The organism is Rhodococcus sp. IEGM 1351 (assembly GCF_030056875.1).
GTDB lineage: Bacteria > Actinomycetota > Actinomycetes > Mycobacteriales > Mycobacteriaceae > Rhodococcus_F > Rhodococcus_F opacus.
Window position 1 is genome coordinate 55973 of sequence record NZ_JASHKU010000013.1, and the last position, 115343, is coordinate 171315.

At 68.4% G+C, this 115343-nt stretch carries 77 protein-coding genes (1 of these 77 cut by a window edge); 43 read left to right on the forward strand and 34 right to left on the reverse strand.

All coding sequences use genetic code 11. The features are described 5' to 3' along the window. Positions 1-32 precede the first annotated feature (32 nt). Positions 33-881 carry an alpha/beta fold hydrolase gene (locus QM806_RS22630; protein WP_005572905.1) on the forward strand — a complete coding sequence of 283 codons (849 nt, stop codon included), beginning with the start codon at positions 33-35 and terminating at the stop codon, positions 879-881. Here QM806_RS22630 and QM806_RS22635 read toward each other — a convergent pair. Further along, complete coding sequence (locus tag QM806_RS22635) at positions 841-1548, reverse strand: hypothetical protein (RefSeq protein WP_054245565.1); 708 nt, start codon at positions 1546-1548, stop codon at positions 841-843. The two genes, QM806_RS22630 and QM806_RS22635, sit on opposite strands and share 41 nt — an antisense overlap. A 249-nt stretch (positions 1549-1797) precedes the next feature. Between QM806_RS22635 and QM806_RS22640 the strand changes: the two genes are divergently transcribed. Continuing rightward, on the forward strand, positions 1798-3279 hold the full coding sequence (locus tag QM806_RS22640) for an MFS transporter (protein ID WP_065491151.1): 1482 nt from the start codon (positions 1798-1800) through the stop codon (positions 3277-3279). A gap of 159 nt (positions 3280-3438) precedes the next feature. Continuing rightward, on the forward strand, positions 3439-3864 hold the full coding sequence (locus tag QM806_RS22645) for a hypothetical protein (protein WP_005561462.1): 426 nt from the start codon (positions 3439-3441) through the stop codon (positions 3862-3864). Positions 3865-3905: 41 nt separating this feature from the next. On the opposite strand, the gene QM806_RS22650 is transcribed toward QM806_RS22645, so the two are convergent. Then, positions 3906-4442, reverse strand: coding sequence for a carboxymuconolactone decarboxylase family protein (locus QM806_RS22650; RefSeq protein WP_005561461.1), 537 nt, complete (start codon positions 4440-4442; stop codon positions 3906-3908). A gap of 131 nt (positions 4443-4573) precedes the next feature. On the opposite strand from QM806_RS22650, the gene QM806_RS22655 reads away from it, so the two are divergent. Both QM806_RS22655 and QM806_RS22660 read left to right on the forward strand, forming a co-directional pair. Beyond that, entirely contained in the window at positions 4574-5734 is a 1161-nt protein-coding gene (locus tag QM806_RS22655) for a zinc-binding dehydrogenase (RefSeq protein ID WP_005561459.1), read from the forward strand. Between the two features lie 13 nt (positions 5735-5747). After that, a complete protein-coding gene (locus QM806_RS22660; protein WP_005561457.1) occupies positions 5748-6629 on the forward strand; it encodes a DUF8686 domain-containing protein in 882 nt (293 codons plus the stop codon). Here QM806_RS22660 and QM806_RS22665 read toward each other — a convergent pair. Further along, positions 6626-7186 carry a CGNR zinc finger domain-containing protein gene (locus QM806_RS22665; protein ID WP_005561455.1) on the reverse strand — a complete coding sequence of 187 codons (561 nt, stop codon included), beginning with the start codon at positions 7184-7186 and terminating at the stop codon, positions 6626-6628. The genes QM806_RS22660 and QM806_RS22665 overlap by 4 nt on opposite strands. Positions 7187-7338: 152 nt before the next feature. Between QM806_RS22665 and QM806_RS22670 the strand changes: the two genes are divergently transcribed. From QM806_RS22670 to QM806_RS22690, 5 genes are read left to right on the forward strand one after another with little or no spacing between them, the layout of a single operon-like run. Further along, on the forward strand, positions 7339-8736 hold the full coding sequence (locus tag QM806_RS22670) for an MFS transporter (protein WP_005561453.1): 1398 nt from the start codon (positions 7339-7341) through the stop codon (positions 8734-8736). A gap of 37 nt (positions 8737-8773) precedes the next feature. Further along, complete coding sequence (locus tag QM806_RS22675; protein ID WP_005561451.1) at positions 8774-9247, forward strand: DinB family protein; 474 nt, start codon at positions 8774-8776, stop codon at positions 9245-9247. Next, complete coding sequence (locus QM806_RS22680) at positions 9244-10488, forward strand: MalY/PatB family protein (protein WP_005561449.1); 1245 nt, start codon at positions 9244-9246, stop codon at positions 10486-10488. The genes QM806_RS22675 and QM806_RS22680 overlap by 4 nt, the downstream gene beginning before the upstream one ends. Before the next feature lie 6 nt (positions 10489-10494). Continuing rightward, entirely contained in the window at positions 10495-10899 is a 405-nt protein-coding gene (locus QM806_RS22685; RefSeq protein WP_005561448.1) for a Rid family detoxifying hydrolase, read from the forward strand. A gap of 8 nt (positions 10900-10907) precedes the next feature. After that, a complete protein-coding gene (locus tag QM806_RS22690) occupies positions 10908-11360 on the forward strand; it encodes a nitroreductase/quinone reductase family protein (protein WP_005561445.1) in 453 nt (150 codons plus the stop codon). Between the two features lie 5 nt (positions 11361-11365). On the opposite strand, the gene QM806_RS22695 is transcribed toward QM806_RS22690, so the two are convergent. Next, complete coding sequence (locus QM806_RS22695; protein WP_005561443.1) at positions 11366-11791, reverse strand: cupredoxin domain-containing protein; 426 nt, start codon at positions 11789-11791, stop codon at positions 11366-11368. Between the two features lie 106 nt (positions 11792-11897). Then, on the reverse strand, positions 11898-12608 hold the full coding sequence (locus QM806_RS22700) for an enoyl-CoA hydratase/isomerase family protein (protein WP_037203807.1): 711 nt from the start codon (positions 12606-12608) through the stop codon (positions 11898-11900). A 121-nt stretch (positions 12609-12729) separates the two neighbouring features. Here QM806_RS22700 and QM806_RS22705 point away from each other — a divergent pair, with 121 nt between their 5' ends. The 3 genes from QM806_RS22705 to QM806_RS22715 all read left to right on the forward strand — a co-directional run bounded on the left by QM806_RS22705 (position 12730) and on the right by QM806_RS22715 (position 15848). Next, a complete protein-coding gene (locus tag QM806_RS22705; protein ID WP_043787268.1) occupies positions 12730-13179 on the forward strand; it encodes a DUF6292 family protein in 450 nt (149 codons plus the stop codon). Continuing rightward, positions 13176-14342, forward strand: coding sequence for an AI-2E family transporter (locus QM806_RS22710; RefSeq protein WP_120661152.1), 1167 nt, complete (start codon positions 13176-13178; stop codon positions 14340-14342). The genes QM806_RS22705 and QM806_RS22710 overlap by 4 nt, the downstream gene beginning before the upstream one ends. A 120-nt stretch (positions 14343-14462) precedes the next feature. Continuing rightward, positions 14463-15848, forward strand: coding sequence for a WS/DGAT/MGAT family O-acyltransferase (locus tag QM806_RS22715; RefSeq protein ID WP_005257202.1), 1386 nt, complete (start codon positions 14463-14465; stop codon positions 15846-15848). A gap of 2 nt (positions 15849-15850) precedes the next feature. Here the strand turns inward: QM806_RS22715 and QM806_RS22720 are convergent, their stop codons facing one another. Beyond that, positions 15851-16921, reverse strand: a complete 1071-nt coding sequence (locus QM806_RS22720; RefSeq protein WP_283292939.1) for an iron-containing redox enzyme family protein — start codon at positions 16919-16921, stop codon at positions 15851-15853. Here QM806_RS22720 and QM806_RS22725 point away from each other — a divergent pair, their 5' ends adjacent. From QM806_RS22725 to QM806_RS22755, 7 genes are all read left to right on the forward strand, one after another. Next, positions 16922-17155, forward strand: coding sequence for a CDGSH iron-sulfur domain-containing protein (locus tag QM806_RS22725; RefSeq protein ID WP_283292941.1), 234 nt, complete (start codon positions 16922-16924; stop codon positions 17153-17155). It begins immediately after the preceding gene. A gap of 368 nt (positions 17156-17523) precedes the next feature. Continuing rightward, positions 17524-17979, forward strand: coding sequence for an STAS domain-containing protein (locus QM806_RS22730; protein WP_005257205.1), 456 nt, complete (start codon positions 17524-17526; stop codon positions 17977-17979). Beyond that, entirely contained in the window at positions 17976-19418 is a 1443-nt protein-coding gene (locus tag QM806_RS22735) for an alpha,alpha-trehalose-phosphate synthase (UDP-forming) (protein WP_005570765.1), read from the forward strand. Before QM806_RS22730 ends, QM806_RS22735 begins: the two co-directional genes overlap by 4 nt. Before the next feature lie 49 nt (positions 19419-19467). Continuing rightward, positions 19468-20535 carry a glycosyltransferase family protein gene (locus QM806_RS22740; protein ID WP_005570763.1) on the forward strand — a complete coding sequence of 356 codons (1068 nt, stop codon included), beginning with the start codon at positions 19468-19470 and terminating at the stop codon, positions 20533-20535. Beyond that, the gene (locus QM806_RS22745) at positions 20517-21644 is read left to right on the forward strand and encodes a glycosyltransferase (protein WP_283292943.1); all 1128 of its coding nucleotides are present in this window, start codon (positions 20517-20519) and stop codon (positions 21642-21644) included. Before QM806_RS22740 ends, QM806_RS22745 begins: the two co-directional genes overlap by 19 nt. Next, positions 21641-22645 (forward strand): glycosyltransferase, encoded by a 1005-nt coding sequence (locus QM806_RS22750; RefSeq protein WP_283292945.1) that lies wholly within the window; start codon positions 21641-21643, stop codon positions 22643-22645. Before QM806_RS22745 ends, QM806_RS22750 begins: the two co-directional genes overlap by 4 nt. After that, positions 22642-23466, forward strand: coding sequence for a glycosyltransferase family 2 protein (locus QM806_RS22755; protein WP_133983849.1), 825 nt, complete (start codon positions 22642-22644; stop codon positions 23464-23466). Before QM806_RS22750 ends, QM806_RS22755 begins: the two co-directional genes overlap by 4 nt. A gap of 2 nt (positions 23467-23468) precedes the next feature. Here QM806_RS22755 and QM806_RS22760 read toward each other — a convergent pair whose 3' ends face one another. From QM806_RS22760 to QM806_RS22770, 3 genes are all read right to left on the reverse strand, one after another. Further along, complete coding sequence (locus QM806_RS22760; protein ID WP_005257216.1) at positions 23469-24239, reverse strand: GAF and ANTAR domain-containing protein; 771 nt, start codon at positions 24237-24239, stop codon at positions 23469-23471. Between the two features lie 85 nt (positions 24240-24324). Then, entirely contained in the window at positions 24325-24576 is a 252-nt protein-coding gene (locus QM806_RS22765) for a hypothetical protein (protein ID WP_245371796.1), read from the reverse strand. Next, complete coding sequence (locus QM806_RS22770; protein ID WP_283292948.1) at positions 24573-24968, reverse strand: hypothetical protein; 396 nt, start codon at positions 24966-24968, stop codon at positions 24573-24575. The genes QM806_RS22765 and QM806_RS22770 overlap by 4 nt, the downstream gene beginning before the upstream one ends. Position 24969: 1 nt before the next feature. Here QM806_RS22770 and QM806_RS22775 point away from each other — a divergent pair, with 1 nt between their 5' ends. Beyond that, on the forward strand, positions 24970-25224 hold the full coding sequence (locus QM806_RS22775; protein ID WP_007298937.1) for a hypothetical protein: 255 nt from the start codon (positions 24970-24972) through the stop codon (positions 25222-25224). Positions 25225-25231: 7 nt separating this feature from the next. Here QM806_RS22775 and QM806_RS22780 read toward each other — a convergent pair whose 3' ends face one another. The 3 genes from QM806_RS22780 to QM806_RS22790 all read right to left on the reverse strand — a co-directional run bounded on the left by QM806_RS22780 (position 25232) and on the right by QM806_RS22790 (position 26852). Next, positions 25232-26029: a SigB/SigF/SigG family RNA polymerase sigma factor gene (locus tag QM806_RS22780; protein ID WP_005570755.1), complete on the reverse strand. Its 798-nt coding sequence runs from the start codon at positions 26027-26029 to the stop codon at positions 25232-25234. Then, positions 26029-26460, reverse strand: a complete 432-nt coding sequence (locus tag QM806_RS22785; protein ID WP_037203841.1) for an ATP-binding protein — start codon at positions 26458-26460, stop codon at positions 26029-26031. Before QM806_RS22785 ends, QM806_RS22780 begins: the two co-directional genes overlap by 1 nt. 146 nt (positions 26461-26606) lie before the next feature. Then, complete coding sequence (locus QM806_RS22790; RefSeq protein WP_005257245.1) at positions 26607-26852, reverse strand: cold-shock protein; 246 nt, start codon at positions 26850-26852, stop codon at positions 26607-26609. Between the two features lie 479 nt (positions 26853-27331). On the opposite strand from QM806_RS22790, the gene QM806_RS22795 reads away from it, so the two are divergent. The 9 genes from QM806_RS22795 to QM806_RS22835 all read left to right on the forward strand — a co-directional run bounded on the left by QM806_RS22795 (position 27332) and on the right by QM806_RS22835 (position 30784). Continuing rightward, complete coding sequence (locus tag QM806_RS22795; protein ID WP_005257247.1) at positions 27332-27871, forward strand: Dps family protein; 540 nt, start codon at positions 27332-27334, stop codon at positions 27869-27871. 41 nt (positions 27872-27912) lie between these two features. Beyond that, the gene (gene mbp1, locus QM806_RS22800) at positions 27913-28149 is read left to right on the forward strand and encodes a microaggregate-binding protein 1 (protein ID WP_005570747.1); all 237 of its coding nucleotides are present in this window, start codon (positions 27913-27915) and stop codon (positions 28147-28149) included. Positions 28150-28250: 101 nt separating this feature from the next. Further along, on the forward strand, positions 28251-28529 hold the full coding sequence (locus QM806_RS22805; protein ID WP_007298941.1) for a GlsB/YeaQ/YmgE family stress response membrane protein: 279 nt from the start codon (positions 28251-28253) through the stop codon (positions 28527-28529). Between the two features lie 123 nt (positions 28530-28652). Beyond that, positions 28653-29180 (forward strand): DUF6328 family protein, encoded by a 528-nt coding sequence (locus QM806_RS22810; RefSeq protein WP_005570744.1) that lies wholly within the window; start codon positions 28653-28655, stop codon positions 29178-29180. A gap of 76 nt (positions 29181-29256) precedes the next feature. Next, entirely contained in the window at positions 29257-29697 is a 441-nt protein-coding gene (locus tag QM806_RS22815) for a phage holin family protein (protein ID WP_283292949.1), read from the forward strand. Continuing rightward, complete coding sequence (locus tag QM806_RS22820; protein ID WP_005257253.1) at positions 29694-29930, forward strand: DUF3618 domain-containing protein; 237 nt, start codon at positions 29694-29696, stop codon at positions 29928-29930. The genes QM806_RS22815 and QM806_RS22820 overlap by 4 nt, the downstream gene beginning before the upstream one ends. 14 nt (positions 29931-29944) lie before the next feature. After that, positions 29945-30094 (forward strand): hypothetical protein, encoded by a 150-nt coding sequence (locus tag QM806_RS22825; RefSeq protein WP_005257254.1) that lies wholly within the window; start codon positions 29945-29947, stop codon positions 30092-30094. Positions 30095-30132: 38 nt separating this feature from the next. After that, positions 30133-30456, forward strand: a complete 324-nt coding sequence (locus QM806_RS22830; protein ID WP_005257258.1) for a hypothetical protein — start codon at positions 30133-30135, stop codon at positions 30454-30456. Next, positions 30452-30784 (forward strand): mycothiol transferase, encoded by a 333-nt coding sequence (locus QM806_RS22835; protein WP_372448447.1) that lies wholly within the window; start codon positions 30452-30454, stop codon positions 30782-30784. Before QM806_RS22830 ends, QM806_RS22835 begins: the two co-directional genes overlap by 5 nt. Before the next feature lie 7 nt (positions 30785-30791). Here the strand turns inward: QM806_RS22835 and QM806_RS22840 are convergent, their stop codons facing one another. After that, positions 30792-32519: a cutinase family protein gene (locus tag QM806_RS22840; RefSeq protein WP_283292951.1), complete on the reverse strand. Its 1728-nt coding sequence runs from the start codon at positions 32517-32519 to the stop codon at positions 30792-30794. 115 nt (positions 32520-32634) lie between these two features. After that, positions 32635-33957, reverse strand: a complete 1323-nt coding sequence (locus tag QM806_RS22845; RefSeq protein WP_283292953.1) for an HNH endonuclease — start codon at positions 33955-33957, stop codon at positions 32635-32637. 210 nt (positions 33958-34167) lie between these two features. Here QM806_RS22845 and QM806_RS22850 point away from each other — a divergent pair, with 210 nt between their 5' ends. The 3 genes from QM806_RS22850 to QM806_RS22860 all read left to right on the forward strand — a co-directional run bounded on the left by QM806_RS22850 (position 34168) and on the right by QM806_RS22860 (position 36279). Further along, a complete protein-coding gene (locus tag QM806_RS22850; RefSeq protein WP_052024113.1) occupies positions 34168-34893 on the forward strand; it encodes a GAF and ANTAR domain-containing protein in 726 nt (241 codons plus the stop codon). 244 nt (positions 34894-35137) lie between these two features. Continuing rightward, the gene (locus QM806_RS22855; protein ID WP_005575073.1) at positions 35138-35587 is read left to right on the forward strand and encodes an STAS domain-containing protein; all 450 of its coding nucleotides are present in this window, start codon (positions 35138-35140) and stop codon (positions 35585-35587) included. 11 nt (positions 35588-35598) lie between these two features. Further along, positions 35599-36279 (forward strand): HhH-GDP family DNA glycosylase, encoded by a 681-nt coding sequence (locus QM806_RS22860; protein ID WP_005575075.1) that lies wholly within the window; start codon positions 35599-35601, stop codon positions 36277-36279. A 15-nt stretch (positions 36280-36294) separates the two neighbouring features. On the opposite strand, the gene QM806_RS22865 is transcribed toward QM806_RS22860, so the two are convergent. Next, entirely contained in the window at positions 36295-36444 is a 150-nt protein-coding gene (locus QM806_RS22865) for a hypothetical protein (protein WP_155756038.1), read from the reverse strand. 72 nt (positions 36445-36516) lie between these two features. After that, positions 36517-36741, reverse strand: coding sequence for a hypothetical protein (locus tag QM806_RS22870; protein WP_054246542.1), 225 nt, complete (start codon positions 36739-36741; stop codon positions 36517-36519). Positions 36742-37012: 271 nt separating this feature from the next. Here QM806_RS22870 and QM806_RS22875 point away from each other — a divergent pair, with 271 nt between their 5' ends. Then, on the forward strand, positions 37013-37420 hold the full coding sequence (locus QM806_RS22875) for a YciI family protein (protein ID WP_005575079.1): 408 nt from the start codon (positions 37013-37015) through the stop codon (positions 37418-37420). A 2-nt stretch (positions 37421-37422) separates the two neighbouring features. After that, complete coding sequence (locus tag QM806_RS22880; RefSeq protein WP_005575080.1) at positions 37423-38568, forward strand: RNA polymerase sigma factor; 1146 nt, start codon at positions 37423-37425, stop codon at positions 38566-38568. 567 nt (positions 38569-39135) lie between these two features. On the opposite strand, the gene QM806_RS22885 is transcribed toward QM806_RS22880, so the two are convergent. Then, positions 39136-40119, reverse strand: coding sequence for a magnesium transporter CorA family protein (locus QM806_RS22885; protein ID WP_043794220.1), 984 nt, complete (start codon positions 40117-40119; stop codon positions 39136-39138). A gap of 74 nt (positions 40120-40193) precedes the next feature. On the opposite strand from QM806_RS22885, the gene QM806_RS22890 reads away from it, so the two are divergent. Then, positions 40194-40604: an NYN domain-containing protein gene (locus QM806_RS22890; protein ID WP_005575084.1), complete on the forward strand. Its 411-nt coding sequence runs from the start codon at positions 40194-40196 to the stop codon at positions 40602-40604. A gap of 12 nt (positions 40605-40616) precedes the next feature. Here QM806_RS22890 and QM806_RS22895 read toward each other — a convergent pair whose 3' ends face one another. Together QM806_RS22895 and QM806_RS22900 are read right to left on the reverse strand one after the other, a co-directional pair. Continuing rightward, positions 40617-42236: a phytoene desaturase family protein gene (locus tag QM806_RS22895; RefSeq protein ID WP_120661139.1), complete on the reverse strand. Its 1620-nt coding sequence runs from the start codon at positions 42234-42236 to the stop codon at positions 40617-40619. A 4-nt stretch (positions 42237-42240) separates the two neighbouring features. Further along, entirely contained in the window at positions 42241-42684 is a 444-nt protein-coding gene (locus tag QM806_RS22900) for an SRPBCC family protein (protein ID WP_037203471.1), read from the reverse strand. 112 nt (positions 42685-42796) lie between these two features. Between QM806_RS22900 and QM806_RS22905 the strand changes: the two genes are divergently transcribed. Then, positions 42797-43486, forward strand: a complete 690-nt coding sequence (locus QM806_RS22905; protein WP_120661138.1) for an HAD family hydrolase — start codon at positions 42797-42799, stop codon at positions 43484-43486. On the opposite strand, the gene QM806_RS22910 is transcribed toward QM806_RS22905, so the two are convergent. Together QM806_RS22910 and QM806_RS22915 are read right to left on the reverse strand one after the other, a co-directional pair. After that, positions 43483-43710, reverse strand: a complete 228-nt coding sequence (locus tag QM806_RS22910) for a hypothetical protein (RefSeq protein WP_005575089.1) — start codon at positions 43708-43710, stop codon at positions 43483-43485. The genes QM806_RS22905 and QM806_RS22910 overlap by 4 nt on opposite strands. A 42-nt stretch (positions 43711-43752) precedes the next feature. Continuing rightward, entirely contained in the window at positions 43753-45075 is a 1323-nt protein-coding gene (locus tag QM806_RS22915; protein WP_120661137.1) for an NAD(P)/FAD-dependent oxidoreductase, read from the reverse strand. Positions 45076-45208: 133 nt separating this feature from the next. On the opposite strand from QM806_RS22915, the gene QM806_RS22920 reads away from it, so the two are divergent. Together QM806_RS22920 and phoU are read left to right on the forward strand one after the other, a co-directional pair. After that, positions 45209-45478, forward strand: a complete 270-nt coding sequence (locus QM806_RS22920) for a DUF4235 domain-containing protein (RefSeq protein WP_054246545.1) — start codon at positions 45209-45211, stop codon at positions 45476-45478. Positions 45479-45516: 38 nt separating this feature from the next. Continuing rightward, the gene (phoU, locus tag QM806_RS22925; RefSeq protein ID WP_005255784.1) at positions 45517-46164 is read left to right on the forward strand and encodes a phosphate signaling complex protein PhoU; all 648 of its coding nucleotides are present in this window, start codon (positions 45517-45519) and stop codon (positions 46162-46164) included. Positions 46165-46177: 13 nt separating this feature from the next. Here phoU and QM806_RS22930 read toward each other — a convergent pair whose 3' ends face one another. The 5 genes from QM806_RS22930 to QM806_RS22950 are packed head-to-tail and all read right to left on the reverse strand — an operon-like array spanning position 46178 to position 50167. Further along, a complete protein-coding gene (locus tag QM806_RS22930) occupies positions 46178-46795 on the reverse strand; it encodes a class I SAM-dependent DNA methyltransferase (protein WP_043794229.1) in 618 nt (205 codons plus the stop codon). Further along, positions 46789-47562, reverse strand: a complete 774-nt coding sequence (locus QM806_RS22935) for a PIG-L deacetylase family protein (RefSeq protein ID WP_005575095.1) — start codon at positions 47560-47562, stop codon at positions 46789-46791. Before QM806_RS22935 ends, QM806_RS22930 begins: the two co-directional genes overlap by 7 nt. Positions 47563-47564: 2 nt before the next feature. Then, the gene (locus QM806_RS22940) at positions 47565-48530 is read right to left on the reverse strand and encodes an acyl-CoA dehydrogenase family protein (protein ID WP_064080453.1); all 966 of its coding nucleotides are present in this window, start codon (positions 48528-48530) and stop codon (positions 47565-47567) included. Then, positions 48527-49192 carry a glycosyltransferase family 2 protein gene (locus QM806_RS22945; RefSeq protein WP_005570634.1) on the reverse strand — a complete coding sequence of 222 codons (666 nt, stop codon included), beginning with the start codon at positions 49190-49192 and terminating at the stop codon, positions 48527-48529. The genes QM806_RS22940 and QM806_RS22945 overlap by 4 nt, the downstream gene beginning before the upstream one ends. A gap of 57 nt (positions 49193-49249) precedes the next feature. Further along, a complete protein-coding gene (locus QM806_RS22950; protein WP_054246534.1) occupies positions 49250-50167 on the reverse strand; it encodes an amidohydrolase family protein in 918 nt (305 codons plus the stop codon). A gap of 75 nt (positions 50168-50242) precedes the next feature. Between QM806_RS22950 and QM806_RS22955 the strand changes: the two genes are divergently transcribed. From QM806_RS22955 to QM806_RS22965, 3 genes are read left to right on the forward strand one after another with little or no spacing between them, the layout of a single operon-like run. Then, complete coding sequence (locus QM806_RS22955; RefSeq protein ID WP_005255769.1) at positions 50243-50770, forward strand: 2Fe-2S iron-sulfur cluster-binding protein; 528 nt, start codon at positions 50243-50245, stop codon at positions 50768-50770. Further along, on the forward strand, positions 50767-51759 hold the full coding sequence (locus QM806_RS22960) for an FAD binding domain-containing protein (protein WP_054246533.1): 993 nt from the start codon (positions 50767-50769) through the stop codon (positions 51757-51759). The genes QM806_RS22955 and QM806_RS22960 overlap by 4 nt, the downstream gene beginning before the upstream one ends. Then, positions 51756-53852, forward strand: a complete 2097-nt coding sequence (locus QM806_RS22965; protein WP_054246532.1) for a xanthine dehydrogenase family protein molybdopterin-binding subunit — start codon at positions 51756-51758, stop codon at positions 53850-53852. The genes QM806_RS22960 and QM806_RS22965 overlap by 4 nt, the downstream gene beginning before the upstream one ends. Positions 53853-53865: 13 nt before the next feature. On the opposite strand, the gene QM806_RS22970 is transcribed toward QM806_RS22965, so the two are convergent. From QM806_RS22970 to QM806_RS23000, 7 genes are all read right to left on the reverse strand, one after another. Beyond that, entirely contained in the window at positions 53866-54186 is a 321-nt protein-coding gene (locus QM806_RS22970) for a hypothetical protein (RefSeq protein WP_005246323.1), read from the reverse strand. Between the two features lie 5 nt (positions 54187-54191). Continuing rightward, positions 54192-54581 carry a Zn-ribbon domain-containing OB-fold protein gene (locus tag QM806_RS22975; RefSeq protein WP_005570623.1) on the reverse strand — a complete coding sequence of 130 codons (390 nt, stop codon included), beginning with the start codon at positions 54579-54581 and terminating at the stop codon, positions 54192-54194. Between the two features lie 277 nt (positions 54582-54858). Then, positions 54859-57216 carry an ATP-binding protein gene (locus QM806_RS22980; protein WP_120661485.1) on the reverse strand — a complete coding sequence of 786 codons (2358 nt, stop codon included), beginning with the start codon at positions 57214-57216 and terminating at the stop codon, positions 54859-54861. A 74-nt stretch (positions 57217-57290) separates the two neighbouring features. Then, complete coding sequence (locus tag QM806_RS22985; RefSeq protein ID WP_242323018.1) at positions 57291-57950, reverse strand: SDR family NAD(P)-dependent oxidoreductase; 660 nt, start codon at positions 57948-57950, stop codon at positions 57291-57293. A gap of 147 nt (positions 57951-58097) precedes the next feature. Further along, positions 58098-59318, reverse strand: a complete 1221-nt coding sequence (locus tag QM806_RS22990; protein ID WP_005570621.1) for a lipase family protein — start codon at positions 59316-59318, stop codon at positions 58098-58100. A 117-nt stretch (positions 59319-59435) separates the two neighbouring features. Then, positions 59436-86222, reverse strand: coding sequence for a non-ribosomal peptide synthase/polyketide synthase (locus tag QM806_RS22995; RefSeq protein WP_283292968.1), 26787 nt, complete (start codon positions 86220-86222; stop codon positions 59436-59438). A 215-nt stretch (positions 86223-86437) separates the two neighbouring features. After that, on the reverse strand, positions 86438-86770 hold the full coding sequence (locus tag QM806_RS23000; RefSeq protein ID WP_005246337.1) for a hypothetical protein: 333 nt from the start codon (positions 86768-86770) through the stop codon (positions 86438-86440). Positions 86771-86942: 172 nt separating this feature from the next. On the opposite strand from QM806_RS23000, the gene QM806_RS23005 reads away from it, so the two are divergent. Beyond that, positions 86943-87281 (forward strand): RNA polymerase-binding protein RbpA, encoded by a 339-nt coding sequence (locus QM806_RS23005; RefSeq protein WP_005255751.1) that lies wholly within the window; start codon positions 86943-86945, stop codon positions 87279-87281. A 531-nt stretch (positions 87282-87812) separates the two neighbouring features. On the opposite strand, the gene QM806_RS23010 is transcribed toward QM806_RS23005, so the two are convergent. Beyond that, positions 87813-115343, reverse strand: the 3' portion of a protein-coding gene (locus QM806_RS23010) for a non-ribosomal peptide synthase/polyketide synthase (RefSeq protein WP_283292971.1). Its footprint extends 2007 nt past the window's final position; the window shows 27531 of its 29538 coding nt (coding positions 2008-29538); the start codon falls outside the window, past its right edge; the stop codon is at positions 87813-87815.

Genomic DNA, 115343 nt, shown 5'->3' on the forward strand with positions numbered 1-115343 from the left:
GCCGCAGCATCACCCGATCGGGAGGTCGTTGTATGTCCCAACTCCAGCACCTCGCACTGCACGGGGACGCAGTTGCATACCGGATGGGCGGTGAGGGCGAGGCACTGCTGCTCGTCCACGGGATGGCGGGAAGTTCTGCGACGTGGCGTGCGATTCTTCCGCAGTTGGCGCAGCGGTACCGGGTCCTGGCGCCGGACCTGCCCGGCCACGGTGATTCCGCGAAGCCTCGCGGCGACTACTCGCTGGGCGCGTTCGCCGCCTGGCTGCGCGACCTCCTGCACGAATTGGACATCGAACGCGTGACCGTGATCGGTCAATCCCTCGGCGGCGGGGTGGCGATGCAGTTCAGCTACCAGCATCCCGAGCTGTGTGACCGACTGGTCCTCATCGGCAGCGGCGGACTGGGACCGGACGTGAACTGGACCCTGCGGTTGCTGGCGGCGCCGGGGTCCGAGTTTCTCCTGCCGTTGGTGGCGCCCCCGGTGGTTCGTGACGCCGGCAACAAGGTCCGTGGCTGGCTTTCGGCGGTCGGGATCCACTCGGTACGCGGCGACGAGATGTGGAACGCCTACTCGTCACTGTCCGATTCGGCCACCCGGCAGGCGTTTCTGCGGACGCTCCGCGCAGTCGTCGACCATCGGGGGCAGGCGGTGAGCGCGCTGAGCCGCCTGTACCTGAACGAGGGTCTCCCGACGCAACTGATCTGGGGCGATTCGGACGGCATCATCCCGGTCGCGCACGGATATGCGGCGCACGAGGCGATTCCCGGGAGCCGGCTCGCCGTCCTCGACGGGGTCGGGCACTATCCCCACCTCGAGGATCCCGCCGCGGTGGTCGAGATCATCGACGACTTCGTCTCCACGACGCCGGCGCGGACCTGAGCGATCGGTCGGCGACCGCGCTCGCGCGGCGTCCGGTGACCAGAATGTAGACGCTGACCAGCAGCACCCACGCAGGGAATGCCAATGTCGTCCACAGGCTGAAGTCGACGATCACCAGCAGAGCCAGAGCCAGCAAATACGTGGTCACGACGAGCCATCGCGGCACCAGGCCGGTCCGCAGCCAGATCGTCCCCAGCGAGATCATGAACACCGCGGCCATACGCAGCGCGTAGACGTGGTTGATCTGCAGCATGATCTCGCGGCCGAAGTAGACGATCTCGTTCGCGGAGCTGCCCGAGTGGCGGGCAATGGCGAGTACGCCGCCCGCCACCCCCATCGAGACGAAACCCATCGCGAGAAACAGCAATCCGCTGCCGAGGAACACCGTCGCGAAGAATCGGTCCTCGAGGTCACCGAGCCGGTCGCGGATGACGCCGATGAACCAGAGGAACGCGATCCCCGCGAACGGAGCAAGCAGCAGGGCCGCCTTGATCCGCGTCTCGCCGCTCCCCACCCAGGGGGTTTCGTCGAACGGGTCCGCCGGCAGCGCGGTCCGCAGCAGAACGAGGCTGGTTGCGAACAGCACGGCGAAGACGATCCCCGCGACGGCCGCCGAGCGTGGCGTTCTCAGCCGGTGGAACTCCTTCTCGCGCTGTGTTTCGGCCATGAGTCGATCCTCGCTCGAGTGGGGACCGGGAATCACCGATTCGCGTCAACCGGCGAACACGCACTCCGGTCGGTTTCCCGCTGGGCGGAACGCCGCATGGCGTGCCGCATCCCCGAGAACTGTGATGTCAATTACACATTCACGAGACTTCGACCACCGAATGTGACCACCCACCCCTACCGCCCGGCTCGGGCCGCCGCTGTGCCGCGGCACCGCCCCGAGTCCCGGGCAGGTATTCGAAAGGACCCGATGATGGTCACCCATGCGACCACCGAGCGATGGACGCCCCGCCTGATCTTCTCGCTCGCCTCGATCGTGTTGCTTCTGGAGATGCTCGCGGTCAGCTACATGATGATCTCGATCGCATTGCCGCAGATCGTCACCCACTACGGGACGACCCAGGGCGCGTGGTTGCTCACGTCGTTCCTGCTGGTGGGAGCGATCACCTGCCCGCTGATCGGCAAGCTCGCCGACACGCACGGCAAGCGCAAGCTCCTGCTGACGGCCGTGGGCCTGTCGGCGCTCGGGTCGCTGATCTCGGCGATAGCACCGACGTACGCAGTGCTGATCGCCGGCCGCGCACTCACCGGTCTGCTCGTGCCCTGCCTGTTCCTGAGCTACTCGCTCATCCGTGACGTCTTCCCCGCCCGGACGGTGGCGTTGGCGGTCAGCATCGCCACGAGCGGCATGGGACTCATCGCAATCCCCGCGCCGTTCTTCACCGGCTGGTTGATCGACAATTTCGGCTTCCGGAGCATCTTCTGGTTCTTCGTGGCCGGCCTGGTGATCCTCAGCGTCCTGATCCGGGCGACGACCGGGGAGTCGCCCGTGCGCCTTCGCTCCCGCATCGACCTGATCGGTGCGGCGCTCCTCGGCGCCGGACTCGCCGGCATCCTCGTCGGGGTGAGCTTCGGGCCCTCGTGGGGCTGGACGTCGGGGTCGACGATCGGATTCATCGCCGGCGGTGTGGCCCTGCTGGTGGCGTGGATCGTGTCCGCACGCCTGCTCGCGGACCCGCTGATCGACATCCGGTTCTTCGGTAAGCGGCCGGTGTTCCTGACGGCGCTCGGCGCGGGCTTCTGCTACGGCACGTCCTCGGTGTTCACGATCATGCTCCCGATGATGTGCATGACCCCGGCGATCCTGGGTCTCGGTTACGGATTCGGCATCAGCGCAGAGGGATTCGCGATCTTCCAGGCACCGTTGGGTGGCGCCGTGGTAATCGGCGGACTCATCGTCGGAACCCTGGTTCCCCGGAACGTCCGCCCCCGGGTCCTGATGGTCGTGGGAATGCTCGTGATGGCCGCCGCCTGCCTGCTCACGGCGATGATCCACGACGACAAGGCACTCCTGATCGGATTCGCCGCACTCCTCGGCGTGGGAATGGGCATGGGGTACGCCTCCATCCCGAACCTGCTCATCGCCGCGGTGCCGCCGCAATTGCAGGCGACGACGGCGAGCATGGTGGCGGTGTTCCAGAGCATCCTGCCCGCCATCCTTCCGGTGATCGCCTTCTCGGTGTTGAACTCGCACATCGCGACCGTCATGCAGGGGGCGGTCTTCTACACGGACACCGGCATCACGATCGCGTTCGTGATCGGCGCGATCTCCGCACTACTGGGCGCGATCGTGGCCTTCGCGTTGCCCCGCCGGATTTCGCAGCTGAGCGCACCCGGTTCGGGGTCAGCGGCCGCCGCCGACACGGACGGGGCCGTCGTCCTCGCCCACTGAGCCGCCGGTCACGCACCGTCGTCGCCGCGGCTCCGCGAGGGGCGCGGCGACGATCAGCAGGCGCCCCTGCTTCGTCGAAACCGCTCCCGGCCGTCGATCGAGTGGGAGGCTGAGGAGGGGAACAGTTCTCTGGTTCGACCCGGACGACAGGAGACCACCATGCGAGTGAACACACTCGGCGACCTTCCCGCGCGCATCGCGACGGGGGGTTTCATCCTCCATACGGGGATCCAGAAATGGTCGGCGGACGAGCAGACCGCCCAGGGGATTCACGGTATGGCGGCGGGAGCGTTCCCGTTCCTGAATGCGATTCCGCCGGAACGATTCATCAAGTTGCTCTCGGTCGCCGAGATCGGCACGGGCGCAGCACTACTCGCACCGTTTGTGCCCTCCGCTGTGGCCGGGGCGGCGCTCACCGGGTTCTCCGGGGGCCTCGTGGCCATGTACGCGAGGACGCCCGCGCTGCGTAACCCCGGCAGCATCTGGCCGAACGAGAACGGCATCGCCGTCGCGAAGGACGTGTGGATGCTCGGCATCGGGTTGGGTTTCGTGCTCGGCGGGTTGTCCCGTTCCCGCTGCCGCTGACTATCTGGCGTCGATCGGACCGAGTTCGGAGACTCCGTCGGCTACCGCTCGGGCACGACACAGAAGTCGCTGTCGGAGAACCCCGAGGGCCGGACACCGAGCGCCTGATTGAGACGTCCGCGGTGGTTCTCCCAGGCGATGGCCGCGGCGAGTTCGGTCAGTTGCGCCTCGGAGAACTCGGCGAGCAGTGAGCGTCGCAGGTCCTCGCCGATGTGGGCGGGTGTGCGGGTGATGGCCTCGGCGAACTCCAGCACCAGCTTCTCGGTGTCGTCGAATTCGCTGCTCTCACGAAATGTCGGGAGGGCGCGCAACTGGGCGTCACTCACTCCGAGAGCGCGGCTGAATGCCGATCCGATGTCGAGGCAGTACTCGCAGTTGGTCAGCGCGGCCGCTTTGATCTCGCCGAGCGCCTTGAGGCGGGGGTCGACCCTGGCGCTGGTCGCGAGCGCGAACTCGTGGAACCCGACGGCGGCGAGTAGCTGCGGACGGCGCCGCAACCAGCGCAACAGGTCTGCGCGGTTGCGGCGGGCGGTGGGAAAGACACGGCGAAACGAGTCCATCTGACCGAGGACGCTCATGCTGTCGGTCTACACCCATCGCCGGGACGGGACAACCCTGCGGCGGCCATTCGGCAATCGTGGTGTCTCGGCGCCGGGAGTGTTCTACGTTCGGAGCGGAGGCCCACCGCGCCGCACCCGAGGAGCCCAGCATGAAGGCTGTCATCTGCACCGAGACTCGCCTGGAGGTGGGTGACATCCCGGCTCCGATCCCGGCCCGGGGTCAGGTGCTGATCGACGTGTCCCGGTGCGGGATCTGCGGCTCGGACCTGCACGCCCGCGTACACGCCGACGAGATGGCGGAACTGGCGGCCGAGACCGGCTACCGCGACTTCATGCGTTCCCACCAGCGAGTCGTGCTCGGGCACGAGTTCAGCGGCACCGTCGCCGACTACGGTCCCGGTTGCCGAAAGCGGTGGCCGGTGGGTACCGCGGTGGTTGCGTTGCCCATCGTCCGCACCGGGTCGGACATCCACCTGACCGGGCTGTCGGCCTCGGCGCCGGGCGGCTATGCGGAACAGGTGGTGGTGCAGGAGTCAATGACCCTGCCTGTGCCGAACGGGCTGTCGGCGGAGAAGGCCGCACTGACCGAGCCGATGGCGGTGGCGTGGCACGCGGTGCGGAAGGGTGACGTCGGCAAGGGCCGCACCGCGATCGTCATCGGATGTGGCCCGATCGGTCTCGCCGTGATCAGCATGCTGAAGGCGTCCGGTGTCCGCACCGTGGTCGCCGCCGACTTCTCCACCCGTCGGCGGGAACTCGCCCGGCATTGCGGGGGCGACGTCGTGGTCGACCCTGCCGCGGCGTCGCCCTGGACGTCCTATCCGCGGCGCAGGGAGACGACCTCCATCACGGAGGTGCTCGCCCTCGGACTGGACACCATGGAGAAGCTGCGCCGCATCCCGAAGCTGCCGTGGTGGCACGCCTTCGCCCTCGCCGACGCGGTGGGCGCGACACCGTCCGGGCCGGTCGTCTTCGAGTGTGTCGGCATGCCCGGAGTCATCGACGGCATCCTGGCCGGGGCGCCGCTGCGGTCACGTGTCGTCGTGGTCGGGGTCTGCATGGAGACCGACACCTTCCGGCCCGCACTGGCGGTCAACAAGGAGATCGACCTGCGCTTCGCCATCGCCTACGACCCCCGCGAATTCCGCGACACCCTCCACATGCTCGCCGACGGAAAGATCGATCCGGCGCCGCTGATCACCGGTACGGTCGGGTTGTCCGGTGTCCAATCCGCGTTCACCGCGCTCGGCAGCCCCGAGATGCACGCGAAGATCCTGATCGACCCCGAGAACGTCTCCGCCACGCTGTGATTCGCCGACGTCCATGAACTCGAAACATCACCGCCTTCAGTGGGCCGTCCCGGCGCTTCTCCTCGCGCTGATCTACGCCGCGTCGCTCACCGTGTACGGGTTGAGCAGCCGCACCGGCGACGAGGACGGACCGTTCGAGATCGGTAGCGACGAGGTCGTGGTCCTCGTGACGGCGAAGTCGCTGCAGCCGACGACCGACCGCGTGCAGGCCGAGGTGACGATCACCGTCGGTGAGGATTTCCTCCACGCCAACGGCGACACCCTGAACCGGGACATCACGCTGCTGCTCATCCCGAGCACCAGCCACGAGGAAATCGTCTTCCGGGCGGGCGCCTCGGCCACGACCTTCGACACCGAGTTCATCGCCACCGGCAACGCGGCCTACTGGCCGTTCGACCGGTTCGAGGTGAATCCGATGGTGGTGGAGGCGTATCAGGGGCTCGGCGCCGACCGTGAACTGGTGCCCACGGCCCTGCTGCTGGACGGCCGGGTCGACGGGTGGAAGGCGCGCGCCGAGGCGGTGGCGGTCGACACGGACCTCTCCCGGAACGGCACCGGCGCCGCGCTGATGTTCGCGCGCACGGGCGGGAACCTGATCTACGCCGGAATCCTGCTGCTGATGATGACAATCCTGGCGGGCCTCGCCGCGTTCGTCGCGCTGCAGACGTTCCGCCGCAAGCGTGCCGTCAACACCGACATGCTGGGCTGGATGGCCGCGATGCTGTTCGCCGTCGTTCCGTTGCGCGGAATCCTGCCGGGAAGCCCGCCGATCGGATCATGGGTCGACATCGCCCTCACGGTGTGGGTGGTCTCCACACTCGTCGCATCGCTGGCCCTGTTCGTGTTCTGCTGGTGGCGGGACAGCGAAGCACCCGCCAGCCCTGATCGCCGCTAGTCGATGCTCTGCAATTTCTTGCGGCGGCGGTAGTCTGCGGCCTTGATCCGGTTGCCGCACTCCGCCATTCCGCACCAGCGGCGCGAGAAGCCGCGGGAGAGATCGACGAACAGCCGGGTGCAGTCCGGGTTCGAGCACTCCTTCACCTTCGCCATCGCCGGGGAGCCGATCAGATCGATGGCATCCCGGGCGAGGAGGCTCAATGCGTTGCCTGGTGTGCCGGTGCTGGTCGTATCGCCCTCGCGGGTGAGGGTGAGGGTGGGCAACGGACCCGCGGCGGCGGTGTTGAGGAGGCCGACCTCGGCTTCCGTCGCTCGGTGGGTGCTGCCGGTCAGCGCCGCACCGACGGCGCTGTAGATCGCCTCCCGGAGGTGCCGTGCGTCGCGGACGCTGTCGGCGGACGGCGGTTCCATCTCGTCGCACAGGTTCGCCCCGGCCACCCACCGGCGCAGATCGTCCGGATTCTCGAGCAGCTCAGTGCGCAGGGTCCGGCGCCACAGGATGGTGCCGGCGAAATCCAGGCAATGCCGTCCACTCACATACACGAACTCGTTCACGTCACCATCTTGACAGGTGACGCGAACGAGTTCAAACTTCTTCCATGATCCCCGTCACCCCCTAGGGTGGTGACGCTACCGAGGGTGATTCGTCTCGGCGCCAGCGACGGGACTCATTCACACAGCGTTCTCACCAAAGGAGCCCGGATTCCATGTACGACGATGCGCGCGTCCCAGCACCGACACGAGGGCCCACCGCGCCTCCCCTGACCACCACCACGATCGCCGGCCGGATGGAACGACTGCCGTGGTGCCGTGTCCAGCGAAACCTCTTCCTGGTGATTGCCACCGCCTGGTTCTTCGACTCGATCGACCTGGGCGCCATGACCTTCCTGCTGTCACCGATCAGCCACCACTTCTCGCTCACCGCAGCACAGACAGGGGTACTCGGCAGCGCCAGCTTCGCCGGAATGTTCTTCGGAGCCGTCGGGGCCGGTGCCATCGCCGACCGATTCGGACGCCAGCGGGTCTTCAAGTACAGCATCATCGCCTGGGGCCTGGCGAGCATCGGACTCGCCCTGTCGTGGAACTTCGAATCCCTGCTCACCTTCCGATTCCTGCTCGGTGTCGGCATGGGAGCGGAGTTCCCGGTGGCCGCGGCAATCCTCGCCGAATTCATGCCCTCGTCGAAGCGCGGGCGCTACGCTGCCCTGCTCGAGGGTGCCTGGCCGATCGGCTTCATCACGGCCGGCGCGGTGTCCTACCTCCTGGTCGCCTCCACGTTCGGTTGGCGCGGATTCTTTCTCATGCAGGCCGCCCTGGCCGTGGTCGCGCTGATCATTCGGCGCAACCTGCCGGAGTCACCCCGGTGGCAGGTCTCCCGGGGGCACACGGCCGCAGCGGAACGCACCCTGGCCTCCATCGAAAGCGCGGTACGCGACGCGACCGGCCGGCCACTACCCGAGCCCGAACCCGTGCGCGGCGCGCACGGCGAGGACACCGGACGGGGAGGCTTCCGGGCACTCTTCCTTCCCGCACACAAAGCGCGCACCCTGACGGTATGGGCAGTGTGGTTTTGCCTGATGACCGGCTACTACGGGCTGACGACCTGGATCGGCAAGCTCCTGACCGACAACGGCCTCGACGTCGCCAAGAGCATCGGGTTCGTCCTCGTCATGGCCCTGTGGGGAATCCCCGGGTTCCTGTCGGCCGCGTACCTGATCGAGCGGCTCGGACGGCGTTACTGCCTGGCCGGGTACACCATCGGATCCGGCATCGCCGCCTTCTTCTACGGCCAGAGTTCGGGCACGTTCGAGCTGATCCTCGCCGGATCGTTCCTGCAGTTCTTCTTCTTCGGCATGTTCTCCTCGATCTTCGCCTACACCCCGGAACTGTTCCCCACCCGCAGTCGCGGGGCGGGAGTCGGCTCCGCCACCGCCCTGGGCCGGCTGGGTTCGGTCTTCGGCCCCATCGCGGTCCCCTTCCTGCTCGGCTTCGGCGGCACCGGACTGGTCTTCTCCACGAGCGCGGTCCTGTTCGCGATCGGCGCGCTGATCGTGCTCACCCGCCTGCCCGAGACGAAAGACGCTGTCCTCGAACAGATCCACTGACTTTCCGCATACTCCCACCACGACGAAAGCGAATCCCGTGAACACCGACGAATACCTGTACTTCCTCGACCGCGCGTTCGACGGCATGCTCGCCGTCCTCGGCGAACTCGGCGACGAGCGCGCCAATCAGGCACCACCCTTCGACGGCGCGAACTCCCCCTGGGCCATCACCTACCACTGCACCCAGGTGGCCGACTACTGGATCGGGCACCTGATCGGCGGCCGCGAGAGCAACCGTGACCGAGAGGCCGAGTTCACCGCCCGGGGAACCATCGCCGACCTCACCCGCACGATCGCCGCCCTGCGGGCGAACCTGCAGAAGGACCTCGACGGCTTCGACCCCGCTGCGCCGCTGACGAATACCCCACCCGCCGACTACGAGGGGCCGAGCCGCCAACTGACCCCGAACGGGGTCCTCCTCCACGTGCTCGAGGAACTCTCCCAACATCACGGACAGGTCGAGGTTTCCCGCGACGCCCTGTCGACCGTCCCAGTGGAAGCAGCGTTGTGACCACCTCGACGACACCCCACCCCCTGTTCCCGGGATTCGACGACCTCGACCTCGGTGCGCTGTCCCGGCGCACCGGGGTGAAATGGGCGCGCGCGGTCGAAGCCGGGGCACTCCCGTCGTGGGTCGCCGACATGGACTTTCCTGTTGCCCCGGAGATCCGCGACGCGCTAAAGGACGTCATCGACCGCGGCGACCTCGGGTACCCGAACTGGTTGGGCGGCACTCCCTTGCGTGCCGAGTTCGCCCGGCGGATGTCCGACCGCTACGGCTGGCAGGTCGACCCCGCCGACGTGCGGGAGCAGACCGATCTGATCCAGGCGCTGCAGCTGATCCTGCATCTCGGCACCCGCCCCGGGGATGCGGTGGTCATTCAGACCCCGAACTACCCGCCGTTCCTGGCGACGATCGAAACGATGGGGCGGCGCACCGTCGAATTCCCCTTCGTCGACACCGAGAACGGGTGGGCGCTCGACTTCGACGAATTCGAGCGCACCCTGGCACGGAATCGTCCCAAGGTGCTCGTCCTCGTCAATCCGCACAATCCGACGGGTCGAGTGCACACGCGCGGCGAACTCGAACGCATCGCCGAACTCGCTGAACGGTACGGCCTGCTCGTGATCAGCGACGAGATCCACGCCGAACTGATCTACCAACCGCACCGGCACATCCCGTTCGCGTCCATCAGCGAGGACGCCTCATCGCGGACCGTGACGGTCACGTCGGCCGGGAAGACCTTCAACCTCGCCGGTCTGCGCTGCGCGGTGCTGCATTACGGTCCCACGGACCTGCTGGCGGTCCGGGACAACGAACCCCCCGACCTCTACGGCGCGGTCTCGGTTCTCGGGGTCGTCGGATCCCTCGCCGCATGGCAGCACGGGCAGGCGTGGCAGGACACCCTCATCCGCGTCCTCGACCGCAATCGCGCACGGGTCTACGACGTCCTGACCCGGGCGCTGCCCGAGGCCCGGCACCACCTGCCCGAGGCCACGTATCTGAGCTGGGTGAACGTCTCGGCCCTGCCGGTGGACGATCCGATCGACCGCATCCGCCGCGCCGGGCACGTGCTCGTCGACGGCGGTGCGCCCTTCGGGAAGGCCGGTGACCGGTTCATCCGGATCAACTTCGCCACCTCGGAGGCCCTGCTCGACCGGGTCCTGTCCGGCATCACCGTCGCGCTCACCGGCGAGCACCCGGACCCCGCAGCGCCGTCCACCGAACTCGACCCCTGCACCCTGACGTAAGGACCGATGCACGTGACCACCGCCATTGCCACCACCCACGCGCCGTCCGCGGCGCATCTCTACAACCAGGGAATCCAGGTCGGCGACCTGGTGTTCTGCAGTGGGCAACTGCCCCTGACCGCCGAATCGGGCGTGCTCGTCGGAAAGGACGATCCCCGGGCCCAGACGCGTCAGGTCTTCGCCAATGTGGCCGCGGTGCTCGCGGCGGCAGGCAGCTCCCTCGAGCACGTCGTCAAAGCGACGATCTTCCTCACGTCGATGGAGGATGTCGCCGCCGTCAATGCCGTCTACGCCGAAACCTTCGCCGGCATCAAACCCGCCCGATCCTGCATAGCCGTGCGCGCACTCCCGCATCGGGATGCGCTCGTGGAGATCGAGGTGGTTGCCACGAGAGCGCCGGGTTCGGAATAGTCGAGGACATGGTGCGCCGGACCGGAAGAGTGCTGCCGCCCTGGTATCTCGCCCACGTCAACAGGGTGATCGTGGGTCTGCATCGCTTGGGCGTTCCGATGCCGATGCCCGCGCTCACCGTCCCCGGCCGGAAGACGGGCGTGCTGCGGTCGACGCCCGTCTCACCGTACGAGGTGGACGGCCGGCGCTACGTCGTCGCGGGATACGCCGAATCGGACTGGGCGAAGAACGCCCGGGCCGCCGGGCGTGGTGAGCTGACCCGGGGGCGGCGACGCGAGCGTGTCCGACTGGTCGCGCTGCCGGTGCCGGAGCGGGGCCGGATTCTCCGCGAGTTCCCGACCCGGGTGCCGCATGGGGTCACCATGTTTCTCAAGGCCGGGACGGTCGCGAACTCCTCCCCGGAGGCGTTCGCGGCCGCCGCGGACCGGTGCGAGGTCTTCCGCATCGAGCCGCTCGACTGACGCGGTCACCGAACCTCGAGCGTGCCCACCATGTTCGGATGATAGGTGCAGTGGAACGCGAACGTGCCCGGCTGACCGGGGACGGTGAACGTCGCGGTCGCACCCGGTTCAACCTCCACGTCGAACAGGTCGCCGGTGTCCGCCGTCACGGTGTGTTCGGCGGTGTCGTCGTTGCGGACGGTGACCTCTTCTCCCGGCGCGAACGTGCCGGGCAGGGTGTACGTGAAATCGGAGATCACGATCTCCCGCTGAGCCCCCGCAGGCATCGACATCGGCATCGACATGGACATCGACGGCATGCCGGACATGGGATGGTCCCCGCCGTACGCCGTTTCCGCCGAACCGGACGAGTCGTCACCGTCGCTTCCGCACGCGGCCAGCGCGAAGACGGCCAGCAGGATCGGCAGGACAAGTGTCAGAACGCGTTTCATGGTGTCGCCTCCGGATGACGGTGAGAACGGATGCCCGACGCCCCGCTCCTCGCGGGAGTAGTACCCGTTTTCACGGCCTGCACCCCTCGGTGTGCCCCGTGACTCGTCAGCCGCCGTTCAGCGCCTCCTGCGTCTCGAGGTTCGCCACCGGGGTGCGGAGCGAGGCGACGGCGTCCGCGTAGAGCGAGGACTTGATCTCACCCAGTGTGCGTCCTCGGGTCGCGACGAGGCCCTGCGCATGTTCGACCGCCCTGGTGAGCACGTGCTGCTCGGGGGCGACCTCGTCGACGAACCCGAGTTCGCTCGCCGCGACGCCACCGTACCGACGGCCGGTCACCAGGGCGGTGTGCACGGCCCGCGCGGGCAGGCGGGCCGCGAGCAGCGCAATGCTGCCCGGCGCGTAACTCGCCCCGATGGTGATGCCCGGCAGGCAGAAGTAGCCGCGGTCCTCACGCATCACCCGGTGATCGTGGGCCGCCGCGAGGATTGCGCCGCCGCCGAAGGTGTGCCCGGTCAGCGCGGCCACGGTCGGCAGGGGGAAGGTGAGGATCCGCGCGAACAGGGCCTGCACACGGTCGATGTAGGAGTTCAGCTTGTCGGTGTTGGCGACGACCCAGGCGGTGTCGAGACCGGTGGAGTAGAACTTTCCGAGCCCTGTCGTCACCAGTGCGGCGGGACCGTCGTGTTGCTCGACCTGATCGAGGAGGCCCTCGACTTTGTCGATCCAATCCGGGTGGAAGGCGTTCTCGCTGTCCGGTTCCCCCTCCTCACCGAAGTACAGGACGAACACATCTCCCGAGCGCTCCACGTAAGGCATGCGGCGAGGCTACCCGGAGGCGGGCGCGTCGCGCCCCTCGAGCACGCACACCTCGGTGGGTGAAGTTTCAACTGTCGCGGGGCCGGGTATGTCGATCGTCAAACAGCTGAGGCGGTGGACGATGAAGAGCGGAACAGGCATTGCCGACACCCGCACCGTTCGGGACTACATCCACACGGTTGCCAGGAGCGTTCACGCCGACTCCATCGACTGGTGGGACAGCGACGGCATCGAAGTCGTCCTCGTTCTGCCGCTCCGGTTGCATTATCTGCCGGGACGCAACGCGGTGCTGGCGTGGAACCGGACCTTCGGCTGGTCGCTCGGCGTCGAAGGATTGGGCCGCCGCAGCGTCATCGTGATCGCCGGCCTCGGTATCGGGCGGATGCCGTCACCCGCCGTGTGCGCGGAACGCGCGGTGGAGTTGATCGACGACTACTGCCGCTCGACACCCGCATCACCGGTTGCGCCGACAACCGGTCCCGGCACATCGATCGCCGCGGATCGGTGTCCTCGCATCGGGCGGGACGCTACCGGCAGCGGACGGCGGGACAGAGTCGTCCGCCGGCCGTGACCACGGGCGCCGGGGGCCACGACGACAGCGTGGCCCAACCGCATTCCCCCGCGCAGGAGCAGCCGATCATCGCCGCGGAGGAGGGCGCGGCGCGCATCAGCACGGCGGCGCATCCGCTCGGGAAGCCCGGACCGCGGTTCGATCGCCGGTCCCCGTTCTTCATCGGCATGGCCGGAGCCGCCGGTGTCGCCGTCACGTACGCCCTGATCGAGGTCGTTCTCGCGGCCCGCGGGGTGTTGGTCCTGATCGCCGTCGCCGCATTCCTCGCGATCGGCCTCGAACCCGCCGTGTCCTGGTTGGTGCGGCACGGATTTCCCCGATGGGCCGCGGTTGCAACGGTTTTCGTCCTCTCTTTCGCCGTGCTGGCCGGGTTCCTCGCCGCGGCGATCCCGCCGATGGTGACGCAGGGCGGCGCCCTCGTGCACAACGCCCCGGACTACCTGGGGCACCTCGAGCAGAACTACCCGGTGCTGGGGGAACTCAGCACCCGCTTCCATCTGCAGGACGAACTGCGCCGGGCACTCGATGCGGGCAACGTACCGATCGTCGTCGGCGGGATCGTGGGTGCGGGCAAGTTCGTGTTCAGCGCCATCAGCGGCACCGTGATCGTAGTCGTGCTCACCGCCTATTTCCTGGCCGACTTCGCGCACATCCGGTCGTCGATCTACCGCCTGGCCCCGAACTCGCGGCGTCCACGCACGATTCTGATCGGCGACGAAATCTTCGCGAAGGTCGGCGGATACGTGCTCGGGAACCTCCTGATCTCGTTGATCACCGCCGTCCTCACGTTCGTGTGGCTGGTCGCCTTCGATGTCCCCTACCCGTTGCTGCTGGCCGTCCTGGTCGCCGTGCTGGATCTGATTCCGGTGGTCGGATCCACCCTCGCCGGTGTCGTGGTGGCGCTGGTCGCCCTCACCGTGTCCCTGCCGGTGTCACTGGCCACCATCGTCTTCTTCATCGCCCTCCGCCTGTTCGAGGACTACCTTCTCGTTCCCCGCATCATCGGCCGAACCGTCAAGGTGCCCCCGATGGTCACCGTCGTCGCCGTCCTCATCGGCGGCGCACTGCTGGGGATCGTCGGGGCGCTGCTCGCGATACCCGTCGCCGCCGCCGTTCTGCTTCTCGCCCGCGAGACGGTGTTTCCGCAGCTCGACCGCGGCTGAGCAGGCGGGGCACGAAAACGGCCGTGCGGAAGAAGTTTCCATGTTCTGCTTACCCTGGAGACGTGGGATGCGCCGGGGCATGCTCGGGCGATGTCCCGAGCATGGAGAAAGAGGCGCTGAATGTCGGTGATGAGTCCCACCGAGGCGATGTTCGTGCTGTTCGAGACGCCGTCGCATCCCATGCACGTGGGTGCGCTCGAACTGTTCGAACCACCGCGCGAGTCGGGGCCCGATCATGCCCGGGCCATGTTCGAGGCGTTGATCTCGCACGAGGACGCGTCGGACACGTTCCGCCGGCGCGCCGTACGCCCGCTCCGGGGCGCCAGTTATCCCTGGTGGTCGTTCGACGACCGCATCGATCTCGGCTACCACGTCCGGCACACGGCGGTCCCGGGCCGGGGCCGCATGGAGGATCTGCTGTCGCTGGTGTCCCAGATGCACGGCATGCCGCTCGACCCGCAGCACCCGATGTGGGAGATGCACGTCATCGAGGGGCTCGCCGACGGACGGACGGCCGTGTTCTCGAAGATTCACCTGTCGCTGATGGACGGACCGGCCGGGCTGCGACTTCTCCATCACGCCCTGTCGACCGACCCCGACGCCCGCGACTGCCCCGCACCGTGGACGCCCGGGGTCGCCGGCACGCCGCGGCGGGAATCCGTGCTGCCGGTGGCCATGGTCCGGGCCGGCGTGCGGGCCGCCACCAGCATCGTCGGGGTGTTGCCTGCGCTCGCGAAGGTCGCGTACGACGGCGTCCGCGAGCAACATCTGACCCTCCCCCTGCAGTCACCGCCCACGATGCTCAACGTTCCGGTCGGCCGGGCCCGGAAACTGGCGGCACGGTCGTGGCCGATCCGGCGCCTGGTGTCGGTGGCCACCGCGGCCCGCACCACGATCAACGCGGTGGTGCTCGCGATGTGTTCGGGGGCGCTGCGCCAGTATCTCCTCGAGCAGTACGCGCTGCCGGACGCGCCGCTGACGGCGATGCTGCCCGTGCCCCTCGACCTCGGCGGCACGATGATCGGTCCGCGCGGCCGCGATCACGGCGTCGGCGCGATGGTCGTCGGCCTCGCCACCGACGAAGCGGATCCGGCGGCACGCCTGGCTCGCATCAGCGAATCGGTCGAGCACACCAACCGTGTGTTCGGCGCGCTGAGCCACACCCAGTTCCAGCTGATGAGCGCGCTGGCGATCAGCCCGATCCTGCTCGAGCCGGTCCGCCGGTTCGTCGACGACACTCCCCCGCCGTTCAACGTGATGATCTCGTACATGCCGGGCCCGTCGAGGCCGCGGTACTGGAACGGCGCCCGCCTCGACGCGGTCTATCCGGCACCGACGGTCCTCGGGGGTCAGGCGCTCAGCATCACCCTCACCAGCCGGTCCGGTCAACTCGACGTCGGCGTCGTAGGCGATCGGCACGCCGTCCCCCATCTTCAGCGGATCATCACGCACCTGGAGACGTCGCTCAGCGACCTCGAGCACGCGGTCGCCGCGTCCGGCACCTGACCCTAACCGGGCGGCTGCCGCAGGGACGTGCGGTTCTCCGCCCAGCACCGGGTGACGTGATCGCCGACGAGGTCGTCGAAGGCCAGGCAGGCCGCGGCCCCCAGCAGGATGTCGTCGGCTACTGCGGGCCGGGCCGCGACCAGCCCGCCGGCGAGGTCGCGGCAGACGATCTGTTCGTGCACGGAGTCGGCCTCCACGTGCTCGTCGAAGAACAGGGTGGCCGCCTTCCCGAATCCGAGGCGGCGCAGTCCGGCGGCGTACTTCTTGCTCGGCAGTGCGGACGTGGTCTCCACCGCGCACAGGTGCCCCACCAGGGCCCCGAGACGACCGCGGTGCAGGCCGAACAGGGACAGCGCGTTGAGGGACGCCAGCGTCACGGCGGGCACCGCGTCGATGTAGTGCGCGTAGTCGCCGGACAGCCCGAGCTCGCGCATCGTGGTGGCGAACAGCGCCGAGTGCATCCTCTCGGGCCTGCCGCCGCCGTATTCGTCGGACTGCACCTCCACCAGCGCCGCTTTCGGTGCGCCCGCGAGCCGCGGAATGCCGAGCGTGTGCACGTCGGCCTCACGCAACTGGTTCAGCGAACGGTGGATCAGCAACTCCCGGAACTGGGTGAGATCCGCGTCGTGGGCCATGTGACCGGACAGCCCCGGCGCCGTGCTGGGGGCGGTCATCGCCCACAGCGCTGTCACCACGTCTTCGGCGCCGGTCGGCGCGTCGGCGATGTCACGGATCGCGGCGTCGAACGGGACCTCGAGCGCCGATCGGGCGGCGATCAGGTCGCTGTTCCACTCCCACTCGTCACCGACACCGGTGATCCCCTGCAGGTGCAGTTCGTAGAGCGCGGTCAGGCAGATCTGCGCGTCCTCGTCGACGAGGAAGGCCCGGGGACTGTCGCGCGCCGACGAGGCGAGGGAGCGTGCCGCCGCCACGAACGGTTCGGCATCGGCGCCGTCGGCGCGCAGAATGGAGAACAGGAGATCGCTGACGGGACCGCGCGGCTTCGGGAAGGGCATGGACGTTCCCGATTGCGCCACCGTGTCCGACGTCGACCGAGAGTGCAAAGTAGTCATATGAACTCCATTCCCATTCCCGGGGCCGACGAATCTGCCGTGGCCGACGAGTCCGACGTCACGATCACCGTCTGCCCTGATGGTCCACTCCTGGTGCGGGGTGCTGCGCGGATCCTCGACACCGACGGTAACCCGCTCGGCGACGGCCGGGCCACCGTGGCGCTGTGCCGGTGTGGGCGGACGAGCATCGCTCCCTTCTGCGACAGTTCGCACAAGAAGCGGCGTCGCCCGTAGGACTGTTCCGCATCAGTTCTGCTTCCGACTCTGCGCACGGCGGCGCGCGATCACGAACGTCACGACGCCGACAAGGATCACGATGGCGATGATTTCCATCCGTACCGGTTACCCACTCCGCGGAAAAGCTACGCCGGGCTCCCGCTGTGCCTCCGGACGCGCCGTCGAGAAGTGCAGTGGGACTACCGAAAACGCGAACGGCGCGACATCGGCGGTGATGGTGGGGTGAGAAACGCGTCCCCGTAATTGACACCATGGGGTAACGTCAGAGTCCTGCACGGTTGAGCCCCCAGCCGCAATGGACGGGCACGGTTCACGCGCCTTATTTCGTGCCTGTCTCCTACGTCGCTCGATCGTGAGGAAACGACATGAAATCGGTTCTCAGTGCGCTGCCGACACGCTCCGACCCTGCCGACAATTCGACGCTGTTCAGCTGGGCCGTCGAGCCCGAGCACGGGCGGCTCTCCGTCGTCAGTGCGCCCGGTGCCGGCGGAATTCTCGTCGTCCGGATATCCGGTGACATCGACGTCACCACCCTCCACACCTTCGGGAACCACCTCGACGAGGCGATCAACGAACGACTTCCGTTCGTGCTCGACCTCACGGACGTGCAGTTCTTCTGCGCGTCTGCCCTACCGATACTCGACATCATGGCCGGTCGCGCCCGCAGGCTCGCCGTGCCGTGGGCGGTGACCGGCAACACCGCTCTCCGCAGGCCGTTGACGGCAATGCACATGGCTGCACAGATCCCCTTCGGCGCCGACCTCGAGGACGCCTTCCGGCTGGTCACCGAGGCAATTCACCAGGGTGGGCGCTCGGCGTGAAAGACACTGCTCCGTACGGCACGTCCGACTTCGTGGTGGTCGCCAACCGACTGCCCGTGGACATGGAGACACTCGACGACGGGACGACACGCTGGAAGCGGAGCCCGGGAGGCCTCGTCACAGCCCTGGAACCGATCCTTCACGACCGGGAACGCGGTTCCTGGGTGGGCTGGCCCGGTGTGCCCGACACGAAGGTCGAACCGATCGTCTCCGGCGGGATCGACCTGTACCCGGTGGAGCTGAGCTCGGCCGAGGTCTCGCTGTACTACGAAGGATTCTCGAACGCGACGCTGTGGCCGCTGTACCACGACGTGCTGGTGGCGCCGGTCTTCGACCGGGACTGGTGGCACTCGTACCTGGACGTGAATCGCCACTTCGCCGAGGAGACCGCGCGCACCGCGGCCGAGGGCGCAACCGTGTGGGTGCAGGACTACCAGCTGCAGCTGGTGCCCCGTCTGCTGCGGGAGATGCGCCCCGACCTGACCATCGGGTTCTTCCTCCACATCCCCTTCCCGCCCGTCGAACTGTTCATGCAGTTGCCGTGGCGCAAGGAGATCGTGGAGGGGCTGCTCGGCGCCGATCTCATCGGCTTCCACCTGCCCGGCGGCGCCAACAATTTCCTGTTCCTGGCGCGCAGGCTACTGGGACTCGACACCACCACCGCAGGCGTCGGCGTGCGCAGCGCACTCGGCCGGGTGACACTCGACGACCGGGTCGTGCAGGTCGGAGCGTTCCCCATTTCCGTCGACTCGCGGCAACTGGTCGAACAGGCCACCGATCCCGCCATCGTCGAACGGGCCGCCGAGATCCGCCGCGAGCTCGGGAACCCCCGCAAGATCCTCCTCGGAGTCGACCGACTCGACTACACGAAGGGCATCGACCTGCGGCTCTCGGCGCTCGGTGAACTGCTCGACGAGGGCCGACTCGATCCGTCCGACACCGTGATGGTGCAGCTCGCCACCCCGAGCCGTGAACGCGTCGAGCACTACATGAAGATGCGCAGTTCCATCGAGGAGCAGGTCAGCCACATCAACGGTGATCACGGTCAGATCGGCCGGCCGGTCGTGCACTACCTCTATCAGCCGGTCGATCGCAGCGAGCTGATCGCGCTGTTCCTGGCCGCCGACGTCATGCTGGTCACCCCGATGCGTGACGGGATGAACCTCGTCGCGAAGGAGTACGTCGCCTGTCGAGCGGATCTGGGTGGGGCGCTGGTGCTCAGCGAGTTCGCCGGTGCCGCCGCCGAACTCCGGGGCGCCTACCTGGTGAACCCGCACGACCTCGACGGAGTGAAGAACACGATCATGGCCGCCCTCGACCCGGACCGGGAGCAGGGACGGCGCCGCATGTCGCGGCTGCACCGCCAGGTGCTCGACCATGACGTGCACCGCTGGGCGCAGTCGTTCCTCGGCGCGCTGTCTCCGGTCGCCGGCGACTGATCAGTCGCACTACCCCCGTCGTATCTCGGCAGAGGCCGAAGGAGTACCCATGATTCGCGTTGCCTCCGTCCCGGAGTCACACGTCTACGTTCGTCATCTGGCCGACCCGGACGGAGGCGGCGACGTCGTGCGTCTCCCCGATCCGGTCCCGGCGGACGGTCGCAAGGTCCCCGGCGGATGGTGGCCGCCGCTCATGCTGGATCCGGGATGGATCAGCCGCCACCATCGCGACTTCGACGTGTTCCATATTCATTTCGGGTTCGACGCCATCGATCCGGCCGAGATGAAAGACATCGTCCACGAACTGTCCGTCCGCGGAAAGCCGCTGGTGTACACGGTGCACGACCTCCGCAATCCGCACCACCCGGACCCCGAGCCGCACCTCGAGATCCTGGACGTACTGGTGCCTGCCGCCACCGAACTGGTCACCCTCACCGACGGCGCGGCCGCGGTTGTCGACGCGAACTGGGCCCGCATCGCGACCGTTCTCGACCACCCGCACGTCGTGGAGCGGCCTCTGATCGAGCGTCCCCGCCCGGACTCGGACGAGTTCGTGGTCGGCGTCCACGTCAAGAGCCTTCGCGCGAACATGGATCCGTTCCCGGTACTGGACACCCTGGCCCGGACCGTCTCCGGGCTACCTGGAGCGCGTCTGCAGATCGACGTCCATGACGAGATCTTCGAACCGGGCAATTACTGGTACGCGCCGGACGCGGCGGCGCGACTACTGCAGTACCGAGATGCCGACTGCGTCGAGGTGCGTGTCCACCCGTATTTCTCCGACGACCAGTTGTGGGACTATCTGTCGTCGCTGTCGATCTCGGTGCTGCCGTACCGCTTCGGCACCCACTCCGGATGGCTCGAGGCGTGCCACGACCTCGGCACCGCGGTGGCTGCGCCGACGTGCGGCTTCTACTCGCAGCAACAGGACTGCGCCACTTACGGATTCGACGAGGAATCCTTCGACGCGACCTCGCTCGATCGAGCCATCCGCACCCTGTACGGGTCCGAGACGGCCCGGGCGACGTGGGACGCGCGCGCAACACAGCGGCGCCTCCTCGCGCGTGCACACCACGACCTGTACGAAAGAGCGCTGTCGTGGCGTGCACTGCCGTGAACGGCGATGCGCTCCGCATCGCCCTGATCGCCTCGAGTCGGCACCCCATCCGGCAACCGTTCCCCGGCGGCCTCGAATCGCACGTCTGGCATCTGGCGCGAAGCCTGTGCGCCGACGGGCATCGGGTCAGTCTCTTCGCCGGACCAGGATCCGATCCGGGCCTCGGTTGCGCGCACCTGACGGTGGAGACCTTGGCGACGAGTGTCGCCGCCCAGCGGGACGTGTCCATGCCACCGATGGACTTCCTGCGGGAGCACCATGCGTACCTGCGGTTGATGCTCGATCTCGCCGGGCCGCTGGCGGGGTCGTTCGACGTGGTGCACAACCACAGCCTGCATTACCTTCCCGTAGCCATGGCCCCCGCGGTTCCGATACCGGTGCTGTCGACCTTGCACACACCGCCCACTCCGTGGCTCGAATCAGCTCTCGCCGTCCGGGCCGGCACTGACGCAAATTTCGTGGCCGTGAGCAGGCACACCGCGGCAGCGTGGAGTCACACCGTCGAGCGTATCGATGTCGTGCCGAACGGTGTCGACGTCGATGGCTGGCCCGAAGGGGCCGGCGGCACGGACCTCATCTGGTTCGGCCGACTGGTACCCGAGAAGGGTGCGCACGTCGCGGTCGCGGCGGCGCGCCGCGCGGGCTTCGCGATCCATCTCGCCGGACCCATCAGCGATCCTGCCTACTTCGAGAGCACGATCGCACCCCTGCTGGGTGCCGACGTGACCTATCTGGGGCACCTCACCCAGCCCGAGTTGGCGACAGCGATCGGTCGTGCGGCGGCGGCCGTGATCACTCCACTGTGGGACGAACCCTACGGGCTGGTGGTGGCCGAGGCGCTCGCCTGCGGCACACCCGTCGCCGCGTTCGCGCGCGGCGGTATCCCCGAGGTGGTGTCCGCCGACTGTGGTCGCCTCGTCCCGTCCGACGACGTCGACGCTCTCGCCGACGCGATACCGCAGGTCGTCGCGTTACCGCGTGGGGCGGTGCGAGCGCACGCCCGGGCGCACTGCTCCGAACGCCGCATGGTGGATGCCTACGTGAGCATCTACCGTCGGCTCGCGGCGAACCGTGTCCGCGCCGACGGCGAGCGGCGGGAGGCGTCGTGATCGGCTACTACATCCATCACCACGGGTCTGGGCATCGGATGCGCGCGTCGAGTATCTGTGCGGCTCTGGACACGCCCGTCACCGCGCTGTCCTCGGCGCCGATCACTCCCGGCGCCCCGTTCGCCGACAGCGTCTCACTGGCGCGCGACGACCGTGGTTCCTCCCCCGAGAACCCCACCGCCGACGATGCTCTGCACTGGGCACCCGTGCACGACGTCGGGCTGCGGACTCGCATGTCCCGCATAGCGTCGTGGGTCGACGAGACCCACCCCAGCCTGCTCGTCGTCGACGTATCGGTGGAGGTGGCGGCGTTCGTTCGGTTGCTGGGCGTGCCCGTGGTGGTGATCGCGATGCCCGGCGAACGCACAGATCCAGCCCATCACCTCGGCTACCGGCTGGCCGACCACATCGTCGCCGCATGGCCGCAGGCAATGTACGACCCGGAGTGGTTGCGGGAATTCGCGCACAAAACCACCTTCGTCGGAGGAATCAGCCGGTTCGACGGCCGCGCACCCGCCGGCGGCCCCGACTCGGCCCGCCCGCGGATACTCGTTCTCAGCGGTGCCGGGGGCACAGCGGCGACGCTCGCCGACGTCCGTCGATGTGCACACCGTCACCGCGGATACCGATGGCAGGCGCTCGGGGTTCCCGGGGCACCGTGGGTGAACGACCCGTGGCCGGAGCTGTGCGGTGCCGATGTCGTCGTCTCCGATGCCGGCCAGAACTCCGTCGCCGAGATCGCCGCCGCGCGCCGCCCTGCGATCGTCATCGCCCAGCCGCGGCCGTTCGGCGAACAGGAGGCCACAGCGGACGCACTCGCCCGCGGAGGACTGGCCGTGACGGTACCGCAGTGGCCGGAGCTGAACCGGTGGCCGGCCCTCCTCGACCGGGCACTCGCCCTCGGCGGCGAACGCTGGGTGCGCTGGCAGACCGCGGGCGCCGCCACCCGTGCAGCGGCAGTCATCGACAGTCTCGCGAAACGGGCGGAATCGGTGACATGAGGGTCGCGGTCGTGACGATCGCCGCGCACCGGGACCGTCACCTGCGGATGCAGCTGCGTTCCCTCGGACGGAGCCGGCGCGCCTGCGACGACCACGTCGTCGTCGCGATGGGTGACCCGCGGACGATGGACGCCGTCTCCGAACATGGACACGCGCGGGGAATCTGGTTGGACCATGACGAGGGACCACTGCCACTGGCGGCCGCACGCAACATCGGCGCGGCGGCCGCGCTCGCCGGCGGCGCCGATCTGCTGGTGTTCCTGGACGTGGACTGCATGGCCTCCGAGGAGCTTCTGGGCCGCTACGTGTCGGCGGCCGAGCAACCGGGCAATCGGTCGGCCCTGCTGTGCGGCCCCGTGACGTACCTTCCGCCGCCCGGTCCCGGAGGATACGACCTCGACGGGCTCGACCAGATGCGATCCCCGCACCCCGCGCGCCCCGCGCCGCCGAACGGGTCCGTGACGGCGGGAACCGATTTCGATCTGTTCTGGTCACTGTCCTTCGCGGTCGGCCGCGCGACCTGGCAGCATGTCGGCGGGTTCTGCACCGACTACTCCGGCTACGGCGGGGAGGACACCGACTTCGCGCAGACCGCCCGCGCCGCGGGCGTCGGTCTGAGATGGGTGGGCGGAGCCGACTCGTTCCACCAGCATCATCCGGTGTCCGATCCGCCCGTCGAGCACCTGCGCGACATCCTCGCCAACGCCCGCACCTTCCACCGCCGCTGGGGGCGGTGGCCGATGCGGGGCTGGCTGAACGCGTTCGAAGCCGGCGGTCTGATCGAGTACGACCGCGACCTCCATACGTGGGTGAGGACATGACCTCACTCGGGATTCGTCGTCACCGATTCGACGATGCGACGCGCCACCTCCGCCAACTTGATGTGTTCCTGCTGCGACTGCGCGACGAGGATCTCGAACGCCTGGTCCGCGGAAACGCCCCGCAGCGCCATCACGATGCCCTTGGCCTGCTCGATGACCGCGCGGGACTTCATGGCCCTCGTGAGGCCCGAGACTTCGTTCCGGGCCAGCTCCACGCTGCGGGCGCTTCTCAGCAAACCCTCGATCGCCGTCGTGTAGACGAGCAGCACCACCGCGTCGAGTTCGCTGAACCCGTGATCCCCCTGCCCGTAGATGTTGAGGGTGCCGGCGAGGGCCTCGTCGACGGCGAGCGGCGCGGACAGGAAGCTGCGCATACCGGCCTGGTCGAGATTGTCCGCGACCGACGGCCACCGGGCCGCGGCCTCCCCGAGCCGGGCCTTGACGACCTTCCGTGTTCCTGCGACACCGAAGTAGTCGCCGTCGATGGCCTGGAAGTTCTCGATGTCGATCTCACGGATCGCCTCGTCCGTGTACGCGACGGTCACTACCCGCCCGTCGCGCAGCAGCGATATCCCGGCCATGTCGGCGTCGGCGATCGCGTCCACCACCTGTTCGCAGACCCGCTGCAGTAGCAGGCTCATCTCCACCTGCGACCCGGAATTGCGATTGAACTCGTCCAACGCGGTTGCCAAGGAGCCCAATTGGGCAGCGATCGTCGCGCTGTCGAGATCGGGGGACATCGACTCAGGGTGCTCACCCACAGTCTCGGCCATTCTCGGATACACCTCAAATTCCGGGTGTAACCGACAGGACACCCACTGAACGAACGCAGCAGTTGTCTCTACCGTCGAGAAGACTTTACTCGACCCCGGGACCGTCCTCGTCCACCGATCCCGTCCCGGACGGCGAGCCGGGAGATTCCCCGGTCAGCAAGCTCAGCGCTGCAGCGGACGGCCGGAGGATGCTTCCGGCGCTCATCGACGAACCCCGGGTCAGACCGCTGTGGTAGGACACTGCATCCTCGAAGTGGCCGAGCCGTTCCTCCGCCGTCCGGCAGGCGGCGACGTGAGCGTCGCGGCTGTCGGCGAAGGCGACTTCGGATCGGATCACCTCTGCCAGAGCCTCCACGAAACGACCGCCTGTCCCCACCTCCTTCCGGCGGCGACCGGACCGGCGGCGCGTCGCACGTTGGCGCGCGCGCTCTCCGCCGTCCAGGCCACGGCGTCCAGGGCGTCGTCCAGTTGCACCCGCACCTGCGCCGACCGTTCGGCCCAACGATCGGGCCGTCCACCGGTTCCGGCGCCCACCGCGACCGCCAGGATGCGGTCGCCGAGCATCGCCGGCTGATCGGAACCGCCGTACGCCCACGAGCGCAGGCGCCGGAGCGCGGTGATGTGCAGCAGCCTTCTCTCCCTTCGTGCGACGACGACTGCCGGGTGCCCGACTCGCGGCAGCATCAACCGGCGGGGTTCGAACGCGGTATGTCCGGGTATGCCGGGCACTATGAACACCCACGTGACCGCGACCCACCTGCAGACACTTCTCGATTCGCCACTGCCGGATCCCGCCCTGATCCTGCAGAGCGGCGCCCCCACCATCGTCGATTCGGGTGAGCTGGGCGACGAGCATCAGTCCCTGGTCATCGTGACCCGGGACGAGTTGCGCGAGCAGCTCCCGAAAGACCGCGACTGCTCGCAGAGCGATCTGGAGTTCCACGCCGCGTCGCTCGAATCGACTGTCGCGGGTTTGGGTGGGTGACGCGTGGTCAGCCGCCGCCCAACTGCTCCCGCAGCCCGGACAGGGTGCGCGCCAGGATCCTCGAGACCTGCATCTGCGAGACGCCCACGCGCTGGGCGATTTCCGTCTGGGTCATCGATCCGAAGAACCGCAACATCAGCACACGGCGTTCGAGCGGCGGAAGTTTCTCCAACGCCGGCCGCACGGCGGCGTGACTTTCCACGTTCGCGAGCTCCGGGTCCTCCTCACCGAGAGTCTCGGCGAGGGGAAGGTCGTCGGGATCATCACCCATGGCCGCATCCATCGACAAGGTTTGGTAGGCATTCTTCGCGAGCAGGCCCTCGGACACTTCCCGGACGTCGAGTTCGAGTTCGGCGGCGATCTCACTGGCCGAGGGCGACCGTCCCAGTTCCTGCGACAGCTCGTCGACGGCCTTGGTGATCAATGCGTGGAGTTCCTGCATGCGCCGGGGCACTCGCATCGACCAGCCGGTGTCACGGAAGTACCGGCGAACCTCCCCCATGATCGTGGGCACCGCGTAGGACACGAAGTCGAAGCCGCGGTCCGGATCGAAGCGGTCGACGGCCTTGACCAGCCCGAGCCGGGCGACCTGCAGCAGATCCTCGTGCGCCTCGCCGCGCCCACCGAATCGGCGGGCGATGTGATCGGCGAGGGGAAGGCAACGTGTGATGACCTCGTCGCGCAGGACGGATGCGTCCCCGGACGACGCGTCCAAAGCTCGCAGGCGCGCAACCGCGGGCGCCACGTCCTTGTAGTCGTCTCTGCCGGGACGGTGCCCTTCGCCGCGTTCCGAAACCGGAGACACTAGATGGTGCCCCGGTATTTGACCAGTTCCACCGCCACGGTCCGTTCGACGGACCCGTTGCCGACGGGTCCCGCCGATACCGAAACCGCATTCATCAACGTCTCGAGCACGTGCCAGCCGAAGCTCTCCCGGTTGGGCACTCCACCTCGGGTGAGGGGTGCACTGATCGTCACGTGCAACCCCGTCTCCGTGACGGCGAACGAACATGTCAGTTCGGCGCTTCCCGGCGCAGCCGCGATCAGTTCCGAACACACTTCGTCCACGGCAAGTTTGATATCGGCCACGTCGTCGAGCGTGAAGTCTCCCAGCACGGCGAGAGTTTCCGCGACGGCGCGCACCACAGGCAACTGTTCGAACTCCGCCGCCACACGAAGTTCCACGGGCACACCGGATCTCGTTTTCATTCGTCTAACCTCGTCGACCTCGGCCATCTGCACTCCACGTCTGTGTCGTCGGTTTCTGCGACTCTCGGCAGCGTACCCAGCTGCCGCGACCCTCAACCCGTCGGCGAACGAAAGTGCGAGCTGGGCCGAAATGCGTCCCGACTTGCCGGTTCGACGGACTCGATTCGGAGGGCTCAGGCGACCCGGACGTCGCGCGCCTGGTTGCCGGTCTCGGTGCGGCAGACGGTGAAGCTGACGCGCTGCCCTTCCTCGAGAATGCGGTGACCGTCTCCGGCGATTTCGGAGACGTGCACGAAGATGTCGTCGGATCCGTCGGCCGGAGCGAGGAAACCGAAGCCCTGTTCGGCGTTGAACCAGCGCACCGTGCCCGTGCGCAGTGCCTCCGACTGCCCGGCAGGCAGTGTGTGCCCGGCGCTCATCGTTCCGCCCTTCGATCGGCCAGGCCGTGGAGGGCAGCTCCGCCCCACAGACTCGCAACGAGCAGAACCACAAGCAGAGCCACGTTGAGCATTGCTCCTCCTCGGCGTATGCACGGTCGACCCCTGGTCGAATCAGACCGAAAATAATGCCTCTCTTGCGGGTACGGGGCGATTCGGGCGGAGCCTATGCACAATCGAGATCTGCCGGGCCCAGCGCATCCTCTCCGAACACCGCAGAAGATCTGATTTGCCCGACATAGATTTTGTAGTACGGTCGAGTGGTCGGAACTTCAGCAGTCGAATCAGAAACGTTGGTCGACGCGAGCGCGGGGTTGCGGCGAGGCAGGTGCTGGTGATTCGAGACTGCTCACCACGGGTACGCGGTGAGTTCAACTGGCGCCCCGCCTCCCGAGCAACCGACGGGGCACCGAAGCCTCGAAGTTCCGCAGGCAGGTATGTAGCGAAAGAGAGGACCGAGAATGTCGAAGTTCACCGTGCCAGGTCTTTCCGACGATCAAGGCGCGCGAGTCGCCGACATACTTCAGAAGCGGCTCAGCGCTTACAACGATCTGCATCTGACGCTCAAGCACATTCACTGGAATGTGGTTGGTCCGAATTTCATCGGCGTGCACGAGATGATCGACCCGCAGGTCGAACTGGTGCGCGGCTACGCGGACGCCGTCGCCGAACGCATCGCCGCGCTGGGGAAGTCGCCCGACGGAACCCCGGCCGCCATCGCCCGCGACCGCACCTGGGACGACTACTCGGTGAAGCGCGATACGGCACAGGCGCACCTCGGAGCCCTCGACCTGGTCTACAGCGGTGTCGTCGAAGACAACCGCAAGGCGATCTCCGAGACGGGCGATCTCGACCCGATCACCGAAGATCTTCTCATCGGGCAGACCGGCGAACTCGAGAAGTTCCAGTGGTTCGTCCGCGCCCACCTCGAGAACTCCGGGGGCAGCCTGTCCAACAACGGCGCGCACTCCGAGAAGCAGGCAGCCGCGCAAGCGCGGTGAGTACTGCCGAATCTCCCGTCCACAACCGAAAGGTGACGAACATGGCTGAGAACAACAGCGGTCCGGCCGAGGCCGTGAAGGGCGTCGTCGAAGACGTCAAGGGTAAAGCGAAGGAAGCCGCGGGTGCGGTGTCCGGTCAGGACGATCTCACCCGCGAGGGCAAGGCGCAGCAGGACAAGGCGGCCGCCCAACGCGAGGCCGCCGCAAAGGAAGCCGAAGCGGAGAAGGCCCGAGGCAAGGCCGAAGCGCAGGAAGCACGCCAGCGCGCCGAACAGTGAGACGGTGCGGGCCGGATCACGATCGGCCCGCACCGAGCGTCTCTTCTCCGAGTGGAATCGGCCGGCGCCGGTCACCACTCCCCCCCCGAAAGGACTGATACGTGCTAGGACTGGGAATTCTGGGCTGGATCATCATCGGCGGCCTCGCCGGGTGGATCGGCAGCAAGATCATGAAGACCGACGCTCAGATGGGAATCATCCTCAACATCGTCGTCGGAATCATCGGCGGCCTCCTCGGCGGCTTCATCCTCAGCCTCTTCGGCACCGACGTCGAAGGTGGCGGTCTCTGGTTCAGCTTCTTCACCTGCCTACTCGGCGCGGTGATACTCCTGTTCCTGGTCAAGCTCGTCACCGGACGAAGCACGGCCGGTCGACGCTAGTCGGCCCGTACTCCGGAACCGGGTCTGCCCATCGCACGATGGGCAGACCCGGTTCTGTGGCTCTCTCCCCGTATTCCCCGCGAAATAGTGCCCTCACCGCCGGTGATGGGGTACTCCAGAGGGATGGACAGTCGAGGACTGGATCGCGACGATGCGAACTGGAACTTCCGCGCCCGGCACGAGACCGAGACTCAACGGCTCGACCGGAACTGGAGTGGCCTTCTGCAGGAACTGCGTGTCGTGCAGACCGGCGTGCAACTGCTCACCGGCTTCCTGTTGACGTTGCCGTTCCAGCAGCGTTTCGAGGACCTCTCGAACAGCGAGGTCGCCATCTATCTGGCGACCGTCGCACTGTCGGTGACGTCGACCATGCTTCTGGTGGCCCCTGCCGGCCTGCACCGCATGCTCTTCCGCCGGCACGCGCTCCCGGATCTCGTCTTTGCCTCGCATCGCCTCGCGATCTGCGGCATCGCCACCCTCGCGCTGGCGCTGATCGGTGTGGTGGCGTTGATCTTCAGCTTCGTGATCTCGCCCCTCGTCGGAGCCCTCGCCGCCGCGGTGGCCTTCGCCATGTTCTGCGGACTGTGGGGATTCGCTGCGATCCTGCAGTCGCGGCATCGCTCGACCGACGGCGACTCCGCAGACCGGTGAGCACGGCGGAAGACCATTCTGTTTCGCCCGGAACGCTCCCGGGTAGGCGGAGCGGAGACGAGGAAGGAGCACGGACATGACCGATATCCATCGCGCCGATGCCCCGCGGGTCCAACCGCCCGGCGCTGCACACGATCTCGACGAGCTGTCGACGGTCCAACTCGTCGAACGACTCACCGATCAGGTAACGGGACTCGTACGGACCGAGATGACCCACGCCCTCACCGAAGTGAAAGACAAAGGAACGCGCTTCGGGATCGGAGCAGGTGTCTCCGGAGTAGGCGTGCTGCTGCTGTACGGATTCGGGGCCCTCGTCGCCACCGCCATTCTGGCACTGACGACGACACTCGATCCGTGGCTGGCCGCGTTGATCGTGGCCGCCGTGCTGATCATCGTGGGCAGTGTCGTCGCGGCGGTCGGAGCCCGCCGCGCCAAGAACGCGCTGCCGCCCGTGCCCGAGCATACGGCCGACAGCGTTCGCGCCGACGTCGACACCGTGAAGGAAGGTCTTCGATGACCGACCCACAGCCGCAACCGGAACCTTCCGTCGCCGAACAGCGAGCCGCACTCGCATCCACTGTGGATGCGCTACACCGCAAGGTGGACGTGCCCGCACGCGCGAAAGCCGGCGCGCGTCACGAACTCGACAGGATCCGGCAGCAACCCCGCGGTGCCGTGGCGGCCGGACTCGTCAGCGCATTCGTCGTTGCCTACCTCGCCGTACGACAACGCCGTCGGCACAGCCACTGAAGGAGAGCGTGATCATGACCAAAGACACTCACGGCGAGACGGACGAGCCCAAGGGTGGCCGTCCCGGTCCCGCCGATCACGGCAAGGACGGCGGCATGGCGACAAGAGAGAACGCACCCGAGTTGGCGGACGACTCCGCCGACGCCGAAACCGAGACCGACTGATGAAACTCAGATCACCGCTCGAGCACAGGAGGACTGCAGTGACGTATCAGCCGGACAACGGACCCAGCCGTGAGTTGAACTCCGAGCACCACCCGCAGGACGATGCCCACACCATGCGCAATCACGCCGGTGAGGCGATCACCGACAGCCGGAACTGGCCGGGATACATCCTCATCGCCGCAGGAATCGCCGTGCTCGGATTGACGCTGGTCGCGGCCGGGTACGGATTCGAGGGCTGGGCGCTGATCGGTGGGATCGCCTGCGTCCTCTGCCTCGTGCTCGGCACGGGGCTCGTGCTCCTCGAACGGCGTCGCGTCAAGGCCCTCGAAGGCAAGGACCTGACCGATCAGGAAGGACATTGACAGATCCGAAGGTGGACCTTCACCGCTACCTCCAAGCTGGACGGGCTGTCCGAATACGTTCGGCCGATCCGTCCAATTCCCACCGTGGGTGACCGATGACGCCGAAGACATGGACATGTGGGCGACCCCCGACGAGTCACGCGAATACATCGTCGGGCAGTACCGCACAGCATGGGCGCACGCGGACGACACCATCCGGACTCTCCCGCTCGACGCGACGGTCGGACTTCGGCCCGACAACACCAACGTGCCCGCAGAAGACCGGACGTGGTGGCAGAGCTACCGGACCCGCCTCCAACGTGCTGCACGCGAAGCCGAGCAGCACTGACGAGGGGTCACCCGGCCGCCGGCGGAACCGTTGTCGTGGTGACGACCGGCGTGGTGGTCGTCGGTGACTCCGATGCCGTGGTCGCAGTGGGTTCCGCCGCGGTAGTGGTCACCACGGATGTGTCCGCTATTTCTGCTGTTTCCGCGACGGCCTGAGGCACCGAGGTCGCAGGTTCTGCGGCTACCTCGACGACTGTCGTGGGTTCCGGTGACGTAGTCGTCGCGACCGTCGTCGTCGGTGTCGGCGAACTGCTGGTCGTCGTGGTCGTGCCGACCGGGTTGCTCGCCAACTGAGCCTTTTTCGCGCTGTCGGTGGTGGGGGCGACCTGTGACGCTTCCGTTTCCTTCGTGGACGCAGCGGCGAGCTTCGCGGTCGACGGTTCCGCAGCGGCCGCTCGCGCTTCGCCCTTTTCCGCTTCCTGCGCCAGGTGCGTCAACCAGGCCGCAGCGTACTGGGCGGACGTCAGCGGTTTCCCGCCGGCGGCGTTCGCATCACGCCAGTAGTCGAAGTGATGGCCCGTCCCCTCCCCCAGCGTCTGCTGATACGGGTCGCTCATCGCCACCTGGATCGTGTTCTGGTTGTCCGCGATGAACCCGATGATCTCGTTCCGCACTTTCGCGGGCAGGTAGACCAGGTCGACCGCTTGATTCGACGAGATGGGACCAGCTGACGTGTCCGTTTGCGCCGCAGCGGCATCGAGCTTGTACGCAGGATCCGACACCTTGACCAGGACGTCGAGGAACGTCTCATCGGATTGCATCCAATTGTCTTGCGACTGAATGTCCGCGAACGCGGCGAGGGCGAGCTGCCCGAGCACCACCGCAAGATCCTGTCCTGTCGCCGGGGTCAGCCCGTCCTTCTGCAGAGAGTCGACGTTCAACTGCCGTCCCACGTTGATCACGAGTTGCAGTAGCGCAATGTTCTCGGGTGCGGAGCAGGTCAGGTCGCCTTCCGAGCAGAACGATGCCACCTTCCCGTCCAGGGCACCGAAGCTGCCCGACGTGCCCGGCAATGCTCCCCGCCCGGACGTGCCCGCCTGCCCCGACTGGTACGCAAGGTCGAAGCCGTCGGGATTGCGGAATTCGTTCTCCGAACCGGGAAATGGCCCTCCCCCGAGGTTGCGGCCGGCATCCGCCAGGATGACGACACCGACAACGGACGCGGGATCGAGAATGTCGTACGAGCCGTCCTGGCCGTCCTGGTTGCCGACCTCCATCGCAACCCGCCGTGCCACATCGGCGCCCTCGCTGTAGCCGACGATCGAGAACTTCGTGTCCGGACACGACGCGTGGATCGACCGCATCACCGTTTCGGTGTTGTCGACGCCGGCGTTCACGGCGTCCTCGTACGAATTCATGTTGGCCGGATACTCGATGTAAACCGCGGCGTAGGACCCTCCGCCGACGGATTGCTGCGGCGCATTCACCACCTCGTCGATCCAGGGGCTGCTGTAGTCGCTGGAGTACGACGCGGGAAGGCGTGTGCCGTCGGGCGCCACGAGCATCCGGTTCCCCTCGCGTGGGGTGTCACCGCGGCCGGCAACGGCGATACTGACCATGTCGTAACACGCATCCGAGGCCGCCGCCGTCAAGGCTGTCGCCGTCGTGGCCGGTGAACCCGGGTTCGACCACGGTGTCGCGAGCAGCGCCGCCAGCCCCAACGCGCCGGGCGCGATCAGACTGCCTGCGATCCTTCGTCGATGCGCGACCTTGCGTGCCGAAACGCGACGTTCCATGGTCTACCCCATCCGTTCGTAGCCCGTGTCGAACACCCGAGTAGGTGTCAACGCGTTAACAGACAAGTCGCACATTGCATCAGCGGCGTTACACCTCCGCCTCGGAAGGTGTCGTTCAGGAGGCGCGGAGGTGTGTGCTCACAACAGTTTCGACCTCCGACTGTCGTGCCGCGGTCGGGAGCGGTGGGGCCGCAGATCGGTAGTGGTGCCCGGTCGGGGTGCCGAGGTCGATGAGGTGGGTGCGGCCGGGGTTGTGCACCGGTCGGGCCGTCCAGCCTGGTGCTTCCTTCGCGTAGTTGCAGGCCTCGCACAGCCCGGACCCGTTTCGCGCGGTGGTCGCCCCGTGCTGTCGGCGGGAGCGGATGTGATCGTGATGCCGGATCGGCGCATCACACCACGGCGTACGACACGTGCGGTCGCGGAGGTCGATCAGCTTCCGCAGGCTCTTCGGGAACGTGCGCGACTGCGACTCCATCGCCGTCAACGCCCCCGACTGCGGGCACGAATACACCCGCCGCAGCGACGTCTCGGTGTCACTGTCGACGGCGTCGGCCACCAGCCGCCGAGCGATACCGGCCGGCACCGGCCCGAACCCGTGGAGCTGCGCGGCCACGTGCCCGCCGGCCAGCAACGTCTCGTCCGAGAGCACCAGATTCACCGCCACCGGCACACCCGACGCCACTGACGCTCCGGTGCCGCGCTCGAACAACAGATCCACCATCAGCTGATTGCGAGTGCGACCACCACTGTCCCCGGTCGCGATCAGACTGTCCGCATCCCGGCCCAGGGTCGCCTGCAGACACACGGCCTGCTCGACCGGCATCAACACACTCAGATAGGCCATCGAATCCGGCGCCGGGCGGGTCGTGACCCGACGCTCGGACACCGCCTTGCGATGCCGCCGCACCACGCATGCGGCGTCGAGTTCCACCGCCAACGCCTGTGCGCGTGCAATCAGACCGCGGTCGCCGACACCGTCGAGAATGGCTGGATCCGAGCACAACCGGCGGTCCACGATGCCCCGATCGGCCGCCGACAGGCACGCTGTTTCCCGCACCAACAGGGTGGCCCGCCATTCGTTCAACCGCCCGGTCCGCAACAGGGCCAGGGTGTGCGGCATCTCGTGCACCAGAGCCTGCGCGAACCCCAGATGCCGACCGCCACGGTTCGGGGACTCTCTGCGGGCCAAAGCAATCTGCGAGGCGATACCCCGGTCCCACTCCGCCCGCGGCAACCCCCGAGCCCTGCGGTCCGCACGGATACTCGTCGCGACGCCGTCGGCGGTCACCGCCTGCACCGCACACCCGACCGACTTCAACGCCTCGATCGCATCGAGCCACTCGATGCCCAACCCCGCGTCCCCACCCGCCTCGACACATCGCAGCCGCGCCGTGAACGCACGCAACTCGTCCAGATCCGGTGCCATCAATTCCCCCACAACCAACCTCCCCCAAGGCCATTCGAATGCATGTTCGAGTCTAGCGAGTCGCCGCACGCGTGGCAATACTCGGACGGAAGACCTCACCGCACGCGATGCCGGCCACCCTCGGCCCACCAGGGGTCGTTACCGTTCTGGCAGAATTGACCAGACGTCGCGAGAACTGCGGCGCCGGTTCACGCCGCGTTGGTGCACTTCGGGAGGCGAACGATGCCGAATGATCCTTCGGAGATGACGCATACCGGAGACGATGGACCCAGCGCCGTCTTCGCGAAGCTGGCCGAGATGGTGTACAACGGCGACGAGTTCGCTCAGGTCTACCAGGCCATCTGCGATGCCGCCGCCACCCTGGTACCCGGGTGTGACCACGCCAGCCTCATGCTGAAGGAGAACGATCGCCACGTCACCGTGGCCGCGAGCGACGACATCGCGGCCCGGGTCGACGCCCTCGAGCGAGCCGAGCAGGAAGGGCCCTGCCTCGATGCGATCGAGAACGATGCACCGCAGGTCGAAGCCGAGCTGGCCCGTTCGACCCAGTGGCCACGCCTTGCCCGTCGGGCAACTGCCGAAACCCCGGTCCGGGGCGCTGCCGGGTTCCGGCTGATGATCCGCGGCCGCAAGGTCGGCGCACTCAATTTGTTCTCGGACAAACCAGGAGAATTCACCGACGAATCGATTGATCAGGCGATTCTGATCACGGCGTTCGCGGCGGTGACGCTGACAGCGCTCCACGAACACCAGGAAGCGCAGACCCTGCGTGAGGGCCTGGCCAGCAACCGCGAGATCGGAAAAGCGATCGGATTGTTGATGGCCTTCCACGACATCTCCGAGGGTAGAGCCTTCGACTTGCTTCGCAAGACGTCGCAGGACATGAACATCAAGCTCACGGGTGTCGCACGGGAAGTCATCGCGCATCACAATTCGAAGTTCGACTGACACGTCCTCGGCTCACGAGCGGGACCCCCACCTGCCTCCGTTAGAGCGCGTTGGCAATCGGTTGATGCCGATCTGGTGGAGACGTAGTGTTGATCGCGCGTGGTTGAGAACACAGCCGCAGATTGTCCGGAGGCCGCAGCAGTGCGCGGTGGACAAATATTGTGTGCACTCCCACTGCGGTCTTGGTGCCGCTGCGCTCCATTCGGCGCGCGGACACCAACTGAGTGCACGCGATCGGAGGGTCATGAAACCATCACGCACGTCGTTCCGGGTCACTCCCCTGACCGCAAAGCCGACCGGCCACGTCACACGGGATGCGCTCAACCGTGACCGTGGATTGCGGATGGCCGTCGAGTTCGCGCCGGACGCCGACGCCACGGTGGGACGAATCTCTGGCGACATCGATGTGCTCGCCGCTCCTGCCTTCGCGCTCGCTCTCGCGCACCTGACCGACGGGGGCTCCCGTTCACGCATCATCGTCGACATGACTGCAGTCGACTTCGTCGGAACCTCGGGATTGTCGATCCTGTCCGAGTTTGCGGAATCTGCTAGGCGGCAGCACATTGCATGGGTGCTGGCGGGCAATCGAGCGGTGCTCCGACCTGTCGAGGCCATCGGCCTCGACGCGATGATCCCCACGTGCCGCACGGTTCGCGACGCCTTCGAGAGGGTGGAGAAAATCGCACACAGCTGATCGGAGTCGACATGTCCGGGAAGCAGCCCACTCGTGGGCGTCAGGAGGCAAGCGTCGCGGAGACCGCGCGTGCACTTCTCGACAACGCCGGCCCGACGTACGCGTCCGCGTCGCACGTGACCTTGAAGGACACCCCGACGCCGCTCTTCCAACTGCTGACACTGTCTTTGCTGCTGAGCACGCGGATCTCCTCGGAGATCGCTGTCGCGGCGGCCCGGGAACTGTTCCGAGCGGGCTTGCGCAGCCCACGCGCGGTACGCACGGCGGACCGTCGCACCATCATCTCTGCACTCGGCAGAGCGGGTTACGTGCGCTATGACGAGAGCACGGCTACCCGTCTGCACGCCGCCGCAGTTCGAGTCGACGACGAGTATGGCGGCGACCTGCGCCGGCTGGCCCGAGCCTGCGATCAGGAGATCTCCGGAGCAGTTCGGTTACTGACGGAGTTCGATGGAATCGGCCCGGTGGGCGCCGACATCTTTCTCCGGGAAGTTCAGGACGTGTGGCCGTGGGTGCGGCCCTACTTCGACACGCGAGCGAGCAAGTCTGCGCGCGAGCTGGGACTGCCGGACGATCCCGACGCACTGTCCGCCCTTGCCCCGGAGGGTCGAGTGGCGGAACTGGCGGCCGCCCTGGTGCGGGTCTCTCTCGACACGCAACTTCGGGAGGATGTGCGCGGCAATACGTGCTGAGAACCGGCGCCGGTACTACTCCGCTCTGATCGCCTTCGACTCGCGCTCGTCGTCCTCGCGGAACATTGCTTCGATGCGGTTCTTGATCTCCATCGTGCTCATCGAGCCACGAGAGGGGGCGAAGCCGCGATTGCGAGCGGAGGTGGGCGTGGTGAAGGTGTTCATGTGAGTGCTTTCTGTCTTCTGCGCCGGCGAGTGCCGCGTGGTGGTCGAAGGGTGCGCCCGCGAGGCGGACGGTTAGATCAGGAGCGCGGCGAGTACTACGGCGGCGAGCATTGACACGGAGGTGGCGACGGCGACGAGCACGGATCCCGTCACGACGACTGCGGGCGCGGTTGCGGTTGCCGCCGAGACAGAGGCGATGTACACGGTCGGACGCAGCGTGTGGCGGCGTCGCGGCTCCTCGACAGTGGGCGGCGACGTCGTGCGCTGATCGTCCTGGTGCACCGTGGTGCGGGTCATGAGTTGGCGTACCCCGTTGTAGCAGCTGAGTGACTCGAGTCACAAACTTACGAGTATGTTGTACATCACAACATGCCCTCGCGCCAGTCGGTGCCATCTACACCATGCGCAGGCCGGAGGGGATCATCGCCGAACGGTGGAGCAGCTGACCGCCCGTCACGGATCGCGACGATCGAAAAGAATCCGTGCAGGGATGTCGAGAACCCGCGCGTCGCTTCGTCCCCGGAGTGAACACGGCCAGAATGGGCCGCACCGCACCAAGGAGAACATGATGGCCAAGTACCTACTGCTCAAGCACTACCGTGGCGCGCCCGCATCGATCAACGACGTGCCCATGGACCAATGGACGCCGGAGGAAATCTCGGCCCACGTGCAGTACATGAACGACTTCGCCGCCCGGCTCGAGGGCACCGGCGAGTTCGTCGACAGTCAGGCGCTCTCCGCGGAGGGCACGTTCGTCCGCTACGACGGTGAGGGGCGACCGCCGGTCACCGACGGCCCGTTCGCGGAGACCAAGGACCTGATCGCCGGCTGGATGGTGATCGACGTCGAGACCCGCGAGCGGGCGCTCGAACTGGCCGGCGAGTTGTCCGCGGCCCCGGGGGCGGGTGGGAAGCCGATCCACGAATGGCTCGAGGTGCGCCCGTTCCTGACTGAGCCCCCGACCATCACGGAGTGACGGTGGACGACGCACTTCTGCGGACCCTCACCCCCACCGTGATCGGCGTCCTCGTCCGGCGCGGAGCCGACTTCGCGGCGGCCGAGGACGCCGTGCAGGACGCCCTGATCGAAGCCGTGCGCGCGTGGCCGGACAACCCGCCGCGAGACCCCAAGGGCTGGCTGGTCACCGTGGCCTGGCGCAAGTTCCTCGACGCCACCCGCGCCGACAGCTCCCGCCGAAACCGCGAGGTGCTCGTGGAGGCAGAGCCCGTACCCGGCCCGGGCGAGGCGGTGGACGACACGCTCCAGCTGTATTTCCTGTGCGCGCACCCGTCCCTGACACCGGCCTCGGCCGTCGCGCTCACGCTGCGCGCCGTCGGTGGCCTGACCACACGTCAGATCGCGCAGGCCTACCTCGTGCCCGAGTCGACCATGGCCCAGCGGATCAGCAGGGCCAAGCGGACCGTCTCGAGCGTCCGGTTCGACCAGCACGGCGACGTCGCCACGGTGCTGCGCGTGCTCTACCTGGTCTTCAACGAGGGCTATTCCGGGGACGTCGATCTCGCCGTCGAGGCGATCCGGCTCACCCGCCAACTGGCGGCCATGACCATCCATGAGGAGGTCGCGGGCCTGCTCGCGCTCATGCTGCTCCACCACGCCCGGCGTCCGGCACGGACCCGCACCGACGGCAGCCTCGTGCCCCTCGCCGAGCAGGACCGCAGCCTGTGGAACACCCGCCTGATCGCCGAGGGCGTCGACGTGCTCCAGACAGCCCTCGCCCGCGACCGACTGGGCGAGTTCCAGGCCCAAGCTGCCATCGCTGCGCTCCACGCCGACGCCCAGAAGGCCGAGGAGACCGACTGGGTGCAGATCGTCGAGTGGTACGACGAACTGGTCCGCCTCACCGACAGCCCGGTGGCCCGCCTCAACCGCGCCGTCGCGGTCGGCGAGGCGGACGGCCCGAGAGCAGGCCTGGCTGCCCTTGCGGGGCTCGACCCCACCCTTCCCCGGTACTCCGCGGCCGCAGCGTACCTACACGAGCGCGACGGTGACCCTGCGACCGCAGCGCGGCTCTACGCCGAAGCTGCCCGGTCGGCGCCCAACCTCCCCGAACGCGACCACCTCACACGACAGGCCGCGCGGCTCAACACGCAGCTGCGCAGTTGAACCGCGTCGTATGTGTCGGTTGCTGAGGTGATTGGTTGAGGAGAGGGACGTTGGTTGTTGTGGTGAGGACGGTTGGTTCCTGCTGACACAACTACGGAGGTGTTCGGTAAACCATGGCGTTCCGTCACGGGCCGAATCATATCCTCGTTAGGGATGAAGATTGACCGGCAATGACCAGCGGTTGCGCGATTCGCGATCCAGTTGTCCCCTGAGTGCCTGAGTGTCGGCCGATGTGTTCCACTCCCCCGTGACCGCTCGGCCGCCCTGGCAGGCCCTCTCCCCCGCTCCGGCATCGGGACTGAATCCCCAGGGTCCGAGCAATGGGAACGGGATGAATGAGGTCGGGAGTTGTCAGTGGTAGTGCCACTACCCCGGCTCCGTGAAATAGCCACGCCAGAATTCGGGTAATCGGCGCGTTCCGTCCGAGTCCGAGTCAGATGTGTTGGATTCCGAGGGGCCTGATGCGGTGTTGCCGACGATCATGCAGAGACGACACACACGGTGGGGATCCCACGTACTGCCCTGCCGCCGAGTCCCCCACTCCCCCACTCCCCCGATGGACGGACTTCAGAACCAGCCTTTGCGCTTCGCCCAGACGAGGAGTGCCCCGGACATGGCGAGCATCACGAGCACGATCGCGGCGACCGAGAGCCATTGTGTCCGTTCGTTCACGATCACATTCATGCCGATGATCGAGGACAAGGCAGTGATCGGCAACGTGACGGCCGCGATGACGGCGAGTCGCTCGGCGGCGATGGTCATCTTGGTGTTCGTGCGTGCCTGGTAGAACTCGATCGTGCCCTGGAGGTAGTCCTTCTGGCCCTTGGCCATCACGGTCAGATGCTGGAACTGGTCGACCGCATCGAGCAGGAGATCCTGCCCCTTGCCGGTGCCGAACGCCTCGATGGTGACCATTCGGCCGTAGACCTCTCGGCTCAACGCGGCCATGGTCCCGACCGTGAGCAGACCGTGTCGCACCCGGAACATCTCGTCGAGAAAGGTTTCCGGGTTACCGAGGTGCCCGCCGGTCACCTGTTGCTCGAGCTTCCACACGTCCTTGGTCAACTCGGCGGTGTACGCCCGCATCCGAGCCGTCAACGCGGCGAGCAACGCGAACGACAATTCGAACCCGGTGACCGGCTGCAACTTCCCCGACTCCAGCCGGCCCAGTACCGTATTCACCTCGACCATTGCGGTCGAGGGATCGATCGCAGGATTTACCGGGCCGTGCACCGTCACCAGGTACCGGCTGCCGATGAACTGGTCCAGTTCGACGTAATGTACGTGTCCGTGCGCTCCTGACTGCGGCGCGTGCAGAACCACGAAGAAGTGGTCCACATATCTATGCACCTTCGGCACCTGATTGCGGTTCATCGAATCCCGCACGGCGAGAGGGTGAAAGCCGAAAACCGTGGTCAATGCGTCGTCCGCCTGATCGTCCCAGGTCGGGACATCCACCCAGACCAACCCGTCGGGGCGGTCGAGCAACTCCCTCAGTTCCGTCACCGCACACGAACGCACACCGTCACGGGAGATGAAGCGGATATCCATATCGGCCTCCTCGCCACGACGGACCGTCACCTCTGTCATAGCACTGCGAGCAGAGACGAGAGGAGACTGAGGACATGGCTGACGACAGGACTGTGCTGGTTGTGGTGGACGCTGCGAACGTCGTCGGCTCGCGACCCGACGGTTGGTGGCGTGATCGTGCCGGCGCGGCCCGACGATTACTCGCCGAGCTCGCCACCTTCGAACAGCGCCTGGATCAGCCCGCCGAGGTGGTGGTCGTCCTCGAGGGCGCGGCGAAGGCCGCCGTCACCGGAGCGACGAGCGCGGAATTCGAGGGCCTGCGGGTGGTATCGGCGGACAGTTCGGGCGACGACGCGATCGTCGACGTGGTGGCCGCAGCCGCCGAGGCGGACGGCGACCGGCCGATCATCGTCGTCACCGCAGACCAGGGACTCCGCAACCGAGTCGAGGCGCTCGGGGCCCACACGTTCGGTCCGCGCTGGCTCCTGGACCGTATCGACTCCTAGCAGTCCCGCCGGTCAGCGGTGGTGCGCGGACCGCTTACCGTCGGTGACCACGAGGTCGAGGATGCGGCCGCGGACCTTCCTCCGCACCAACCCCCACCGTCCGTGGTCGGCCAGCGCGGCACGGGCCGCGTTGTACCCACACATACCGTGGACACCGCCGCCCGGGTGGGTGGCCGAGCTCGCCAGGTACAGCCGGCCGATCGACGTGTCGGGCCCGGACGAACCGGGGGTCGGGCGGAAGACGAGCTGCTGGTACAGCTGGGCGGTGCCGCCGTTGACGGCGCCGCCGTGCAGGTTCGCGTTGCTCGCCTCGAGATCGCCCGGACGCTGCACGTTGCGCCCGACCACCCGCTCGGCGAATCCCGGCGCGTGCGATTCGAGCATCGCGTCCACCCGGTGCGCGAGCAACTCCGCCGACTCGTCGTCCGTGATTCCCCGCGGCAGATGGGTGTAGGCCCAGGCGCTTTCGGTTCCCTCGGGCGAACGGCTGGGGTCGGATGTCGTCATCTGACCGAACAGCAGGAACGGGTGGGTCGGGATCACGCCTGTGGTCAGGTCGGCCATCCACCGGACCAGTCCGTTGTCGTCGGCGCCCAGATGCACGGTTCCGGCGGATTCGAGGCTCCGCGAGCGCCACGGAATCTTGCGGTCGAGTGCGTAGTTCACCTTGACGACGGGGGTATCCCATTCGAACTTCTCCAGGTCGGCTCGGACGCCCGCCGGCACCACGGAGGAATCCAGCAACCGTCCGTACAGTGCGGGCGCGGAGACATCCGCGAGCACCGCGCGTCTGGTCAGATAGCGGTCGCCGCCCGCAGTCCGAACCTCTGTCGCCACTCCCCCGGTGACCTCGATCGACGTCACCTCCTCGCCGCAACGAATTTCTGCGCCGTTCCGTCTCCCTCGTTCCGCCATCGCGGCGGAGAGTGCGCCGGCCCCACCGACCGGGACGACGTACCCGTCGTCCTGCGCGAGCATGGTCAGGAGATATCCCATGACTCCGCTTCCGGGTGCGTCGACCGGTGTGTCGGCGTGCATTGCGTTGCCCAGCAACAACACCCGGGCGGATTCCCCGTCGAACAGCTCGTGCGTCATCCGGCGTGCGGGCAGCATGAGGAAACGCACGAGCCGGAGTGCTTCCGCGGTGCCGAGCTGCGACAGCAGTCGTCGTGGTCCGCGGACGGGGGGAAACGGGCTGAACAGGGTGTCGAGGAACGGTTCCTTGACGTCCTTCCACTGCTCGAAGAGCCGGAGCCACGCCTGTCCGTCCCCCGGTTGCCTGCGCTCGAGGTCGGCCGCTGTGTCAGTGGGGTCCCGGTGGATCAGCGGGGCATCGTCGTCGTCCGGGTACCTGGGGTGCCCGACCGCAGCGGGCGCCTGACTCCATTGCAGACCCACACCCTCGAGGTCGAGGTGCCGGATCGCCGGCGACACCGCCGCCAGCGGATAGAACGCACTGAACAGGTCGGTACGGAAACCCGGGAAGAGTTCGGCCGACCTGACGGCGCCACCCGGTTCCGGTTGCTGTTCGAGGAGGACGACATCCCAGCCGGCCTCCGCCAGGGTGGCCGTCGCGGCGAGACCGTTGGGCCCGGCTCCGATGACGACGGCGTCGACTGTCCGCACTGTCACGGCGTCAGGGTTTCGTGTTTCGCTCGGCGAGGAACGAGAGCCGGCGCAGGCACTCCAGATTTCGGGGGAGGACCGCGAGGTCCTGCGCCGTCCGCGGAACCCACTTCAGCGGTACGGAGGCTGCGGCCTCGGACATCTGGAGGTGGCAGCCGGATCCACGCGGCTCCAGTCGCAGTCGCACAACAGCCTTCGTGGGCGTCACCTGGGCCAGCAGCCGCAGTTCACGATTCTCTTCGGCGAACAGGACCTCGGTGGAGTCGTCGATCAACGCGGGCCAGGCACCGACCGAGTGATGCAAACGGCTTCCGACGGCGGGCCAGTCGGCGGAGACGGCACGCATGCGTGACGCCCCGACCACCCAGGACGGGTACAGCCATCCGTTGGCGAGAACGGACCACACGTCCGAAGCCGAAGCCGACGTGTCGCAGTGTGCTTCGATGACGACCACTCCCTCGAACGAGTACCTCATGGACTCCCAGCGCTTACCCACGTTCCCCGGATCGAAAACGTGAGCTACGCAATGGTCGCCACGCACCGGGCACTGTGGTTTGCTCGAGCCTATGTCTTCGGAATCCTCTACCGCCGTGAGAGCAGCGCTGTTCGACGTCGACGGCACGCTGGTCGACTCCAACTATCTGCACGTGCGAGCGTGGCAGCGAGCGTTCCGGGAGGTCGGGCACGACGTCGACGCGTGGCGGGTGCATCGCGCGATCGGACTGGATTCGTCGCTTCTCCTGGAATCGCTACTCGGCGACGACGCGGACACGCTCGGGGACCGCGCGAAGGACCTCCACAAGACGTATTACCTCGGCGCGCGGGACAGCATGCGGCCGCTCGCCGGCGCCCGGGAACTGATCCGCGAACTGCACGGGCGTGGTGTGCAGGTCGTCCTCGCCACCTCCGCTCCCGAGGAGGAGCTGGACGTGTTGCGGGAGGTCCTGTCGGTCGACTCGTACATCGCGCACACCACGTCGTCCGAGGACGTCGATTCCGCCAAACCGGATCCCGGAGTGGTTCGCGCAGCGATGGACCGCTCGTCCACGTCCTCGGACACTGCGGTGATGGTGGGTGACGCGGTGTGGGACGGCAAAGCGGCGTCCCGCGCCGGGGTCACCTTTGTCGGTCTCCTCAGCGGCGGAATTTCCCGCGCCGAATTGACAGAGGCCGGCGCGGAGGCGGTGTTCGAGGATGCACAGGACCTACTGGACCACCTCGAGTCCAGTCCGCTCGCGAGGCTGTTGGGGTCCTAGGCTCCGCGGGACGACCACGCCTGCGCGATCTCGGGATACGCGTCAGCGATCTCGTCGACACGCTCGTCGGTCGCGGTGTCTATCTCGGCGCGATGGCGCTGCGCTGTGACCAACGGCCCCTCCGATCCCCCGGATCCCGAACCTCCGGCAGGCGCGTTCGCCTCCCATTCGTGGATCACCTCGTCGAGGCGAAGTGCGACGAATTCCTTCTTGCTCTCAGTCATCACCTGTTCCTTTCGTTGCGTCGTGCCGAAAACGCCGTGGTTTCACGACTGTGCCCCTACGCCCTCACCGGCTGCGAACCGCGATTCCGAATCGGTGACCAGCCCGATCGACACGAGTGGGCGGGGGAAGAGCAGATCGGTGAGGTAGGCAAGAGCGACCGCCCAGCGGTTGGCCGCGTTCGGCATCGCGTAGAGGTGGTAGGCGCGCGTGACCACCTTCGCGAGGAACCCCGACAGCTGAATGCCGAGGGGGTTCGCGACGGCGAACCCCGGGCCGAGATCCACGACGAGACCCATGTCGCGATGGCTGTACGGTTTCGGGTCGCCGACGCCCAGGCTTGCCGCGACGTTGCGGGCCAGGGCCTGTCCTTGCCGCACGGCGTGCTGGGCGGTGGGAGGGGTGACCGATCCGTTGTTCTTCGGATCGGGAACAGCCGCGGCGTCGCCGCCAGCGAAGACATCGGGATGCCCGTCCACCGAGAGGTCGGGGCGCACCGTCAATCTCCCCTTCTCGCTGGGTAACCCGAGCGTGTCGATGAGCGGGCTGGCGGTCACGCCCGTCACCCAGGCGACGGTGCGGGTGGGGACCACGGTGCCGTCGTCGAGCGTGACGTGGTCGGGTCCGAGTTCCGTGAGGGTGGTTTCCAGGCGCACGTCGATGCCCCGGGAGCGCAACACGTCCAGAACCTTGCCGCCCAGCTTCTCCCCCACCTCCGGCATCACCGTGTCGGCGGCGTCGAGCAGCAGAAACCGGATCTTCGCGGGGTCGAGTTTTCGCCGTGCGGCCGCTTCGTCGGCGAGGGCGCGCAGTTGCGCGGTGAGTTCCGTGCCCGCGTAGGACGCACCCACGACGACGACCGTTCGGCGGGCATCGGCAACCGAAGGGTCGGTGTCCCGCTCGGCGAGTTCGATCTGGGTGAGGAGCTGGTCGCGGAAGTACAGCGCCTCGGCCGGCGTCTCGAGCCCCCTCGCGTGCTCGGCGAGCCCGGGAATGTCGAACAGGCGGGTCACCGATCCGGGGGTGATTACCACCCGGTCCCAGGCCACGTCCTCGACGCCCTGCTCGCAGTCGGTCACGTGCACGGTGCGGGACTCGAAGTCGACGGAATCGACGCTGCCCTTCACCAGTTCGACGTTCGGCAGCGCCTCGGACAGAGGAACGGTGACGAACCGAGCGTCCAGGATTCCGCCCGCCACCTCCGGTAGGAGCGGGGTGTACAGCATGTAGTCGTGTGGCGAGATCATGGTGATGCGGGCATCGGTCCCCCGGAGACGCCGCACGAGAGCACGTGCGCATTCGAATCCGGCGAAGCCGCTTCCCACCACTACGATGCGAGTTGGCTCTCCAGCTGATTCGTTGGTCATACAGAACACTGTCCCCACCCTGGGATCGAACGAAACAATCGCCGGCGTCGCTGCACCGCGGTGTGAGGACGGCGAATACGGGTACTCGCCGTACCGAGAGCGATCGATGGGATCGAATGCGAAGGGCGGGAAGATGAGTGCCGTATCGAAGGCAATGTACAAACCGTTGGCGCTGGCCGCGAGTGTCGCCGGCGGAATCGCGGCCAGTGCGGTTTTCGGTCAGGTGTGGAAGCGTGTCGCCGGCGAATCGGAGGCTCCCGACCCCCAGGATCTCTCACGCAGCACCCGCGAAGTGCTGATCGCGGCGGCCGTGCAGGGCACCGTATTCGGCCTGGTCAAGGCGGCGGTGGACCGCGCAGGCGCGCAGGGATACCGGAAGCTGGCGCACGCCGACCCCCGGTAGATCGAGGCTGTTGTCATAGAACCCCTTAGGCTGAGCCGATGCGTACTCGTTTCGCGGAAAACCTCGACAGCCTGTCCGGCGATCTCGCCTCAATGTGCCGGCTGTCCGTTACCGCGATGTCGGAGGCGAGCGACGCACTGCTGCAGGCAGACCTCGAGCTCGCCGAGCACGTCATCGACGTGAGCGGCGAGCTCGACGATGCCGCGGCGCACTGGGAGAAGCGTGCCTTCGCCCTGCTGGCGCTGCAGGCACCGGTCGCGCACGACCTCCGATTCATGGTCGGCGGCCTCCACATTTCCGCGGATCTGCACCGCATGGGCGGTCTCGCTGTGCACATCGCGAAGATCGCCCGTAGACGGCATCCCGATCACGTCGTTCCCGACGAGGTGCTGGACGTGTTCACCGAGATGGGCGCCGTCGCCGTCGCGCAGGCGAGGGAAACCGAGCAGGTGCTGCAGCACCGCGATCCCGAGCGCGCACGCGGCTTGCTGACGGCGGACGAGGCGATGGACGATCTCCATCGGAGCCTGTTCACGATCACCCAGGCCGAGGACTGGCCGCACGGTGTCCAGTCGGCCGTCGACATCACCCTGCTCGGCCGCTTCTACGAGCGGTTCTGCGACCACACGGTCGAGATCGGCAGGCGCGTCATCTTCCTCGAGACCGGGAGCCTGCCCGAACAATGAGGGCGACTCCGGGTCAGCTCAACCCTTCCGCCGCGGCCACCGACGGCACCGGACCCCGGGTGTAGACGTCGAGGTGGAAGTCCGCGTCCCGGTACGCCCCGGCACGGTGGAGGCCGTCGGTCGCCGCGACCGTCTCGTGCACCGCGCGCCCGGTCTGCGGATACTCCGGTACCGAATGCTGCCAGTGGACCGCCACGAGGGTGCCACCCTCTTCGAGGGCGTCGACGGCACGTCCCAGCGTGGTCGTGAGGTCGGCGGGCGTCAGGTAGTACAGCACCTCACTGAGCACCACGAGGTCGAAGCTGCCGGGTGGCCACGGGTCGAGCAGCGATGCCCGGCCGAGTTCCACCCGGTCTGCCAGTCCTTCGCGACGCAGACGGTCCCGTGCGCTCTCCAGCGCACGCGGTACCACGTCGGTTGCGACGACCCGGTCGCAGCGTCGCGCCAGGTGCGCCGTGAGCACGCCGATCGAGCACCCCGGTTCGAACGCCCGCCGATAGTGCGGACGGGGCAGGGCCGCGAGAGTGAGCGCGTACTTGCGGCGTTCGTACCATCGTTCGTCGAAGCCCCACGGATCCGCCGATTCGGCGTACATCGTTTCGAAGTAGCCGGGATCCATCGCGCTCACCACAGCACCCATTCCGTTGTCCGCATCAGTCTCGCGAGCACCCACGGCGGGAGGATCGCGGCGTCCCGCGGGTCTTCGGAAAGCGGGAGAATCTGGGTGCGGAATTCGTCGACGGCACGGCGTTTGCGTTCCAGGATCTCCGCGGCCGGGGTCAGGACGCGTATCCGGTTCCAGGGCACCGCCGGATCGGCCGGCCGCGCCCAGTGCCACATCCAGACCGGATACTCGATCAGTCGGTGACCGGTGATCGAACAGGCTTCTGCCGCAGCTCTTCCGGTGGCTTCGTGATCGGGATGGCCGTCGCCTCGCCAGGTGGCGAGCACCCACACCCTCTCCGCTTCTCCGGGGGTCGCGGTGAGCACGTCGACGAGGCGGGTGGTGAGTTCGTGCTCGTGCGCGCTCACCCCGCCGTCCGGTATTCCGAGTCGCAGTGGTTCGCCGACACCCAGCAGTGCTGTCGCCTGGTTCGATTCCGCGATCCGTGCGGCGGCCAGTGCGTCGGGCGTCAGCGTCGGCGAGTCGGGGTGGGACGCCGCACCGTCCGTCACCGCCACCACCACGACGGGAATACCGGCGGCCGCGGCAGTGGCCATCAGCGCGCCCACACCGAGTACCTCGTCGTCGGGATGTGGTGCGACGACGACCAACCGGTCGCACTCCGCGAGTGGTACCGGCTGGAAGGGGGTGGACGCCAGCCACGGCTGCCATTCGTCCTCCGGTGTGCCGCGCGCGGCCACCGGGAGCTCCCGGAATCTGGTGCCGTTGTCCACTGTCAGTCCTCCCCCGCGACGAGTGCGCCGAGTGTCGCGAGATCGCGCTCGGCGTGGGATTGCCGGATGTACACGAGGAGGTCCGCGACATTGCGGGCATGGCCGGCATCCGTCGCGAGGGGCGCGGCACCCAGCGCGCGGCCGACGCGGTCGATAACGTCGCTCGCGGTCCGCTCGATCAGCGCCCGCACCCGGAACGCGCGCGTCTGAGCGGACCTCCGATCGAGGGGGCTCGCATCCACCTCCCCGGCCGCGGACTCGAATGCCCATCGTGCCGCGCTGACGGCGACGTCGATCGCGCCGAGGTGCGCGAGCTGGTGACTGTCCGCGCGGCCGCTCCGGGCCCGCACCCGCAGCGGTTCGGCGACGGCGAGCGCGCCCCCGAACCAGCACGCCGCCACCCCGATGCCGCCGTGCCAGAACCCGGGACGGTCGAGGTACTCGTCCGCAGCGCCGACCGGTCGCGCGGGAACGCCGTCGAACGTCACCGATTCGGTGTCGGTCGCCGCCATGCCCGAATTTCGCCAGCCTCCGTGGCCCGCCGTGACACCCGATTCCCGCAGGTCGACGGCGAACAGCCGGGGTTGCCCGTCGACTCGTGCCGTGACCAGGGCATGCGTGCACATCGACGCCCCGGAGCACCATGCCTTCGTCCCCCGCAGGCGCCACCCGGCCGCGTCGTGGGAGGCGTCCAGCACGGGGTGCGGTGGCTCGCTGGCCCACACACCCCAGAACTCGTTCCGGCCGGCGCGGGTCCCGTCGAGTTCGGCGAGGATCGCGTCCGCGTCTGCGTGCGCCTCGAGGAGCCGGCCGACCGAGAGGTCGTGGCGGCACCACTGCGTCAGCCGCGCCCATCGGGCTGCGGTCGAGCCGCCGCCCGGCAGCGGCAGTTCCGCGTCCCCCGAAAGGATGATCGCCCGCACTGCTGCGGCGGCGGGGCTGCTGTCGTGGGTCACGTCGGCGCTCATCGGTCCTGCAATCCCTCGAGGTACGTGGCGAACCCCTGCGGAGCTCGGGCCTCGACTCGCGCCGACGTCTCCACCGGGGCGTCGATACTCCACACCACGTTCGCTCCCCGCCCGACCATCCGCTGCACCAGATCCACGTCCTCGTGCGCGGGCAGTGCGGCAAAACCTCCCACCGCCCGATACAGATCCGCGGAGAATCCGAGGGACGCGCCGTGCACGTGCCCATGGGCGGCGCCGGACCGGTAGGCGCTGCCGTACCGCGACCGGACGTGGTCGGGCCAGCCCGACCAGTCGGTGACCGCCACCGTGCCCGCCACCAACTGCGCCCCACGACTCGCGTGCTGCAGGTGGGACGAGAGCCAGTGGGCGGGGACCTGCGAGTCCGCGTCCGTCGTGGCGAACCATTCGTGTGAGCGTGGGGCGACCCAGTCGAAACCCGCACGACGGGCCGCGCCGACGTTCCGCGCACCCAGGACCACGACGTCGACGTCCGCTTCACGGACGACGGCTTCGCTGCCGTCGGTACATCCGTCGAGCACCACCACCGTCGTGACCGGCACGGACACCTCCCGCGCGGCGGCACGCAACCCCTCCAGACAGTGCGGCAACAGCGCTTCTTCGTCGTGGGCGGGCACGACCACCGTGATGTGCTCGACGCGCATGACGTCCCCCTCCTGATCACTCACTGTTTCCGGGTTCAGCAAGTACCCAGTCCGTCGTCAGAGGAACCACAACCGTTCGGCGTTGACGACGGCAACCTGGTGCGCGACCGGGACGGGTAGCGCACCCAGCAACGTACGGATTTGACGTCCCCGGGTCTTCACCGTCTCCGCCCTGCCCACGGTGTCCGTGCCGACGACGAATCGGTCGCGATGCCGGGTGATCACTTCCACCCAGTCGGCGGCGACGTCGGAGCCGTCGACGATTCGATCCAGCAGCACCCACGACAGTTCGACGGTCAAGTTCGGGTGCCGACCCAGTAGTTCGCGGACCAGGCCCAACTGACCGCTGGGGTCGACGCGGCGCGACACGCCCGCGTGGCACCAGACGACGGAGGTCGACCGATGCCGTTCGAGGGCTCGCTCGAGTGCGCCGATGTATTCGTGCCTGCCCGGCATTCCGGTCGAGGCGGAGTCGTGATGGAGCGAGATCGGCACCTCCTTCTCGGCGCAGAACGCGAGAACCTCGTCCATCGCCACGTGGTCGGGAGAGGGCACCTCGCCGAGCGTGAGATTCGTGAGGTCGTCGTGCCGGAACATGACCTCACCGACACCGGCCCAGCGATCGGTGCGACTCCACACGAATTCGACATGCTCGACCGCGAGGCGGTCGGTGGGATCGAAACCACAGACGAGCGGCGCCACCGTCAACCGGCCGTCGGATTCGAGTTCGGGTAGCAGGTCGAGGACGATGGCGTCGGTCAGCGAGTGGTAATGACACGGCGCGTTGTCGTCGAGGTAGTAGTCCGGCCGCACCGGCTCGGCCGTCGACCACTTCTTCTTCAGCGGGAGACCGAACACCACGGCGCGCTGCGCACCGGCGTCGACCAGGGTGTCGCGTAATTCGTGCACGGCGGCGGGATGTTGCAGGAAGTCCACCAGATGCACGTGCGTGTCGATCCACTGAGCAGAGGCCATGTGGTCCGATATACCAGCAATTCCCGCGGGAGCCGACTCTGATTCGGGATCTGTGCCCGCGGGTAACCTCCCGCCATGAATGTCGCGGACAGCCCCCGCTACCGGAAGATCACCCTCACCGTGGACGGTGAGGAACGGACACTCGAAGTCGACACCCGCACGACGCTGCTCGACGCGCTTCGCGATCACCTCGGGGTGACCGCGCCCAAGAAGGGCTGCGACCACGGCCAGTGCGGCTCGTGCACCGTCCTCCTCGACGGCAGACGGGCCACGTCATGCCTCACGTTCGCCGTCGCCCACGACGGGGACCGCGTCGTCACCGCGCACGGACTGGCCGACGGAGAGGTGCTGCATTCCGTTCAGCAGGCATTCGTCGAGCAGGACGGACTGCAGTGTGGTTACTGCACGCCCGGTCAGATCTGTTCGGCGATCGGGATGTTCGACGAGTTCCTGGCCCTGCACCCGAGCGCCGTCACCGAGAACCTGACCGCTCCGCCCGAACTCACCGACGACGAGATACGGGAGCGGATGAACGGAAACCTCTGCCGGTGCGGCGCGTACCCGAACATCCTCGCGGCGATCAGGCAGGCGGCGGAGGCGTGATTCCCTTCGATTACGAGCGGGCCACCGACGTCGACAGTGCCGTCGCCACGGTCACGGGTGACCCGCGGGCGTCGTTCCTCGCCGGCGGCACCAACCTCGTCGACCACATGAAGCTGGGGGTGGCGCACCCGCATCTCCTCGTCGACGTGAGCCGTCTCCCCCTCGACGACGTCGTCGAACTTCCGGACGGCGGGCTCCGGATCGGGGCGGCCGTCCGCAACAGCGATCTCGCCGCGCACGACGTCGTCCGCGCCCGGTACCCGATGCTGTCGCGCGCGCTCCTCTCCGGTGCGTCGGGACAGCTGCGCAATGTCGCGACCACGGCGGGAAACCTGCTTCAGCGGACCCGGTGCGTGTACTTCCAGGACGTCTCGACGCCGTGTAACAAGCGGGAGCCCGGCACCGGATGTTCCGCGATCGGCGGTTACGTGCGCTACCACGCCATTCTCGGCGCGTCGGAGCACTGCGTCGCTGTGCACCCGTCCGACATGGCCGTCGCGATGGCGGCGCTCGACGGTGTCGTGGTGGTGCGCAGTGCCGACGGTGAACGGCGAATCCCGTTGAGCGAGTTCTACCGGCTTCCCGGGGACCGGCCCGAGCACGACACCGTCCTCGCGCACGGCGACCTCGTGACCGCCGTGGAGCTGCCCCCGCCGCCCGCCGGAAACCGGTCCGCGTATCGGAAGGTGCGCGACCGTGCCTCCTTCGCGTTCGCGCTGGTGTCGGTGGCCGCCGAGCTGACGATCGAGGATGCGTCGATCACGTCGGCACGGGTCGCGCTCGGCGGGGTCGCACACCGGCCCTGGCGCGCCACGCTCGCCGAGGAGGTCCTCGTCGAATCGCAGCCGACGGAGGACACGTTCACCGAGGCCGCTGGCGCGGAACTCGCGGCGGCACAACCACTTCCGGGAAACGAATTCAAGGTCGAACTGACCCGGCGGGTGCTCGTGTCGGTACTTCGATCACTCACCGAGGAGGCGCGCCGATGACCCTCGTCGATCCGAAGGTGATCGGAACCTCCGCCGAGCGGCTGGACGCCCACGACAAGGTGACCGGTTCGGCGTTGTATGCGTTCGAGTACCCCGTGGAGCAGCCGACGTATCTGCATCCGATCCTGTCGACGATCGGACGCGGCCGGGTCAGGGCGATGCACACGGCCGACGCGGAAGCCCTGGACGGGGTGCTCGCGGTCCTGACGGTGTTCGACGCGCCCCGCCTCGCGGACACCTCGGACGGGGAACTCGCGATCCTGCAGGACCCCGAGGTTCACTTCCGCGGCCAGTTCGTGGGTGCGGTGGTCGCGGAGACACCGGAGGTCGCCCGGCACGGCGCGAGCCTCGTGCGTGTCGACTACGACGTGGAATCCCACGACACCGACTTCCATTCCGGCCGGGACGACCTGTACGCCCCCGAAGACGTGAACGCGGGGTTCCCGACCGACACCGAGGACGGCGACGTCGACGCGGCACTCGCCGCCGCCGCGGTCACGGTCGATCAGGTGTACTCCACCGCGATGGAACACAACAATCCGATGGAACCGCACGCCGCCATCGCCCGATGGACCCCGGGCGGCAGCGGACCGGTTCTGACGCTGCACGATTCGACGCAGGGCGTCCACTCCGTGCGGCAGACGCTGGCACCGATGTTCGGACTCGAAGTCGAGCAGATGCGGGTGATCGCCCCGTACGTCGGCGGCGGCTTCGGCTCCAAGGGACTGCCGCACGCGCACGACGTGCTCGTGGTGCTGGCGGCGCAGCGGGTGGACGGCCGGCCGGTGAAGTTCGCGCTCACCCGGCAGCAGATGTTCGCCCTCTCCGCGTATCGCACCCCGACGGTGCAGCACATCCGGCTCGGGGCGGATGCGGACGGACGGCTGACCGCGCTCTCCCACGAGGCGATCGTGCAGTCCGCGAAGATCAAGGAATTCGCCGAACAGGCGGCAGTCCCGTCGCGGCTGATGTACTCCGCGGGCACCCGGTACACCACCCACCGTCTCGCGTCCCTCGACGTGCCCGCCCCCTCCTGGATGCGTGCGCCCGGCGAGACCCCGGGCATGTTCGCGGCCGAGGTGGCGATGGACGAACTGGCCGAGGCCTGCGGACTCGACCCGATCGAACTGCGGATCCGCAACGAACCCGACGTCGACCCGAGTACGGGCCGCCCCTGGTCGGGTCGGCGCCTCACCGACTGCCTGCGGGAGGGCGCCCGGCGCTTCGGGTGGGCGGACCGCGACGCGACGGCGCGGGCCGGGTCGGACTCCGAGTGGCAGGTGGGGATGGGCGTCGCGTCCGCAACGTATCCCGCCAACACGTCACCGGGATCGGTTGCCCGGATCGTGTACGAATCCGACGGCACGTACACCGTGCAGATCGGGTCGGTCGACATCGGCACCGGCGCATGGACCGCGCTCACGCAAATCGCCGCCGACGCTCTGGGCTGTCCCCTCGACGCAATCGTCCTGCAGATCGGCGACACGAATCTTCCGTCGGCGACCGTCGCAGGCGGCTCCACGGGTACCAGTTCCTGGGGCAGTGCGATCGTCGCGGCGGCCCGGGCGTTCCGGGACCAGCACGGCACGTCACCCGCCCCGGGCGCGGCGACGAGTGCGGGGACGCCCGACAACCCCGACGCCGACAAGTTCGCGCTCCACTCGTTCGGTGCCCACTTCGTGGAGGCGCACGTCCACCGGGACACCTGCGAGATCCGCGTCGAACGCATGCTCGGGGTGTTCGCGATCGGCCAGGTGATCAACACCCGCACGGTTCGGTCGCAACTCCTCGGCGGGATGACCATGGGCATCTCGATGGCCTTGCACGAGAGCAGTGTGAACGACCCCCGATTCGGTCACGTCGTGACCCAGGACCTTGCCTCCTATCACGTCAGCACGCACGCCGACATCAGGTACCTCGACGCGGTGTGCCTCGACGACGTCGACGAGCACGCCAACCCGATGGGATCGAAGGGCGCCGGCGAGATCGGCATCGTCGGGGCCGCGGCCGCGGTGGCGAACGCTGTTCGTCACGCCACCGGCGTCCGGGTCCGGAAGGTGCCGATCCACCTGGACGATCTGCTGCCCGGGTGATCCACCGGGGCAGCTAGCGCACGTCCCACGCCTGCGCGAGGGACGTGCGCAGGTGACTTTTCATCGCACGGATCTTCTGGACATCGGTGGATTTCGGTGCGAGTCCCTCGAGCACGAGTTCCATGAAGCGTCGGCGGCTGACACCGAATCGCTCCAGCAGTTCCGCCGCGCTGGCACCACCGAACGGTGCCCACTGGATCGCGAAGCTGATCATCCACCGGGCATCCGAGCTCACCGAGTGCATCTGCGCGAGCAGATCGCACCGGCGAAGCGCCAGGCGCAGCCACTCGGTGCCGAACGCTTCCTCCGGTTCGTCCGCGGTCTGTGTCGTCACGCCGATCACCGCTGACCGGCGGAGCGGACCGCGAACACCGGCAATTGTTCCGCCCTCGACGCGGGGCGGAACTCGACGCGAACCGGACAGTCGGACGGTGCCGGGACGTCGCCGTCGATCCAGGTGTAGACCCACGGACCCTCGTCGAGTTCGACGATCGCGATCGTGCACGGGACGAGACCACGGTCCGCCTCGTTCACCTCACGGTGAACCACCTTCGAGGACACGATCGATCCGACGCCACACGACGGGACACGCTCGAGGTTCGACCCCTGACAAGCGGAGCAGGTGGCCATCAACGGCGCGAGCAGGGTCGTGCAGTTGAGGCAGCGTTGGATCATCAGCTCGCATTTCTGGGCGAGTCCCTGCCAGCGGGTCATGCCGTCCGTGGTCACGCCGTCACCCCCGTGAGTTCCTGCCCCACCACGTCGTCTGCCATTCGGTTTCCCCCGATCCACACAAGACACCGGTCGGTGTGCGCCCGACGGAGAATCGGGGGCCGTGGAAGTTGGGGGTCAGGCTTTCGGTGTGTTCGGGGATCAGTGGACATCGGGGGCCTCGGTCTGGAGCCGGATTGGGGGGACGCGTACGAGCATCCCGTCCGCGGCGGCGAAGTACAGCGGCTGAACGACCCGGGGACATACCTATATTTCGTCCCGTGCAGGTGCCCGGTCAGGGGCGCGGGTCCTGTGCGTGTTCGACGATCCACGCCGCGATCTGGGTGCGCGAGTTGAAACCCAGTTTCGCGAGAATGTGCTCGACATGCCCCTGCGCCGTGCGCTGGGAGATCACCAACCGGGCCGCGATCGCCTTGTTGGTGAGCCCGTCGGCGACCAGTTCCGCGACCTGCCATTCGCGTCGGGTCAGGTGCGTCGCCCCGTTCGACGCCGACACCGCCTCCGGTCGCTGCTCGTCGAGCGCGTACGCGACCGCATCGTCGAACGACGTGTGCATACCGTGGTCGAAGGCGGCGTCGAACGCGCGGTCCCCGATCACGGCGCGGGCCTGCTGCTCGCATTCCGCGTGGTGGACGAGCAGGTTGGGGTAGACGGTGCTGGGGTTGCCGACGGTCTGCGCGACCGCCTCCGCGGCGCCCATCAGTTCGGCGGCCTGCTGGGCCCGGCCGGCACCCACGGCGACCCAGGCGAGCACCTCGAGTGCCCCGCACGCGCTGATCCGGTCGTCGACCAGATGGGACAGCCGCAGTCCCTGCTTCACGTAGTCGTCGGCGAGGGCGAGGTGTCCGCGTTGCCACGCAGCCATTCCCGCCGCCCACAGCGACCAGCCCCGGTACACGGACTCGCCGTGGGCCTCGGTCAGGGCGAAGATCTCGGATCCGCACATCTTCGCCACTGCCCCGTCGCCCTGCATGCCGCTCACCAGCGCCAACCCGAGCAGTCCCCACGTCAACTGGAGCAGGTTGCCCTTGTCGCGGAATTCGGCGAGCGCATCTTCGAAGCATGCCCGTGCGCGCGGGAGGTCCCCGGCGAACATGGCGCAGCACCCGGCGGCGTGGACCACCAGGGCACGCATCAGCATGTCACCGTTCCTGTCGGCGAGGACGGCGCCCTCGTCGACCAGTGCTTTCGCGGCCTCGCGGTCGCCGTGCATGCCCGCGAGCACGCTGTCGACGTACAGCGCCTCGATCCGTTCCCGGCTCGCGCCGCCCGGGTGCCGTCCCAGCAGCTGTCCGAGCCAACGGCGACCCTCACGGAGCAGTCCGCGGGCGCGCCAGTACGGGTACAGGGCGGCGGCGATCCGCAGCCCCGTCTGGGCCTCCCCCGGCTCGGTCAGGCTGAAATGGAGGGCCGCCCGCACGTTCAGCGTCTCCGCGTCGAGCCGGCTGATCCACATCACCTGCCGGGGTCCGATCCACTCGGCCTCGCACTGCACCACCAGCTGCTCGTACCAGTCGCGGTGCCGCCGGCGCAGCGACACGTACTCCCCGGTCTCCTGCAATTTCTCACGGCCGTAGTCACGCACCGTCTCGAGCAGGTGGTACCGCACCGCCGGCCCCGACTCCTCGCGGATCAGGATCGATTTGTCGATCAACGACGCCACCACGTCGAGGACGTTCTCCACCGGCAGGTCGCCGGCGCAGATTCCCTCCACCGCGTCCAGTTCGAAGCCGCCGGCGAACACCGACAGCCTCGCCCACAGCGCGCGTTCCTCCTCGGTGCACAGCTCGTGACTCCAGTCGACGCACAGCCGCAGGGTCTGCTGCCGGCTCGGCGCGCCCCGCGATCCGACCGTCAGCAGCCGGTAGCGGTCGGTCAGCCGCTGCAGGATTTGTTCCGCCGACATCACCCGCAGCCGCACCGCCGCCAGCTCGATCGCCAACGGCAATCCGTCCAGCCGGCGGCAGATCCGGGCCACCGCCACATGATTCTCCTCGGTGAGTTCGAACTCCGGCACCGCGGTGGCCGCCCGCTCGACGAACAACGTCACCGCCTCGTACTGCGGCAGCCCCTGCAGGGACGAGCGTTCGGGTTCGGGCACTGTCAGCGGCGGCACCCGCAGTACCGCCTCGCCGCCGATGGCCAGCGGTTCGCGGCTCGTCGCGAGGATCCGTAACTCCGGGCAGCTCCGCAATAACGTCTCCGACAACGCGGCGGCCGCGGCGACCACGTGCTCGCAGTTGTCGAGCACCAGCAGCAGTTGCCGGGTCGCGAGGTACTCGGTCAGCAGCACCTCCGGGTTCCCGGAGCGCTGCTCGCGCAGTCGCAGTGCCGCCGACACGGCGTCGACGAGTGTCGTGTCGTCGTCCAGCTCCCCCAGCTCGACCAGCCACACGCCGTCCTCGAATGCGCGGCTCGCATCGGCGGCCACGCGCAACGCCAGCCGGGTCTTCCCGACACCGCCGATCCCGGCGAGTGTCACCAGACGTGACACGGACAGCAGACGTCGCGCCTCGGTCACCTCACGGCGACGGCCGACGAAACTCGTCAGTTCGTGGGGCAGGTTTCCCACTGTGCCCTTCACTGCCGCCGGCATCACACCGTCACTCTCGACTCGCAGCCCCCTGCGCACACGGTACTCCCGGTGCGCGGCGGCAACGACGCTTTCGGCTGCGGGTCCGCGGTCTCGGGGCCCTGCGAACCGGATCACCTCGTCCAGCGGGTGGGCGCCCAGCGACCGGTGTAGGACCGGATGCGGTTGGCGCGGCGGGCCGGCCGGCGAGTGGCGGCCTCGGTCAGGCTGTGCGGGATCATGGCGATCCGGGCGCCGTCGACCACGTAGGCGGCCCCGGTGACGAACATTGCGGCCGGCGCGGTCAGGTACGACGCGACGGCGGCGACTTCCCGGTCGTCGGGGCCGGGCGATGCGAAGTCCGGTTCGACTGCGGGCACCACGACCGAGTTGACGGTGATCGAGTATCGCGCCAGTTCGGCGGCGAGCAGGCCGGTGAGTCCGCCGAGCCCGGACGACGAGGGGGTGATGTTGACGATCCGGCCGCCCTCACCGCTCGCGATCATGTAACGCACGGCGCGTTGAATGCACTCGACGGCGGTGCTGCCGGGGCAGCTGACGAGAACGCCGATTCCGCCCAGTTCCCGGGCGAACTCGTCGACGGCGGCCGCGGAGTCGGGCAGGTCGGCCAGATCCATGCGCTGCACGGCCGCGTTCACCGATCTGGACCGGATGTCGGCGGCGGTGGACTCGGCGCTGTCCCGGTCCGCGGCGTAGGCGAGGCCGATGTGGAACCCGTCGTCCGCGAGCGCCAGTGCGACCGCTCGGCCCATCGGCGAGTCCGATCCGGTCACGACTGCGGTGCGTGTGCTGGGGTGCATGAGTTCCGAATACCCCCTGGTAGATCTGCTCAAACGCTCAACTTTCGGACTGTGTACGGGCAGAACACAATCCGGCGACGAGCCGCACCCGCAACCCGTCGCTGATCGCCGCCGCACCAATCAGCAGTTGGACGGCGCCGGGTCGCCCCGGAACCGGGCGTCGAGGTAGTCCAGGGCGGTCGGCAGGCCCAGCACGGCGGTGGTCAGGTGGTCGGGGCTCGGGAACAGATCGGATTGCACCTTGGCGCCGGCGGCGCAGTAACGCGCGACGGTCGCCTCGATCGAGTCGACCGGGATGAGTACGTCTGTCGGGCTGTGCCATTCGAAGATCGGCGCGGTCGGAACACCCGGGTACAGCTCGACGCTGTTCTCGTTCAGCACCTCCCAGGCCTGCGGGCTGCTCATGAGGTCGGTGGTCTTGGCGACCTCCGTCGCGCTGCGACCGGCGCCGGCCGCCAGAATGCCGTTGGTGCACGCGTTGACCATCTCGTCGCGCATCGCCAGGCCGCGATCGTTGAGTTGCTCGCTGATCGGCAGGCGGTCCGGGTACTCACGCTCGAGTCCGAGTGCCGCCGCCATCGCGAGACCGAATGCCGGATGCGGTTGCATGCCGAGTCCGTTGGCCATCTTGCCGATGTTCATGGGCACACCGCCCTCGGCGACACCGACGATGTTCAGTTCCGGCGCGTACGTGGGTGCGAGCGCCGCGGCCCACGCCGACGCCATGCCGCCGCCGGAGTATCCGGCGAGCGCGACCGGGCTCTCCGCCACACCGAGTTCGGGCACCCGCTGAACCGCGCGGATGCCGTCCAGAGTGATGGTTCCGCCGAGTTTCGCGGCACCGTAGGCACTGTTCGGGCCGAGGTGGTCGGGAAGCGCGACCGTCCAGCCGCGCTGCAGTGCGAGGTTCAGTGCCGGCGCCTCCTTGATCTGGAGGTCGGGGTCGTTCGAGTACAGGGTCCGCGACGGCGCGCACCGCGGTCCGAGCGCGTTGATGATGTGCTGATACGACAGCAGCGGCCCGTTCACCGGCCGGGTGCGGGGTACCAGCACGGTGGTGACCGACGAGATCGGGTGGTCTTCCGAGTTGGTGGTGCGGTACTTCACCTGCCAGACGTCGGTGTCGGGGAAGGCGAGCAGCGGCGGCATCGGACGGACCGCGAGGGGCTCCCCGACCGCTGCAGCGGCCAGCCCCTGCGACTGCAGGTAGAAGGGGTCGGGGTCGGATGCGGGATAGATCGGCACGGCGGCCGCGACTCCGACGTTCGCGACGGTGGTGCAGGCGACGAACGCGGCACATAACGCACCCGCGGTGAGGCTCGTGATACGTGCGCGCTTCATGCCGCCTCCTAGTTTGCCTAGAGATCGATTGTTACCGAGTTCGCAGGAGATATCGGTATTCGGGCCCGCCCGTTACGGCAATGCAATGGACGGCGGGCCCGCCGCAACGAAATCGGGTCAATGCGTGCTCAGATAATCCTCGAGGACCGGCCCCACCACGGCCAGGACCTCGGGTTCGATCATCTGGTTGTGCTCGCACTCGATCTTCACTTCCCGGATGCCTCCGGTGACGGAACTCCGCCACTCCTCGGGTGAATGCTGGTCCGTCGACGCCGATCCGGCGGCGGTGAAGAACAGCAGATCCCCGTCGAACACCTGCGGACGGAAGTTGTTCATGATCCGCGAGGAGTTCGTGAATCCGGCGCTGATCCGCTCGAGGTGCTGCGGCGTCAGTCCCGTCTTCTGCCCGAATGCGTCGTCCAGCAACTCGACCGCGCGCTCGTAGGTGAGTTCCTCTCCGGAGACGGACTCGAGGTCCAGTCCGAGCCCGTGGAGCAACTCGGACACGGTGAGACTCTCCGGGCCCTGGTCGGTCCCGTTCGTCACGTAGCTGTCCATGACGGCCAGCGTGTCGACCGCCTCGCCTTCCCGCCGCAGTTCGACGGCCATCGCGTGGGCGATGACGCCGCCGAGCGACCAGCCCAGCAGGTGGTAGGGCCCGTGCGCCTGGACCTTGCGCATCTCCAGCACGTACTGGTGCGCCAGCTGCTCGATCGACTCGAAGCTCGGGCCGCCGCTGATGATCGGCAACTGCAGGCCGAACGCCGGCCGGTCCTGCGAGAGGTGCTGCAGGAGTCCCGCATAACCCCACGACAGGCCGATGCCGGGATGGATGCAGAACAGGGGCGGCTTCTCCCCTGTCGGCCGCAGCGGGATGACCACACCGAGCGCCTCGTCCACCGGCGACCCGGCCGCGTTCTCGGTGTCGACCCGCAGTGCCAGGCCCGCGGGTGTCGGGTCCAGGAACATCGACTGCAACGGGATCTGCCGTCCGAGGCGTTCCTGCAGCACCGTGATCACCCGGGTGGCGACGATCGAGTTGCCGCCGAGGTCGAAGAAACTGTCGGCGGTGCCGACCCGGTCGACGCCCAGCACCTCGGCGAAGGCCTCGACGATGATCCTCTCGGTCGCCGTCGTCGGGGCCCGGAAGGCCGCGCCGGTGGTGCCGAACTCGGGCGCGGGCAGCGCCTTGCGGTCGAGTTTGCCGACCGGGGTCATCGGGATCTGATCGAGGACGACCACGGCCGACGGGACCATGTGCGCGGGCAGGCGGTCGGCGGCGTGGGTACGCAACTCCGCCGGCTCGAGATCGTGTCCCTCGGCCGCCCGCACGTACGACGCGAGGAGCGTGTCCCCGGACGGTCCGGTGTGTCCGATGGTGGCTGCGAACGCGACCGCGGGGTGGCGGGCGAGGACGGCGTCGATCTCACCGAGTTCGATGCGGAATCCGCGGACCTTCACCTGGAAGTCGGTGCGGCCGATGTACTCGATGGTGTGGTCGCCGCGCCAGCGCACCACGTCGCCGGTGCGGTACATCCGGCGACCGGGCTCTCCGAAGGGGCAGGCGACGAACCGCTCCGACGTCAGCGCCGACCGGTTGTGGTACCCGCGTGCCAGTCCGGGTCCGGTGATGTACAGCTCGCCGGGCACACCCACCGGGACGGGCTGCAGGCGTTCGTCGAGGACCAGCGAACCGAATCCCAGCGCGGGTGCGCCGATGTTCACGACGCCACCCGGACGCATCGGGGCGCTGACGCTCGCCTGGATGGTGGTCTCCGTGGGCCCGTACCCGTTGTGCATGTTGCGGTGCTTGCCCCAGATCTCCACCAGTTCCGGCGGGCAGGCCTCACCGGCCACCGCGAGGACGCGGAGCGATTCGAGTCCCACGTCCTCGATGGACGACAGCGCGGTGGGTGTGATGAACGCGTGCGTCACCGCGTTGCGCCGGAACAGGTCCGCCAGTTCCGTGCCACCGAAGACGGTGGGCGGCACGATCACGACCCGGGCCGAAGCCCCGAACGCCATCATCAGCTCGAAGATCGACGCGTCGAAGCTCGGGGACGCCAGATGCGAGACCCGCGAGTCGTGCGTGACCTGGAACCGTTCGTGTTCCTCCGCGGTGAGGTTGGCCATGCCGCGGTGAGTGACGATGACGCCCTTCGGTTTACCGGTCGATCCCGACGTGTAGATCAGGTACGCCGGATTGGCCAGATGGAGGGGGCGCGGGCGGTCGGCGTCGGTGACCGGCGCCGAGGAGACGGCCGCGACCTGCTCGGCGAACGACTCGTCGTCGAGCACCAGCCACTGCACGGTGTCCGGCAGATTGTCGCGACGATCGGCGACGGTCAGGCCGACGGACGCGCGGCAGTCGGTCAGCATGTAGTCGATGCGGTCCCGCGGGTAGGTCGGGTCGACGGGCACGAACGCCGCACCCGACTTCGCGACCGACCAGATCGACACCACTTCCTCGATCGATCGCGGCATACCGATCGCCACGAACGTCTCCGGCCCGACGCCCTGGGCGCACAGCACCCGCGCCAGCCGGTTGGACCATTCGTCGAGTTCGCGGTAGGTGACCTGCCGGTCCTCGAAGGACAACGCGATCGAATCGGGGTCGAGTGCCGCGGCGGCCGTCAGCAGGTCGGGCCACACCTCGGGGCGCACGTCGGGCTTGCCGCGCGCCGGGACCATCTCCTCGATCTCCGCGTCGTCGAGCAGCGGGAGGGTGCCGATCGACCGGTCCGGGTCGGCGGTGACGGCCGCGAGGATCCGGACGAAGCGGTCCGCGATCGAGCGTGCCGTGGCGGGGTCGAAGAGGGAGACTGCGAAGTCGAGTCCGCCGGCGACACCCGCGGGCGCGCCGTCCTGATCGAACCGCTCGGCCAGGATCACCTCGAGATCCTCTTTCACCACCTTGGTTTCGAGGTCCACGTTCTCGACCCGCAGGCCCGGCAGTTCCAGTGTCGGGTTCTCGTTGTTCTGGAATTCGAGGGCCACCTGGAACAGCGGTGAGTACGACGTGGACCGGGTCGGGTTGAGTTCCTCGACGAGCCGCTCGAACGGCAGGTCCGAGTGCTGGAACGCGGCCAGGTCGGTTTCCCGGATCCGTTGCACCAGTTCGGTGAACGTCGACGCCGGGTCGATCCGGTTCCGCAGGACCAGCGTGTTGACGAACATGCCGACCATGTCGTCCAGGGCGGCTTCACCGCGCCCGGCGACGGGGGTGCCGATGACGACGTCGTCGGTGCTGCCGAGCCGCGCGAGCAGCACGGCCAGCGCGGCGTGGACCGCCATGAACATGGTGGCGTTGTTGGCCCGGGCCAGTGCCGTCAGCCGCTGATGGATGTCGGCGTCGATCGCGAACTCGACCCGATCGCCCTCGAACGTCTGCTGGATCGGGCGCGGTCGGTCGGTCGGCAACTGGATGACATCCGGCACGCCGGCCAGCGTCTCCGACCAGAACCGCAACTGCTGGTTGATCATCGACTCGGGATCGTTCTCCGAGCCGAGTCCGGCGTGCTGCCACAGCGTGTAGTCGGCGTACTGGACGTGCAGCGGATCCCACTGCGGGCCGTCGCCGCCGAGCCGTGACGAGTACGCCACCATGACGTCGCGGGCGAGCGGCGCCAGGGAGAAGCCGTCCGCGCTGATGTGGTGCACCACGATCGTCAGCACGTGATGGTCGGGCGCAATCCGGAACAGCGCCGCCCGGACCGGCACGTCGGTGCTGACGTCGAACCCCCGGGACACCAGATCCATGATGTGCCGCGGCAGGTCCTCCGCCGCCACCGCGACGGTGTCGACCTCCGGTTGCGTATCGGCGGCGGGCAGGATCCGCTGGGTCGGTTCGCTGTCGACCGTCGGGAAGACGGTGCGCAGCGTCTCGTGACGTTCGAGGACGTCGGCCATCGCCAGCCGCAGGGCGTCCTCGTCCAGGGCCCCGGTCAGCCGGACGGCCAACGGAATGTTGTAGGCCGGTGAGGACGTGTCGAACTGGTTGAGGAACCACATCCGCTTCTGCGCCAGCGACAGCGGAATCCGGTCGGGCCGTTCGACCGGCGCGAGCGCGGGGCGGGCGCCGCCGCTCACGCTGTCGGCGACACGTGCGGCCAGGGACCGGACGTCGGGCGCCTCGAACAAGGCGCGCACACCGATGTCGGTGTCGAGGGCGTCCCGCAACCGTGCCGTGACCCGGGTGGCGACCAGCGAGTTTCCGCCGAGATCGAAGAAGTTGTCGTCGATGCCGATCCGTTCGATACCGAGGACGTCGGCGAAGATGTCCACGATCGTGCGTTCGAGATCGTTGGTCGGCGGCTGGAACTCGGTGGTGGTGACGTGGAACTCGGGCGCGGGCAGCGCCGATCGGTCCAGTTTGCCCACCGGGGTCAAGGGGATCTCGTCCAGGAACATGACGCTCGTCGGCACCATGTGCGCGGGGAGCCGGGTCGACAGGTGCGCGGTCAGCTCGGCCGGGTCGATGCCGCCGGCCGTGTTGGGCAGCAGGTAGGTCACCAGCACCGTGTCACCGGACGGGCCGGGAACACCGAGGGTCGCGGCGAAGCTGACCCCGGGGAACGTGGCGATCTCGTTGTCGATCTCGCCGAGTTCGATGCGGAATCCGCGGATCTTCACCTGGAAGTCGCTGCGGCCCACGTACTCGACGGTGTGGTCGGCACGCCACCGGACGATGTCGCCGGTGCGGTACATCCGCTCCCCCGCCTCCCCGAACGGGTTGGCGACGAACCGCTGGCTGCTCAGTTCCGGGCGGCGGTGGTAGCCGCGGGCGAGACCCGCACCGGTGATGTACAGCTCGCCGGGCACCCCGACGGGCACCGGCTGGAGACGTGAATCCAGCACGAGCTCACCGACTCCGCGGATCGGGCCGCCGAGAGTGATGGGTTCGCCCACCGTCATCGGGTCGCTGATGTTGGCCATCACCGTGGTCTCGGTGGGGCCATATGCGTTGGACAGCTGCCGGCCGGGCGCCCAGCGGGTCACCAGTTCCGGCGGGCACGCCTCGCCGCCGAACACGACGTGCTGGAACTCGTCGAGCCCCTCCGGGTCGACCGTGGACAGCGCCGCGGTGGTGACGAAGGCGTGGGTGACGTGTTCGGACCTGATCAGTTCGGCCAGTTCCGCTCCGCCGTACACCGTCGGCGGTGCGATCACCATCGTGGCGCCGACCCCGAACGCCTGCAGGTACTCGAACACCGACCCGTCGAAGCTGGGCGTCGAGAAGTGCAGTGTGCGGGACGTCTGCGCGGCGGCGAAACGCTGCCGCTGGTCCTCGGCGAAGTTGTCGAGGCCCTCGTGGGTGACCACGACGCCCTTCGGCTTGCCCGTCGAACCGGAGGTGTAGACGATGTAGGCGGCGTTGTCGAGGCTTATCGGCGACCGTCGATCCGAATCAGCCACCGGCAGAGCAGGTTTCGACTGGCAGGCCTTCTCGAACTTGGGCGAGTCGAGCTGCAGCCACGGCACCGAGTCGGGCAGCGCCTTCTCGTACGCGGCCATGGTCAGTCCGATGGTGGCACCCGAATCGGTGAGCATGTGCTCGATGCGGTCCATCGGGTAGTTCGGGTCGACGGGGACGAATGCGGCGCCCGTCTTGGCCACCGCCCACACGGCGAGGACCGACTCGATCGACCGGGGAATGCCGAGCGCCACGAACGTCTCCGGGCCGGCGCCGCGGGAGATGAGGACCCGGGCGAGCTGGTTGGAGCGTTCGTTGAGTTCCCGGTAGGAGACGTTGCGGCCCTCGAACGTCAGCGCCGTGCGGTTCGGATCCAACGCGGCGGCGTCCTCGAAGATCTGCGGCAGCGTCCGGACGGAGAACCCCGGGCGGCCGCGTACCGGCGCGAACTCGGCGAGTTCGGCCTCGGTGAGCAGTTGCATGTGGGCCAGCGGAATCTGGGGCCGGTCGGCGAGGGCGTCGAGCACCCGCTGCAGCCGGTCCGCGATCTCGTCGACCGCGCTCTCCTCGAACACCTCGGGGAGATACTCGAACTTGAAGTTCAGCCGCGCGTCCCCGGAGGCGACGACGGCGAGCGGGTAGTGCGCGGAGTCCTTGCCGTCGATGCCGGTGACGAACATCCCGGCGATGTCGGTCTGTTCCGTCAGCCCCGCCTCGTCCACCGGGTACGACTCGAACACGGTCAGCGTGTCGAAGGCACCGCCGCCGCCGACCGCCGACTGGATGTCGGTCAGGCCCAGGTAATGATGATCGAGCAGCGCGGCCTGCTCGCTCTGCACACGTTCGAGCAGCTCACCCAGCGACTCCCACGGGTCGAGGGTCACCCGCACCGGCAGGGTGTTGATGAACAGACCCACCATCGATTCGATGCCCGCGATCTGCGGCGGCCGGCCCGAGACCGTCCCGCCGAACACTACGTCGGAGCGGCCGATCAAGCCGCCCAGCACGATTCCCCACGCCGTCTGGACGACGGTGTTGAGGGTGAGCCCGCGTTCCCGGCTCAAGTCCCGCAACCGGGTGGTCTGCTCCTCCGACAGTGTGAAGGCCGTTTCCTCCGCGACAACGGAGTGCGCCTCACCCCGCTCCAGCGGGGCCAGGAGGGTCGGCTCCTCGACCCCGTCGAGCGCGGTGCGCCAGGCGTCGAGGGAGTCCGTGGTGTCGTGGCGCTTCATCCACGACAGGTAGTCACGGTAGGAATGGACCCGCGGCAGCAGGCTGCCGTCGGCGTCCAACGCGTACAGGGTCAGCAGGTCGCGGATGACCAGCGGAGTCGACCAGCCGTCGAGCAGGATGTGGTGGTTGGTCAGGATCAGCCGGTAGTCGTCCTCGGTGAGCCGGACGAGGGCGAGGCGCAGCAACGGCGCGTTCGCCATGTCGAACTTCACCGACCGGTCCCGTGCCACGATCCGGTCGTATTCGCGGGTGGTCTCGTCGGGGTCGAGTGCCGAGAGGTCGAACTCCGACCACGGCAGTTCCACGTGCTGCTGGATGATCTGGGCGGAGGCCCCCGCACTGTCGTGGACGAACGCGGCCCGCAGGTTGGGGTGCCGCTCCAGCAGGGCCTGCCCGGCCCGGCGGATCCGGTCCGGGTCGACGTCGCCGCGCAGTTTCAGCGCCAGCTGCACCAGGTACGGGTCGACCGTGGCGTCCGAGAACTGGGCGTGGAACAGCAGCCCGGACTGCAGCGGTGACAGCGACCAGATGTCCGACAGCGCCGGGAACCTGGTCTCGAGCCGGTCGATCGCGTCCTGGTCGAGGGTGACCAGATCGAGGTCGGACGGGGTCACGCCGCCCGCGTCGGGTCGCGCGACGTGGGTGGTCAGCGCGGTCAGGGCCTGCACCCACAGGTCGGCGAGCGTGCGGACCTCGGACGGGGTGAGGACCCCGGTCGGGAACGCCCACGTGGCCCGCAGCCGGTTGCCGTCGGCCCCGGTGCCGGTGACGGCGTTGATGTCGAGCGCCGATGCCACCGGGATGTCGGAGGCCGGAATGTCGTCGAGCTTCGTGTCCGTCACCGGAACCCAGGCGTGACCGTGGATGTCGGTGGACGTCGCGCCGCCCAGCCGGCCCAGGTAGTTGAACGTGACCTGCGGCTTCGCCAGCGCCCGCAGCTGATCGGCGCTCTCCGGGTCCAAGTAGCGGAGCATGCCGTAGCCGATGCCGTGGTCCGGGATCGCGAGCAGCTGTTCCTTGATCGCCTTGATCGCGGACCCGGCGGCCTTGCCACCGGCGAACGCGTCGTCCAGGTCGATGCCCGACAGGTCGAGGCGCACCGGGAACATCGCCGTGAACCAGCCGACGGTGCGGCCCAGATCGGCGCCCGGCAGCACCTGGTCCTCGCGGCCGTGGCCTTCGAGACTGACCAGCGACTCCCGGGTGAAGTCGCCGTGGGTGCGCCGCCACTGGGCCAGTGCCAGCGCCAGCGCGGTGAGCAGTCCGTCGTTGACGCCGCCGTGGTAGGCCTCGGGGACACGGGTCAGCAGTGCGTCCGTGACGTCGGCGGGCACCTCCACCGTGACCTTCTCGACTGTCCCTGCCACGTCGATCGCGGCGTCGAGTGGACGCGATCCGATCAGCGGGTCGTCGGCTTCGAGCACCCGGCGCCACAGTTCGATCTCGTCGGCGCGGTCGCGTGTCGCCTCGACGAGTCCGTGCGACCAGCGTCGCATCGATGTGCCGACCGGCTCGAGGACCGGTTCCTGACCCGAGGAGACCTGCGCCCACGCGGTCGCCAGGTCGGGGACGAGGATCCGCCACGACACGCCGTCGACCACCAGGTGGTGGGCGACGACCAGCAGCCGTCCGCCCTCGTCGCCGGCGTCGAACCACACCATCTGCAGCATCACGCCGGCCTCGGGGTCCAGTCGTCCTGCCGCGGCATCGAGTTCCCGGGTCGCGGTCTCCGCGAATCCGGAACCGACGACCGACGCGACCTCGACCCGGTGCAGCACGTCGTCGACGTCGACCGCGCCCACGGCCTGCACCTCGATCCGCCACTGCGGCTCGGCACCGAGGAGACGCGCCCGCAGCATGTCGTGGTGATCCACGACCGCCGCGATCGTGCGCTTCAGCAGTGTCTCGTCGGCCGCGGCGGGCAGGGAGAGCAGCGCGGTCTGGGTGTAGCGGCGGAAGTCGCCACCCCGTTCGAGCAGCCACGCGGTAATCGGGGTGATCGGCATCTCGCCGATCCCGCCACCGGGCAGTTCGTCGAGCACCACCACGTCTGCGGCGCCCGCCCAGGAGGCGGCCTCGGCGAGCGCGGCAACGGTCTTGGCCTCGAACACGTCCCGCGGGGTGAGCACCACGCCCGCCGCCTTCGCGCGGGCCACCAACTGGATGGACATGATGCTGTCGCCGCCGAGTGCGAAGAACGAATCGTCCACACCCACCGATTCCAGACCGAGCACCTCGGCGAACAGACCGGCGAGGACGGTTTCCATCTCCGTGGCCGGGGCGCGGCCCGTCGACACCCGGGCCCCGAAGTCGGGTTCCGGCAGCGCGCGGCGGTCGAGTTTGCCGTTGCTCGTCAACGGCAGCGCGTCCAGCACCACGAGGGTGGCGGGCACCATGTACGAGGTGAGCTGGGTGCCGACGAATTCGAGCGCCGAGGACACCTCGACGGTGGCGCCGGATTCCGGAACCACGTAGCCGATCAGCCGGTGACCGCCGTGCCCGTCGTCGCGGGTGAGGACGACGGCCTGGGCGATGCCGCGGTACCGGAGCAGCGCGGATTCGATCTCGCCGAGTTCGATGCGGAAACCGCGGATCTTCACCTGGAAGTCGCTGCGGCCCAGGTACTCGAGCTGGCCGTCGGTGTTCCAGCGCGCCAGGTCACCCGTGCGGTACATCCGCGCCCCGGGACGGAGCGGGTCGGCCACGAACCGGGTCGAACTGAGCCCGGCCCGGCCGAGGTAACCGCGGGTCACCTGGTCACCCGAGACGTACATCTCCCCGATGGTGCCCGGGGGAACCGGGTGCAGGCGCCGGTCGAGGACGTGTACGTGCAGCCCGGCGATTCCGCGGCCGATGACGCTGGCCGACGCCGACTCGGCGAACTCGCGGTCGAGCGCCAGATAGCTGACGTGGACCGTCGTCTCGGTGATGCCGTACATGTTCACCAGGGTCGGGGCGGAGTCGTCGTGCCGGGAGTACCAGCGGCCGAGCTGTCCGAGGTCGAGAGCCTCACCACCGAAGATCACGTACCGCAGCGCCAGTGCCGCGGCGTTCACGTCGATCTCCGAGACGATGCGGTCGGTCTCGGCGAGCTGATAGAACGCGGTCGGGGTCTGGTTGAGGACGGTGACCTGCTCGTTCCGCAGGAGTTCGTGGAACATTTCCGGCGACCGCGCCGTGTAGTAGTCGACGACGACGAGTCGGCCGCCGTAGAGCAGCGGACCCCACAGCTCCCACACGGAGAAGTCGAACGCGTACGAGTGGAACATCGTCCACACGTCGTTCTCGTCGAACCCGTAGAGCGGCTGTGTGTTCGCGAACAACGTCAGCACGTTGCGGTGCGAGACGACCACGCCCTTGGGGCGGCCGGTCGACCCGGAGGTGTAGATGACGTACGCCACCGACGAGGAGTCGAGCGGTGTCACCCGGTCGGCGTCGGTGATCGTCGCGGGCGACTGATGCACGAGGTCCGCGGTGGTCTCGGGGTCGTCGAGCAGGATCGCCGGGGTCTCCGAGTCGGGCAGGGCGGAGACGTCTCCCGTGGTGGTGATGACACAGTTCGGTGCGGCGTCCTCGAACACGAACGCCAGCCGGTCCGCCGGGTAGGTGATGTCGACGGGCAGGTAGCCGCCGCCGGTCTTGATCACCGCGAGCAGAGCGATGATCAGATCGCAGGTGCGTGGGAGTGCCACGGCCACCAGCATTTCCGGCCCCACTCCCTGGGCGATGAGCAGGCGGGCCAGCCGGTTCGACCGGGCGTCGAGCTCGGCGTAGGTCAGTGCCACGTCCTCCGACGTCACGGCTGTGGCGCCGGGGAACCGGGCCACGCTCTGCGCGAAGCGGTCTGCGAGGGTGTCGGTGCCCGCGTCGAGTCCGGCGGTGTTCCATTCGGTCGCCATCGCCGACCGCTCGGCGGCGTCGGTGATCACGATGTCACCGACCGGGGCGTGCGGGTCGGAGGTGACGGCGCCGAGGATGCGCAGGAACCGGTCGGCGAACGTGCGGACGGTGCCGGCGTCGAACAGATCGGTGGCGAAGATGAACGACGCGGCGATACCCGACGCCACCCCGTCCGCGTCGAATCCTTCCTCGACGCTGAGCTGCAGGTCGAACTTGGCGACCTCCAGATCGAAATCGACGGCGGCCGCGGTCAGTTCTGGGAGCTCGAGCCGCGGTGTCTCGTTGTTCCGGAACTCGAGCAGCGCCTGGAACAGCGGCGAGTGCGCGGTGGAGCGCTCCGGCGCGAGGACGTCGACGAGCCGCTCGAACGGCAGGTCCGAATGGTGGAACGCGGCGAGGTCGGTGGCCCGCACCTGATCCATCAGGGCACCGAAACCCTCCGCCGGGTCGACGGCGCTCCGCAGCACCAGGGTGTTGACGAACATGCCGACCATGTCGTCGAGTGCCGCGTCACCACGGCCCGCGATGGGTGTGCCGACCGCGATGTCCTCGGTGGACGACAGCGCGGACAGCAGCACCGACAGGGCCGCGTGGACGGCCATGAACATGGTGGAGTTGTGCTTGCGCGCCAACGCCGCCAGCGCCCGGTGCACGTCCGCCGGAATCGTGAAGTCGACCTGCGCGCCGCGGAACGACTGCTGGACCGGTCGCGCCCGGTCGGTCGGCAGCTGCAGGAGTTCGGGCAGGTCGGCCAGCTGATCCGTCCAGTACCGGAGTTGCTGGGAGATCAGCGATTCGGCGTCGCTCTCGTCGCCCAGCAATTGGAGCTGCCACAGCGTGTAGTCGGCGTACTGCACCGACAGCGGGTTCCACTGCGGCGCGCTCCCCGCGATGCGGGCCGCGTACGCGGTCATGACGTCCCGGGCGAGCGGGGTGAGCGAGAACCCGTCGGCGCAGATGTGGTGCACCACGATCACGAGCACGTGATCGTCGGGGGCGAGTGCGAACAGCGCCGACCGCATCGGCACGTCGGCCGTCACGTCGAAGCCGGCGGTCGCGAGACCGGCGATGTGCCCCCGGAGTTCGTGCTCGGACACCTCGACGATCTCGAGGTTCGGCGTCCACTGACCGGGTGAGAGCACCACCTGGGTCGGTTCGCCGTCGTGGGACGGGAACACGGTCCGCAACGATTCGTGGCGGACGAAGACGTCCGTCACCGCTGCACGCAGCGACTCCACGTCCAGGTGACCGGTCAGCCGCACCGCCAGGGGGATGTTGTAGGCCGCCGACGACGTGTCGAACTGGTTGAGGAACCACATCCTCTTCTGCGCCAGCGACACCGGCACGTGCGCGGGCCGCGGCACCGGGCCGAGCGGGATCCGGACGTGGGCGCCGTCCTGCGCGGGTGCGAATGCCGTCGACTCGATGAGGCGGGCCAGCTGATGGATCGTCGGTGCCTCGAACAGGGTGCGGACGCCGATGTCGGTGTCCAGTTCCGCGGTCAGGCGTGCGGCGACACGGGTTGCGATCAGCGAGTTTCCGCCGATGTCGAAGAAGTTGTCGTCGATGCCGACTCGTTCGATTCCCAGGACCGTCGTGATGACGTCGGCGATCGTGTGTTCGAGGACCGTCGACGGCGGGCGGAAGTCGTCCGACGTGGGCAGGAACTGCGGTTCGGGCAGCCCGGCCCGATCGAGCTTGCCGACCGGGGTCAGCGGGATCTCGTCGAGGATCATGATGCTCGACGGCACCATGTGCGCGGGCAGCAGGTTCGCCGTCCACTCCTTCAGTTCCGGCGGTTCGAGTGCCGACCCGGTCTCCGGCAGCACGTAGGACACGAGCACGGTGTCGCCGGCGGGGCCGGGGCGCCCGAGTGTGACGGCGAACGACACGGACGGATGCGCGGCGAGTGCGCTGTCGATGTCGCCGAGCTCGATGCGGAAGCCGCGGATCTTCACCTGGAAGTCGGTGCGGCCCAGGTATTCGACCGTGTGATCGGACCGCCACCGCGCGAGGTCGCCGGTGCGGTACATCCGGTCGCCCGGTCCGCCGTAGGGGTTGGCGACGAACCGCTCGCTGGTCAGCCCGGCGCGTGCATGGTAGCCGCGGGCCAGGCCCTCACCGGAGATGTAGAGCTCGCCGGCGACGCCGACGGAGACCGGTTGCAGCCGCGAGTCGAGAATCACCTCGGAGACGCCGCGGACGGGGGCACCGATGGTGACCGTCTCCCCCACCTGCAGGTGGTCGCTGAGGTTGCTCATGATCGTGGTCTCGGTGGGACCGTAGCCGTTGTACATGGTGCGGCCCGGTGCCCAGCGGGTCACCAGTTCCGGAGGAACCGCCTCACCGCCGGCGACCACGTTCTGGAACACCTCGAGCCCCTCGGGGTCCACGGAGGCCAGCGCCGCGGGGGTGACGAACCCGTGGGTGACGCTCTCGGTGCGGATCAGCTCCGCGAGTTCCTCGCCGCCGTACACGGACGGCGGCACGATCACCATGGTCGCGCCGACGGCGAACGACAGGAGGTATTCGAGGACGGAAGCGTCGAAGCTCGGTGAGGAGAAGTGCAACGCCCGCGACGTCGAATCCGTCGCGTAGCGGGTCCGCTGCTCCTCGGCGAAGTTGTCGAGACCGCGGTGGCTGACCACCACGCCCTTCGGTTTGCCGGTGGAACCGGACGTGTAGATGACGTACGCGGGGTGTGCGAAGCGCAGGGGCGCGACGCGGTCGTCGTCGGTCACGGTGTCGGTGGACATCGCCAGAATGGCGGCGTCGGTGTCGGGGTCGTCGAGGGTCAGCCAGCTGACCGTGTCCGGGAGCCGGCCGTGGTCGGCGTCCAGGCGGAGACCGAACGTGCACCCGGAATCCGTGACCATGTGCTCGACCCGCTCGCGCGGGTAGGTCGGATCGACCGGAACGAACGCCGCGCCGGTCTTGGTGATCGACCAGACCGCGAGGACCGATTCGATGGACCGTGAGATACCCAGGGCCACGATGTCTTCCGGTCCGACGCCGCGGTCGATGAGCAGGCGCGCGAGCTGGTTGGACCGTTCGTCGAGTTCCCGGTAGGACATCCGGCGGTCGCCGAACACGAGGGCGGTGGCGTCGCCCGAGGTCGCGGCCGTGTCGGTGAACATCTGCGGCAGTGTGCGCACGGAGCGGCCGGGCACGCCGCGGGCCGGAACCAGTTCGGCTTCCTCTGCCTCGGTGAGCAGGCGCAGCTGCGCGAGCTTCATCCCGGGGTGCTCGGCGAGCGCGATCAGTGCCCGGATGATCCGGTCGCCGATCCGCTCGACGTCGGCCCGGTCGAACAGTTCCTCGACGTACTCGAGCTTCAGCTGCAGATTCTCGTGCGCCGAGGCGATCAGCGCGAGCGGGTAGTGGGCGGCGTTCGCGCTGTCGTGCACGTCGAGGACGTGCATGCCGGCGATGTCGGTCTGATCGGTCAGCCCCTCCCGGTCGACGGGATACGACTCGAACACCGTCAGCGTGTCGAAACCGGTACCGGGACCGGCCACCGACTGGATGTCCGTCAATCCGACGTAATGGTGGTCCAGCAGCGCGGCTTGCTCGCCCTGAATGCGTTCGAGCAACTCCCCCAGCGTTTCCCGCGGATCGAGAACCACCCGCACCGGCAGGGTGTTGATGAACAGACCCACCATCGACTCGATTCCGGCGATCTGCGGAGGTCGACCCGACACCGTCCCACCGAAGACCACATCGGAGCGGCCGACCAAGCCGCCCAGCACGATTCCCCACGCGGTGCGGATCAGGGTGCTGAGGGTCAGACCGTGCTCGCGTGCGAGCACACTCAGCTGATCGGTGCGGTCGACGTCGAGTTCGACGAGCAGTTGACCGGACTGCGTGTCGCTCTGCACCGACGCGTCGGCCGGGGCGAGCAGCGTCGGCTCCTCCACCCCGGCGAGGGCACGCTGCCACACACCGAGCGAGTCCTCGGTGCTGCGGTGCGACATCCAGGCGAGGTAGTCGCGGTACGGGTGCACCCGCGGCAGCGCCGTGGCGTCACCTTCCGTGGCGTACAGGGTCAGGAGGTCGCGGATCAGGAGCGGCATCGACCAGCCGTCGAGCAGGATGTGGTGATTGGTGACGATCAGGCGCTGCTCGTCCCCACCGATCTGGATCAGCATGAACCGCAACAGCGGCGGGGTGGCCATGTCGAACCCGCGGCGCCGGTCGGCGTCGAGGAGTCGCACGATCTCGGCTTCGCGGCTCTCCGCGTCGAGACCGGACAGGTCGATCTCGGTCCAGGGCAGTTCCGCATACCCGTGGATCGCCTGGACGGGGGTGCCGCCCTCGTCGTAGACGAACGACGCCCGCAGGTTCGCGTGCCGGTCGAGCAGGGCCTGCCCGGCCACCCGCATGCGGGACGGCACGGCACCGCGCAGTTCGAGTGTCACCTGCACGGTGTACGAGTCGATCGTCTGATCGGCCAGCAGTGCGTGGAAGAGCAGTCCGGACTGCAGCGGCGACAGCGACCAGATGTCGGACAGCGCCGGGAAGCGCGATTCGATGCGATCGATGGCGTCCTGGTCGAGGCTCACCAGTTCGAGGTCGGACGGGGTCACGCCGCCGGCGTCGGGGCGGGCCGCGTACGTCGTGAGCGCGGTGAGCGCCCGGACCCACAGTTCGGCGAGTTCCCGGACCTCGGCGACGGTCAGGACACCGGCCGCGTACGCCCAGGTGGCGCGCAGCTGAGGCCGGTCGTCCACCTCGGTGGTGACCGCGTTGACGTCGATGGCCGAGGTGACCGGGGTGTCGAGGTCCTGCGCGCGGTCCATGTCGACTTCACCGGTCGGCGTCCAGCCGGCGCGGGTGGCCGCCTCGGACAGGTCGGCGGCGAAGCGTCCCAGGTAGTTGAAACTGATCTGCGGCAGCGAGCGGGCCGCGAGCAGCGGTCCGGTGTCGGCGTTGAGGTACCGCAGCATGCCGTAACCCATGCCGTGGTCCGGGATCGCGAGCAGCTGCTCCTTGATCGCCTTGATCGCGGACCCGGCGGCCTTGCCACCGGCGAACGCGTCGTCGAGGTCGATGCCCGACAGGTCGAGACGCACCGGGAACATCGCCGTGAACCAGCCGACGGTGCGGCCCAGATCAGCGCCCGGCACGACCTGGTCTTCACGGCCGTGCCCCTCGAGGCTCACCAGGGTGCCCTCGACGGACCTGCCGTGCAGGGTGTGGCCGCGGGAGCGCCGCCACTGGGTGACCGCCATCGCCAACGCGGTGAGCAGTCCGTCGTTCACGCTGCCGTGGATCGCCTCCGGTAGAGCCGTGAGGACGGCCTCGCTGACCTCGGCGGGCAGCTGGACCGTGACGCGGCCGACGGTCGCGTTGACGTCGATGTCGGGGTCGAGCGGACGGCTGCCGACGAGCGGGTCCTCGCAGTCGAGGATGCGCTGCCACAGGTCCAGTTCGCCTGCCCGGTTCGCCGCCTCGTCGACCAGTCCGTGCGCCCACCGGCGCATGGACGTGCCGACCTGTTCGAGGACCGGTTCCTGGCCTGCCGAGATCTGCGCCCACGCGGTCGCGAGGTCGGGGACGAGGATGCGCCACGACACACCGTCGACCACGAGGTGATGCGCGACGACGAGCAGGCGACCGCCGGATTCCCCGGCGTCGAACCACACCACCTGCACCATGACGCCGGCCGCGGGATCGAGGCGGTCCAGCGCGGCGTCGAGTTCCGCGATCACGGTCGCCGCGAACGCCCGGGTTCCCGGGGCCGTGGACACGGCGACCCGGCGGATCAGGTCCTGCGCGTCGACCGCACCGACCGGGCGGACGGCGAGGTGCGAGTCCTCGGCGGAGACGATCAGCTGCGCGCGCAGCATGTCGTGCCGGTCGAGGACGGCCTGGAACGTGGCGATCAGAGGTTCGAGTTCGCGGAGGTTCGGCGGTGCGGTCAGCAGCGCGGACTGCGACATCCGGTTGAACTCGCCGCCCCGTTCGAGCAGCCACTTCGTGATCGGGGTGGTCGGCATGTCGCCGACTCCGCCACCGGGCAGCTCGTCGAGCACGACGATGTCAGCGGCGCCCACCCACGACGCCACCGCGGCGAGACCGGCAACGGTCTTGGCCTCGAACACGTCCCGCGGGGTCAGCACCACACCCGCCGCCTTCGCGCGGGCCACCAACTGGATCGACATGATGCTGTCGCCGCCGAGGGCGAAGAACGAGTCCTCGACACCGGCGGTTTCCAGACCGAGGACCTCGGCGAACAGTCCGGCGAGCACCTCTTCCATCTCCGACACCGGCGCGCGGCCGGTCGATACCCGGGCCCCGAAGTCCGGCTCGGGCAGCGCGCGGCGGTCCAGCTTGCCCGCGGGAGTGAGCGGCAACTCGTCGAGGACGATCAGTGCGGACGGCACCATGTACGGGGCGAGGAATCCGCCGACGAAATCGAGGACCGCCTCCGGGTCGAGTTCCGCGCCCGCCGTGGGGACGAGGTACCCGACGAGCCGGTTGGCGCCGGTGCTGCCCATGTGCGCGGACACCACCGAACGGGCGACTCCCGGGTAGCGGGTGAGGGCGGTCTCGATCTCGCCGAGCTCGATGCGGAAACCGCGTATCTTCACCTGGAAGTCGCTGCGGCCCAGGTACTCGAGCTGACCGTCACCGTTCCAGCGCGCCAGGTCTCCGGTCCGGTACATGCGGGCGCCGAGGCCCCCGTACGGGTTGGCGACGAAACGCTCCGCCGTCGTGCCCACCCGGTCCTTGTAGCCGCGGGCCAGACCGGAACCGGTGACATACAGCTCGCCGGTCACCCCGTTGGGCACCGGGTGCAGGCGTGAATCGAGCACCATCTCCCCGGTTCCCATCGGCGGACGGCCGATGGTGACGCCCTCACCGGGAAGCATCGGTCCCGTCACGCTCGACACGACCGTCGCCTCGGTGGGGCCGTAGGCGTTGAACATCCGCCTGCCCCCGGTCACCCACTGCGCCACCAGCTCCGGCGGGCAGACGTCGCCGCCGGTGGCGACGCACTCGAGCTGGTCGAGGCCCGCGGGGTCCACCGACGCCATGGCGGCGGGGGTGATGAACGCGTGCGTGACCCGGCCCTCCCGGAGCACGTCGGCGAGTTCGGTGCCGCCGATGACGGACGCCGGAGCGATCACCATGGTCGCGCCGGAGCCGACCGCCAGCAGCAGTTCCAGGATCGACGCGTCGAAGCTCGGCGACGAGAAGTGCAGCGTGCGCGACCGCGGGGTGACCCCGAAGCGGACGCGTTCATCGGTCGCGAAGTTCGCCAGGCCGCGGTGGGTGACGACGACACCCTTCGGGGTGCCGGTGGACCCGGACGTGTAGATCAGGTATGCCGGGTTCTCCAGCGCGAGCGGGTGTGTCCGGTCGGCGTCCGTGACGACCGCGGCGGAGTGCGCACTCACCTCGTCGTCGAATCCGGGTGCGTCGACCACGACGTAGGACGTGCAGTCCGGCAGCGTGGGACGGAACTCGGCGACGGTGAGCGCGAGCGCCGCACCGGAGTCGCTGAGCATGTGGACGATCCGGTCGGTCGGGTAGTTCGGGTCGACCGGGACGAACGCGGCACCGGTCTTGGCGACCGCCCACAGTGACAGGACCGACTCCGGCGACCGCGCCAGCGCCAGCGCGACCACCGATTCGGGGCCGATGCCGCGCCCGATCAGCAAGCGGGCGAGACGGTTCGACTGCTCGTCGAGTTCGCGGTACGTCACCTCGCTGCCCTCGTAGGACAGCGCGGCCGCCTTGGGATCCACGGAGGCCGCGGCCGCGAGCAGTTCGGGCAGGGTCCGCGGTTCGGCGTCGGGCCCGTCCATCACCGGGGTGAGCGCCGCACGTTCGGACGCCACCATCAGGTCGATGTCACCGACAGCCATGCCCGGCTCGGACGTCACCGCGTCGAAGATCCGCTGCAGGTAGTCGGCGAAACCGGCGATCGTGGACGCGTCGAACAGGCTCGACGCGTACGTGAAGGCCGCGGAGATCCCGGCGGGCTCTCCCGACACCCCGAATTCCTCGGTGAGGGTGAGTTGCAGGTCGAAGTTGGAGATGTCGGTGGCCAGGTCGAGGCCGGTGACGGTCAACCCGGGCAGCTCCAGCCGCGGCCGCTCGTTGTTGCGGAACTCGAGCACCACCTGGAACAGCGGCGAATGCGACGTCGCGCGTTCGGGCGAGATCGCATCGACCAGTCGCTCGAACGGCAGATCGGCGTGGTGGAAGGCGCTCAGGTCGGTGTCGCGGACCGTGGACAGCAGGTCGGTGAACGTGTCGGCCGGTTCGACCGGGGTGCGCAGCACCAGGGTGTTGACGAACATGCCGACCATGTCGTCCAGGGCGGCGTCACCACGACCGGCGATGGGGGTACCCACCGACACGTCGTCCGTGTCGCCCAGCCGGGCCAGCAGCACGGCCAGCGCCGCGTGGACGGCCATGAACACACTCGAATTGTGTTCGCGGGCAGTCGTGATCAATCGGCCGTGCACCTGTGGGTCGATGCTGAACGAGTGGATGCCGCCGCGCATCGACTGCTGCGTGGGGCGGGGGTGGTCCGTCGGCAGCGCGAGCAGTTCCGGAAGCCCGGCGAGCGTGTGCGTCCAGTAGTCGAGCTGGGCGGCCAGCAGGCTGTCGGGGTCGTCGGCGTTGCCGAGTACCCGGTGCTGCCAGAGTGCGAAGTCGGCGTACTGCACCGGCAGCGGCGTCCAGTCCGGTGCCTGTCCCCCGGTGCGGGCCACATAGGCGGTCATCACGTCCCGGGCGAGCGGGGCCATGGAGAAGCCGTCGGCGCTGATGTGGTGGACGACGATGACGAGAACGTGCTCGCCGGGATCGGTCCGGAACAGGGCGGCACGCACCGGCACCGACACCGTGACGTCGAAACCGGCGCCCGCCAGTCGCGAGATGTGCTCGGGCAGTTCGGCTTCCGTTGTCACTATCGGCGACAGATCGGGCACCACGTCCTCGGTCGGCAGGATCACCTGGACGGGTTCGCCCTCCACCATCGGGAACCGGGTGCGCAGCGACTCGTGCCGGTCCATCACGTCGGCGACGGCGTCCTGCATCGCGTCCTCGTCGAGGTCGCCCGTCAACCGCACCGCGAGCGCGATGTTGTAGGCCGGGGAGTCGAGGTCGAACTGGTTGATGAACCACATGCGCTTCTGCGCCAGCGAGACCGGCAGTCGGTCGGGGCGCACCCCGGCCACCAGCGGCGGGCGTTCGGCGCCCTGCACGGCCTCGGATTCGATCCGGGTGGCGAGGGTCGCGACGGTCGGGGCGTCGAAGATCTCCCGGACCCCGATCCGGCTGCCCAGCGCGGCATTGACCCGCGCCACCAGCCGGGTGGCCACCAATGAGTTGCCGCCGAGGTCGAAGAAGCTGTCGTGCACGCCGATACGGGGAGCGTCGAGCAGATCCGCGAAGATCGACGCGAGGATCTCCTCGATCGGGTTGCGCGGGGTGACGAATTCGGCGGACGGGCTGAGGAATTCCGGTTCGGGCAGTGCGCCCCGGTCCAACTTGCCGGTGGCCCCGAGCGGGAACCGGTCGAGGACGATGATCCGGGTCGGCACCATGTAGGCGGGCAGCGCCTCCGCCGCCGCGTCGCGCACGACGGCGGTGTCGATGTCGGCGCCTGCCACGGGGATCACGTAGCCGACGAGGCTTTCGCCGGTGGCCTCGCTGCGATGCACGGTCACGACGGCCTGCGCCACCGACGGGTGCGCCAGCACCGCCGCCTCGACCTCGCCGAGTTCGATGCGCTGACCGCGGAGCTTGACCTGGAAGTCGCGGCGGCCGATGTATTCGATGTTGCCGTCGGCACGCCAGCGGACGACGTCGCCGGTGCGGTACATCCGCTGTCCCGGCGCGCCGAACGGGTTCGCCACGAACCGGTCCGACGTCAGATCGCTGCGCCCGACGTACCCGCGGGCCAGCTGGGTGCCGGCCAGGTACAGCTCGCCGTGCACCCCGACCGGCACCGGGTGCAGCCGGGAGTCGAGGACGTACACCTGCGTGTTCCACACGGGCGCGCCGATCGGGACCGAGGCCCGGTCGCCTTCCGTGCACTCCCAGTAGGTGACGTCGACGGCGGCCTCCGTCGGGCCGTACAGGTTGTGCAGCGCCGCGGAACCGAATTCCCGGAATGCGTCGGCGGTGGCGGGCGGGAGCGCCTCACCGCTGCAGAACACCTGACGCAGCGAACCGCAGAGTTCCGGTTCGGCGCCCGCCGTGAACACCGCCAGCATCGACGGCACGAAGTGCATGGTGGTGACCTGGTGGTCGGCGATGATGTGGGACAGGTACGTCGGGTCGCGGTGTCCGTCCGGCGCGGCGAGGACGAGTCGCGCACCGACCTCGAGCGGCCAGAACAGTTCCCACACGGACACGTCGAACGTGACGGGGGTCTTCTGCAGCACCACGTCCGTGTGGTCCATCCGGTACGTGTCCTGCATCCACAGCAACCGGTTCACGATCGCGCGGTGGCTGACGGCGACACCCTTGGGCCGGCCCGTCGATCCGGACGTGTAGATCACGTAGGCGGTCGAATCGGGGTGGATCGGACCGCCCCGCTCGGCGTCGGTGATCGGGGTGCTCGGCCGCCGGGACAGGTTCAGGGTGTCGATCTCGATCACGGACGCACCGGCCGCGCCGTCGACGCCCTCGCACCGGTCGCGGGAGGCGGTGAGAACGCATGCGGGTTCGGCACTCTCGATCACGTAGGCGATCCGCGACGCCGGGTGGTCGGGGTCGAGCGGAACGTATGCCGCCCCGGTCTTCTCCACCGCGTAGATCGCGATCATCAGCTCGAGCGAACGGCGCAGGGCGACGGCGACCCGGGATTCGGGTCCGACGCCGCGCGCGAGGAGTTCGCGGGCCAGCCGGTTGGCGCGGGCATCGAATTCCGCGTACAGCAGTTCCTCTTCGGCGAACACCACGGCGACGGCGTCCGGGGTCCGTGCCACCTGCGCCTCGAACAGGCTGACCAGGGTCGCCGAGTCCGGTACGGCGACGTCGGTGTCGATCCACTGCTCGAGCATCCGGTGGGTCTCGTCCGCGCCGATCAGGTCGATGTCGCCGACCTTCGCGTCCGAACCGGCGGTGATGGTCTCGAGCAGGGTGACGAAGCGTTCGGCCAGCGCCGTCATCGTCGGCGGGTCGAACAGTTCCGACGCGTACGAGAATTGGACGTCGATCGCACCCGGGGCGCCGGATTCCTCGGTGTGCTCGGTGAGGATGACCTGCAGGTCGAACTTGGCGGCACCGGTCTCGAGGGCCTCGACCTCCACGTCGAGGCCGGGCAGCTCGAGCCGCGTGTTCGCGAATCCCTGCAGCACCAGCATCACCTGGAACAGCGGTGAATGCGCCTCGGAGCGGGTCGGCTTCAGTTCGTCGACGAGCCGCTCGTACGGCAGATCGGTGTTGCTGAACGCCTCCAGATCCACGGAGCGGGTGTGCGAGAGGATCTCGGGGAAGCTGCGATCGGGGTCGACGGTGGTGCGCAGGACGACGGTGTTGACGAACATGCCGACGACGTCGTCGAGTTGCCGTTCGCCACGCCCGGAGACCGGGGATCCGATCGACACGTCGGACGACCCGCTCGACCGGGACAGCAGGACCGCGAGGGCGGCGTGCACCACCATGAACAGGCTGGCGTCGTTGGCGCCTGCGATCTCGAGCAGCGCGGCGTGGATGCGCGCCGGGATGGAGAAGTCGGCGGTGGCGCCGATCATCGACTGCCGGGCCGGGCGCGGCCGATCGGTCGGCAGATCCATGACCTCGGGGGCGCCGTCGAGGGTGCGGGCCCAGAACGCCAGCTGCCGGGCGAGGAGGCTCGTCGGATCGTCTGGGGAACCGAGCAGCTCGCGCTGCCACACCGCGAAGTCGGCGTACTGCACCTCGAGCGGCGCCCACTGCGGCGTGTCGCCTACGGCACGGGCGTGGTAGGCGACCATCACGTCCCGGGTCAGCGGTGTCATCGACAGGCCGTCGGCGGCGATGTGATGCACCACGAAGACCAGCACGTGATCGTCGGTCGCGGTGCGGTAGAGCTCCGCCCGGATCGGCGGTTCGACGGTGACGTCGAACCCCGCTGCGGCGTCGGCGATCAGGCGGGATTCGAGCTCGTACTCGGCCACCTCGACCGCGTCGAGGGGCGGGCTCACCTCCGCGACCGGCAGAACCACCTGGATGGGACCGTTGGGGGTGTTCGGGAACACCGTCCGCAGCGACTCGTGCCGGGTGAGGACGTCACTCACCGCGGTCCGCAGCGCCTCCACGTCGAGCGTGCCGCGCAGCCGGATACCGACGGGAATGTTGTATGCGGGCGAGGCGGTGTCGAGCTGGTTGATGAACCACATCCGCTGCTGCGCCAGCGACACCTGCACCGGGCCGGACCCCGCCCGCGGAGCGAGCACGGGCCGGGCGGAGGTGCGGGGCCCGAGAGCGTCCACGCGGGCACTGAGCAATGCGACGCTGGGCGCCTCGAACAGATCGAGCACCCCGATCTCCGTGCTCAGCGCCGCGTTGACCCGGGACACCACGCGGGTCGCGACGAGGGAGTCGCCGCCCAGGTCGAAGAAGCTGTCGTCGACACCGATGCGCTCGACTCCCAGAAGCGCCGCGAACACCTCCGCGATCTGCATCTCGGTGGGTGTCACCGGCGCCCGGTAGACAGTGGAGGTGGCCTCGAACTGCGGCTCCGGCAACGCCTTCCGGTCGAGTTTGCCCGCCGGGGTCAGCGGGACCTCGCGGAGCACCATCACCCGGGCGGGCACCATGTGCGCGGGCAGCGCTGCTGCGGCGTGTTCGAGGATGTCGCCGACGACGACGTCCGTCCCGTCCTCGGGGAGCACGTACGTCACCAGCACCGTGTCGCCGGACGGTGCGGTCCGTCCGACCGTGGTCGCGAACGCGACACTCGGGTGCGAGCGGACGACGGCGTCGATCTCGCCGAGTTCGATGCGGAAACCGCGGATCTTCACCTGGAAGTCGGTGCGGCCCAGGTATTCCAGCTGACCGGCGGCGTTCCACCGCGCCAGGTCGCCGGTGCGGTACATCCGCTCGCCCGGCGCACCGTGGGGGTCGGCGACGAACCGTTCGGCCGTCGGGATCGACCGATTGTGGTACCCACGTGCCACACCGTCGCCGGTGATGTACAGCTCGCCGGGGACCCCTCTCGGGACGGGGTGCAACCGCGAATCGAGCACCAGCAGACCGCAACCGCGGGACGGGCGGCCGATCGTCACCGGTTCACCGACCGTCAACGGTCCTGCCACGCTCGCGACGACGGTGGCCTCGGTCGGTCCGTATGCGTTGAACATGACCCGTCCCGGCGCCCACTGTGCCACCAGCGCAGGCGGACAGCTCTCGCCACCGGTGACGACGCACCGGAGGTGGTCGAGTCCGGTGGGATCGACGGATGCCAGCGCGGCCGGGGTGACGAACGCGTGCGTGACCCGTTCGCGGCGCAACAGGTCCGCGAGTTCGGTGCCGCCATACACCGTCGCCGGTGCCACCACCATCGTGGCGCCGGCACCCACGGCGAGAAGCAGTTCCAGGATGGACGCGTCGAAACTCGGTGAGGAGAAGTGCAGGGTGCGGGCCCCCACGGTCACGTCGAACCGCTGCCGCTCGTCTTCGGCGAAATTCGCCAGGCCGGCGTGGGTGACGACGACGCCCTTGGGTGTGCCGGTGGAGCCGGACGTGTAGATCAGGTAGGCCGGATCCGCGGTCCGCAACGGGCGGAGACGATCGGCGTCGGTGACCGCGCCGGCCGCGTGCTTCGGCAGGTCCCGGGCGAACGACGCGTCGTCCATCACGAGCCACGGCGTGGTCTCGGGCAGCGACGACCGGTGCGCCGCCACGGTGAGACCGACGACCGCACCGGAATCGGTGAGCATGTGCTCGATGCGGTCGGCCGGATAGTTCGGGTCGACCGGGACGAACGCGGCCCCGGACTTCGCGACTGCCCAGGTGGCCAGCACCGACTCGATCGACCGCGCGATCGCCAGCGCCACAACAGAACCCGGCCCCACTCCGTGGCCGATCAGCATGCGGGCGAGACGATCCGACTGATCGTCGAGTTCGGGGTAGGTCAGCGTGCGTCCCTGGTAGACGAGGGCGTCCCCGTCGCCGCCCGCCTCCGCGGCGCGCGCGAGCAGCGCGGGAAGCGTGCGGGGCTCCACCGAGGGCTCGTCACGGACCGGCGCGAGTTCCGCGTACTCGACCTGTTCGAGGAGGTCGATGTCCCCGACCGGTGCGGCGGGGTCCGCCGTCACCGCCTGCAGGATGCGGACGAAGCGCGCGGCGAGCGCCTCCGCGCTGTCACGGTCCCACACGTCCGTGGCGAACCGCAGGCGGCCGTTGATGCCGCCCGTCTCGGATTCGGTGAGGGAGAACACCAGATCCAGTCCCAGGGCCCGATGTTCGCGCTGGATCGGGCTGACCGTCACGTCCCCGGACGTGTCGTGCGGCTTCCCGCCGTCGGTGAATTCGAGCATCACCTGGAACAGCGGCGAGTGCGACGGATCGGATTCGGCCCCGAGGGCGGCAACGAGATCGTCGAAGGGCAGCGCCGCATGCGAAAACGCGGCCCGGTCGGCGTCCCGGACACGGCTCAGGTGGTCGACGAACGACGATGCGACATCCACCTGCGACCGCAGAACGGTCTTGTTGAAGAATGCTCCGGCTTCCGGGTCGTCGGAATCGGACGCCTCGCGCCCGACGATCGGCGTTCCGATCACGACGTCGTCGGTGTCGCCCAGCCGGCCCAGCAGGACCGCGAGCGCGGCGTGCAGCGTGGTGAAGATCCCGGTGCCCGCCTCCTCTGCCAGCTGCGCCGCGCGGCGCTGCACGTCGCCGTCGACGGCGAACCCGACGACCTCGCCCGCCCCGAGCCGCTCGGTCGGGCGGGGCCGGTCCAGCGGCAGTGCCGTCACCTCCGGCAGGCCCACCAACTCCCGCTTCCAGAACGCGAGCTGGGCCTCCCGCTCGAGGAACCGCGCGCCGAGGCGTGCGCTCTCGGCGTGGATGTCGGCGGTCCGCGTCTGCGGCTCGGCCGTGACGAACTCCTCGACCAGCTCCACGAACCTGCGGTGGTGTGCGCGCAACTCCTCCGAGCCGTACCGGTTGGGGTTGCCGCGGAAATCGAGGAGCGTCTGGCCGTCACCGCTCTGATAGATGTTGACCAGCAGGTCGTCCACCGGGCCCGACGTCACGATGTGGTACTCGCCCGTGACCGTGCCCAGCGTGAACGCCTGATGGAACAGCATGACGTTCACCATCGGACCGGCGAGGCCCTCCGCGGTGCCGGCGAGTCCGGCATCGCGGCGGATGTCCTCGAGACTGCACCGCTGATGGCGCAGCGCACCCATCAGCTCGAGCTGCGTCCGCTGCACGAGCTCGGCCACCGTGTCCTCCGGGCGGACGGTGATCCGCAGCGGGGCGACGTTGACGAGCATGCCACCGGACCGCTGCAAGGGCGCCGTGGTGCGCGCCGACACCGGCAGGTTGATGAGCACGTCCCGCTTGCCCGTCATACGGGACAGGTAACAGGCGAACCCGGCGAGCAGGACGGCCGCCGACGTGGCGCCGACCCGCTGATCCGACTCTCCGAGGAAACCCAGTGCGGTTTCGGAGATCTTCGCGCTCTCGAGCCGGCTCTTCGCCGCCGCGGGCGCATCGTGGGTGGCGAGTGTCGAACCGTGCTCGATGCCGACAATGCGTTCGGCCCAGTACAACCGGTCGTTCTCGAATCGGCTCGACGCCCGGTACTTCTGGTCCAACTCGTAGAGGTCGCGCAGATCCAGCGCACGGTTCGGTTCCGGTTCGGTGCCCTCGACCGCCGCGGTGTACAGTGCCGCGATCCGGTTCACCATGGTCATACCGCTGTACCCGTCGAGCGCGACATGGTGAATCCTGGTGTACCACAAGTAGTGCTGATCGCCGACCTGCAGGACGGTCATCTCGACGAGTCGGTCCCGGGTGAGCCGCAGCGGCGTCGCGTAATCCTCGTCGATCCACACCTGCGCGGCGGCCATCGGGTCCGACTCGCCCCGGAAGTCGAGGAAGCCGATCGACGGGTCGATGCTGAAATCGACCGCCTGGTAGGGCTCCCCGTCGACGTCCAGCAGTCGCAGGAACGGCGACTGGAACTCCTGACCGGCCCGCACCGCAGCATCGCTCAACAGGTCCAGGTCGATCTCGCCCCGCAACTCGATGTACTGGGCGATGAACTTGGGAACCGTCGGGCTCAGTTGCTGGGCAAACCACATGCTCCGTTGCACCGAGGAGAGCGGGAAGGCCCCTTCGGGAACGTTCACATCTTCGGCGCCGTTATTCGGCTGCGGCGAATTCACACTCGTCATCGCGTTCCCCCAGCGGGTAGAAGACCTTGGATGCGCAAGTCCTGCGCGTGAGACGGACCAACCGACGCCGGTCTCCCACGCTGTACTGATCGTGCTGTACGCGTGGGCCCGGTGTGCGTCGATTCGTGATGTTCGTTTCGGAATCGCCATCGACAGGCGACGGTCGGACCGGTCGAGCAGAGTGCGTCCTGCGCTCCCCTGCCTCTGTCCGAGGCTCAGCGGAAGCGTTCGGCCTCACGCGCGAGTTGCACGAGGTCGGCGCACAGGGACTCCACCTCATGGGCCGCCGCACCTTCGGCAACGGCTGTCGCCACGTCCTCGGCGGCACATCGAACCTGGAAAACCCGGTCGACCATGGCGGAGGCTTCCTCCGAGGTGAGCACCACCGCATCGGCGGGGATGCTCGTGCCTTTGACCTGGTTGCGCTGCTCGTACGCGCGCTGCCGGCAGGATTGGCGGCAGTACCGGCGGCGCCGCCCCATCCCCGTCTCGGCCACTTCCCTCCCGCACCACACACAGGAATCGGGTCTGCGGGAGGCGCCGGTCATGGTCAACCACCTTACTGCGCGGCGCCTCGAGGCCCGCCCGGTAAGATGTCGAGGTTGCATCTGCGCGGCGTGCGGGAACCAATCGGGAGGCCGTGGCGTTGTAGATGAGTGTGAACGCTTGGTTCTGGTCCAGGCGTACTCGCGCGGAGACGATCGAGGAGAGGACACAACCATGGCAGATCGCGTACTTCGAGGAAGTCGACTCGGAGCGGTGAGCTACGAGACCGACCGTGACCACGACCTCGCGCCCCGTCGGATGGCCAAGTACCGGTGCGACAACGGTGAGGTGTTCGACATTCCCTTCGCCGACGATGCCGAGATTCCCGGCACGTGGCTGTGCCGTAACGGCCTCGAGGGAACCCTGGTCGAGGGGACTGCGCCCGAGGCCAAGAAGGTCAAGCCGCCGCGTACCCACTGGGACATGCTGCTCGAACGCCGTTCCAAGGAGGAACTGGAGGAGCTGCTGAAGGAGCGCCTCGACCTGCTGAAGGCGAAGCGCCGCGGAGCCTGACACAGGCAACCGAACCGTACGAACGCCGTCTCGGCTCTGCCGGGGCGGCGTTCGCCGCGTCCGGGGAAGTTGCGACCCCGGCTTCGGCGCGGACGGGGTGTTCGACACGGACAAGCTTCTGTTGGTCACTGGGCTGGTCACCGTCTCGACAGGACTCATCCAAGTACTCCGATCTGCTGAACGCGGGCGCGTTACATTCCGAGCACACAAAGCACCGAGCGTCACGCCCCGAACACGCAGTCGAAGAAACCACGTATGACCGACCTCTCGGGCTTCCGTACCATTTGAGAGGTAGGTCACATGACCGCTCTCAATCTACTATTCGGTACCGCGGAGTCAAGGGTTTGGTCTTCTCTTCGGGTAAATCTCACACCTGGGGTATGAAATCGGCACCCCGAAACCACGACCGGTCGGGCGTCCACGATATTCGGGGTGGTCAACCGCTCGTTTTCTGTACAACCACTGCCATTTCGTGGTATTCCCCCATCACCGCCCAAACCAAACCTTCCGGTCTGTCGGGCGGTGCTGCGGTCAGCGCACCGAGTGCGGCCGGTTCGCGCTGTCGTCGGGATCGCTGTCCCTGCCGGTGTCGGGCGCGGCGTGCCGCGGCCGACGATGCGAACGCTCGAGGTGCGGTGCGATCGCGGCGAGAGCAGCCGGCGTCGTCATCGTCCAGTGCGTCGCGTCCACCGGATGCTCGACGATGCTCCCGCGCACGAACTGTCCCCAGCAGGTCACCGGGTCCACGTGGAAACCGTCGTCCAGGGCGGCGGTGAAGAACACCAGATCGCCCGCGAACACCCTCGGCCGGTGTGCGTCGATCAGTGTGGGGGCTCGCAGCGCATTGCCGTAGATCCGTCCGAGTTCGGGAGCGGTCAGCGCCGCCAGCGGCCCTCCGACGACCCGCAGCAGTGCCGCCGCACGCTCGGCGTCGAACTGCCCGTCCGGCGCGAGTTCGTCGAGCACGCTGTCGTCCGGGAGGTCCAGGCCGACTCCGCCGAGAAGATCCGCGGTGGTCGCGGAGTTCTCCACGCTGCGGTCGATCCCGACATAGCTGTCGAGGAGCCCCAGCAGACGCACCTCTTCACCGGCGTCCTGCAACTGCACCGCCATCTCGTGAGCGATGACTCCACCCAGCGACCACCCCACCAGGTGGTACGGGCCGTGCGGCTGGATCGAACGGATCTCCCGGACGTAGCGGGCCGCGAAGTCGGTGATCGTCTCCAGGTGCAGCTCGTCCTCGGTCAGCGCCGGCGACTGCAGCCCGTAGATCGGCCGGTCCTGGGTCAGCTCGCGGCCGAGCCCCGCGTAGCTCCAGGCGAGCCCGATGAACGGATGCACACAGAACAGCGGCTCCGCCGTCCCTCTCGTGCGGATCGGGAGAAGCACGTCGAGTGACGCACCCGCACCGTCCACCCCGTCGTTCGTCCACTTCTGGATGCGTTGTCCCAGCGACTCCGGCGTGGGGTCGCTGAACATCCATTGCAGCGGGAAGTCGATTCCCAGCTCGGACCCGAGTAAAGACGCGACTCGGGTGGCGATCAGCGAGTTGCCCCCGAGGTCGAAGAAGCTGTCCGTGACTCCGACGCTGTCGATGCCGAGTACGTCGGCGAACACCGTGGCGACGGCGCGCTCGGCCGCCGTCCGCGGCGCCTGGTACTCGTCGGCCGCCGACCGGACGGTCGGTGTGGGCAAGGCCTTGCGGTCGAGTTTGCCGTTCACCGACAGCGGCAGTGTGTCGAGGTGCACGACGTGCACCGGGATCATGTACGACGGGACGCGGGCCGACAGGTGCGCCCGCACGTCGGACCAGTCGGCCGCGGGCCGTCCCACCAGGTACGCCACCAGCGCTTCCTCGCCGCGGTCGTCGCGGTGCACCACCACGACCGCCTGCGACACGTCCGGATGGGTCTCGAGCGCGGTCTCGATCTCCCCCAACTCGATCCGCTGCCCCCGCAACTTCACCTGGAAATCCGTCCGCCCCACATACTCCAACGCACCGTCGCGGCGGCGACGCACCAGATCACCCGTGCGGTACATCCGCCCACCCGCCACGTGCGGGTTCGCCACGAACCGGTCCGCCGACAGATCCGGACGATTCAGATATCCCCGCGCCAGCTGATCCCCCGCCAGATACAACTCTCCCGCCACCCCGTTCGGCACCGGATGCAACCGGGCATCGAGCACATGCAACTCGGTGTTCCACACCGGACGCCCGATCGGCACCGTGTGCGTGTCCGCCGGACCCGTCTCCCAGTACGTGACGTCGACCGCCGCCTCCGTCGGCCCGTACAAGTTGTGCAGATCCGCACGACTGACCGCCCGGAACCGCGACACCTGCTCCGGCGTCAACGCCTCCCCCGAACAGAACACCAACCGCAACGAATCACACACCGCCGCAGCGGGTTCGGCAGTGAACACCGACAACATCGACGGCACGAAATGGGTGGTCGTCACGTGACGTTCCTGTATCAGCCCTGTCAGGTACCGCGGATCGCGGTGTCCGTCCGGCGCGGCGATCACCAGGGAGGCTCCCACCTGCAGCGGCCAGAACAGCTCCCACACCGAGACGTCGAACGTCACCGGAGTCTTCTGCAGAACGACGTCCGCACTGGTCAGGGTGTATTCGTGCTGCATCCACAGCAGGCGGTTCACGATCGCACCGTGGGTGACCGCGACGCCCTTCGGCCGGCCCGTCGACCCGGACGTGAAGATCACGTACGCCGTGTTCGCCGGGGACAGCGGCCACAGCCGGTCTGCATCGGTGATGGGCGAGTTGTCGAAGCCGGAGAAGTCCTCGGACGCGACGTCGAGGACGGGGACCGATCCGCCGCCGGGGAGTCCGGTACCGCTGACCAGCACACATGCCGGCCGTGCGGTGTCGAGTACATACGCGGTGCGCTCGGCCGGATGGTCCGGATCCACCGGCAGGTAGGCGCCACCGGCATTCACGACGGCGTAGATCGCGACGAGCAGATCGATCGACCGGCGCATCCCGACCGCGACGACGGACTCGGGGCCGACGCCCTGCTCGATCAGGCGGCGCGCCAGCCTGTTCACGCGGGAGTCGAAGTCGGCGTAGGTCAACTCGTCCCGGTCGAAGACCACCGCGATCCGGTCGGGGTCGGCCGCGACCCTCGTGTCGAACAGCGACGCCAGGGTCCCGGCGAGCACGTCGTGGGATGTCGCGTTGGTGCCGGCGATCTGCTTCCGTTCGCCGTCGCCGAGGACGTCGATATCTCCGACCGCGGTGTCCGGACTGTCGGTGGCCGCGCGCAGAATCTGCAGGAACCGCTGTCCGAACACGTGCATGGACGGCTCGTCGAACAGGTCGGAGGCGTACGTGAGGCGAGCAGCGATCCCGTCCGGACGGCCCTCGGAGTCGAACTGCTCCATCAGGGTGAGCTGCAGGTCGAACTTGGCGATGTCGACATCGAAGTCGAAACCGCTCACCGACAGATCACCCAGTCGGAGGGTCGCCTGGTCGAGGTTCTGGAACGTCAGCATCACCTGGAACAGGGGATGCCGCCCGGTGGACCGCGACGGATTGACGACCTCCACGAGGCGCTCGAACGGAACGTCCGCGTGAGAGAAGGCGGCGAGATCGGTCTCGCGCACGTCGGCGACCAGTTCGGCGAAGGTCTTGCCTCCGTCGACCTGCTGGCGCAGGACCAGTGTGTTGACGAACATGCCGATCAGGTCGTCGAGTTCGCGTTCGCCACGTCCCGCGACGGGGGTGCCGATGGCGATGTCTCCGGTGCCGGAGAGTCGGCTCAGCAGCACCGCGAGCGCCGAGTGCACGAGCATGAACAGGGACGCGCTCGCGTCCCGCGCCGCACCCAGGAGCATGCCGTGCAGGTCGGCCGGCACGGCGAAGTCGACGGTGCCGCCCCGGTACGACGCCACCGCGGGACGCGGGCGGTCGGTGGGCAGGTCCAGCTGATCCGGTGCGCCCGTGAGGGTCTGCGTCCAGAACGCGAGTTGCCGTGCCGAGACCGAATCGGGATCGGCCTCGTCGCCGAGGAGTGCCCGCTGCCACAGTGCGTAGTCGGCGTACTGCACCGGCAACGGCGCCCAGTCGGGCGTGGTGTCCGCCGACCGCGCCGCGTACGCCGTCATCACATCGCGCACCATCGGCGCCATCGACCAGCCGTCGCCGGAGATGTGGTGGACCACCAGGGCGAGAACGTGCTCCGTCGGGGACATGCGGAAGATCCGCACCCGCACCGGAACCTCCGTGGTGACGTCGAATCCGGTGGTCACCAGGCCGGCGATCAGCGCGGGCAGCGCGGCCTCGTCCGTCGCGTCGACGGACAGTTCGCCCCCCACCCGGTCGATGGGCAGGATCACCTGGTGCGGACCGTCCGCGGAGTCCGGGTAGACCGTCCGCAGCGACTCGTGCCTGCGGACGACGTCGGCGACCGCGTGCTGCAGCGCGTCGACGTCCAGCGCGCCCGACAGCCGGACCGCCACGGGAATGTTGTGCACCGCCGAGTTCGGGTCGAACCTGTTGAGGAACCACATCCGGTGTTGCGCCGACGACAGCGGAATCCGTTCGGGACGCACGGCCGGCGTCAGCGCCGGGCGGGCGGGCGCGGTCGCGTCGATCGAATCCAGCAGTGCCGCAAGGGCGGCGACCGTGGGCGCCTCGAACAGGCTTCGAATCTCCACGCGGCGCCCGAGTCGTTCGGACAGCCGGGCGATCACCCGGGTGGCGACGAGGGAGTTGCCGCCGAGGTCGAAGAAGTTCGCGGCGGTACCGACCTGTTCGACGCCGAGCACGTCGGCGAACACGGCGGCCACCGATTCCTCCGTGGGTGTCGCGGGGGCGCGGTACTCGACTGTCGCCGACACGAAGTCGGGCGCAGGAAGGGCCTTGCGGTCGAGTTTGCCGTTCGAGGTCAGGGGCAATTGCGCGAGCACGACGAGGGCGGCGGGCACCATGTAGCTCGGCACCACGGCGCCGACCTCGGCCAGAACCGCGGCGGAGTCGACGGTGGCGCCGTCCTCGGGGACCACGTACGCGACCAGGGCGGTCCCGGTGTGCGGGTGCTGGTGGGCGACGACGACGGACTGCCCCACCCCTGTGCTCGACATCAGTGCGGACTCGATCTCGCCGAGTTCGATGCGGAACCCGCGGACCTTCACCTGGAAGTCGGAGCGCTCGAGGTACTCGAGGATCCCCCTCGCGTCCCGGACGCGCCAGCGCACCACGTCACCGGTGCGGTAGAGCCGTGAACCGGGTGCGCCGAAGGGGTTGGCCACGAAGCGCTCGGCGGTCAGATCGGCGCGGGCGACGTAACCGCGGGCCAGCTGGTCGCCGGCCAGGTACAGCTCACCCGCCACCCCGACGGGGACCGGGTTCAGGCGGGCATCCAGCACGAACACATGTGTGTTCCACTCGGGTCCGCCGATGGGAACGGTGTCGACGTCGGTGGCGGTGTGTGTCCAGGCGGTCGCGGACACGGCGGCCTCGGTGGGCCCGTACAGGTTGTGCAGCGCGACGGTCCCGAACCGGCGGCGGAAGCGGACCGCGGTGTCGACGGGCAACGCCTCGCCGATGCACAGCACCCGCCGCAGGGCCGGCTGCTGCCCCGCACCCGGGGTCGCCAGGAAGGCCTCCAGCAGGGACGGCACGAAATGTGCTGTCGTGACGCGCTGCTGACGCATCAGGTCCGCCAGGTAGTCCGGATCGCGGTGACCGTCCGGGCGGGCGATGACGAGTCGGGCGCCCGAGATCAGCGGCCAGAACAGTTCCCACACCGACAGGTCGAACGTGACGGGGGTCTTCTGCACGACGGCGTCGGTGGTGTCGAGCGGGTATTCGTGCTGCTTCCAGCGGAGTTGGTTCGCAATGGCGGCGTGCGTCACGGCGACACCCTTGGGTCGGCCGGTGGACCCGGACGTGAAGATCAGGTACGCCGTGTTCTCCGGCCGCAGCGGGGCGAGGCGATGCGCATCGGTCACCGGTTCGGGTGGTGAGGCGGTGAGGTCGAGGGTGTCGATCTCGATGACCGGGACGTTCTCGGCGGCGAACCCGTCCGAGGACGTGGTGAGGATGCACACCGGGCGGGCGGTCTCGAGCACGTAGGCGAGCCGGTCGGCCGGATGGGTGAGATCGATCGGCAGGTACGCGCCGCCGGCCCGCAGCACCGCGTACATCCCGACCAGCAGTTCGATCGACCGGTTCATCGCCAGTCCCACCACGGATTCCGGCCCCACTCCGCGATCGATCAGCCGGTGGGCGAGGGCGTCGACACGGCGGTCGAACTCTGCGTACGTCAGTTCGGTGCCCTCGAAGAACACGGCGGCCTCATCGGGTGTGCGCGCCGCCTGGGCGGAGAACAGTTGGGCGAGCGTCGTCGGCGGCAGATCGACGCCGGTGTCGTTGAATTCGGCGAGGACCGAGCGCCGTTCGGGGCCGTCGAGCAGGTCGATGGCCCCGACGGCCACGTCCGGATCCTGTACGACCGACGCGAGGACGCGGGTGAAGCGTTCCGCGAATGCCCGCACGGTCGATTCGTCGAAGAGGTCGGTGGCGTAGGTGAACTGGGCCTCGATCACGTCCGGGGATCCGTCGGCGTCGTGCTTCTCCGACAGTGTCAGGTGCAGATCGAAGTTGGAGATCGTGTTCGGCACGTCGAGTCCCTCGACGTGCAGCCCGGGAAGTTCGAGTGTGGTGGTGGCGAGGTTCTGGAACGAGAACGCGACCTGGAACAGCGGGTGGTGCGCGCGGGACCGGGCCGGGTTCAGCACGTCGACGAGGCGCTCGAACGGAATGTCGGAGTGCGCGAACGCACTCAGATCGGCAGAGCGTGCGTCGGCGAGGCTGTCCGCGAACGAACTCGCGAGGTCCACGTGGGTGCGCAGTACCAGGGTGTTCACGAACATGCCGACGAGTTCGTCGAGGGATTCCTCACCGCGGCCGGCGATGGGTGCGCCGACGGTGATATCGGACTCGTTGCTCAGTCGGGCGAGCAGTACCGCGAGCGCGGTGTGCATCACCATGAACAGGGAGGTGTTCCGGCCGCGTGCGAACGCCAGCAGGGCGCGGTGGGTGCCGGCGTCGATGGTGAACGGCACGTGCGCGCCCCGGTGCGACGCGACCGCGGGGCGGGGACGGTCGGTCGGCAGGGACAGCCGGTCCGGCAGACCCTCCAGCGTGCGGGTCCAGTAGGCGATCTGAGCGGCGGCGACCGATTCGGGATCGGCCTCGTCGCCGAGGAGTTCCCGCTGCCACAGGCTGTAGTCGGCGTACTGCACCGGCAGCGGGGTCCAGCGGGGCACGTGTCCCTCGGCGCGGGCGGTGTAGGCGAGCATGACGTCGCGGGCCAGTGGGGCGAGCGACCAGCCGTCACCCGAGATGTGGTGGGCGACCATCACGAGCACGTAGTCGTCGGGTCCGACGCGGTACATCCGCGCCCGCAGGGGCACATCCGCGGTCACGTCGAAGCCCGTCGTCACGAGTGCGAGCACCCGCTCGAGGACGTCGTCGGGGTGCGCCGCCACCGGTGTCAGGTCGGGCACCGCGTCCCCGGCGGGCACGATCACCTGGTGCGGGCCGTCGGCGGAGTCGGGATAGACGGTGCGCAGTGCCTCGTGCCGCCCGACGAGATCGGCGATCGCGATCTGCATGGCACGCAGGTCCACCTCGCCCGACAGCCGGAGCGCGACCGGCAGGTTGTACGCGGGCGATGCGGTGTCGAACTGGTTGATGAACCACATCCGCTGCTGGGCGAGCGACAGCGGAATGTGTTCGGGCCGAGGCCTGGCCGTCAGCGCGGGGCGCCGCACACCGTGGGTGGTGGTCTCGGTGATGCGTGCCGCGAGCGCGGCGACGGTCGGCGACTCGAACACTTCACGGACACCGACGTGGACGTCGAGTGCCGCGTTGATCCGCGACACCACCTGCGTGGCGAGCAGCGAGTTGCCGCCGAGGTCGAAGAAGCTGTCGTGGATGCCGATCTCCGGCAACGCGAGGATGTCCGCGAAGATGCCGGCGACGATCACCTCCATCGGGTTCCGCGGCGCCTCGAATGTCGTGGCCGCGGCGGCGAAGATCGGCTCGGGGAGCGCAGCCCGGTCGAGCTTGCCCGCCGGGGTGAGCGGCAGGGCGTCGAGGAGGGTGACGGAGGCCGGAACCATGTAGGCGGGCAGGGTGCGCCCGACGAAATTCGCGACCTCGACCCGGTCCACGTCCTCACCGGTGAACGGCAGCACGTACGCGACGAGGGAGGTCTCCCCGTTGGGGTGGTCGTACCCGATCGTGGTGGCGTACTCGATCTGCGGGTGTGCGGTGAGCGCGGCGTCGATCTCGCCGAGTTCGATCCGGAATCCGCGGATCTTCACCTGGTGGTCGGTGCGGCCGACGAAATCGAGGACGCGGTTCTCCCGCCACCGGACGAGATCGCCGGTGCGGTACATCAGGTCGCCGGGCGCGCCGTACGGGTCCGCGACGAACCGTTCGGCGGTCAGTCCCGGCCGTCCGAGGTAGCCGCGGGCGAGGCTCGGGCCTCCGACGTACAGTTCGCCCGGCACACCCACCGGCACGGGACGCAGCCGGCCGTCCAGCACGAGTGCCCGCACTCCACGGCTCGGCCCGCCGATGGTGACCGGTTCCCCGGCGCGGAGGGGTTCGGTGATGGACGACATGATCGTCGCCTCGCTGGGACCGTACGCGTTGACCATGCGACGCCCGGGCGCCCAGCGGGCGACCAGTTCCGGCGGGCACACGTCACCGGCGACCACGACGACGGCGAGGTCGTCGAGCCCGTGATGGTCCACCGACGCCAGCGCCGCCGGAGTGGAGAACGCATGGGTGACGTGCTCGGTAGCGAGCAGTTCGGCGAGTTCCGATCCGCCGTAGATCGTGGGCGGGGCGATGACCATCGTGGCTCCCGCGCCGAGTGCCATCAGCATCTCGAACACCGAGGCGTCGAAGCTCGGGGACGCGAAATGCAGTGTCCGCGAACGGGAGGTGACCCCGAGGAGCTCACGCTCGTCGGTCACCAGGTTCATCAGACCGCGATGTGTGACCGCGACCCCCTTGGGCCGGCCGGTGGACCCCGACGTGTAGATGACGTACGCCACCTGGTCGGACAGGATCGGCCGCATGCGGTCGCGGTTGGTGAGCGGCAACCGGGATTCGTGGGTGCAGCGCACCTCGAGTGCCGGGTCGTCGAGGAGCATCCACCGGATCGAGTCCGGGAGGAGATCCTGTTTCGCGGACACGGTGATCCCGACCATCGCCCCGGAGTCCTGCACCATGTGCAGAATGCGGTCCGCGGGATAGCCGGGGTCGACGGGCACGAAGGCTGCACCGGTCTTGGCCACCGCCCACACGGCCACCACGGATTCGAAGGACCGCGGCAGCGCCAGCGCGACCCGGGTTTCGGGTCCCACTCCCCTGTCGACGAGCAACCGGGCCAGTTGATTCGACCGTTCGTCGAGGTCCCGGTAGGTGAGGCTCTCCCCCTCGAAGACGACGGCGGCTCCGTCGGGTGCCGCGGCGACGGCGTCGGCGAGGATCTCGGGCAGCATCTGCACCGGTCGCGCGTCGGCGCCGCGAACCGGGGTGAGCGCCGCATATTCCTCGTCGCCGAGGACCGGGATGTCACCGATCGGCCGCTGCGGGTCGGCGACGACCGCCTCGAAGATCCGCCGCAGCCGGGTCGCGTACCCGGCGGCGGTGCTCTCGTCGAAAATGTCTGTCGCGTACACCAGTTCGGCGTCGATGCCGGCAGCCTCGGACACGTCGTCGAGGCGCTCGGTGAGCGTGAAGTGCAGGTCGAACTTCGCGATGCTCGCGTCGAGGGTGAGCGGTTCCACCGACAGCCCGTCCAGTTCGAGCCGGTCGGCAGAGACCGCCTGCACGCCGAGGGCCACCTGGAACAGTGGGTGGTGCGAGGTGGAGCGGACCGGGCTCAATACCTCCACCAGTCGCTCGAACGGCAGGTCCGCGTGGGCGAACGCCTCGAGGTCGACGTCCCGGGCCTGTTCGAGCAGCGACACGAACGACGCCCCCGGGTCCAGCGTCGTGCGCAACACGAGGGTGTTGACGAACATGCCGATGATGTCGTCGAGTTCCACCCGGCCGCGGCCGGCGATCGCTGTGCCGACGGTGATGTCGGAGCTGGTGCTGAGCCGGCTCAGCAGGACGCTGAGCGCGGCGTGGGCGACCATGAAGATGCTGGCGCCGTGCGCGCGTGCCAGTTCGGCCAGGGCCCGGTGCGTGTCGGCATCCAGGGTGAAACGCGTTGCCGCACCCCGATGCGACGGAACGGCCGGCCTGCCCCGGTCGCCCGGCAGGTACAGCTGGTCCGGGACACCGGTGAGTGTCCGGGTCCAATACTCGAGCTGGGCGGCGGCGAGGCTGTCCGGGTCGGACTCGGCACCGAGCACCTCCCGCTGCCACAGCGCGTAGTCGGCGTACTGCACCGGCAGCGGCGCCCAGGTGGGCGCCTGGCCTGCCGCGCGGCTCGCGTACGCGATCATCACGTCCCGGATCAGCGGTTCCATGGACACGCCGTCGGCGGAGATGTGATGGACGACGAGAGCGAGCACGTGCTCGGTGTCGCCGAGCGAGTACACCTTCACCCGCAGCGGCACGGCCTGGGAGACGTCGAAGCCGGTCAGCAGGAACTGCTCGAGATCCGCGCGCAGCCCGGTCTCGCTCACGCGGACCGGTGCGACGTCGAGGGTGAACTCCCCTGGTTCGAGGATCACCTGGTGCGGTCCACCCCGGGAATCAGGAAAGACGGTCCGCAGCGATTCGTGCCGGCTGATCAGATCGTCGATCGCCGCGGCCAGCGCCGCAGTATCCAGCGGTCCGGTGAGCCGGACCGCGGCGGGCAGGTTGTATGCGGGCGAGGACGTCTCGAACTGGTTGAGGAACCACATCCGCTGCTGCGCGAGTGACAGCGGGATCCGGTCGGGGCGGACCGCCGCCGTCAGGGGTGCGATCGCCGTGGACGGACCGTGCCCGTCGAGTCGCCGGGCCAGGGCCGCGACGGTGGGCGCGTCGAACACGTCGCGGATGGCGACGCGTGTCTCCGTCGCGACCCCGATGCGGGTGCTGAGTTTGGTGGCCGACAGGGAGTTGCCGCCGAGTTCGAAGAAGTTGTCGTCGACACCGACCCGGGGGACGCCGAGGAGTTCGGCGAAGATCCCGGCGACGATGCGCTCAGACTCGGTGCGCGGCGCCGTGTACTCCGCCTTCACGGTGAACACCGGTGCTGGCAACGCCTTCTGGTCGACCTTGCCGTTCGGTGTCAGCGGCAGTTCCGCCAGCGTGATCAGCAGCGACGGAATCATGTAGGAGGGCAGGCTGCCCGCGGCTTCGGCGAGAACGGCGTCCCGGTCCAGTGTGATTCCGCGGCGCGGCACGACGTACCCGACGAGGTGGTCGCCGGTGTGCGAGTCCGAATGCGGGACGACGATCGCCTGGTCCACGTCTTCGTGCCGAAGCAGTGCCGACACGATTTCGCCGAGTTCGATGCGGAATCCGCGGACCTTCACCTGGAAGTCGGTGCGCCCGAGGTACTCGAGCCGGCCGTCCGCGTTCCACCGGACGAGGTCGCCGGTGCGGTACAGCCGGGCGCCCGACGTGGCGAAGGGGTCGGCGACGAACCGTTCGGCGGTGAGGTCGGGGCGACCCAGGTATCCGCGGGCGAGCTGGAGTCCACCGAGGTACAGCTCTCCCGCGACACCGACCGGTACCGGACGCAGGCGGCCGTCGAGGACGAGGGCGCTGGTGTTCCAGACGGGCAGGCCGATCGGGACTGTGTCGGAGTTGTCGGACCGCGCCGCGAAGAAGGTGGTGGTCACCGCCGCCTCGGTGGGTCCGTACGTGTTGTCGATCTCCGCGGGATGGGACGCCCGGAAGTCGTCGATCGTCTCCGGCGACACGGCTTCGCCGCCGACCAGCACGTGCCGCAGCGCCGGCAGATCGTCGAGTCCGGGTCCGGACGTCAGGGCCGCCAGCATCGCCGGAACGAAGTGCACGACGGTGACGCCGTGTGCGCGGAGGACGCCCGAGAGGTACTCGGGGTCGCGGTGCCCGTCGGGTTCGGCGACGACGAGCCGAGCGCCGGAGACGAGCGGCGCGAAGCATTCCCACACCGACACGTCGAACGTCACAGGGGTCTTGAACAGCATCGTGTCGGCGGTGCCGAGCGTGTACTGCGCACGCAGCCACTCGAGCTGCGCCGCGATCGCCGTGTGGGTGACGGCGACCCCCTTGGGCCGTCCCGTGGAACCGGACGTGAAGAGGACGTACGCCGTGTTGTCCGGGCGCAGCGGTGCGATCCGTTCTTCGGCGCGGATCGGCTCCCCGCCGAACTCTGCCGGGTCCGGGTCTGCGGGCACGACCGCCCGCACCCCGTAGCGTGTCGTCACGGTCTGTGGGAGCAGGTCGCTGCTCGTGAGAACCAGGGATGCGCCGGACTGTTCGACGATGTCGCTGTTGCGTTGTTCGGGTTGACCGGGATCGAGTGGGGTGTAGGCGCCGCCTGCCTTCACCACGGCGTGGACGGCGACGAGCAGGTCCAGCGACCTCGGGATCTCCACCGCCACGACGACGTCGGGGCCGACACCGTCGCCGATGAGTCTGCGCGCGAGACGGTTCGACCGGGCATCGAACTCGGCGTACGTCAGCGCCTCGTCGCGCCAGAGCACCGCGGGGGCGTCCGGTGTCGTCCGTGCCTGTTCGTCGAGGAGACCGGCCAGGGTGGGCTGTCCCGTGTCCCGTGTCGCGCCGTGTGACAGGGCGAGCAGACGCAGCCGGGCATCGTCGCCGAGCAGGTCGAGGTCGCCGACCGTGGTTCGGGGATCGCGGGTCAGTCCGGTCAGGACCCGGAGGAAGGACTCACCGATCCGCAGTGCGGTGTCCTCGTCGAAGAGGTCCTTGGCGTAGCCGAGTTCGAGATCGAGACCGGTCGAGTTCCCCTCCTCGTCGTGGCGTTCGCCGAGTACGAAGTTGAGGTCGAACTTGGCGATCGGCGACTCGATCTCGAGTGCGGACACCTCCAGTCCCGGCAGTTCGAGTGTCGGGGTCTGCAGGTTCTGCAGTGCGAGCGCCACCTGGAACAGCGGGTGGAACGCGGTGGAGCGGGTCGGGTTGATCGCGTCGACCAGCTGCTCGAACGGTACGTCGACGTGGGAGAACGCCTCGAGGTCGACGCGCCGGACCTGCTCGAGCAGTTCGGTTCCTGTCGATTCCGGTTGCACGTCGGTGCGCAGCACCAGGGTGTTGACGAACATGCCGACGAGTCCGTCGAGGGACTGCTCCCCGCGACCTGCGACGGATGTTCCGATGGCGACGTCCCGGCCGGCCCCGATCCGCGACAGGAGCGCGGCGAGTGCGGTGTGGACGACCATGAACAGGCTGGCGTGGTGGGTGCGCGCTACGTCCAGCAGACGCAGGTGGCTGTCGCCGCCCAGGGCCAGCCGCACCGTGCCGCCACGGTTCGACGGAGCGGGCGGACGGGGGCGGTCGGTGGGTAGTTCGACCTGATCCGGCAGGCCCGCGAGTGTTCGCTTCCAGTAGGCGATCTGGCCGGCGGCCAGCGACTGCGGATCGTTCTCGTCGCCCAGTAGTTCCCGCTGCCACACGGCGTAGTCCGCGTACTGCACCGGCAACGCGTTCCAGGCCGGGGCGGCACCGGCGGTCCGGGCCGCATAGGACGTCATGACATCGGAAGCGAGGGGGATGAACGACCAGCCGTCCGCCGAGATGTGGTGGATGACGAATAGCAGGATGTGCTCCGAGCGGCTCTCGCGGAACAGATGGACCCGCAACGGGAGGTCGGTGGTGACGTCGAACCCGGCGGACGCGTGCCGCAGGATCGCACCGGTGAGGTCTTCACCGGACAGACGTGACGGCGTCAGATCGAGGGGGATCGACTCCACCGGGACGATCACCTGATGCGCCCCGTTCTCGGTCGCCGGGTAGACGGTCCGCAGTGCCTCGTGCCGCTCGAGGACGTCGCCGAGCGCCGCACGCAGGGTCGCGACATCGATCCTGCCGGACATGCGCAGCGCGAGCGGGATGTTGTATGCGGCCGAGGACGTGTCGAACTGGTTGAGGAACCACATGCGCTGCTGTGCCGGCGACAGCGGGATCGTCGCGGGACGCTCACCGGCGACGAGGGCAGGCCGCTCGACCGTCGTCTCGGACAGCGCGGCGATCGCGAGTTCGCGCACGGTGGGGTTGTCGAACAGGGTGCGAACGGAAATGCGTGTACCCAGAGCCGCACCGACCCGGGAGACGACCTGGGTGGCGGACAGCGAATTGCCGCCGAGGTCGAAGAAGTTGTCGTCCAGCCCGATCGACGGCTCGCCCACCACGTCGGCGAAGACGGCGGCGATCGCCTGCTCGGCCGGGGTCTGCGGCGCCGTGAACTCACTGCGGCGCGCGAAGACGGGTGCGGGCAGGGCGTTGCGGTCGAGTTTCCCCGCCGGGGTCAGCGGCAACGACTCCAACACCACGATCGACGACGGCACCATGTACCCCGGCAACCGCTCCCCCACGAACCCCGACAACACCCGCGTATCGACCTCTACGCCCGGCGCCGGCAACACATACGACACCAGCCGACTACTCCCACCCCCGTCGTCATAGCCGACCGTGTGGGCGAACTCCACCACCGGATGCGCCGACAACACCGCATCGACCTCACCCAACTCGATCCGGAACCCCCGAATCTTCACCTGAAAATCACTACGCCCCAAAAACTCCAAAACCCAGGTGCCGTCCGCGGCGACCACCCACCGCACCACATCACCCGTGCGATACATCCGCCCACCCGCACCGAACGGACACGCCACGAACCGCCCCGCCGTCAACCCGGCCCGACCCACATACCCCCGAGCCAAGCTCGACCCGAGAACATACAACTCCCCACGCACCCCAGCCGGGACCGGACGCAACCGGTGGTCGAGGACCACCAGGTCCACCCCCACCGTCGGCGACCCGATACTCACCGCCCGCCCAGGCACCAACGGACCGGTCGCCGACGACATGATCGTCGTCTCACTCGGACCATACGCATTGACCATCACCCGACCCGGCGCCCACCGCGACACCAACTCCGGCGGGCACGCATCACCCGCCACCACCACCGTCTTCAGACGGTCCAGACCCCGATGATCCAACGACGCCAACGCCGCCGGCGTGCAGAACGCATGCGTCACCTCATGTTCGGCAACAAACTCCGCCAACTCGGCGCCACCGAAAATACTGGTCGGCGCCACCACCAGCGTCGCCCCCGCACACACCGCCATCACCAACTCGAACACCGACGCATCGAAACTCGGCGACGCGAAATGCAACACCCGCGAACCCGCGCCCACCCCCAACCGATCCCGCTCATCCGCAGCCAGATTCACCACACCCCGATGCGTGACCGCCACACCCTTCGGCCGACCCGTCGACCCCGACGTATAAATCACATACGCCGGATGATCCACCGACAACACACCCGTCCGGTCGGCGTCGGTGACCGCATCCGCCGGATACGAGGCAACGGCAGACACAAACTCCGCGTCGTCGAGCACGATCCACTGGGTCGCGTCGGGCAAACCCTCCCGCAACGCGGCCGTGGTGATCCCGATCGGCGCCCCACAATCCTCCAGCATGAACGCGATCCGCTCGAACGGATAACCCGGATCCACCGGAACGAACGCCGCCCCCGCCTTCGCGACCGCCCAGGTTGCGGCGACGGACTCCCGGGAGCGGGGCAACGCCAACGCCACGGAAACCTCCGGGCCGACCTGCATGGCGGCGAGCAGTCGCGCCAGGCGGTTCGATTCTGCGTCCAATTCCCGGTACGTGAGCGTGCTGGTTTCGCCCGCGGACGCACCGACCGCTGTCGGGGCAACGAGCGCGTCACCGTCCGGGTTGCTGCGCACGGCACCCGCGAACAGATCCGGCACGGTGACGGGTGCGAGTCCGGGCCTGCCCGTTGCCGGGACGAGAGCTGCCCGTTCGGTGTCATGGAGTAGGTCGAGATCACCGACGGCGGTGCCCGGGTCGGAGATCACGGCCTCGAGAATCCGCTGCAGTCGCCACGCGAGGTCGCGGACGGTGGACTCGTCGAACAGGTCGGTGGCGTAGGTGAATTCGGCACGGATCCCGGACGGTGCACCGGTGTCGTCGAGATTCTCGCCCAACGTCAACTGGAGGTCGATCTTGGCGACCCCCGGATCCACGTCCTCGACGCCGATCCGCAATCCCGGCAGTTCGTACTCGTCCGCCTGTACCGGGTTCATCGACAGCGCAACCTGGTAGATCGGATGATGCGCCGGGGTGCGCGTCGGGGCGAGCACGTCGACCAGCCGCTCGAACGGGACGTCCGCGTGGGCGAACGCCGCGAGGTCGGTGTCGCGCACCGTGTGGAGCAACTCGGCGAAGCTGTCTTCGCTGCGAACGGCGGTGCGCAGGACGAGGGTGTTGACGAACATGCCGACCAGGTCGTCGAGAGCGCGTTCGCCGCGTCCGGCGATCGGGGTGCCGATCGCGACGTCGTCGGTGGCCGACAGACGTCCCAGGAGCAGCGCAAATGCGGCGTGGGCCACCATGAACGTGGTGGCCCCGTGTTCCCGGGCCAGTCGCTGGATGCCGCAGTGGGTTTCGGGATCGATGCCGAAGCCCACCGATCGCCCGGCGTACGTCGGCTGAGCCGGACGCGGCCGGTCGAAGGGCAGGCGCAGTGCGTCGGGCACGCCTGCGAGTGTGTGCGTCCAGTATCCGAGTTGGGCGGACATGACGGATTCGGCGTCGTCCTCGCTGCCGAGCACCTCCCGCTGCCACACGCTGTAGTCGGCGTACTGGACCTCGAGCGGCGCCCATTGCGGGGCATGACCGTCGGCGCGGGCCGCGTAGGCAACCATGACGTCGCGGCCGAGGGGTCCGAACGACCAGCCGTCGGCCGCGATGTGGTGCAGCGAGATCGCCAGGACGTGCTCGGTGGGCGACGTGCGGAACAGCGTGGCCCGTATGGGTGTCTCCGCGGTGACGTCGAATCCGCGGGACGCGAACGCCAGCATTCGGCCGAGGAGGTCGGTTTCGGTGACGTCGACCGGCTGCAGTGTCACAGAGACGTCGGAGGCGGGCAGCACGATCTGCTCGGGGCCGTCCCCGCCGTCCGGGAACACCGTGCGCAGCGTTTCGTGGCGTTCGACGACGTCGTCGAACGCCACCGCCAACGCTGCGGTGTCGATCGCGCCGGACAGCCGCACCGCGAACGGCAGGTTGTAGGCCGGGGAGTCGGCGTCGAACTGGTTGAGGAACCACATGCGCTGCTGCGCGAGCGACAGCGGGATGCGGGCGGGCCGGGTCACTGCAGTCAGGCCCGGGCGCACCGCACTCGTGGTGGAGTCGATGCGCAACGCCAGTGCGGCCACGGTGGGCGCATCGAACACGTCACGAACCGACAGCCGGGTTCCGGTCGCCTCGGTGATGCGCGCGGTCACCCGGGTGACGGACAGCGAATTGCCGCCGAGGTCGAAGAAGCTGTCGTGCACACCGATCCGGCCGGCGTCGAGGACGTCGGCGAACACGTCCGCGACCGTCTGCTCCACCTCGTTGCGGGGTGCCACGTATTCGGTTGCATTCGAGCCGAATTCGGGATCCGGGAGGGCCTTGCGGTCCAGTTTCCCGCTCGTGTTCAGCGGGAACTCGTCGAGCAGCACCACGGCCGACGGCAGCATGTACGAGGGCAATGCTCCGGACATGAATGCACGCAATGCCGCGGCGTCGACAGCGCGACCGGAGGCGGGAACCACATACGCCACGAGATGATCACCCGTCGCGGCATCCGAGTAGACGAGGACCGCAGCACCGGTCACCTCCGGATGCGACCGCAACACCGCCTCGATCTCCCCCAACTCGATCCGCTGACCACGGAACTTCACCTGGAAATCGGTACGCCCGATGTACTCGAGCACCCCGTCCCTCCGACGCCGCACCAGATCACCCGTCCGGTACATCCGCGCCCCGGTATCACCGAACGGATTCGCCACGAACCGATCCGACGTCAAATCCACCCGGCCCAGATACCCCCGCGCCAACTGGATGCCACCGAGGTAGAGCTCCCCCGGCACCCCCACCGGGACCGGATGCAACCGCGAATCGAGCACGTACGCGTGAGTGTTCCACTCCGGCACACCGATCGGCACAGTCGTGTCGTCGGCGTCCGACGTCTCCCAGTACGTCACCGACACCGCGGCCTCCGTCGGCCCGTACAGATTGTGCAACCCGGCAGACGACAGCGCCCGGAAACGACTTGCGGTTTCGGGGGAAAGCGCCTCACCGATCACGAACACATGCCGCAGACTCGAACACGAGCCGGAAGGTACCGACGCAACGAACACATCCAACATCGACGGCACAAAATCGGTGACCGTCACCCCCTGCGCGTCGATCACCTCCGCCAGATACCCCGGGTCCCGGTGCCCGTCCGGACTCGCCAACACCATCGCCGCACCGACCTGCAACGGCCAGAAGAACCCCCACACCGACACGTCGAACGTCGTCGCCGTCTTCTGCAACACCACATCCCGCGCGGTGAGCGGGTACTCCGACTGCATCCACACCAACTGGTTCACGATGCCCGCGTGCGGCACCGAGACACCCTTCGGCTTACCGGTCGACCCGGACGTGTAGATGACGTAGGCGGTATTGGACGGGCGCAACGGAGCGACCCGGTCGGCATCGGTGATCGGATGCGACCCGAATTCCGACAGGTCCAGCGCGTCGACTTCGATCACCGGGAACATCGCGGGAAGATCGCCGCGATCGGCGGACGTGCTCAGCACACACACCGGCTGCGCCGAGTCGAGCACGTACCCGATGCGATCGACCGGATGATCCGGATCGACCGGCACATACGCACCCCCGGCCTTCACCACCGCATACATCCCCACCACCAGGTCGAGCGAACGCCGCATCGCCAGCACCACCCGCGACTCCGGCCCCACACCGCACGCGACCAGATACCGCGCCAACCGGTTCACCCGGGCATCGAACTCCGCATACGTGAGCGCAGCGTCCTCGAACACCACCGCCGTCGCACCCGGAGTCCGCGCCACCTGTGTATCGAACAGATCCGGCAGGGTGGCGACGGGAACGTCGTGGTCGGTCGAGTTCCAGTGCGTCAGTGCGGCGCTCTCGCCGGCGTCCAGCAATTCGATGTCGCCGACACGCGTGCCCGAGTCCGTGGTGACGGCATCGAGGATCGCGGTGAATCGGGCGGCGATGGCGGCAGCCGTGGCCTCGTCGAACAGGTCCGAGGCGTAGGTCAGTTGCGCGGTGATCCCGTCGGGATCGCCGTCGGCATCGAACCGCTCGACGAGGGTGAGGTGCAGATCGAATTTCGCGACGTCGATGTCGGTGTCGAGTCCGCGCAGTGTGAGTCCGTCGAGTTCGAGTGTGGTCTGCTCGAGGTTCTGGAAGGTGAGCATCACCTGAAACAACGGGTGGCGGGCAGCGTGCCGGGTGGGGCTGAGGACCTCCACCAGCCGTTCGAACGGGACGTCGGCGTGGGAGAACGCCGCGAGATCCACGTCCCGGACATGGTCGAGCAGGTCGGTGAACGCCGAACCCGGATCGACGGGGGTCCGCAGGGTCACCGTGTTGACGAACATGCCGATCAGATCGTCGAGTTCGCGTTCGCCGCGGCCCGCGACGGGTGTGCCGATGGTGACGTCCGAGGAGGCGCTGAGACGCCCGAGCAGGACGGCGAGCGCCGTGTGCACCGCCATGAACAGCGTGGCCCGCCGGGACTGTGCGAGCGCAGCCAACGCGCGGTGCGTCGACGCGTCGACGGCGAAGTCGACGTGCCGACCGCGGTACGACTGCTCCGCGGGTCGCGGCCGGTCCGTCGGGAGATCCAGCTCCTCGGGAACACCCGCGAGGGTGTTCGCCCAGAAGTCGAGTTGCCGGGCCGCGACCGAGTCGGGGTCGGATTCCTCGCCGAGCAGGTCACGTTGCCAGAGGGCGTAATCGGCGTACTGCACGGGAAGCGCCGTCCAGGTGGGGCACTCTCCCCGTGTGCGAGCCGCGTACGCGATCATCACGTCGCGCACCATCGGTGCCATCGACCAGCCGTCGCCGGAGATGTGGTGCACCACCAGTGCCAGCACGTGGTCGTCGGCACCCACCCCGATCAGCGTGACGCGGACGGGCAGGTCGGTCGTGACGTCGAAACCGGTGGTGAAGAATCGTCCGAGGACGGTCTCCAGGTCGTCCTCACCGACGGCGGCGACAGACAGATTCACTGGTGCGTCGCCGGTGTCGCGCACGACCTGGTGCGGACCGGTCGCCGAATCCGGGAACACCGTGCGCAGCGTTTCGTGGCGTTCGATCAGGTCTGCGATGGCCGCCTCGAGTGCCGCCCGGTCGAGTGCCCCGGTGAACCGCACCGCGAACGGCAGGTTGTAAGCCGGAGACGACGGGTCGAACTGGTTGAGGAACCACATGCGCTGCTGGGCCGGCGACAACGGAACCTGTTCCGGCCGCTCGCGCCGCGTCAGTGCCGGTCGAGTGTCCGCACTGTCCGACTGCGACAGTCGGGCCGCGAGTTCTGCGACGGTCGGCGACTCGAACAGGTCCCGCACCGCGAGCGGCACGTCGAGTTCGCTGCGGATCCGGGACACCAGCTGGGTGGCGATCAGGGAGTTGCCGCCGAGGTCGAAGAAACTGTCGTGGACGCTCACCCGGTCGAGTCCGAGCACCGTGCCGAACACCGCGGCGACGGAGTGCTCGACACTCGTGGACGGTGCGATGTATTCACCTGCAGCCGAGGAGAACTCCGGCGCGGGGAGGGCCGCGCGGTCCAGTTTCCCGCTCGTGTTCAGCGGGAACTCGTCGAGCAGCACCACGGCCGACGGCAGCATGTACGAGGGCAATGCTCCGGACATGAATGCACGCAATGCCGCGGCGTCGACAGCGCGACCGGAGGCGGGAACCACATACGCCACGAGATGATCACCCGTCGCGGCATCCGAGTAGACGAGGACCGCAGCACCGGTCACCTCCGGATGCGACCGCAACACCGCCTCGATCTCCCCCAACTCGATCCGCTGACCACGGAACTTCACCTGGAAATCGGTACGCCCGATGTACTCGAGCACCCCGTCCCTCCGACGCCGCACCAGATCACCCGTCCGGTACATCCGCGCCCCGGTATCACCGAACGGATTCGCCACGAACCGATCCGACGTCAAATCCACCCGGCCCAGATACCCCCGCGCCAACTGGATGCCACCGAGGTAGAGCTCCCCCGGCACCCCCACCGGGACCGGATGCAACCGCGAATCGAGCACGTACGCGTGAGTGTTCCACTCCGGCACACCGATCGGCACAGTCGTGTCGTCGGCGTCCGACGTCTCCCAGTACGTCACCGACACCGCGGCCTCCGTCGGCCCGTACAGATTGTGCAACCCGGCAGACGACAGCGCCCGGAAACGACTTGCGGTTTCGGGGGAAAGCGCCTCACCGATCACGAACACATGCCGCAGACTCGAACACGAGCCGGAAGGTACCGACGCAACGAACACATCCAACATCGACGGCACAAAATCGGTGACCGTCACCCCCTGCGCGTCGATCACCTCCGCCAGATACCCCGGGTCCCGGTGCCCGTCCGGACTCGCCAACACCATCGCCGCACCGACCTGCAACGGCCAGAAGAACCCCCACACCGACACGTCGAACGTCGTCGCCGTCTTCTGCAACACCACATCCCGCGCGGTGAGCGGGTACTCCGACTGCATCCACACCAACTGGTTCACGATGCCCGCGTGCGGCACCGCCACACCCTTCGGCTTACCGGTCGACCCGGACGTGTAGATGACGTAGGCGGTATTGTCCGCGCGCAGGGGATGCGCCCGATCGGCGTCGGTGACGCACGCGCCGGAGAAGTCGGTCAGGTCGAGGTCGTCGATGGTGACCACGTCCACGCCGGACGGAAGTGCGGGCTGATCCACGGTGGTGGTCAGGACGCGGATCGGCCCGGCGGACTGCAGCACGTACCCGATGCGGTCGGCGGGGTGATCGGGGTCGACGGGCACGTACGCGCCGCCCGCCTTGACGACGGCGTACATTCCCACCACGAGGTCCAGCGAGCGCCGCATCGCCAGCGCGACCCGTGATTCGGGCCCCACACCGCACGACACGAGATACCGGGCGAGCCGATTCGCCCGCTCGTCCAGCTCGGCGTAGGTCAGGGAAACGCTGTCGAAGACCAGGGCCGTCGCGCCGGGAGTGCGCGCCACCTGCGCATCGAACAGGTCCGGCAGGGTGGCGACGGGAACCTCGTGGTCCGTGGCGTTCCACCCGGCCAGTTCCCGGAGGCGCGCAGTCGGGTCGGCGATCGCGATGTCGCCGACCGGCGTCTGCGGTGCATCAGTGACCGCCTCGAGGATCCGGACGAACTGTGCACCGAACGAGCGGATCGTGCTCTCGTCGAACAGTTGAGTGGCGTAATTGAATTCGGCGGCGATGGGGCCGGGGCTGCCGTCGGCGCCGTGGGTGTCGGTGAGGACGAGTTGCAGGTCGAACGCGGCGACGTCGGGGAGGACCGGTTCGCTCGACACCGACAGGCCGGGGAGTTCGAGGTGTGCGGGTGCGTGGTTCTGGAAGAACAGCGCGACCTGGAACAGCGGGTGGTGGGCTGCCGTGCGGGTAGGGTTCAGATGCTCCACGAGACGTTCGAACGGCACATCCACGTGGGCGAACGCGGTGAGGTCCACGTCGCGGACCTGCTGCAGCAGTGCGGTGAACGACGATGCCGGGTCCACCTGTGCGCGGAGGACGAGGGTGTTGACGAACATGCCGACCAGGTCGTCGAGTTCGCGTTCGCCGCGTCCGGCGACGGGCGTGCCGATCGCGATGTCGGTGGTCGCGCCGAGCCTGCTGAGCAGTACCGACAGGGCCGAGTGCGCGACCATGAACAGGGTGGCGTTCTGGGTGCGGGCCAGGGTGAGCAGGCGTTGGTGCAGTTCCGCGGAGACCTCCCACGACAGGGTCGCGCCGTGTTTCGACGCGACGGCGGGTCGGGGTCGGTCTGTGGGCAGGTCGATGCTGTCCGGCAGCCCGGCCAGCGCGGTTCCCCAGTAGGAGAGTTGGCGGGCGGAACGGGAGTTCGGGTCGTCCTCCTCGCCGAGGAGTTCTCGTTGCCAGAGTGTGTAGTCGGCGTACTGCACCGGCAGCGGCGTCCACTGTAGCTCGTGGCCACCGCTGTGCGCGGCGTACGCGAGCATCAGGTCGCGGGACAGCGGCGCGAACGACCATCCGTCGGCGGCGATGTGGTGCACCACGAGGGTCAGCACGTGCTCGTCGTCCCGGACGCGCAGCAGTTGCGCGCGCACGGGAATCTCGGTGCTGACGTCGAAGCCGGTGAGGGCGAACGTCCGGATCGAGTTGTCGAGGTCGGCCTCCCGGGCCTCGACGACGGTGAGGCCGAGGTCGACGTCGTGGGCGTCGAGGATGCGCTGCCAGGGTCCCGTGTCTGAGCCGGGGAAGACGGTGCGCAGCGATTCGTGCCGGTTCAGCACGTCACGGAGCGCGCGGTTCAGTGCCGTGACGTCGAGGTCACCCGAGAACCGCACGGCGAGAGGCAGGTTGTAGACGGGGCTCGAGGTATCGAACTGGTTGAGGAACCACACCCGCTGCTGGGCGGGCGACAACGGCACCCGCTCCGGCCGCAGCTGCGGGGCCAGTGCGGGACTCGAGGGGTTCGTGTCTCGGTCGACGCCCTCGTACCGTTGCGCGAGCGCGCCGACGGTCGGCGCATCGAAGACGTCGCGCAGCGACACCGGGACGCCGAGCGCCGTGCGCAGTCGCGACACGAGTCGGGTGGCGACGAGCGAGTTGCCGCCGAGGTCGAAGAAGTGGTCGTGGACGCCGGCCCGCTCGACCCCCAGGATCTCGGTGAACACACCGGCCACGATCATCTCGGCGGGCGTCCGCGGTGCCACGTAGTCGGTGGTCGCCGCGTCGAGATTCGGCGCGGGCAGGGCCTTGCGGTCGAGTTTGCCGTTCACCGACAGCGGCAGTGTGTCGAGGTGCACGACGTGCACCGGGATCATGTACGAGGGGAGAACCCGGGCAAGGTGGTCGCGGAGATCGGTCGCCGCGACGTCCACGGCCCCGACCGTGTAGGCGACGAGGGCCTCTTCGCCGCGGTCGTCGCGGTGCACCACCACGACCGCCTGCGACACATCTGGATGGGTCTCGAGCGCGGTCTCGATCTCCCCCAACTCGATCCGCTGACCGCGCAACTTCACCTGGAAATCGGTCCGCCCCAGATACTCCAGCGCACCGTCGGTGCGGCGACGCACCAGATCACCCGTGCGGTACATCCGCCCACCCGCCACATACGGATTCGCCACGAACCGGTCCGCCGACAGGTCCGGCCGGTTCAGATATCCCCGCGCCAGCTGATCCCCCGCCAGATACAACTCCCCCGCCACCCCGTTCGGCACCGGATGCAACCGCGAATCGAGCACATGCAACTGCGTGTTCCACACCGGACTCCCGATCGGCACCGTCACCGTGTCCGCCGCACCGGTTTCCCAATACGTGACATCGACCGCGGCCTCCGTCGGACCGTACAAGTTGTGCAGATCCGCACGACTGACCGCCCGGAACCGCGACACCTGCTCCGGCGTCAACGCCTCCCCCGAACAGAACACCAACCGCAACGAATCGCACTGCGCCGCAGCAGGTTCGGCAGTGAACACCGACAACATAGACGGCACGAAGTGCATCGTGGTGATGCGGTGCCGACGGATGAGGGTGGCGAGGTAGTCGGGGTCGCGGTGTCCGTCCGGTGCGGCGATCACCAGCGTGGCACCGACCTGCAGCGGCCAGAACAGCTCCCACACCGACACGTCGAACGTCACCGGAGTCTTCTGCATCACCGCGTCGTCCGAAGTCAGCCGGTATTCGTGCTGCATCCACTGCAGGCGGTTCACGATCGCACCGTGGGTGACGGCGACGCCCTTCGGCCGGCCCGTCGACCCGGACGTGAAGATCACGTACGCCGTGTTGTCGGCGGTGAGCGTGGTGGAGATCGGTGCCGAGTCCTCGTCGGGGAGGTCGAGGGTGTCGACGTTCACCACCGGTGCCGCGGTGCTGAAGGTGGTGTCGTCGGCGCGCGTCAGCACGCACACCGGCTGGGCGGTGTCGAGCACGTATGCGGTGCGCTCGGCGGGGTGATCGGGATCGATCGGCAGGTATGCGGCTCCTGCCTTCACGATCGCGTAGATGGCGACGAGCAGATCGAGTGATCGGCGTATCCCGACCGCGACGACGGACTCCGGTCCCACTCCGATTCCGATCAGGTAGCGGGCGAGGCGGTCGGTGTGCTTGTCGAATTCGGCGTAGGTCAGCCACCGGTCCTCGAATACCAGCGCCACGGCGTCGGGAGTGGCGGCGGCCTGAGCCGCGAACAACGACACCAGGGTGTCCGCTGGCACGGGGTGGTGCGTTGCGTTGGCCGCCGCGAGGGCGGACCGCTCGTCCGCGTCGAGCAGGTCGATGTCGCCGACCGAGACCGGCGGGTTGTCGACGACCGCGTCGAGGAGCCGGCCGAACCGTTCGCCGATCGACACGGCGGTGTCCTCGTCGAACAGGTCTGTCGCATAGGACAGTTGCACGGCCAGCCCGGCGGGGACGCCGGCGGAGTCGAACTGCTCGACGACGGTGAGTTGTAGGTCGAACTTCGCCACGTGGACGTCGATCTCGGCGGCATCGACCTCGAGTCCGTCGAGTTCCACCCGGGTGTTCGCGGTGTTCTGGAAGGTGAGCATCACCTGGAAGAGCGGGTGGTGTGCCGACGACCGGGCGGGGCTGAGCACCTCCACGAGGCGCTCGAACGGGACGTCGCCGTGCTGGAACGCGGCGAGGTCGGCGTCGCGGGTGCGGGCGAGTACGTCACCGAAGGTGTCGCCGGGGTCGACGGTCGTGCGGAGCACGAGGGTGTTGACGAACATGCCGACGAGGTGGTCGAGCGCTTCCTCGCCGCGTCCCGCGACCGGTGTGCCGATCACGATGTCCGATCCGGCGCCGAGATGGCGGAGCAGCACCGCCAGCGCGGTGTGCGTCACCATGAACGGCGTCGTGCCGGTGCTCTGTGCGAGATCGACGAGACGCCCGTGCACGTCGGCCGGGATCGTGAACTCGACACGCCCGCCCCGGTGGGACATCTCGGCGGGCCGTGTCCGGTCGGTGGGCAGCTCGATCAGTGGCGGCACACCGGTGAGCGCTGCCTGCCAGTGGGCGATCTGCCTGGCGGACAGGCTGTTCGGGTCGTCTTCCGAACCCAGTAGGTCCCGCTGCCAGAGGCTGTAGTCGGCGTACTGCACCGGGAGCGGTGCCCAGGTAGGTGCGTGACCGGCTGCCCGCGCCGCGTACGCGACCATCACGTCGGCGGCCAGCGGCGTCATCGACCAGCCGTCGGCGGCGATGTGATGAACCACGAGGACGAGAACGTGCCGGTGGGGTGCCTCACGGAACAGCCCGGCGCGCAGCGGTCTGTCGATGGTGAGGTCGAATCCGGCACCGCCGAGTGCCGTCACCGCGGCGGTGAGCGAATCCGCGTCGACGTCGATCGGATCGTCGCCTGCCAGCACACTCACGGCGGGCATGATCAGCTGGTGGGGTCCGTCAGGGGTATGGGGGAAGAGGGTGCGCAGCGCTTCGTGACGTTCCTGGACGTCGTCGAGCGCCGCTCGCAGGGCATTGCGGTCGAGTGGGCCGGTGAGCCTCAACGCGATCGGCAGGTTGTAGGCGGGCGATGCCGTGTCGAACTGGTTGAGGAACCACATGCGTTGCTGCGCGACGGACAGCGGCACGCGGTCGGGTCGTTGCCGTGCTTCGAGCACCGGCCGCGGGTCGGTGTGCGGGCTCGTGTTCGCCACCGCGACCGCCAGTTGCGACACCGACGGCGACTGGAAGAGGTCCCGGACTCCGATCCGCACACTGAGGGCGGTGTTCGCCCGGGACACGACCTGGGTGGCCATCAGCGAGTTGCCGCCGAGTTCGAAGAAGCTGGTGTCGACGCTCAGTTCGGGTAGGCCGAGGACGTCGCGGAAGATCCCGAGGAGGACCTCCTCGGTGACCGTTTTCGGGCGCACGATGTCGGCCGAGCGTGCGGCGAATACCGGTGCGGGCAGGGCGTTGCGGTCGAGTTTGCCCGCCGGGGTCAGCGGCAACGACTCCAACACCACGATCGACGACGGCACCATGTACCCCGGCAACCGCTCCCCCACGAACCCCGACAACACCCGCGTATCGACCTCTACGCCCGGCGCCGGCAACACATACGACACCAGCCGACTACTCCCACCCCCGTCGTCATGACCAACCGTGTGGGCGAACTCCACCACCGGATGCGCTGCCAACGCGGCGTCGATCTCACCCAACTCGATCCGGAACCCCCGGATCTTGACCTGAAAATCACTGCGGCCCAGAAACTCCAGAACCGGAGGCCCGTCCGGGGCGGTCACCCACCGCACCACATCACCCGTGCGATACATCCGCCCACCCGCACCGAACGGACACGCCACGAACCGCCCCGCCGTCAACCCGGCCCGACCCACATACCCGCGAGCCAAGCTCGACCCGAGAACATACAACTCCCCACGCACCCCAGCCGGAACCGGACGCAACCGCCGATCCAGCACCACCAGATCCACACCCACCGTCGGCGACCCGATACTCACCGCCCGCCCAGGCACCAACGGACCGGTCGCCGACGACATGATCGTCGTCTCACTCGGACCATACGCATTGACCATCACCCGACCCGGCGCCCACCGCGACACCAACTCCGGCGGACACACATCACCCGCCACCACCACCGTCTTCAAACGGTCCAGACCCCGATGATCCAACGACGCCAACGCCGCCGGCGTGCAAAACGCATGCGACACCTCATGTTCGGCAACAAACTCCGCCAACTCCGAACCACCGAAAATACTGGTCGGCGCCACCACCAGCGTCGCCCCCGCACACACCGCCATCACCAACTCGAACACCGACGCATCGAAACTCGG

Coding starts and splice junctions, on each gene's coding strand:
- QM806_RS22630 (WP_005572905.1), top strand. CDS start 33: ATGTCCCAACTCCAGCACCTCGCACTGCACGGGGACGCAGTTGCATAC.
- QM806_RS22635 (WP_054245565.1), bottom strand. CDS start 1,548: ATGGCCGAAACACAGCGCGAGAAGGAGTTCCACCGGCTGAGAACGCCA.
- QM806_RS22640 (WP_065491151.1), top strand. CDS start 1,798: ATGATGGTCACCCATGCGACCACCGAGCGATGGACGCCCCGCCTGATC.
- QM806_RS22645 (WP_005561462.1), top strand. CDS start 3,439: ATGCGAGTGAACACACTCGGCGACCTTCCCGCGCGCATCGCGACGGGG.
- QM806_RS22650 (WP_005561461.1), bottom strand. CDS start 4,442: ATGAGCGTCCTCGGTCAGATGGACTCGTTTCGCCGTGTCTTTCCCACC.
- QM806_RS22655 (WP_005561459.1), top strand. CDS start 4,574: ATGAAGGCTGTCATCTGCACCGAGACTCGCCTGGAGGTGGGTGACATC.
- QM806_RS22660 (WP_005561457.1), top strand. CDS start 5,748: ATGAACTCGAAACATCACCGCCTTCAGTGGGCCGTCCCGGCGCTTCTC.
- QM806_RS22670 (WP_005561453.1), top strand. CDS start 7,339: ATGTACGACGATGCGCGCGTCCCAGCACCGACACGAGGGCCCACCGCG.
- QM806_RS22685 (WP_005561448.1), top strand. CDS start 10,495: ATGCACGTGACCACCGCCATTGCCACCACCCACGCGCCGTCCGCGGCG.
- QM806_RS22690 (WP_005561445.1), top strand. CDS start 10,908: ATGGTGCGCCGGACCGGAAGAGTGCTGCCGCCCTGGTATCTCGCCCAC.
- QM806_RS22695 (WP_005561443.1), bottom strand. CDS start 11,791: ATGAAACGCGTTCTGACACTTGTCCTGCCGATCCTGCTGGCCGTCTTC.
- QM806_RS22700 (WP_037203807.1), bottom strand. CDS start 12,608: ATGCCTTACGTGGAGCGCTCGGGAGATGTGTTCGTCCTGTACTTCGGT.
- QM806_RS22705 (WP_043787268.1), top strand. CDS start 12,730: ATGAAGAGCGGAACAGGCATTGCCGACACCCGCACCGTTCGGGACTAC.
- QM806_RS22715 (WP_005257202.1), top strand. CDS start 14,463: ATGTCGGTGATGAGTCCCACCGAGGCGATGTTCGTGCTGTTCGAGACG.
- QM806_RS22720 (WP_283292939.1), bottom strand. CDS start 16,921: ATGACTACTTTGCACTCTCGGTCGACGTCGGACACGGTGGCGCAATCG.
- QM806_RS22725 (WP_283292941.1), top strand. CDS start 16,922: ATGAACTCCATTCCCATTCCCGGGGCCGACGAATCTGCCGTGGCCGAC.
- QM806_RS22730 (WP_005257205.1), top strand. CDS start 17,524: ATGAAATCGGTTCTCAGTGCGCTGCCGACACGCTCCGACCCTGCCGAC.
- QM806_RS22740 (WP_005570763.1), top strand. CDS start 19,468: ATGATTCGCGTTGCCTCCGTCCCGGAGTCACACGTCTACGTTCGTCAT.
- QM806_RS22755 (WP_133983849.1), top strand. CDS start 22,642: ATGAGGGTCGCGGTCGTGACGATCGCCGCGCACCGGGACCGTCACCTG.
- QM806_RS22760 (WP_005257216.1), bottom strand. CDS start 24,239: ATGGCCGAGACTGTGGGTGAGCACCCTGAGTCGATGTCCCCCGATCTC.
- QM806_RS22775 (WP_007298937.1), top strand. CDS start 24,970: ATGAACACCCACGTGACCGCGACCCACCTGCAGACACTTCTCGATTCG.
- QM806_RS22785 (WP_037203841.1), bottom strand. CDS start 26,460: ATGGCCGAGGTCGACGAGGTTAGACGAATGAAAACGAGATCCGGTGTG.
- QM806_RS22790 (WP_005257245.1), bottom strand. CDS start 26,852: ATGAGCGCCGGGCACACACTGCCTGCCGGGCAGTCGGAGGCACTGCGC.
- QM806_RS22795 (WP_005257247.1), top strand. CDS start 27,332: ATGTCGAAGTTCACCGTGCCAGGTCTTTCCGACGATCAAGGCGCGCGA.
- mbp1 (WP_005570747.1), top strand. CDS start 27,913: ATGGCTGAGAACAACAGCGGTCCGGCCGAGGCCGTGAAGGGCGTCGTC.
- QM806_RS22810 (WP_005570744.1), top strand. CDS start 28,653: ATGGACAGTCGAGGACTGGATCGCGACGATGCGAACTGGAACTTCCGC.
- QM806_RS22815 (WP_283292949.1), top strand. CDS start 29,257: ATGACCGATATCCATCGCGCCGATGCCCCGCGGGTCCAACCGCCCGGC.
- QM806_RS22820 (WP_005257253.1), top strand. CDS start 29,694: ATGACCGACCCACAGCCGCAACCGGAACCTTCCGTCGCCGAACAGCGA.
- QM806_RS22825 (WP_005257254.1), top strand. CDS start 29,945: ATGACCAAAGACACTCACGGCGAGACGGACGAGCCCAAGGGTGGCCGT.
- QM806_RS22840 (WP_283292951.1), bottom strand. CDS start 32,519: ATGGAACGTCGCGTTTCGGCACGCAAGGTCGCGCATCGACGAAGGATC.
- QM806_RS22850 (WP_052024113.1), top strand. CDS start 34,168: ATGCCGAATGATCCTTCGGAGATGACGCATACCGGAGACGATGGACCC.
- QM806_RS22855 (WP_005575073.1), top strand. CDS start 35,138: ATGAAACCATCACGCACGTCGTTCCGGGTCACTCCCCTGACCGCAAAG.
- QM806_RS22860 (WP_005575075.1), top strand. CDS start 35,599: ATGTCCGGGAAGCAGCCCACTCGTGGGCGTCAGGAGGCAAGCGTCGCG.
- QM806_RS22865 (WP_155756038.1), bottom strand. CDS start 36,444: ATGAACACCTTCACCACGCCCACCTCCGCTCGCAATCGCGGCTTCGCC.
- QM806_RS22870 (WP_054246542.1), bottom strand. CDS start 36,741: ATGACCCGCACCACGGTGCACCAGGACGATCAGCGCACGACGTCGCCG.
- QM806_RS22875 (WP_005575079.1), top strand. CDS start 37,013: ATGGCCAAGTACCTACTGCTCAAGCACTACCGTGGCGCGCCCGCATCG.
- QM806_RS22885 (WP_043794220.1), bottom strand. CDS start 40,119: ATGGATATCCGCTTCATCTCCCGTGACGGTGTGCGTTCGTGTGCGGTG.
- QM806_RS22890 (WP_005575084.1), top strand. CDS start 40,194: ATGGCTGACGACAGGACTGTGCTGGTTGTGGTGGACGCTGCGAACGTC.
- QM806_RS22905 (WP_120661138.1), top strand. CDS start 42,797: ATGTCTTCGGAATCCTCTACCGCCGTGAGAGCAGCGCTGTTCGACGTC.
- QM806_RS22910 (WP_005575089.1), bottom strand. CDS start 43,710: ATGACTGAGAGCAAGAAGGAATTCGTCGCACTTCGCCTCGACGAGGTG.
- QM806_RS22915 (WP_120661137.1), bottom strand. CDS start 45,075: ATGACCAACGAATCAGCTGGAGAGCCAACTCGCATCGTAGTGGTGGGA.
- QM806_RS22920 (WP_054246545.1), top strand. CDS start 45,209: ATGAGTGCCGTATCGAAGGCAATGTACAAACCGTTGGCGCTGGCCGCG.
- phoU (WP_005255784.1), top strand. CDS start 45,517: ATGCGTACTCGTTTCGCGGAAAACCTCGACAGCCTGTCCGGCGATCTC.
- QM806_RS22940 (WP_064080453.1), bottom strand. CDS start 48,530: ATGAGCGCCGACGTGACCCACGACAGCAGCCCCGCCGCCGCAGCAGTG.
- QM806_RS22945 (WP_005570634.1), bottom strand. CDS start 49,192: ATGCGCGTCGAGCACATCACGGTGGTCGTGCCCGCCCACGACGAAGAA.
- QM806_RS22950 (WP_054246534.1), bottom strand. CDS start 50,167: ATGGCCTCTGCTCAGTGGATCGACACGCACGTGCATCTGGTGGACTTC.
- QM806_RS22955 (WP_005255769.1), top strand. CDS start 50,243: ATGAATGTCGCGGACAGCCCCCGCTACCGGAAGATCACCCTCACCGTG.
- QM806_RS22965 (WP_054246532.1), top strand. CDS start 51,756: ATGACCCTCGTCGATCCGAAGGTGATCGGAACCTCCGCCGAGCGGCTG.
- QM806_RS22990 (WP_005570621.1), bottom strand. CDS start 59,318: ATGAAGCGCGCACGTATCACGAGCCTCACCGCGGGTGCGTTATGTGCC.
- QM806_RS22995 (WP_283292968.1), bottom strand. CDS start 86,222: ATGACGAGTGTGAATTCGCCGCAGCCGAATAACGGCGCCGAAGATGTG.
- QM806_RS23000 (WP_005246337.1), bottom strand. CDS start 86,770: ATGACCGGCGCCTCCCGCAGACCCGATTCCTGTGTGTGGTGCGGGAGG.
- QM806_RS23005 (WP_005255751.1), top strand. CDS start 86,943: ATGGCAGATCGCGTACTTCGAGGAAGTCGACTCGGAGCGGTGAGCTAC.